This is a genomic window from Streptomyces pyxinicus, from assembly GCF_024753135.1.
Classification (GTDB): domain Bacteria; phylum Actinomycetota; class Actinomycetes; order Streptomycetales; family Streptomycetaceae; genus Streptomyces; species Streptomyces pyxinicus.
Genome location: NZ_JANUGP010000021.1, coordinates 1 through 115,343, shown reverse-complemented (window position 1 = coordinate 115,343; position 115,343 = coordinate 1). Strand labels below are relative to the sequence as shown.

The following is a 115,343-nucleotide window of genomic DNA, read 5'->3' as shown; positions in this document are numbered from 1 at the left end:
AGGTCTCGCCCACCGCCGCCGTCTACTGCGCCACCAAATTCGCGGTCCGCGCGATCTCCGAAGGCCTGCGGCAGGAGTCCGCCGGTGACATCCGGGTCACGCTGGTCTCGCCGGGCGTCACCGAGTCGGAACTCGCCGACGGCATCTCGGACCCCGCCGCCCGGGAGGCCATGCGGGCGTACCGCGCCGTGGCTCTGCCGGCGTCGGCGATCGCGGACGCCATCGCCTACGCCGTCTCCCAGCCGCCGCAGGTGAACGTCAACGAGATCGTCGTACGACCCGCCGCGAGCGCCCAGTGATTCCCCTTGCCGGCGCCGCTCGGCTCAGCGTTCCTCGTGGTGGTCCGTGCGGCCTTCGAAGTCGCGTCGTACCGCGGCGCCCTGGTCTTCGGTGAGCCCCGCGTCGTCCGGGAGGTCCAGTACGGCGCCGCAGTGACTGCACAGTTTGCCGTCTTCCGCAGGTGTGCCGCAGGCCTTGCAGAAGCGGTTGCCTTCTTCTTCGCGGGTGGGGGGTGTCATGGGTGTCATGGGATTCCGCCGATGTGGACAGTGGTGCGTGCGCGAAACGGGTTCAGCTCCGGCCTGTGGTGGTCGGAGCTGAACCCAGGGGTGACGTCGTCCTGCCCGCCGCTCAGGCGTGGCGGTGGGAGCGTCGGTTGCCCGTGACGAGGCGGTACAGCACAAGGAGGATGAGCGAGCCGACGATCGCGGCGATCCAGGTGGACAGCTCGAAGAACCCGTCGACGGAGTCAACGCCGAAGATCACCTTGCCCAGCCAGCCACCGAGCAGACCGCCCGCGATGCCGATGAGCATGGTGATGATGATGCCGCCGGGGTCCTTGCCCGGCATGAGCGCCTTGGCGATGGCACCGGCGAGCAGGCCGATGATGATCCATGCGATGATCCCCATGATGCGTCTCCGCTTCGTCGTATAAAGGCTGTGTTAACTCCCCGTCTGCACCGTCTGCGGCCGAACAAACGTCTTTTCTTTCTGCATTCCGCTTCGGTGTCTTCCGCTTCGGCGGGGCGGGGCAGCGGTTCTGTGGGGGCAGGTGGGCGAGGCCGGTGTCGTGCAGGATGCGGTGGACGGTCTCGTGCAGCGTGCCGGCGGCGCCGATGACGGCCTCGGTGCCGTCGGGCAGCAGATCGCGGGAGCGGTACCAGTCGCGTAGTTGACTCTCGGTGACCTCGGCGGCGATCGGCTTGGTGGCGTGCCGGACGAGGGTGTCGGCCAGCGGGACGTCCAGGTAGTAGCCGTGGGTCGGACCTCGGTGGTCGGCGCGTAGCCGGGTGAGCATGTCGCCGTAGTGGTCGGCGGGGAGGATGCCCTCGACGACGACGTGGTATCCGGCGTCCAGGGCGTAGCGGGCGGTCAGGTCGATCAGGCCCAGCCGGGTCTCTTCGGTTCCCACCCCTCACGGTGTTCACGGTAGCGGCGGTGGCCGTGTCGCAGGGGCGGCTCTCACAGGTGCCCGCCGGGGATGGGCGGGGGCGGGCCGAGTGGCAGTGCTGTACCGCCGCCCTGGTCCGGGACCGGGCGGCGGTGCAGCTAGGCGGGTGGGGTCAGAGAGCCGAGGTCGTCGACTGGCCGGAGGCGCTGCCCGCGAGCCACTGGTCCCAGCCGAGGTTGAAGGAGGCGTAGCCGTTGTCGGCCGGGGCCTTGGCGCGGGGTGAGCCGGTGATGGTGACCGGGTCGCCCTGCTTAACCTGGCCGTAGAACCACTTGGCGTCCGCCATGGACAGGTGGACGCAGCCGTGCGAGCCGCGCGCGCTGCCGCTGCCGGGGTTGGGGTCGCCGGTCGAGTAGTGCACGTAGGTGCCGGACTGGGTCAGGTGGACGTCCCAGGGCAGCGTCAGGTCGTAGTAGTTGGGGCTGCCCTTGTCACAGCTGATGCCGACGCTGCAGGAGGTCATGTGGACCTTCTCCTGCTTGTCGATGACGGCCATCGTGCCGTTCCACGTCGGGTACTGGGCGCTGCCCGCGTTGATCGACAGGGTGCGCAGCACCTTGCCGTCGCGGGTCACCTTCATGGTGTGGCCGGTGACGGAGACGTCCGCGCGCACGTCGTCGCCGACCTTGAAGGTGTGCGTGTAGTCGCGGACGCCGTAACGGCCGTTGCCGTTGTTGACGCCCTTCATGTCGACGTCGACCTTCACCTTCGTACCGGAGGGCCAGTACTCCTTGGGGCGCCAGTCGGCGCGCCTGTCGCCGAACCAGTGCCAGGCGCCGGCCACCGGCTGGGAGGCGCTCACCTTCATGTGCTTCTCCACCGTGGCGCGTGCCTTGGCCGCCACCGGGTTGGTGAAGACCACCGAGACGGGCATGGCCACGCCGACGGTGGTGCCGGTCTGCGGGGTGATCGTCTCCAGCAGCATCGGGGGCCCGGCGGGCTTCGTCGGTGACGGTGAGGAACTCGCGCTCGGCCCGCCCGACGCCTTCGCGTCGTCGCCGCCCGCCCGGTCGCTGCCGCCTCCGCCGCAGGCACTCGCGGCCACCAGTACCGCCCCCGTGACGAGTGCGATGCCTATGCTGCCCTTGCGCCGTCCCACGTTCTGCCCCGCTCTGTCGTTCCTCGGCCCCTACGGGCCCGCTTCCCTGTCAGATAGCCGGGATAGGGGTCCAAGTTGCACGCGTCGCGTAAAACGTGTCCCAAAACTCGCGGTGGGGCGTCCGGGAGTGAGTCGGGTGCCGTCCCGTCGGGGTGACCGGGGCCGGGTTCACTCGTTTGCAGGAGGGCCGGCTCTCGCTCCCCTTTCCTCGGTCGTGGAAGACATCCGTCTGAATGGTTTCGTCCTTGCTTCGCCGTCTGTCCCAGGTGCCCACCGCGCACGGCCTGCCGCACGCCAAGCGCCGGATCACCGAGCGGTACGGCGACCTCGTGCGGCCGGCGTATCTGGTGCTGCCCGTCTCGCTGAGCCGGCACCGGCGTGTGCTGCCGGCCCATGCGCTGGTGCAGCGGTCGCTGCCCGCCGTGGTGCCCCGGCCGCCCGCGCCCCGGGAGGCCGCGGGCCACCTCTCCCCCACCTCCCGGTCACTGCATGTGCCGGTGTTGCGCGAGGTGTTGGCGTTGTTCCGGCGGCCGGTGGGATGGCCCCGGCGGGTGCCGCCGCCGCGGCTGCTGCTGCTGCCCCGGCTGCCCGTGGTGTGGGGGCTGCGGCTGCTGCCCCGGGCCGGCGGCGCCGACGAACTCGTGCCGAGCCGGGCCCTGTCGGAGCTGTCGGCGACCGCGCGGGCCGCGTTCGTCCTGCTCAGGGTGGAGGGGCGCACCGGAGCGCAGGCTCGTGAGGCCCTTCAGGCGGCCGGATGCGGTGACGCCGAGGCCGTCGAGACCGAGGGGCGATGCGCGCGCCGGCTCGACGCGACGCTCGGTGTGCGCGCCACCGGTGCGCTGGCGTCCCAGGAGTTCGATCCGTGCACGCTGCGGGCCCGGCCCGGGGACCTGCTGCGCCGGCGGCGGCGCGTGCGCCTGTCGGGGGCGGCGGTGCTGGCGTTGCTCATCACCGTCGTGACGCTGGTGGTGTGCGGCGGGGTGCCGGCCGGGTCCGGTGGCGTGACGGGTGCGGGGACGGGCCGTGTTTCCGGGACCCCGTCGGCCGTCGGGTCGGTCGTGCGGGTGGCGCCGGGGGCCTGGACGGCCACCTCGCGCGTCGACTTCACCGCCTGGCCGCCGCGCGGGGAGCGGACCGGCGACCGGGCGCTGCTGCGGCGGGCGCTGGCGACGTGGGCCGGGAGCCGGAACGGGACGCGGATCGGCCTGAGCGTCGGCACGTCCGCCGGTCCGCCCGCGCGGGCGCCCCAACTGCTGTACGCGGGAGAGGCCGACGGTCGCACCGTGGTGCTGCTGTACGACGGTCGGCGTCTCGCCCGGTACAGCGAGTCCGCGCCTCTCGGAGAACGGTCCCTGACCCTGGCCCGGGTGGACGACGCGGACGTGACCACGGCCGCCGCCGTCGCCCTGGTCGTGCGGGACGGTGCGGTGCGCTACCTGCTCGCGCCCTGGGTGGCCGAGTCGGGCACCCGCGATGTCCTGCGTCCCGATGTCCCCGCCCGGCCGCTCGGCGTGGGCGCGGACGGGCTGACCGCGCCGGTCCCGGTCTTCGGCGCGGGCGGCGACTGCGGCCGGGGGCCGGTGCTTCACCTGCGCTCGTCCTCGCGCATCGCCGAGCATCACGCCTTCCTGCTGGCCGGGCTCGGCGACCTGACCCCCGTACACCTGACGTACACGCCGCTTCCGGCCCCCGGCGCCCCGCCGCGCGAGGCCACCGGTCCGGCCGCCCTGCTCGCCTGGGCCCGGCTGGGCTGCTCCCTGAACTCCCTGCGGGGTCGCGGGGTGAAGGCGGTCAACGCCTGGGACTTCGCCCGGCAGCGGCTGCCCGACGGCGCCGGAGACGCGGTGTGGACGTGCTCGCGCGCCGACACCTGGCGCGGCCCGGGGGACGTCACGGTGAGCCTGCGCACGGTGGGCGCGTCCGGCGCCGGGCAGCGTGGCCGGCGGGCGCGGGCCGTGGCACGGCCGCGGGCGACCGGCGCGTGCGGCAGGGGCGCGCAGCGCATCGTCGTACACACCAACTGGCGCTCCCCGAAAGGCTCCTGGTACGTGCTTGCGGCGGCGAGCCGTGCGGTGAACGGGCTCGCCGTCACCGGTGACGTCACCGCCTCCGGTGCCGGCCCCACCCTCGCGGTACGTGCCGGGGCCGGGGCCCGTGTTCTCGTGCGGACCCGGACGGATGAGGGGCCCCGGGTCATCGATCTGTCGTCCGGTGTCCTGAACCGGCCCGTACGGGGTACACGCGCGCTTGACCGGAAGGTGCCACGGCGTCCTTCCGGCGGACGGACAAGTACAGGGAGGTGATCGCCATGTCGTCCAGTACACAGCCGCACCAAGCGGGGACGGTCCGCCCGGCACAGGGCACCGAACCGGTGGGTGAGCTGGTGCAACGCGCTTCGCAGCAGCTGACGGAGCTGGTGCGCGGCGAACTGCGCCTGGCGCAGGCGGAGATGAAGGAGAAGGGCAGGCGCTACGGGAAGGGCGGAGGCCTGTTCGGCGGCGCCGGCCTGGTCGGGTTCCTGATGCTTCAGGCCCTCGTGGCCACCGTGATCGCCGCGCTGGCGGTGGTCCTGCCGGTGTGGGCCGCGGGCCTCGTCGTGACCGCCGTCCTCGGCGTGATCGCCGCGGTACTGGCGCTGACGGGGAAGAAGCAGGTCTCCCAGGCCGCGCCGCCCGCACCCGAGAAGACGATCGAGAACGTGAAGGCCGACGTGGCCGAGATCAAGGAGAGTGCCCACCGATGACCCAGCCGCCTCACGACGAGCCGACCGCCGAGTCCCCCGAGGAACTGCGCGAGCAGGTCGAGAACACCCGCCACGAACTCGGCGCGACGGTGGAAGCGCTCGCCGCCAAGGCCGACGTCAAGGCCCGCGCCCAGGAGAAGGCCACCGAGGTCCGGGAGCAGGCGGCCGTCAAGGCCGGCGAGCTGCGCGAACAGGCCGTGCTCAAGGCGGAGCAGGCGAAGGCCGCGGCCGCCCAGGCGGTCGCCCGCGTGCAGGAGAAGCTGCCCGACCCGGTGAAGGACCAGGCCGCCCAGGCGGCCGGGCAGGCCCGGGCGGCGGTGGCCCAGGCCGGCCAGGTGTGGGAGGAGAAGGTGCCCGAGCCGGTGCGGGCCCGCACCGTCCAGGGCGCCCGGACGGCACGGGACAACCGCGCACTGCTGCTGGCCGCCACCGGAACGGCGGTCGCGGCGTGGCTGGTGTACCGGCGCAAGCGCTAGGCCCTGTCGTCAAACTCACGCCTGCTCCGCGACGCCATGCACGCACTCTCGCCGCACCGGGCCCTGACCCAAGTACGTCCAGTACGAGGATCAGGGCCCGGCACACCGAGAGCACGCACCTGACGCCGCGAAGCCCGCCCTCCGGGCGAACGGCGGGAGTTTGACGACAGGACCTAGCCCCGGACCCGACCCGCAGGGCATCCGCCTCCGCCGCCCCGGCCGACATCCGGCCGGGGCGGCGGCGTTCGCGCTCCCCTAGGCGGGCGGAGTCGGGGCGTTGAGGCGCACGGCCATCAGGGCCACGTCGTCGCTGCCGTCGGGCGGCAGCCGTTCCAGCAGGCGGGTGCAGGTCTCCTCCGGGTCCGTGAGGCTCTCGCCGACCACGGCGGCGAGGGTGTCCAGGGAGTGCCGGAGGTCCTCGTGACGGCGTTCGATCAGCCCGTCGGTGACGAGGAGGACGAGCGTTCCGGGCGCGGCGGTGATCCTGCGGGCCGGCGGGTGCGGCAGGCCCAGGCCCAGCAGGGGGCCGTGTTCGTGGACGTAGGAGGTGGTGGCGTCCGGGGCGCGCAGCAGGGGCGGCAGGTGTCCGGCGTTGGCCACCAGGAGGGTGTCGGAGCCGGACTCGATGAGGACGACGCACAGGGTGACGGTGGCCCCGGGTTCCACGGAGGTCAGCAGGTGGTCGAGCCGGGTGAGGATCATGTGGGGCGAGTGGCCCTCGACGGCGTAGGCGCGCAGCGCGTGACGCACCTGGCCCATGACCATGGCGGCGTCCAGGGAGTGTCCGGCGACGTCGCCGACGGCCACCACCAGGCCGGCGGGGGTGCTGATCGCCTCGTAGAAGTCGCCGCCGATCTCGGTGCGTTCGCTGGCGGGCAGATAGCGCACGGCCAGGTCCGCGCGCGCTGTCGTGGGCAGGGTCTCGGGCAGGAAGCTGCGCTGGAGGGTCAGGGCCAGGGCGTGTTCCTCGCTGTAGCTGCGCAGGGCTTCCAGGGCCAGTCCGCTCGCCTGGGCCAGCTGGGTGAGGAGTTGTTCGTCGTCGGGGGTGGTGACGGCGTCGGCGCGGATGAGGACGGTCACCGGTGGGCGGTCGGCCTTCGCCGGGGCGGTGGCGGTGTGCCGCTGGGCCGGGTCCTTCAGGTCGGGGGGCAGGCAGGGCAGGTCGGCCGCGGTCGTCCTGCCGTACCGGGTGCCGGGGTGGGCGGGGTGGTCGTGCGGTCTGGCGCGGGTCGGCAGGGTGTGGACCTGGGGGCCGGGCGGGTGCGCGGGGCCGGGCTGGTCCTGCCAGGTGTGGGCGGTCAGGGTGGTGCCCTGGGGGCTGGTGAGGACGGCGGCGGCGCTACAGCGAAATATGGCTGCGGCCGCCTCGGCTGTCACCCGGACGAGTTCGTGGGCGTCGCCGGCGCTGTGCAGGGCCAGGGTGAAGCGGTTGAGCAGGTGCAGGCGTTCGGCGAGGAGTTCGGCGCGGCGGCGGGCGCGTGCGTAGCGCAGGCTCGCGGTGACGGTGGCGAGGAGTTCCTCGGGGGCGACGGGTTCGACGAGGTAGGCGTCGGCGCCGCGGAACAGGCCCTGGGCGCGGTCGTTGACGGTGATGGCGGAGGCGGAGATGTGGATGACGGGCAGGGCGGCGGTGGCCGGGTCGCTCTTGATGTGCTCGCACACCTCGAACCCGGTCATGTCGGGCAGCCGTACGTCGACGATGGCCAACTCGGCCGGGGGCCGGCACGCGGCCAGCAGCTCCAGGGCCTGGGTGCCGTCGACCGCCTCGGTGACCTGGTGGCCGGCCCGGCGCAGGAGGGTGGCCAGGACGTACCGGTTGGTGGGGGCGTCGTCCACCACCAGGATGTGTGCCGGGGTGTGGTCCGTGTCGGGCGGTCGGGTCGTCATCGGGGGTCCTCGGCCGGGAAGGTCAGGGAGGGGTGCGGCGGCAGGGCCGCCAGGGCGGCGGCCAGCTCGGGGGCGGTGAGACGGGACTTGTTCAGCACCGCGCGTACGCCGGCCAGGCGGGAGTGGTCCACGTCGGTGCCCTCCAGCGCGGTCAGGACGATCACGGGCACGCGGGCGGTGGCCGGGTCGGCGGCCAGCAGCCGGTACACCTCGTAGCCGTCCAGGACCGGCATGGTGAGGTCGAGGAGGACGGCGTCGGGCTGCTCCCGGGCGACGGTCGCGACGGCCAGGGTGCTGTCGGTGACGACGCTCACCCGGGTGGCGACCTTGTCGAGGTGGGCGCGGAAGACGTGGATCACGGCCGGATCGTCGTCGACGACCACGACCGACCGCGCCACGGCACCGCTTACCGCGTCCGATACGGCACTGCCTACGACGTCCGCCGCGGCACCGCTTGCGGTGTCCCCCACGGCACCGACTGCGGCGGGAGCCGGATCGGTGGACCCGTCACCGGCCGACGGGAGCACCGGCTCCTCCGGGCGCCTGCCCTGCGCGGGCTGGGGCCGGAACGATTCGCCCGGTGGCGGGCCGGGAAGCGGACCGGCGGCCGGACGGGCGGGGGACGCGGGGATCCGGACGAGGACGGTGGTGCCGTGGCCGATCCGGCTGTCGAGGGTGAGGCGGCCGCCCAGCAGTTCGGTCAGTTTGCGCGCGTAGGGCAGGCCCAGGCCGGTGCCGGCCTGGCCGCGCTGGTGCGCTCCACGGACCTGGTAGAACTCCTCGAAGACGCGGTCGAGGTCGTCGGCGGGGATGCCGACGCCGGTGTCCCGGACGTGGAAGACGACGTGCCGGCCGACGTCGGACTCCTCCTCGGTGACGTCCAGGGTCACCGCGCCCTCAGCCGTGAACTTCAGCGCGTTGGAGAGCACGTTGCGCAGCACGCGGGTCAGCATGACCTCGTCGGTGACCAGCGGGCCGGCCGGCAGACTGAGGGGTATGCGCAGGCCGACACCGGGCTGAGCGGTGCCCTGGAGGGTGCCAGCGAGCTGGTGCAGCAGCGCGGCGAGGTCGACGTCGGCGGGATGAGGTTCCAGGCGGCCGGACTCGGCCTTGGCGACGTCGAGGAGTTCGTCGACGAGGGCCAGCAGCGTGCTGCCCGAGGCCTGGACGAGAGCAGTCTGCCGGCGCTGCTCATCGCTGAGCGGGTCGGGGCCGGACTCCAGCAGGCGGGCGAGCGCGATGACGGAGTTCACCGGGGAACGCAACTCGTGGCTGACGTTCGCCCAGAAGCGCGTCTTGTACTCGTGGGCCAGTTCGAGCTGGCGGGTCTTGTCCTCCAGCTCCGCGTACAGGGCCACCACGCCGGTGTTCGTCGCCTGGAGTTCGCTGGTCAGCTCCGAGTACAGGGCCATGACGCCGGCGTTGGTCTCCTCCAGCTCGGCGTTCAGCCGCTGGAGTTCCTCCTGCTGGCCCTGGGACTCCTCCAGTGCGGCCAGCAGGTGACGGTTCTGGGTGCGCAGCGCCTCGATGAGGTCGGCGGCCGTGTCGGCTCCGGCGAGCCGGACCCGTATCCGCGCGGCCAGCTCACCGGCCGCGGTGGCGGGGGTGGTGGTGCGCTGGGCGAGGACGAGTTCCTGGCGGCCGCCTCCCGCGGGCAGGAGGCGGCTGTCGTCGAGGAGACGCGCGGCGGCGTTCAGCAGGGCCGGGGAGGGGCTGCGGTCCTCGCGCCAGGCGAAGCAGACGGCCAGCGCCGCGCGGCCGGCCGCCGCCTCCAGACGGAGCTGCGCGGTCAGCCCGGCCGCGCCCAGCAGGTGTTCCCCGGCCTCGCTGACGACCGTGGTCAGCCGGACCAGGGCACTGCCCGTCAGCCCCGCGGCCCGGCAGGCGGACTGGGTGCACCGGCGCAGGATGACCACGTCGCCGCCCTCCCGCACGGCGATCGTGATCAGCTCATGGCCCTCTCCCGGGGCTGTCATGGCCCGCGGTGTACGGCGACGGCGATCCCGGCGTCGTCTCGCCGGACCGCCATCTGGTTGAGGAGCTGTCCGGCGATCATGGCCGGGTCCTGTCCGAAGAGGCCGGGGAAGTCGGCCGGCTTCCAGCGATCGCTCAGACCGTCCGAGTGCAGGACGAGGACCGCGCCGGGCGGCCAGGGCGTCTCGAACATCCGCGGGCGCGGCATGTGGGCGCCGACGATGCCCGGCATCGACAGCAGGCCGACCCGGGTGTCGTCCGTGACGACGGCGGCCGTGATGTTCCCGGCGCCGGCCAGCTCCACCCGGCCGCGTGCCACGTCGACCAGGGCGATCGCCGCCGCCGCGCCCCGCGTGCCCCGCAAGTGCCGGTGCACGTCCTCCAGCACGGCCACGGGGCTGGTGTGCCGGCTCTCCCGGAACGCCTCCCGGGCCCGGTCGGCGACCCGCGCGGCCAGCGGTCCGTGCCCCAGACCGTCACACATCATCATCAGCGACCCGTTCCGGCCCTCGTCCCCGACCGCACGGATCGCCCAGGTGTCACCGCACACCTGCTCGCCGCTGATCGGACGCGTCAGACCACCGCTCACCACGCCGCCGAGCCCGGCAGCGGGGGCAGGAGGCGGCGCGAGCACGGCGGCAGCGGGCTCGGGTATGGGGGACAGGCTGGGGGTGTCGGTCCAGAAGCGGGCGAACACCACCGTGCCCCGACCGGGCAGGGAGTGGACGCCGAACGCGTCCGCGAGCCGGCCGATGGCCCCCAGTCCGATGCCGAGCGTGCCCGTCCCGGAGGTGCCGTCACGCATCGCTCCCGCCAGGTCCTGGATGCCCGGACCGTTGTCCAGGGACAGGCACTCCACCGCCACCCGGCCGCCGCCGCGCGCGACCCGGAGGGCCAGGGAACCGTCATGGGCGTGTTTGAGGAGGTTCGTCGCCATCTCCGTCACGCACAGCTCCATCCGCCCCACCGTCTCGGCGGGCAGGCAGATGCCGCGGGCCAGTTGGCCGGCCTCCCGGCGCGCGGCCGCCGCCAGCGCGACGTCCGCCCGCAGCCAGCAGACATCGCCGGCCTCGACGACCCAAGCGTTCACCGGCTCCACTTCACAATGCGCACCGTGGTCCCGCCGGGGCGGGACGCGATGTCGAACTCGTCCACCAGGCGCCGGGCACCGCTGAGGCCCAGTCCCATGCCGTTGCCCGACGTCCAGCCGTCCGTCATCGCCAGGTCCAGGTCCGCTATCCCCGGACCCTCGTCCGCGAACTCGACGAACACGCCCGAGCGCGTACCGTCCAGCACCGACGCGGCCCGCACCACCCCTCCCCCGCCGTAGATCAGCATGTTCCGGCCCAGTTCACTGGTCGCCGTGACCAGCTTGGTCTGGTGCACCAGCGACAGGCCCGTGCGCTGGGAGAGGGTGCGCACCATCTGCCGCGCGGAGACGACATCGCTGCTGCTGGCCACCGCCACGGACTCGGCCGAGGCGGACTCGGCGCCGTAGTCCTTCATACCCGGCCCGCGCTGATCCGCCGCAACAGTTTCAGCCCACGCTCCAGATTCAGCGCCGTACGCACACCCGTCAGCGACAGCCCGAGTTCGACCAGGGTCATCGCCACCGCCGGCCGCATGCCCACCACAATGGTCTCGGCGCCCAGCACCCGCGAGATCGACGCGTTCGTCGCCAGCATGCGCCCCACGAAGGAATCCACGATCTCCAGTGCGGAGATGTCGATGATGACACCCTTCGCACTGGTCTCCGCGATCCGGTGCGAAAGGTCCTCCTGGAGGTCCATCACCATCTGGTCCTCCAGATCCGTCTGGATGGAAACCAGCAGGACATCACCGATTTTCAGAACGGGAACGCGATCGGTCACAGCAGGCCTCGCACGTCGTCCTCGGCATTCGCCGCGATTTCCTTCAGGGCCTGACGCAAGGCGTCGGACAGTGACGCGTTCGTCGGAATGTCACCGAACTCGATGCCCAATGCCACGATCGTCTGGGCGATCTGCGGACGAATTCCCGAGATGATGCACTGCGCGCCCATCATCCGGGCGGCGACCACGGTCTTCAGCAGATGCTGAGCGACCTGGGTGTCCACCGTCGCCACACCCGTGATGTCGATGATGGCGTGCGTGGAATCGCTGTCCACCAGCGTCTGGAGCAGCTTCTCCATCACCACCTGCGTACGCGCGGAATCGAGCGTTCCCACCAGCGGAACGCCCACCACTCCGTCCCAGAGCTTCACGACCGGCGTCGACAGTTCCAGAAGCTGCTCCGCCTGCGAGGAGATGATCTCCTCACGCGTGCGCACGTACGCTTCCGTCGTCAGCAGTCCCAGGTCGTCAAGCAAACGCGCGAACTGCAAATAGACCCGCGCGCCCTCGGCGTCCGCGGCGAGAGCCGGCTCCAGTACCTCCTTCAGCGCGAATACGCTCCGTGCCGTCTCCGTGGGGGTGAAACCCTGTCGCGCGCGCGTGCGGGACAATTCGATCAGCAGGCTCCGCGCCTCGCCGAAAGACTCCCCACGGCCGTCCAGTCCGCCCGCCGAGAGTCCGGCCACGACCGCCTCGTACAACTCCCCCAGCTCACGGCTCAGCTCGACCGTGCTCAGCCGGCCCCGCAGCTCCTCACCGACCCGCCCCGTCCACTGCGCGACGAACTCCTCGCGCCCCGTCACCAACCGGTCCAGCAACACCCGCGCGCCCTCGTCCACCATCACACCCGACCCCTCGACCCGATCCTCGGCCAACAAACCAGGCACAGACACTACGCCACCCGGCAAACGCCCATGACCAGCCGGTCCCTTGGGTCGTCAAGGGTTCTCCAGGGCTAAGGCGAGGGGTGAAAGCGGTCGGTGAGGTCGTCCGGGAAGCCGATTGCCCGACCCGCGGCCGAGTGGCGCCGCGCGTCGGGCAACCGTGGTGTTCAGATGCGTACGGTCCAGGTGAAGGTGCCCCGGAGAACGGATCGCAGCGCGGGGTCGCGTACCCAGGGGGTCGGGTCGGTCACGGTGGCGGTGAGGCGGTGCCGTCCGCGGCCGGCGAGCAGGGCGGCCGGGAGGTGCGAGGTGTCCAGTCGTTCGCCCCGGTGGGCCAGGGGGTGGCCGTCGATCCGCCAGCTCACCTGGAGCGGCGGGCCGTCCGGGTGCTGCGGCCGCACCCGGAGGAGCCATCCGCCGGCCGCGGTCGGCCGGGCGGGGTCCTGGGCGGCGACACCCGCCTTGCGGTAGAACGCGGCGATCATGGCCTCTCGCCCGGGCGCGTTGTACTCCCGGCCCAGGGTGCGCATGATCGAGTTCTGGCTGGGGCGGTAGATGCCGAGGGCGGCGTACTTGGCGCCCTCGTAGGTGCCGATCGTGCCACCGTCCGGGGTGGGCCGCCCGAGCCAGCGGTACCACTTCGTCCGCTGTGCGGCCATGTCGGCCTGGGGGTGGACCGAGACGTTCGGCTCGGACGGTTCGTCGCCCTGGTAGCGGCCCGGGCTGTCGTACTCGTCGGCCAGGCCGCCCAGGGAGTGGCCGAGTTCGTGGACGACGATCTGTCCGGCCTGCGCGTTGCCGCCGGCCGCGGTGGCCGCCGTGCCGCCCGCGCCGCCGTAGGTGGTGCTGTTGGCGAGGGCGACGACCTGGTCCGCCTGCGGTGCCTGGGCGGCGTACCGCGCGGCCTTGGCCTCGTCCACGCACAGCAGCCGGGCCAGGCCGTCGCAGTAGTAGTTCATGTCCAGGGCGGTGTCCCGGCGGACGCCCGGGGTGGGGTCGTCGTCCACGCCCGACTCCCGCGAGACGACGTTCACCTGCCAGATGTTGAACATCGAGCGGTAGCTCTTGAACGGCTCGACGGCGAACAGTTCGGCGACCTTGGAGCGCACGTGGGCGCGGTAGGTGTCCAGCTCCGCCGAGGTGTAGCCGTCCCCGACGAAGACCAGGTCCAGCTTGCTGCTGCTCGGGCCGTTCACCTCGACGGGCTCCACGGTGGCCGCCGCCGCGGCTGCGCGGGTGCGGGCGTCCGGTGCCGCCTGGGGGCGTTGGGGCACCTGGACGGTACGTATGGACCCGTCGGGCGCGAACACCTCGCGCCGCTCGCCGGGCGCGCCGGCCGCGGTCTGCGCCGGCGCGGTGGCCAGGCCCAGTGCGGTGAGGGTGAACGCGGCGGCGAGCGCCGAGTACAGGGTTCTTCTCATGCGGTGAACTCCTTGGCGCGTGGGGAGAGTTAAGTGCCGAGATAAGCGGAGTTACACAGGCACTTAACAGGCGGCCCAACCTAGGACCAACGTCCGGATCGGCGCAAGGAGTTGGGTGAATCCCAAACAGCCTTGACATGCGCGGGACGATGCCAGTAGTCCAAGAGAGGTGAATCCATGGCCCTGTTGAGAAGAGCACGGGCGGCCGCGCTGCCGTTCGCCGTCTCCCTGCTGGCCACCACGCCCGCCATGGCCGTCGAAGCCGGCGGCGACTTCGCGGCGGCGGCGATCTGCGACACGTACTGCGACGGCCGCGACCCCGCCGCCGCCACCTCGGACCGCGTCCCGGCCGGCAGTTCGCTCTTCGGCCGTACGGTCCGGCTGCACCTGTCCGACAACGATGTCATGGGCTGGGCCACGATCGACAACGGGAATCCCGGCGACGAGGTGTGGCTCGACCGCAGCTTCGACGGCGGCAGGACCTGGTCGTCGGGCAGCAAGCTCGGCGACACCAAGACCCCCGAGGGGGCACGCGGATGGCGCACCGGGATGTACAACGTGGACGACTGGAACACCGCCGGCGTCGGGGCACTTCGCGCCTGCGGCAAGGCCGGTGACCGGCCGGAGATCACCTGTACCGCCTGGGCGCGGGTCGACCGCAACGCCTGGAGCCGGGGCACCGCCGCCGCCACCGCGCTGATGATGTCGTACGACCGGGGCACCGGTCTGTTCGGGGGCGACGGCTGGTGGACCGCGGCCAACGCGCTGACGGCCGTCATCGACAACGCGCGGGCCAGCGGGATGCCGAGCTACCAGTACGCCATCGCCGCCACCTACGACAAGAACCTCGGCGCGCAGGGTGGCGACTTCACGAACGACTACCTCGACGACACCGGCTGGTGGGGGCTGGCCTGGGTGGCCGCGTACGACGCCACCGGTGACCGCCGGTACCTGGACACCGCGCGCGCCGACGCCGACCACATGAACGCGTACTGGACGAGCGCGTGCGGGGGCGGGGTGCTGTGGAACCAGACCAAGACCTACAAGAACGCGATCACCAACGAACTCTTCCTCCAGCTCAACGCGGCGCTCCACAACCGGATCCAGGGCGACACCGGGTATCTGGACCGGGCCCGGCGGGAGTGGTCGTGGTTCCGGCAGAGCGGCATGGTCAACGTGGACCACATGATCAACGACGGTCTCACCGACGGCTGCGCCAACAACGGCCGGACGACCTGGACGTACAACCAGGGTGTCGTGCTCGGCGGCCTCACCGAGCTGTACCGGGCGACCGGTGACAGCGGTCTCCTGAGTACGGCCCGTGAGCTGGCCGACGCCTCCACCGCCCGGCTCCAGACCGACGGCGTGCTGCGCGAGCCCGGCGAGTCCGACGGCTGCACCGGCGACGGCCCCTCCTTCAAGGGGGCGTACGTACGGGGGCTCGGCCGGCTGGACGCCCAACTGGCCGGCCATCCCTACGCGTCGACGCTCGACCGCTGGGCGGACACGGCCTACGCCAAGGACCGCGACACCCTCGACCAGTACGGCCCCCACTGGAGCGGCGGCGCGGGCACCACCGACTACGGATGCCAGCAGAGCGCCCTCGACCTCCTCAACGCCGCGGGGCAGTAGGCAGGACCCCGCACCGGCCCCGTCGCCATGACCGTTCGGCGGTGTGGGCCGTGTCACCCCACCAAATTTCCGCCTGAGTTGCGTGGATCACAGCGGAAATGTCCCTTTAGCGGGCATGCTCGATGCCGGATGCCGGTGCCGGAAATGGACCGCATCGGCATGGACTTGGGTGTGATGTGCCGAAGTGACCCAGGGCACAGCACGTGTGACGTTCCCCCTCATTCCCCGTGGAAAGGTGCCCGTCATGGCCGCTTACCTCTGCCCTCCCGCCGTGATACACGGCGCGCACCCCGTGACGACCGGCCAGATCGTGGCAGAAGTACGCGACCGGCACCGGCACGCGGCGTGGGCGCCGCGGATCGACGGCATCGCGGCCAGTACGGGTATCGAGACCCGCGGGTGGATGCTGCCGCTGGAGGCCGCCGTCGCGGCCGGCGGCGGTCCGGGGGCACCCGGCACCGAGGAGACCCAACGCGCCTTGCTCCGGGAGGGGTTCGCCGAGCAGGACGTGGACCGCGTGATCGCCGCCCTGGAGGCGATACCCAGGCGGCAGACCGTCCAGGAGCGCACCGCGCCGGCCTTCGAGGCCGTGCAGGCCTACGGCGAGCACGCGGCGCGCGGCGCCCTCCAGATCGCCGCGCTGGACGTCGCGGACGTCGACTGCCTGATCACCAGCAACTCCACCACCCCGGCGCTGCCGGGCCTGGACGTCGCCCTGGCCAACCGGCTTCCGCTGCGCGGCGACGCGATGCTGCTGCCGGCGACGCAGTGGGCCTGCGTCGCCGGGACCCGCTCACTGGCGCTGGCGGCGGAGCTGGTGGCCGCGGATCCCGACCGGGTGGTCCTGGTCGTGATCTCGGAGGCGCTGAGCACGACCTACCAGCCCGCGGACGACACGCTCGAATCGCTCATCGTGCGGCTACTGTTCGCGGACACCGCGGTCGCCGCGGTGGTGACGGGCCGCCCGCGGCCCGAGTCGGTGCTGCGGCTGGACGCCGCCTGGCACCACACCCTGCCCGGCACCCGGGACCTGCACCGGCTGGAGACGCGGGCGGACGGCACCCACTTCGTGATGGACCGCCGTGGGCCGCGCGCCGTGCAGGAGACGGTCACGGCGATGTGGGAGTGGCTGCGCCTGCGGCACCGGGACGCCCCCGAGCCGTGGCATCCGGACCTGCTGCTCGCGCATCCCGGCGGGACCCGGGTGCTGGAGTACATGGAGCAGACGATGCCCGACTCCTGGCCGTCGGGGCTGCTGGAGCACAGCCGGGACAGTTACACCACCGGGAACCGTGGTGGCGCCGCCGTGTTCGACATCCTGCGGCGGGCGCACGACGCCGGGCAGAAGGCGGGCAGCCGTGCCGTCCTGTACGCCGCCGCCCCCGGCCTGACCGCCACCGCCCTGGAAGGAGAGTGGCTGTAAGGGGGTCCGCACCGCACCCGCGGGGGCGGCCCTGCCGCTCCCGCCGGTCGCGTCACCGGGCGACTTCCGCCCAGACCACCTTGCCGGTGTCGGTCCACCGCACCCCCCACCGGGTGGTGAGCCCGTGCACGACGTACAGCCCTCTGCCGCTGTCGTCGAGGAGGCCGCCCCGGCCCAGCCGGGGCCTGCCGTTGCCGGTGTCGCCCACCTCGCACAGCAGGCCGTGCCCGGCCCTGATCATCCGGACCGTGACGGGTCCGGTGGCGAAGCGGACCGCGTTCGTGACCAGCTCGCTGACCAGCAGCAGGACGGTGTCCCGGGTGCCGTCCCTGGTGTCCCAGTCCCGCAGCAGCGCGGAGATCAGCGCACGGGCCCGCGCGGGCGCGTCGTAGCGGGCCGGCAGCCGCCAGGTCGCGGTGTCGCCGTTGCGGTAGCCGATCATGCGGGCGAGCAGCAGCGTCACGTCGTCGCGCTGCCGTGCGGGCGCCAGCGCGGCGACCACCTGCCGGGCGGCCCCCGGCAGGGCGTCCCAGGGGTGCACCGTGGACAGGGCGTCCGCCAGCCTGTCGATGCCGTCGTCGATCGACACGGCGGGGTCCTCCACGAGACCGTCGGTGTAGAGGGCGAGCAGGGAGCCCGGGGGCGCGGCGAACGAGTGCACGTGGAACGGCTCCCGCAGCGCGAACTCGGCCCCGAGTCCGGGGTGCGGCTGCACCGGCAGAGGGCCGGCCTTCCCGTCCGGGGACACCAGGACCGGCGGGAGGTGGCCGGCGCTGGAGAGTTCCATGTGGTGGCTGACCGGGTCGTAGACGGCGATGCAGCAGGTGGACCCGAGGGCGCTGTAGCCGGCGGCGAGTCCGGACTCCGTGTCGTCCAGCAGGGTCACGGTCTCGTCCAGGTGCTCCAGCACCTCGTCGGGCGCCAGCCCCGCGGACAGCAGCGCGCGGGCCTCCATGCTGAGCTGGCCCATGGTCGCCGCCGCGCCCAGGCCGTGCCCGACGACGTCTCCGACCACCAGGGCGGTCCGCCCGTCGGGCAGCGGGAAGCTGTTGACCCAGTCGCCGCCGACGCCCGCGCTGTCGGGGGTGGCCGGCTGGTAGACGCTGGCGATCTCGATCGTGTCGCCCCCGGTCCGGGGCAGCAGCCTGCGCTGCAGCGCGAGCACCTGGGTGTGCTCGCGCTGGTGCTGGCGGGCCAGGTCGACGTGATGAGCGGTCCTGGCGACGAGTTCCTGCAGGTCGAGGAGTTCGCTGTCGTGGAAGGGGCGGTCGGCGCGCCGCCATACCTCGGCCACGCCCAGGACGACGGGCGGTGGGCCCTCCAGGACCAGCGGTATGCACGCCACGCCCGCCGACCGGTCGCCGGGCACCAGGGCGCGTACCACCCGCGGGCTGCCGAGGACCCGCTCGACCGTCTCCCGGTCGGGTAGGACGAGGGCCTGGGGGGCGTCGTCCCGCCGTACCGCCTGGGCGAGCAGGCGGCTGGCGTCGCCGGGCAGGTCGTCGCCCGGGGTCGCGTAGCCCTCGGGCCACGCCCGGTCCGGTACGAGGGCCGCCCGGCGCAGCCGGATGCGCCCCGGTGCCCGGTCGGTGACGCCCTCGCCCGTCCATACGGCGAAGTCCAGGTCGACGGCGGCCACGTCGCCCCAGGCCAGCAGGGACTCGGCGAGCGACTGCGCGGTCTCGCCGATGTCCAGGGAGGTGCCGATCGCGGTCTCGGCGGCGTACAGGTGCAGTCGCTTGGCCATGGCGATCAGGGAGACGGTCAGGCCTTCCTGGGGTGCCGCGGCGGACAGGATGCTCATGGAGACGACCAGTTCCGAGCCGTCGCGGCGGCGCAGGCGCTGCACCCGGGCGACGTGTGCCTCACCGGTCTCCAGGACCTGCCGCAGGCGCCGGGTGACCGTCGGTACGTCCCCCGGTGGCAGGAGGTCGACGAACGGGGTGCCGATCGCGGCGTCCAGACCCGCGAAGACGGGGGCGTCCAGGTTGCGGAGGGTGATCCTCAGCTCCCGGTCCAGGTTGACCGCGCCGAGGATCTGCTCCTGCCGGCCGGATTCCGGGTCGTCCGGGTCGCCCCGGCGGGTGCCGGGCTCGCCCTGCGTGCCGGCGGGAGGGGTGGCCGGTGCCGCAGCGCCGCGCGGGAGGTAGCGTCCCAGGGCGCTGCTGACCAGGTCGAACGGCGACGAGGACGAGGAAGAGGGTGTGGAGTCCATGCGGCTCTCTCAGCTCGCTCGCCTGTGCCCGGCGCGGTGCCGGGGCCGTACCCGAGCCCGTGCGAGTGGGGCCCCGAGATCCCTGACCACACACTTCATTGAATAACACCGGGGACCGCTTCGCCCACATCAGCGGCTCGGGCGCTGGTCGCGGGGTGCCTGGGGGGCCGGCCCGGCTACTCGGACTCCAGCCGCCCCAGCGGGTGGGCGTCACCGGCGAGGGCGGCCCGGGTCCTGGCCCAGTCGGTGTGGTCGGTGCCGGTGACATGGCGCAGATAGGCGAGGGTGACCTGCTGGACGAGGGCGACGCGCCGGGGGTTCTCGTCGGTGGTCTCCGCTGCCCCGTACCCGGAGATTCCGCCGAGGAAGTGTTCGCCGCCGTGGACGGTGAGCAGGCTTCTGCTCACGCGGTTGACGCTGAGGGTGTGGGGGTCGACGGTCCAGGCCGGCCCCCGGGTGGAGAGGGGGAGGTCGTCGTGGTCGCCGGCGACGACGAGGCCGGGGGCGGTGATGTGGGAGAAGTCCTGGTCGCGCAGCCAGGGCAGGTTCTCGTGCGCGAAGCGGGTCAGCTCGGCGCCGCCCCGGCCGGCCGTGGCGAGCTGGACGCTGGCCATGACGCGGGGGTCGGAGAGGTCCTGCGCGGTGCCGGTCCCCGGGTCCGTGACGCGCAGGCCCACGAGGATGCCGGCGGTCTGGCCCCCGAAGGAGTGGCCGGCCGCGACGACCCGGCTCCGGTCGACCCGGCCGGCCAGGCCGGGCACGGCCGCCTCCAGGGTGTCGAGTCCGTCGAGGAGGAGCTTCATGTCCTGGACGCGATGGCGCCAGACGTGGGGGGCTCGGGGGTCGTCCGCCGCCATGGCGAGGCGCCTGGAGTCGAGGTGCGTGGCCTGGATCACGACGAAGCCGTGGGAGGCCCAGTGGTCGGTCAGGGGCGCGTAGCCGTCCAGGTCGGAGCCGAAACCGTGCGCGAACAGCACGACCGGCAGTTCGGTTCCGGTGACCGGTGCGGAGACGCGTATGCGCAGATCCTGGCCGCGCCGCGGCGCGGGCAGCGCGATCGGCCGGACCGACACGGTGGGGGTGGACGCGGGGTGGGTGAAGCCTGTGATCTCGTGCGTGGTCATACGGGCGCTTCTTTCCGAGGTCTTCGCAGGTCAGGGCGCGGGAGGCGGGAGCTTCCGGCGGGTGCGGCGGCGCACGCCGGTTACGCTAGAACCTGACGTTGACGTCAGAGGCAAGCCGGTCGGGTGGCCGTGGCCGCGCTGGAGGAAGAGATGCGCATCGGAGAGCTGGCCGCCCGGACCGGCGTCAGCGTCCGGGCCCTGCGCTACTACGAGGAGCAGAGCCTGCTCGGCGCCGAGCGCGGCCCCGGCGGGCAGCGCCACTATCCCGAGGGCGCGGTCGGCCGGGTCCGGCTCATTCAGCAGTTGTACGCCGCCGGACTGTCCAGCAGGACGATCGTCGAGCTGTTGCCGTGCGTCGTCGACGGCCAGGCCACCCCGGCGCTGCTCAAGCGGCTGGCGGCGGAGCGTGAGCGTGTCGACCAGCGCATCGCCGAGCTGGCGCAGGCTAGGGACCGGCTCGACTCGGTGATCACCGCCGCCACCGGCAGCATGCTCACGGGCGCCTCCTGCCGGCGGGCGGCGGACACCTAGGACACCGGCCCCGCGGAGATTGGAGGCGCAGGGTTCCACTGCTGCTTCCGCCGGACCGGTGCATGACACATCTACCCTCCGTCGCGCCCGATGCGTCCCGGGGCGGTGGGGCGGGCGCGGTCGCCGGACATGACGTGGGGCCCGGCCGTTCCCGGCCGGGCCCCACGTCATCTCCCGTCAGCAGCGGTGCTTCGCACGCCGCCGAACGCCACTACCAGCGGTACCAGCGTCCCTTGCGGCCCGCGCCGTCCGCGGACCGGAGCACGAAGCCCAGCAGCCAGACGACCAGCACGATGACCGCGATCACCCAGAGCGCCTTCAGGGCGAAGCCCACACCGAAGAGGATCAGAGCCAGAAGAAGAACCAGAAGCAGGGGAACCATATGTATCAACCTCCTGGCCACCGAATGCCCTTACTTCAGGCCTACAAGCACACAAAATGTGAGTTAGTTTCACGAGATGAAGGGCACGCGCGCCAGGCAGGTATTTCTATGGCCTTAGGTTTACCGGGAGTCTCGGAGGTCATGCGCCCAGTCAGGAGCTCGTACCGGAAATCCAGGAGGTTGAGCAGGATGGCAGCCAGTGAGAAGGCTCGGGCCAAGGTCGAGCAGGCCGTCGGCAAGGTCGCCCAGGCGGCCGGACGCGCCGCGGGCAACGAGAAGCTGATCGCCAAGGGCCACGCGGCCGAGGCGGCCGGCCATGCCCGCGAGGCCAAGGAGTCGGTCAAGGACTCCGGCCGACGGCACTGAGCACCGCACGGAGGCATTGAGGGTGGGTCCCGCCGCGGGGCCCACCCTTTCGTGTCGGGGAGCGGTGCGGGCGAGGTTCGGTGCGAGAGTCGGATACCGCGTCCGGTCGGGCCGCCGGTCCCCCGCCCCGGCCGTCGGCGCGCCTGTCGCGATCCCGTCACCGGAGCAGGAGCAGACCGATGCGTCTCTACGCCCAGACACGTGCCCGACGGACGCGTCAGGTGCTCGCGGATCTGCTCGCCGTGGCCCTGCTGATCGCCGTGGTGGCGTTCGCCCTGACCGTCCGCGACGCACTGCTGTCGCTGGCCGAGCCGGGCCGTAGGGCGCAGAGCGCGGGGGACGACCTCGTCGGCGGTCTGGACGCCGCCGCCGACACGGCTTCCGGAGTGCCGCTCATCGGCGGCGCCCTGAAGAAGCCGCTCCAGGCGGCGGCCGCTGCCGGTGACGATCTCTCCGACGCCGGACAGTCGTTGCAGCACTTCGTGGGTCAGGTGGCCGACCTGACCGCGCTCGCGCTGGTCGTCTTCCCCGTCGTCCTCGTGCTGGCGCTCTGGCTCCCTCCGCGCCTGTACTGGATCCGGCACAGTGCCGCCACGCGGCGCCTCCGTGACGCCCCCGGAGGTGCCGACCTGTTGGCCCTGCGCGCCCTCTCCGGTTCGCCACGCGCTCTCGCCGCCGTTCCCGCGCCACCGGGCGGACTGGCCGACGCCTGGCGGCGCAGGGACCGGCGCGTGATCGCCGAACTGGCCGAGGTGGCGCTCGGCCGGGCGGGGCTGCGGCCCTGACAGTTCGGTTCACCGGCGGCCGGGGGGACCGTGCCTGAACGGGGCCGGGCTGCCAGTCTCAGGGCGTGACGATGGCGAAGTCCGGGTCGGGTGCGCCGAGATGGCCGAGGAGTTCGGTGAGCTTGGCGGTGTCGCCGGTGACCTCGACTCCGTCCCGGGCCGCCAGGTCGGACGGGCCGAGGGTGCCCAGGAGTACGCCGCGCAGGTCCGCCTCGGCCAGGGCGAAGGTGACGTCGGGCTCGGCTGCCGCGGGGCCGCTGCCCCTGACGTGCGTGAGGACACCGTCGCGCAGCCGCATCGTGACCCGCTCACCGCCGGTGATCTCCCAGCGCACGGTGATGTCCGCGTCCCAGGCGCGCGGCCCGTCCACCCGGATCGCCAGGGCATCGCCGTACCCGCGTAGACGTTCTCGCTGACGGCGTGGGCGACGAACCCGCGCGGGGCGAACACGGGGACGCCGGCGGCGACGTCCGCGTCGGTGAGGACGCCCCGCACGCCGCCGAAGTGGTCGGCGTGGCTGTGCGTGTACAGCACCGCGGTGACCGGCCGGTCACCGCGGTGCGCGCGGTACAGGGCGAGGGCGGCGGCCGCGGTCTCGGCGCACCGCAGCGGGTCGACGACGAGGACCCCGCGCCCGCCCTCCACCAGCGTCATGTTGGACAGGTCGAAGCCGCGCACCTGATAGATGCCCTCGGTCACTTCGAACAGGCCGTGCTCGGAGCACAGCCTGCTCTGCCGCCACAGGCTCGGGTTGGCCGTGGCGGGGCACTCCTGCGCAAGGAATCCGTAGGCGCCCAGGTCCCATACCGCGGCACCGTCGGCGGACCGGATGACGTCCTCCTCGGCGGTTCCCATGAAGCCGCGCCGGGCGTCCGCCAGGTCCGCGGTGTCCTCGAAGGGAAACCGGCGCACGAGGTCCGCGTCGGCCTGGGCGACCGCCGTCCGCGCGGGCTTGGCTCCGGTGATCCTCGGCATACGGGACTCCCTCGTCAACAGGGACGCACGGGACCGTCACGACGGCGGACGGCCACTGCCACCCTGACCCGCCGCCCCGGTTCACGAGCGGATGTACGCCACACGGGTGGCGGCTGTCGTCGCCGCGCGGCGGCCGTCGTTCATGGCCCAGGGCGTTCTCGGCGGGCCGACTCGGCGAGGCGTGCGGCGAAGTCGGCGACGAGTGCGCGCAGGGCGTCCGGCCGCTCGACGGCGAAGGGGCGGTCGAGGGAGGCGAGTACGGCGGGCAGCCAGTCGAGCCGGTCCACGCGCATCGCGACCCGGGACCAGGGCTCGTCCCGCGCGTCCGGGCCGTCTGCCGGGGGTGGTTCCTCCACGAGCGCGAGGCTCGGCGGAAGGCGGGTCCGGATGTGCCCGGCGGTCGCCCGGACCCAGACGGTCACCTCGTGCCGGTACGGAGCCGTCGCGAGGCCCCACAGGACCCGCTGCGCCGGATCGAACGCGGTGGGCGGGTCGAAGGAGCCGGGCAGGACCCTCGCACCGGCCATGCGGTCCAGCCGGAACGTACGGCCCTCGCCCGTCGCCCGGTCCTGGCCCGTGACGTACCAGCGGCCCGAGTGGGCGACGAGCCCGTACGGGTGCAGCACGCGCTCGCTGCGCCGGCCCTCGGCGTCGACGTACCGGATCTCGACCGGCCGGTGGTGGCGGACGGCGTCGGCGACCGGCAGGAGTACGGCGGTCTCCGGTGCCTCCGACGTGCCGAGCGGGGTCGTGAAGGCGAGGGAGTCGAGCACGGCGTCCAGCCTGCGGGTGAGCCGTGCGGGCAGGACCCTGCGGATCTTGGCCCGCGCGGTCTCGGTCGCCGTACCGGTGGCGGCGCTCGGGCCACCGCGCCGGCCGGCGGTCAGGCCGAGCAGCACGGCGAGTGCCTCGTCGTCGTCGAGCATCAGCGGGGGCATGCGGTAGCCGGGGGCGAGCCGGTAGCCGCCGTGCCGGCCGCGTACCGACTCCACCGGTATGTCGAGGTCCCGGAGGTGCTCGATGTACCGGCGCGCCGTCCGCTCGTCCACGCCGAGCCGGCCGGCGAGTTCGGAGACGGTGCGCAGGCCGCCCGACTGCAGGAGTTCCAGCAGGGCGAGCACGCGCGCGGTGGGTCGGGGCATGCCGGAAAGTCTGCCGCACATACCGGGCGGGTTCTGCCCGGTATCCGTCCTAGCGTGAGCCCCACAAGCACCGCGGCACCGCCGCACGAACATCGCTGACCTGGGAGAACCCGTGAACCTCGCCTCGATCCGTGTCATCACGGCCGACGTCGCCCGCCTCGTCGCCTTCTACGAGCGCGTCACCGGAGTGGAGGCGCGCTGGTCCACCGAGGACTTCGCCGAACTCGTCACCGCCTCGGCAACCGTCGCCGTCGCGAGCACCCGGACCGTGCCGCTCTTCGCGCCCGGCGCCGCCCGGCCGGCCGACAACCACACCGTCATCATCGAGTTCCTGGTCGAGGACGTCGACCACCTCTACCGCGATCTGGCGGCCTTCCTGGAAGACGTCGTCCAGGCGCCCACCACGATGCCCTGGGGCAACCGCTCGCTCCTGTTCCGCGACCCGGACGGCAACCTGGTCAACTTCTTCACGCCCGTCACCCCGGCCGCCACCGCCCGGCTCGCCCGCTGACCAAGGCGACGGGCCGGGGCATCGCCGTCGCGTCAGGCGCTCCCTTCGCCTGTACCCGCGCCGGCGGTCCAGGCGTCCGCCTGGCGGGTCAGCCGTCGCAACAGCGCGCGGACGGCTGCCAGGTCACGTTCCGTCACGCCCTCGCCCATGACGTGGTGCGCCGTGGCCGCGCGCGCGGTGATGGCAGTCAGCGTCCGCTGTCCGGAGTCGGTCAGGGCCAGCAGCGGCGACGTGCGGTGGTCGGGGTTGTCCCGGAATTCGGCGAGGCCGTCGCGGACGAGTTCGTTGGCGAGGCGCTGCACACCCTGCCGGGTCACCCCCAGTCGGCGCGCGGCACGCGGCACGGGCAGCGGCTCCTCGCTCACCGCGCTCATCAACTGCCAGCGGGCCTGCGTCTGCCCCTCCGCTCCCGCCACGGTCTCGCCCGCCCGGCGCAGCGCACCGGCGGCTTCGTAGACATCGGCCACGAGGAGTGCCAGTTCCTCCGACATGTCGTGGTACCCCCTCTCCCATCGGACAACATGTTGTCATTCTGGCATCATGGTGCCATATTCGGGACGCGTCCGCACCACGGACGCCCGCACGAACACGTGCACACCCCTGCCGGATCCATGGGAGAAATCATGACCACCGACGCCCTCACCCGATTCCAGGCCGCCTTGGAGCGCGGCCAGGCCGTCCGCCCCAGGGTCGGCGGCTTTCCGCATCTCGCCGAGAGCCTGCGGCAGGCCGGCGTGACCCACTGCCGCATGGCCGTCCCGGCCAACGCCTTCCTGTACCTGACCGAGCACGGCGATGTCGTGGTCCAGGGCGAGCCGCTGGTCACCGGCTTCGCGGCGGCGCCACCCCTCGACCGGGCGGCCCTCGTGGCGGCCCTGCGCGCGGACCAGGCCGGCGAGACGACGTTCCCCGAGTTCGTGCGCGGCGCCTGGGAGGCGGGTGTCGTCTGGTACGACGTCGACACCGCCGCCCGCACCTGCACGTACTACGGCACCGACGGGGCCTCCTACGTCGAGGACTACCCGGCGGTCACGCTGCCGTCCTGAACCGGGCGGGCGGGCGCCGGGCCCGCCGCCCGCGACCACGGCGTGTGGTGGCGCGGACGGCGGGCCCGGTGGGGCCGGCGCCGGCCTCCCGCGGTCTCCGCCGTCAGGCGTTGACGCAGGTGTTGCCGAACGCGGGGTTCAGCAGGCCGATGACGTTGACGGTGTTTCCGCACAGGTTGACCGGGATGTGGATCGGCACCTGGATCACATTGCCCGACAGCACACCGGGCGAGCCGACAGCGGCCCCCTGAGCGCCGCTGTCCGCGGACGCGGCACCCGCGCCGCCGAGCACCACCACGCCGGCGGCCGCCACCAGAGCGGCCGTCCTCGCCATCCGGGACCTCGTGTATGCCATGCCAGTGTCCTCTTCTCGTCTCGCACGCGACGGCGGTCGCCGTCGGCCGGGCGCATGTCGCGTCCAGGCACCCGTGATCCGGTGTGGCCACGGGCCCGGACTGCTCGCGGCGGCCCGCTTCACCTGATCGGCCTACCCGCGGCCTCCGTCCGGGCCGCCTCGGCCCAGTCGCGCCGCGAACTGGGCGAGCAGCAGATCGAGGGCGTCGGGGAAGGCCGAGTCCGCCATCGCGGCCAGGTGGTCGCGCACCGTGTGCAGGTTCGGGTAGCCGCCGGGAGGCAGGGCGCCGTAGACGTCGTGCCAGGCCCGGCTCTCCTGACGGCGCTGCGGTGCGGTGAGGCCCGCCACCTCCGCGTCCAGGGCGGCGTGGGCGAGGACGGTGTCGATGAAGGTGCGGTACAGGCGCACCGCCTCGGCGGGCGGGAAACCGGCCCGCAGCAGGATGCCGATCCCGGTGTCCACCGCACGGCACTCCGCGGGTCCGGCGGTGACCCGTGCGGCGCGGACCGTGGCCAGCCGGGGGTGGCTCAGCACCGAGCGGTGCACCCGCGTCGCGAAGTCCCGCAGGGCCGCGGTCCAGTCCTCGCCGGGCGTGTAGCCCTCGAAGGAGTCGCCGATCAGCCGGTCGGCGACCGCCAGCAGCAGGGCGTCGGTGTTGGCGAAGTAGCGGTAGACCGCCGAGGGATCGCAGCCTAGGGCCTCGCCGAGCCGGCGCACGGTGAGGGCGCTGCCGCCGGGTGCCTCGATCAGTTCGAGCGCCGCCGACACGATCAGTTCCTCGCTCAGCACGGTCCCGGTGCGGGTGGGGCGCCTGCGTCTGCGTCCGACGGGGATGCGCTGCGGTTCGGGCACGTACGTCTCCTGCCTGCGGGTGCGCCCCGCGAGTCCGCCCGCGGGTCGCGGCCTCGGGAGTTGGTCCCCGGACCCGCGCCCGCGCCGCTTACGACAACTTATTGACGTAATACTGACACGGCTGTTTCATCAGCGCACACCTCTCAAAGGAGCGCGCTCATGGCTGCAGTCATCCCGGAGACGGAACCGCCGACGACGGCGATGCGCCGCACGCTGGGCGTGCGGGACGGTGTGGCGATCGCGGCGTCCAGTACGGCCGCGACCACCAGCATCGGCATCGGCATGGGGGTGCTCGCGCTGTACGCAGGGCGGCAGACCCCGGCGCTGCTGATCATCGCCTTCCTGCCGATCCTGGGGATCGCGCTGTCCTACGCGCGGCTGAACCGCACGGAGCCGAACTGCGGCAACGGCTACACCTGGGTCGGGCGCTCGGTCGGGGCCTGGCCGGGCTTCCTGACCGGGTGGGTGGTGCTGGTGGCGAACGTCGTGTTCATGGCGTACACCAGCACCGTCACGGGTTCGGTGGTCCTCCAGTTCGCCAACAAGGCGCACGTGTACAGCGTGCTCGGTGTCGCTCTCGATCCCGGCTCCACCGGGGTGAGTACGGTGGTGGGGCTGGTGGCGCTGGTACTGGTGACCGTGACCGCCGTGACGGGGGTCCGCTCCGCGACCCGGCTGCAATGGGCGCTGCTGGTGTTCGAGTACGCCGTACTGCTCGTCTTCTGCACCTGGGCGATCGTCTCGGGGCACCAGTCGTTCTCATGGGAGTGGCTGAACCCCTTCGCGATCGGCTCGGTCAAGTCCCTGGCCCAGGGGCTGGTGCTGGCGGTGTTCGTCTTCTGGGGCTGGGACGCGGCGTTCACGGTGAACGAGGAGACGAAGAACGCCGACGACGCCTCCCGGGGCGGACTCATCGCCCTGGGGGCCATGCTGGGCCTGCTCGTGTTCGCGGCGATCGCGTTCCAGCGGGCGATGGGCAACGCCGAGCTGGTCGCGCGGGGGCCGCAGGCTCTGACGTATCTCGGCGCCAAGCTGGCCCCGGAACCGTGGGCGTCGCTGCCGCTCGCCGCGCTGATGTGCTCGGCGTTCGCCTCGCTCCAGTCCAGCGTCATCCCCACCGCGCGCGGCGCGCTCGCGATGGGCCGGGACCGGACCCTCGGCCGCAGGTGGACGAAGATCCACCCGCGCTACGGCTCGCCCGCGGTGGGCACGGTCATGATCATGGCCCTGTCGGCGGCCGTCGCGGTCCTGGCGGTCGGCATCCCGAAGATCAACCTGATGATCCTCACCGCCGTGAACTCCATCGGTCTGATCGTCGCCCTGTACTACGGCCTCACCGCGCTGGCCTGCGCCGTGCGGTTCCGCGGCGCGCTGCGCGACGGCCCCCTGGAGGCCCTGCGCCGCGTCCTCGTCCCCGGTCTCAGCGCGCTGGTGCTGTTCGGACTCGGCGGGTACCTGGCCTGGCAGTACGCCACCATGAGCGATCACTTCGAGGCGACCCCGGACAACGGCTGGTTCCTGCTGTTGATCCCGACGCTGTTCGTCGTCACCGGTCTGACGGCCGCGGCCGTCGCCAAGTGGCGCCACCGCTCCGCCTACTTCGCCACCGGCCGTGGCACGGATGCCGATGCCATCGCCCTGCCGATGGACGAATCCGCCCGAGGTCCGGTCCGGCCCCTTCCCTGAGACTCCCCCTGTCCGCCACCCCCACCCCTGGAGCCACGCCATGCCTGCCGACACCACCGCCGACCTCGTGTTCACCGGCGGTCCGGTCCACACCGTCGATCCCGCCCGCCCCCGTGCGACCTCGGTCGCCGTCCGCGGCGACCGGATCGTCGCGGTCGGCCACGACGAGGTGCGCGATCTGATCGGTCCCGCCACGGAGATCGTCGACCTGCGGGGCCGCCTGCTCGTCCCGGGTTTCCAGGACGCGCACGTGCACCCGGTCGGCGCGGGTGTGGAGATGGGCCAGTGCGACCTGTCCGATGCCACGGGCACGGAGGACCACGCCGCCCGGATCCGCGCCTACGCCGACGCCCACCCCGACCGCCCCTGGATCACCGGCGGCGGCTGGTCCATGGAGGCCTTCCCCGGCGGCACCCCCGACCGGCACCTGCTCGACACCGTCGTCCCGGACCGGCCCGTCTACCTGGTCAACCGGGACCACCACGGCGCCTGGACCAACACCCGTGGCCTCGAAGCCGCCGGTATCACCCGGGACACGCCCGATCCCGCCGACGGCCGGATCGAGCGGGACGCCGACGGCGAGCCCAGCGGCATGCTCCAGGAGGGGGCCATGCGGCTGGTCGCCGTCCACGTCCCCTCGGTCACCCCGGACGAGCAACTCGCGGGCCTGTTGCGCGCCCAGGCGGTGCTGCACTCCCATGGCATCACCGCCTGGCAGGACGCCCTGCTGGGAGAGCACGCGTCGATGGCCGACGCGGCGCCCGCCTACCGCCGCGCCGTCACCGAGGGCCTGCTCACCGCGCGGGTGCGCGGGGCCTTGTGGTGGGACCGCGCCCGCGGTCTCGACCAGCTCCCCGAACTGCTCCGCCGGCGGGAGGAGTTCACCGTCGGCACCCTGAACTGCCACACCGTCAAGATCATGCAGGACGGCATCGCGGAGAACCACACCGCCGCGATGCTCGCCCCCTACCTCACCGCGTGCGGCTGTGCGTCCGGGAACTCCGGGATCTCGTTCGTCGACCCCCGGGAACTCGCGGACATCGTCACCCGGTTGGACGGCGAGGGCTTCCAGGTCCACTTCCACGCGCTGGGGGACCGCGCGGTGCGCGAGGCGCTCGACGCCGTCGAGGCCGCCCGGAGTGCAGGCGGCCGGCGGGACAACAGGCACCACCTCGCCCACCTCCAGGTGGTCGACCCCGCCGACATCCCCCGCTTCCGCGCGCTGGGCGCCACCGCCAACATCCAGCCGCTGTGGGCCGCGCACGAGCCGCAGATGGACGAGCTGACCATCCCGTTCCTCGGCCGGCAGCGGGCTGCCCGGCAGTACCCCTTCGCCGGCCTCGCCGACAGCGGGGCGACGCTGGCGGCCGGCAGCGACTGGCCGGTGTCCAGCCCCGACCCGATCGCCGCCCTGCACATCGCGGTCAACCGCCGCCAGCCCGGGTCCGACCGGCCCGTCTTCCTGCCGGAGCAGCGCATCACCCTGAGCACGGCCCTCGCCGCCTACACGGCGGGCAGCGCCTATGTGAACCACCTGGACGACACCGGCACCATCAGCCCCGGCAAGCTGGCCGACCTCACCGTGCTGGACCGCGACATCTTCTCCCGCCCCGCCGAGGAGATCGCCGAGGCGCGGGTGCGGCAGACCTTCGTCGGGGGCCGTCGCGTCCATCACGCCCCGGACGCCTGACCTCGTCGTACCGGTACCGACAGGCGAGGGCCCGGCGCACGGATGCGCCGGGCCCTCGTCGGCTCCCGGTGGCCTGCCGGTCGGCCGGGCTCAGGTCGTCGTGGCGGACGCCCGGCGCGGCAGCTTCCAGCCGGGACGCGGGAAGTGGCAGGTGTAGCCGTTCGGGTAGCGCTCCAGGTAGTCCTGGTGCTCGGGCTCCGCCTCCCAGAAGTCACCCACGGGCTCGACCTCCGTGACCACCTTCCCCGGCCACAGCCCGCTCGCCTCGACGTCCGCGATGGTGTCGACGGCGACGCGGTGCTGCTCCTCGTCCGTGTAGTAGATGGCGGACCGGTAGCTGCGACCGAGGTCGTTGCCCTGGCGGTCCCGCGTGGTCGGGTCGTGGATCTGGAAGAAGAACTCCAGGACGTCCCGGTAGCTCGTGGCCGAGGGATCGAAGAGGATCTCGATGGCCTCGGCATGATCGCCGTGGTTGCGGTAGGTGGCGTTCGGCGTGTCACCCCCGCTGTAGCCGACCCGCGTGGCCACGACGCCCGGCTGCTTGCGGATCAGGTCCTGCATCCCCCAGAAGCACCCGCCGGCCAGTACGGCCCGCTCGGTTCCCACAGTCATCCGTCGCTCCCTCACACTCGACCCGCGGTACGGCGCGGTCTCTCGGCCACATCGGCGTGGCGGACGGCCGGGTACCGGCCGCTCACCACGTACTCCTGCAACCGCGAAACGGCTCGCGGTGTTCCCGGTCGTCCCGGGTCGCGCCGGGCTCCCTGGCCGGGGAGGGAGAGGACGGAGGGCGGCTACCCACCACTCACGAGTCCCGACTCCCGGCGCATGTCCGAGGTGGAGGACCTCCGTCGGCGTCGAGTCGGGCGAGTCCGTCCTCCCAGCGGCGTCGGCGTTGTCCCTCGGTCTGCTCCCACCAGGGTGTGCCGCGCTCCCCCAACGCCACTTTCGCCTGCCGCACCCGCGCGCGTGCCGACCGCTCGGCCTCGGGGTCGGCGGCCGACGTCGCGGCCCGTACCGCTCGGCGCGCGGCCATGAGGTGGTGGCGGAGACGTCCGGCGGTCTCCTCGGGGAGGGAGGGGTCCGTCGCTCGCCATCGCCGTCCGCCGATCAGGACGAAGTGTCCGTCCGGGGTCCGTTCAGGGGGAGGGCGCTTTGTCATGTGATCGATTCTGTGCGGCGGGCGGCGCGGATGCCTCTCGCCCGGGCCGCCCGCCCCCGCCGTCTTCCGGCGGTTTTCGGCGCGGTCGTACGGCTGAAGTCGCGGGACGGGGGTACCGGCTGGGCGTTGGGTGACGGTTGCTCGGAGGGGTGACGATGGGGTCGGGACGTCAGTTGCGGCAGCTCAGGGCCGTGTATGCCGGGGGTGTGGTCGCCTGGACCTTGTGCCTCCTGCTGAATCTGGTCGGCGACGACGACTCGGCGCGGCAGACCGTCGTGCTGCTGGGGTTGCTCGCCGTGTTCCTCGGCCTGTTGCTGTGGTCGACGTGGCGGCTCTGGGAGGCCGGGCCGCGCGGTGCCGTGGCGCGTGTGGAGGAGGGGGCCGCCGCTCCGGGTGAGTCCTTCTAGACGGCGTCCTCAGGGATCACCCTTTCGGGTGGGTGTCCCCGGGCGAGCGCAGGGCAGACGCTGTGGTGTCACCTGATGGTGCTCTGGTGGCGGTGCCGCGACCGGCCTTCGGAGGCGGTCGCGGCACCGTCGTGTTCCCCGGGGGGTCCGCCCGGGCGCCTTTTTGCCGGACCGGCAACAAGACTGGCGTGGGCCGCGGTCGCTGGACGACGGTGGGCGCATGACTGACAGAATCGCGGCGGAACCGCCCGCTTCCGACACGCCGTCACCCGCCGACCAGTACGTCGGTGATCCCGCCGTGCGGGCGGAGTGGGACGCCCGTTACGCGGACCGGGGGCAACTGTGGAGCGGCCGGCCCAACGGCGCGCTCGTGGCCGAGACCGCCGGGCTCACCCCCGGGCGCGTGCTCGACGTCGGCTGCGGTGAGGGCGCGGACGCCGTGTGGCTCGCGCGCGGCGGCTGGGACGTGACCGCGCTGGAGGTCTCGGGTGTGGCGCTGGAGCGGGCGGCCGGGCATGCGCGGGACGTCGGCGTCACCGTTCGCTGGGTGCACGCCGCGCTCACGGAGGCTCCCCTGCCGCCGGCCTCCTTCGACCTGGTCTCCGCGCAGTACCCGGCCCTGCTGCGGACGCCCGACGCCGCTGCCGAACGGGCGCTCCTCGCGGCCGTCGCGCCCGGCGGTGTGCTGCTGCTCGTGCACCACGCGGGCATGCACACCCGGCAGGCGGACGACAGCGGCTTCGACCCGGCCGACTACGTCTGGCCCGCCATGGTCGCCGCGCTGCTGACCGAGGACTGGCTGGTGGAGGTGGACGAGACACGGCCACGTGTGATGCCCGACGGAGGTGCCGGCGCGCACCACACCGACGACGTGGTGCTGCGCGCCCGCCGACTGCGCTGAGTCCTGCGGGGCGTGCGCCGTGCTGTGGGCCCCTCGGCAGGAGCGGGAATCGCGAGCCGCTGGGTAAGAGGGAAGGCCGGGGGGCCACCTCGGCGTTTCGGTGATCGCTTCGGCGACGGGTGATCGGGACTCTGGGCGGGTGATCCTCGTACCGGGTTGGGTGTGGCAGGGAGGCCCGCTGCGCAGGGCGCTGGGCACGGGGCTGCCCGCCGGTGTCTTCTTCGGGGCGTTCGTCCTGGTGGAGTCCGGCTCGTGGGCGGGCGCGGCGGTGGTGTTCGTGATCCTGGGCCCGTGCCACGGGATCCGGTCGGCGCGGCGCATGCGGAAGGCGTGGCCCGGGGCCGGGGAGCTGGATGCCGGCGGGCGCGCCGCGGCGGTCCGGGCGACCAGGCGTGGCGAGGACGTCGGGGATCGGCGGCCGGCGCCCGCGGTCGTCGAGTACGCCGATGGTCTGCGCCGGGTCGCCGAGGACGACCGGCTGCGCCGCCCGATCGTCCTGTCCGTCGCCGTGCTCGCGCTCGCCCTCGCCGGCTACGACACGCTGACCGCCCCGGCCGCCGAGGTCATCGCCTCCTGGCTGGTCGTCGCGCTGTTCCTCGCCGACCTCGTCTGGTGGCCGCGCCGCCGGGCCGCCTTGCTGACCCGGGCGGAGCGGGCGGCGCGCTCGGCGCGGCGGGCGTCGGACGGGGGCTCTCCGGGAACTGCCGGTCACTGACCGGCGGACCGTGCCGGGCCCCTGCGAGGCCGGCTGACACGACATCAACTGTCGTCCGGATCAAACACCTTGCCCCACCATCAAAACTTCTTCCCAGCCCAAAGCAACAAATCTTGACGGCAACCATCAGGATGCGTAGCTTCCGCAGCGGTCGCCAGGTGCTCCAACTCGACGGTCCAGAACCGCACTTCCCTCCTTCAGCAAGGAGCCCAGCATGCGCGGAAGTCCCAGATCACTGATTCCGATACTGGCCGTCATCGGCCTCGTCCTGGCCACGGTGCTCGGTCTGCCCCAGACCTCGCAGGCCGCCGGTTCACTGCCGTGTGACATCTACGGCGCCGCCGGCACCCCGTGTGTCGCCGCGCACAGCACGGTGCGGGCGGTCTTCTCGGCGTACGACGGTCCGCTGTACCGGGTCACCCGTGCCTCCGACGGGGCAGGTACCGACATCGGGCTGCTGGCCACGGGCGGTTACGCGGACGCGGGCCGGCAGGACGCGTTCTGCGCGGACACCACGTGCGTGATCACGAAGATCTACGACCAGACCGCGCGGCACAACGACCTGACCCCGGGCCCGGCGGGCACCGCCGGCATGGGCGCGGACCGGGGCGCGGACGCCTCCGAGATCGCCGTGACCGCGGGCGGGCACAAGGTGTACGGCGTGTGGATATCGCCGGGAGTCGGCTACCGGTACACGGGCGTTGCCTCCGGTGTCGCCGTGGGCGGTCAGCCCGAGGGCGCCTACATGGTGGCCAGCGGTACCCACGTCGGCTCCGCCTGCTGCTTCGACTACGGCAACGCCGAGCGCACCCCGGCCGACACCGGCAACGGCCACATGGACGCGGTCAGCATCGCGACCACCTGCTACTTCGCCCCGTGCACCGGTTCCGGGCCCTGGGTCGAGGCCGACCTGGAGAACGGCATGTTCCAGGGCGACAACGGCTCCAACACCGCCAACCGGGGCAACGCCAGTACATACGTCACGGCGGTGCTGAAGAACAACGGGCAGACGCGGTACGCCCTCAAGGGCGGCAACGCGCAGACCGGGGGGCTGACGACCTGGTGGGACGGGGGGCTGCCCACCCGGGGCGGTTATCAGCCCATGCATCAGGAGGGCGGCATCATCCTCGGCACGGGCGGTGACAACAGCAACTGGAACATGGGCACGTTCTTCGAGGGCGTGATGGTCTCCGGTTATCCGACGGACGCCGCCGAGAACGCGGTCCAGGCGAACATCGTCTCCGTCGGCTACTCCGGTGAGACCGACGTCCCCAACGGCCCGCAGGGCACCATCACCGGTCCCGGGAACAAGTGTGTCGACGCCGCCGCCGACGACACCGGCGCCAACGGCACCGCCGTACAACTGTGGGACTGCCAGTCGTACGCCGAGGACCAGCACTGGACGCACCGGGCGGACGGTTCCCTGGCCACGATCGGGCGGTGCCTGGACATCGAGGGCAACGGCACCGCGAACGGCGCCAAGGTCGAACTGTGGGACTGCAACGGCGTCGGCGGACAGAAATGGGTACAGCAGGCCGACGGCTCCCTCCTCAACCCCCAGTCCGGCCGCTGCCTCGACTCCCCCAGCGGAGCCACCGCCAACGGCACCCGCCTCCAGATCTGGGACTGCAACGGCTCCACCGCCCAGAAGTTCGCGGTGAACGCCGGCGCGCCCGTTCCCGGGCCGGGCGGCAAGTGCCTGGACGTGGCGGCCGACGACAGCGGCGCCAACGGGGCCGCCGTACAGCTCTGGGACTGCCAGTCCTGGGCGGTCGACCAGCACTGGGCGCGCCGCACGGACACCTCCCTGCGCACACTGGGACGGTGCCTGGACATCGAGGGCAACGGCACCGCGAACGGCGCCAAGGCCGAACTGTGGGACTGCAACGGCGTCGGCGGACAGAAATGGGTACAGCAGGCCGACGGCTCCCTCCTCAACCCCCAGTCCGGCCGCTGCCTCGACTCCCCCAGCGGCGCGACCGCCAACGGCACCCGCCTCCAGATCTGGGACTGCAACGGCTCCACCGCCCAGAGGTTCCGGCTCGGCTGAGTCCGTCCTCACCACCAACGCCTCCCGTTCACACGGCATTCGAGGCCCGGACGTGCACACCCCTTCCCCTCGTCCGGGCCTGCTCCTAGCCTCGGCGCGAGATCGGGGCGGTGGCGTGCGCGAGGCGCGTGCGTCACCGCCCGTCGTCCGAACTCCTCCTCGGAAGGGGACCGTTCATGCACCCGTCCATGCCTCGCGCCGTGCGCGGCAGACGTTCGGCGGTGGCTCTCGTGGCCACCGCTCTCACCGTCGCAGTGGCCTTGCCGGCCCTGCCCGCCGTCGCCGCCGACGGCCCGCCCGGGCACCCCTCGTCGCTGGTCGACCCGCTCATCGGCTCGTCCGGTGGCGGCAACACGTTCCCCGGCGCGACCCTCCCCTACGGCATGGCGGCCTGGTCGCCCACCAGCACCCGGGGCGACCAGACCGGCACGGGCGCCGCCAACGGCTACGACTACGGCACGACCCGCATCCGCGGCCTGAGCCTCACCCACGTCAACGGCGCCGGCTGCAACCCCGGCGCGGCGGGGGACGTACCGGTGATGCCGTTCGTCGGGGACGTCACGTCCTCGCCGTCCGCCGACACCAAGGACGCCGTCTACGCGTCCGACTTCAGCCACGCCGACGAGCGGGCCACGCCCGGCCGCTACACCCTGGGCCTCGCCTCCGGGGCCCGTGCCGACCTCGCCGTCAGCAGGCGGGCCGGGGTCGCGGACTTCACGTTCCCGGCGGACCGGCCCGCCAGCCTGCTCTTCCGGGTGTCCAACTCCCTCAACGGCAGCGCGGACGCGCACGTCGACATCGACGCGGCCCACCGCAGGGTCAGCGGCTGGGTGCTCACCGGCGCGTTCTGCGGCCGGCGCGCCAACGGCGGGGTCAACAACCGCAAGAGCTACTACCGGCTGCACTTCAGCGCCTCCTTCGACCGCGCCTTCTCCTCCGTCGGCACCTGGCACGACGGCACGGTGTCGCCGGGCTCCACGTCGGCCTCCGGCGGCGAGGGCTACGCGACGGGTGCCGACCGGGCCGGGCGTGGCTCGGGCGGCTGGGTCGGCTTCGACCCGCGCTCTGACAACGATGTCCACATGCGGATCGGCATCTCGTACGTCGATCTCGCCGGCGCCGAGGCCAACCTGCGCCGGGAGATAGCCCCGGGGGCCTCCGTCGACCGGGTCGCCGCCGCCGGTGCCCGGGCGTGGGACCGTGAGCTGGGCACCGTGCGGGTGACCGGGGGCAGTGCCCAGCGGCGTACCACCTTCTACACGGCGCTCTACCACTCCCTCCTGCAGCCCAACCTGATCAGTGACGTGGACGGCCGCTACCGGGGCATGGACCAGGCCGTGCACCGGCCGGCGCGCGGCCAGCGGGCCCAGTACAGCAACTTCTCGGGCTGGGACCAGTACCGGGCACAGATCCAGTTGCTGGCGCTGCTCCAGCCCACCGTCGCGGGGGACTTCGCGCAGTCGCTGTACAACTTCGCGCGGCAGAACGGCGGGGTGTGGGACCGGTGGGTGCACATCAGTGGCGCCACCCATGTGATGACCGGTGACCCGTCGGCGGCGACGCTGGCCACGTTCTACGCCATGGGGGTGCGCAACTTCGACTACGAGGGCGCCTTCGACTCGCTGGTGCGGCAGGCGACCGTGCCGCATCCGGACGGTCTGTCGGACGCCGGGTGCCCCGGGCAGTGCGTGGGGCAACGGCCGAATCTGGCCCAGTACGTGAGTTCGCACTACGCGGCGCAGGACGTGTGCCACTGCTGGGGCGGCGCCGCTGAGACGCTGGAGGACGCCGTCGCCGACTCCGCGCTCGCGCGGTGGGCCCGGCTCCTCGGACGCGGGTCCGAGGCGAAGGAGTGCGGTGCGCGGGCCGCCTACTGGCGCAACGTCTTCAACCCGGACGCCACCGCGGACGGCGGCTACGCACAGGCCCGGAAGCTGGACGGCTCGTGGGTGACGCCGTTCGGGCCGGGCAGCGATCTCGGCTTCGCGCAGGGCACCAGCGCCACCTACACCTGGATGGTGCCGCAGGACGTGCGGGGCCTGGCGCGGGCGATGGGCGGCCGGGAGACGGCGGCCCGGCGCCTGGACGCCTTCTTCCACGACGCCGACGGCTCCTGGTCCCTGCGCGGCGGCGATCCGCTGCGCTACGACCCGACCAACGAGCCCGGCATCCACGCCCCTTGGCTCTACAACGCCCTGGGGCAGCCCTGGAAGACCCAGGCGACCGTGCGCCAACTCCTGGACACGGTCTACGGGACGGGCCCCTCGGGGCTGCCGGGCAACGACGACCTCGGCACGATGTCGGCGTGGTACGTCTTCTCCGCCCTCGGCCTGTATCCGCAGACGCCGGGCAGCGCGAACCTCCTGCTGGGCGCGCCGGTCTTCCGCGAGGCGGTGCTCGACCGGCCCGGTGCCACGGACATCGTGATCTCGGCGCCGGGCGCCGACGACCGTCACCCGTACGTCGACGCGGTGCGCCTCGACGGGCGCCCGCTGAACCGGTCCTGGACGGACGCCGGGCCGACCCTGCGGGGCGGCCGGATCGCCGTACGGACGGCGGCGGAACCGAACACCTCCTGGGCGACGGACCCGGCCGGACTCCCCCGGTGAGGCCGTCCGCCCGCGCCGCCCGGCCCTCGGGGGCGGGCGGCGCGGGCGGGCCGTGACCCGGCGGACGTCACTTGCTGACGGCGAAGCGCATCAGGGCGTGCTCGTCGCCCTGCTTGATCTTGCCGGTCACGTTGATCACTTCGAGCTTCCAGGCGCCGCCCACCCGGACGGCCTTGGCGACGGCACAGCCGTTGTCCTGGGTGAGCAGGCTGGGCCAGATGTCGGCGACCTGCTGGGAGCTGCCGCCCGTGGCGTCGTAGACCTTGAAGCTGATGTTGCGCGCCTTCTGGAAGGAGCTGCCCTTCTTGAACGCGGCGGCGACGAACACGATCGACGTGATGTTGGCCGGAACACGCGCGAACTCGACCGTGACGGTCTCGTCGTCGCCGTCCCCGCGCCCGGTCTGGTTGTCGCCGCTGTGCACCAGCGAGCCGTTGCCCATGGGGTCGAGCGAGTCGAGGCCGGCGAGGCGCACCGGGTCCGAGCCCTGCATGGCTATGGCGATCAGGTCGAGGTCCGTGCCGGTCTTGCGGCGGAGCAGGCCGACCACGCCGCCGCTGGCGCCGGCCGTGGGGTCCCAGGACGCGCCGATGGACAGGTGCGTCACTCCGTCGAGGTCCGCCGGGCCGTCTTCCTTGGTGAGCGTGATCATGCGCTGACCGTCCTTTCGTACAAGTCTCTACAACACGCAGAGTCTGCCTGGCGCCGCCGTGGTTCCACCGACCGGGTCCTGCTGTCGGCTCAGCGACAGGGCCTGCTCATGTAGAGGGCCTGTTCGCCCTTGGCGGGCGTGCCGTCGTAGAGCGAGGTGTCGAGTCCGCAGAGGGCGAAGCCCATCCTGCGGTAGGCGCGGACGGCCGGTGCGTTGACGTTGCTGACCTCCAGCCAGACGTGTACGGCGCCCCGCTCGCGGGCGAACTCCACCGCGAGCCCCATGAGCGCACGGCCGACTCCCCGGCCCCGGTGCTCCGGGGCGACCCCGATGTCCTCGACGGTCAGCCGGCGGTTCCAGCCGGAGTAGGAGACGCTGACGAATCCGGCGAGGCCGCCGTCGCTCTCGTGGGCGCTCTCGTGGGCGACGAAGACACGCGCGTCCGCGTCGTCCGGCCGGTGTCCGTCGTCGTCCGGCTCGTCCTCGGGGAACACCTTGGTCAGCGGCGGGTCCACGGGGGTCTCGCGCAGGGCGCACCCGTCGTCGGTGACGGTCACTCGGAAGACGGTGGCGGTGGTGAAGGAGTTGTCGAGGGCCTCGATGGCCTCGTCGTCCCCCGGGACGGCGGTGCGGTACCGGAAGACCGGCGCGTCGGCAGTGCTCATGGCACGACGTTACGGCCGCTGTACACGCGGAGGGACCGATCCCGGCCCCGGGACCGGTAGGTTCGTGGCCGGTCGACCGGAGGAGGCGGTGTGCGGGAGCGCGATCTGGTGCTGGACGACGGGCGCCGGCTGCATGTCTACGACACCGGCGCGGGCGACGCCGACGGCCGTCCCGTCGTGCTGTGGCAGCACGGCACGCCGAACATCGGCGCCCCTCCCGCGCCGCTCTTCCCCGCCTCGGACCGCCTCGGCATCCGCTGGGTGTCGTACGACCGCCCGGGCTACGGCGGTTCCACCTCCCGCCCGGGCCGGGACGTGGCGTCGGCCGCGGGCGACGCGGCCGCCGTCGCCGACGCCCTCGGTGTCCGGCGGTTCGCGGTCATGGGCCACTCCGGCGGCGGCCCGCACGCCCTGGCCTGCGGTGCCCTGCTGCCCGATCGTGTCCTCGCCGTGGTGAGTGTCGCGGGCCTCGCGCCGTTCGACGCGGACGGGCTCGACTGGTTCGCGGGCATGTCGGAGTCCGGGACGGCGTCCCTGCGGGCCGCCGCCGCGGGGCGGGCGGCGAAGGAGGCCCACGAGGCCGCCGCCGTGTACGGCCCGGAGATGTTCACGGCGGCCGACCACGCCGCCCTCGCCGGACCGTGGTCCTGGTTCGCCGAGGTCGTCGGCCCGGCCGTGGAGTCGGGTCCGGGCGGCCTGATCGACGACGATCTCGCCTACGTCGCCCCGTGGGGCTTCGACCCGGCCCGCATCACGGCACCGGTCCTCCTGGCGCACGGCGGCCGTGACCGCGTGGTGCCCTGCGCGCACGGCCGGTGGCTCGCGCGCCGCTGCCCCGGCGCGGAACTGCGGCTCGGCCCCGAGGACGGGCACATCTCCGTGCTCCGCGAGGGCGCTGCGGCCCTCGACTGGCTGGCCGGGCGCTTCCCTTCCGTGTAGACGGGGCCGGGCACATCACATATCCATCACACGGCCGGCACCTCATGACATGGGTCCGGCACGAAGGGGCATCCGTAGGTCACGTCAAGAACGAGTAATGAGCGGCCAGTTCGGTCCGCGTCACCCACAACCGGGAGCAGGAAATGACGAGTTACGGTGGTTCCTCTGCCGCGTCCGCCGGATCGCGCACCAACGGCCTGGCGATCGCGAGTCTGTGCTGCGGCGTCATCGGTCTGTTCATCCTGAACATCGTTCTCGGCCCCCTGGCCATCATCTTCGGTGCCGTCGCGCGCCGCCAGGCCTCGGTGAAGAACGGCGCCGGGATGGCGAAGGCGGGCATCATCCTCGGTGTCGTCGACGTGGTCCTCTGGCTGGTGCTCCTGGCCGTCGCGACCAGCAACGGCGGCTTCAGCTGGTACGTGGGCGGCTGACCGCCCCCGTCGGAGGGCACGTGGATCGAGGGCGGCCGGGACTCCCGGCCGCCCTCGATCCGTGCCGTGCCCCGTGTCTCAGGCGCGCTTCCCGGCGCTGTCTCCCGCCGCCCGGCCGCCGAGCAGCGTCAGCGGGCCGGATCCGGGGACGCTGACGGCGACGGTGGCCATGTCGTCGTGCCGGCCGGTGCCCAGCCACTGGGCGGCGAGCAGCTGGACCCGTGCCACCACCGCTTCCGCCGGCAGGCCCGCGCACTCCGACAGCGCCTGGCGCAGCCGGTGTTCGCCGAAGAGCTCGTCGCCCAGCGGGCCGCCGCGGGCCTCGGTGATGCCGTCGGTGTAGAGCAGGCAGGTCTCCCCCGGCGACAGCACCGTCCGGACCGTGCGTGCCGGGACGGTGGGCAGCGCACCGACCAGCGTGCCCCGGGTGGGGAGTTCCTCCACCGTGCCGTCGGCGCGCACGACCAGCGGCGGCAGGTGTCCGGCACTGGTCAGCCGGATCTGGGCCCGGCTGCCCCGGCGCCGGACGGAGGCGAGGACCAGGGTGGCGAAGCGGGTGTGGCCGGAGCCGAGCAGGGCGCCGTTGAGCAGGTCGAGCACCCGCTGGTGGTCGCCGGCCAGGGGCAGCAGAGCGTGCAGGGTGTTGCGGATCTTCCCGGTGAGCACCGCCGCGTCCAGTCCCTTGCCGGCGACGTCGCCGAGGACCACGAGGGTGTCCTGGGAGGGGTCGGAGCCGGGGTGGACGTCGTAGAAGTCGCCGCCGACCCGCTCGTGGTCCTTGGCCGCGCGGTAGCCGCCGGCGTAGTCGACACCGTGGACGCCGCCGAGCGTCGGCGGCAGCAGCTCGCGCATCAGGGCCGTGGTGACGGTGGCCTGTTCGCCGTAGCGGCGCGCGGCGGAGAGGGCGGCGCCGGCGCGGGCCGCGAAGAGGCGGGCGAAGACCTCCTCGCCCTCGGTGAAGACCTGCCCGGTGCCGGCGCGCAGCAGGATGAGGGCACCGGCGGGCGCCCCGTGGCCGGGCAGCGGGGTGACGATCACGGAGCCGGCCGGTCCGCGGAAGCCGTCCGGTGTGACCCAGTCGGGGAGGCCGGCGGCGTCCGTCCACCGGGCCGGCATGTGCGGGAAGCCCTGGAGGGCCTCGGTCAGTCCCGGTACGCCGGACACGTCGACCTGCCGGGTGAGCCGGGTGACGGGGCCGCCCCGGCCCGCGTACGTCAGCGGGTGGCGCCGTCCCTGGGGCGGGGCGACGAGGACGGCGGCGTCGGCGAGATGCCGGGCGGCCAGGGCGGCGGCCACCTCCATGCAGCGGGGCGCGTTGAGGGTGGACAGCAGGGCGCCGGAGGCCTCGGAGAGGATCTCGGTCCAGGCCAGCGCGTCGGTCAGCGCGGCCTCGGCCAGCTGGCGGTCGGTGTCGTCGACCAGCCACCACACGACGTCCCCCGCGCCGGCCGTGGTGGGGTAGGCCGCGAAGTGCCGGCCCTGGATGCGGCCCCTGAGCGGTCCCGCGCGAGCGCCGCGTGACGCGTCGCCGATGTCCCGGTGGGCGCGGCAGAACCAGGAGGGGAGGTGGTCGCGCAGCCGGTCGCCGGCGGCGGCTCCGGGGAGCAGGGTCCGGGCGGCTCGGTTGACCTCGACGAGGCCGCCGTGCCGGTCGACGATCAGAACGGGACAGGGGGCCTCGGTCCAGGCCGCGCCGACCAGGTGGCCGGCGTCGGGCGGACGGGCTGAGGTACCGGGGGAAGCAGACACGAGCGGGGGTGCGCGCGTGCGCACCTCACCACCTTCCTACCGTGGGAATCGGCTGCCGTACGGCAACGGTCCCGTATCCGCGTCCGCGCTCGCAACCCGCTTGCGCGAGCGACACGGGACCGTCACATCAGACGTTCCCGGATCTGCCGGGCCAACCCGCGCCAATTCCGGCAATACCGCCGCCGACGGCGGCGACGCCAGTAGCCTTGTCACTCAGCCCGGCGAACTCTCGCTGAGACGTTCGACCGGCCGTCGCTCTGCCCGGGACCTGGAGGTACGGGGTGCTGCACGTCACCGAGCGGGCCGGGGACCGGGTCGTGGCGCGACTGCCGGAGGATGTCGACCTGCACACCACCCCGGGATTACGGGCGGTGGGTGACCGCATCATCGACGAGGGCTGCCGGCATCTCACCCTGGACGCCTCCCGCACCCTCCATCTCGACTCCACCGGAATCTGCGCGTTCGTCGTCTGGTATCAGCGACTGGACGCCCTGAGCGGCTCGTTGACCCTGTCGGGCGTCAGCGAACACCTGTACGGCCTGCTGGCCCGGCTGGGGCTGCACACCGCCATGACCATCACGGCCGGCGGGGCCGCCAGCGACTCCCCCGGGCCCCGGGACTGACGGCCCCTCAGTCGGCGGACCGCGGCTCCGGGGTGCCGCCGGTACCCCGTCCCGTCCAGTCGAGGCAGACGACCGCGGCGTCCGCGAGCAGGTCCTCGCCGCCGACGTGTTCGACCAGCCCGGCGACGACCGACCGGGCGGTCTCGTGGGGCGAGGCCTGCCTGGTCGCGCTCAGGATCCGGCTGAGGACGCTCTCCCCGAACAGCTCGCCGGCCGCCGACCGGGTGCCGTGGACGCCGGTGCTGATGGCGACCAGGCGGTCGCCCGGCTCGACATGGAAGGTCTGCTCCTCGTAGAGGGTCTCCTCGAACATGCCGAGCGGCAACTGCGCCTCCAGCTCGATGTGTTCGATGGTGCCGCCGCGCTGGCGGTAGAGCCGCGGGGAACCGGCGTCGACGGCGCGCACCCGGCCCGTGGCGAGGTCGAAGCGCAGCAGGAGGGTGGAGGCGTACATCTTGCCGCCGTACTGGGCGTACACCGCCTGGTCCGCGAGGCAGGCCTGGTCCGCGAGGCCGATGCCGGCGCGGCGGGCGTTGCGCAGCGCGCCGACGGCGAGGGTGGTGAGCAGGGAGGCGTCGATGCCCTGGCCCATGCCGTCGGTGACGGTGAGCGTGAGGTGGTCGGCGCTGGTGGACCAGTCGAAGTTGTCGCCGCCGACGGCGTAGGCGGGCTCCAGGTGCGCGCCGATGACGTACTCGTCGCGGGCGCAGCCGCGGCCCGGCAGGAGCTGCCACTGCATCTCGGCGGCGAGGGTGAGACGACGGGTGCGGCGGGCTTGCAGGTACAGGTCGGTGTCCCGGCCGGCGGTGGCGACCTCGTGGCCCAGCGCGGTGGCGAAGTCGAGGAGTGCGAGGACCGTGCCGGAGGTGGTGGCGGTGTCGGGCACCCGGACGGTGAGCACGCCGAGGCGGTCACCGCGGACGGTGAGGGGAAGGTGGACCAGTTCGGTGGCCGGGTCGGCGGTGACCTCGACCACCGGCTTCTGGGTGGTGAAGGCGGTACCGGCGGGGCCGTCGTGCGCGGAGACCGGATCGCCGGTGTGCGGCAGGTGGGTGACGGGCTGCAGGACCGTCAGACCGTAGTCGGCCAGGAAGAGCGTCACGTCCTCGGCACCGAAGCGCTGCGCCAGCAGGCGGGCCGCCGTGGCGACGAGGGCATGGGGCGGAGCGGTGCGCAACCGCCCCTCCACGGACGGCGCTGCTTCCCAGGCGTGCACGGCATCTCCATCCTCTCCCCTTGCGGCCTCCACGCTATCGCGCCCGGGACGGCCGCCGGGGCCCCGGGGTCACGATCGCGCCGGGGGTCGGGAGGAGACGGCGTCCTGCGCCGTCGGCCGGGTCTCCGGGACGGTGTCGACGCCGGTGATCTCGCAGAGCCGCCGGAGCCGGCGCGGCGGCGCACGCCCGACCGGTGGACCCGGATCAGCCTCTCGCGCACGCCGGCAGCGCCCGATCGGGCGGCACTGGAGCGCATACGTCACCTCGCCCGTGGCACCCGGGAAGTGATCACCTCCCCAGGCCGCGCATCCGGTCGGCCGGGAGCACGCCCCCAGAGTCGAGGAGGTACGACGTGTCGCAGGTGGAAGAGTCCATCGAGGTTCACGTCCCCGTCCACACCGCCTACAACCAGTGGACGCAGTTCGAGGACTTCCCGCAGTTCATGGACGGGGTCGAGCGCATCGAGCAGCGCACCGACACCCTGACCCACTGGAAGACGAAGATCGGCGGAGTGGAGCGGGAGTTCGACGCCGAGATCACCGAGCAGATCCCCGACGAGCGGGTCGCCTGGACCAGCATCGGAGGTGAGGCGAGGCAGGCGGGTGTCGTCACCTTCCACTACATCGACGACGACACCACCAAGATCATGCTTCAGCTCGACTACGACCCGCAGGGCCTCGCCGAGACCGTCGGGGACAAGCTCGGCTTCGTCAAGCGCCAGGCCACGGGTGACCTGAAGCGGTTCAAGGAGTTCATCGAGTCCCGCGGCGGCACGGAGACCGGCGCCTGGCGCGGCCAGGTCTGATCCGCGGGTGCCGCGCCGTCCCCGGCCGCGGCGCCGGGGACGGCGTGTTCCTGTGCGGGCCGGTCAGCCGGCCTCCGGCACCGGCTCGGCCGCGGTGATGACGAGGGCGGCCTGGTCGTCCTCGACCTCCCGGCCCGCCATGAAGCCGCGGACGTCCTCCGCCACGGTGCGCACGACGTCGGCCGCGGCCGGCCGGGGCGGGACCGAGGCGAGGGCCTTGGCCAGCCGGACCTCGCCGTACTGGTCGGTGCCGGCGGTACGGCACTCGGTGATGCCGTCGGTGTACAGGAACAGGCTCTCGCCGGGGCGGAGCGTGAAGCGGCACGCGGTGAGCCGGGGCGGGATGCCGATGCCGAGCAGCCCGCCGGACGCCTCGACCGCCTCGACGGCGCGCTCGGCGCCGAGCAGCAGCGGCAGCGTGTGACCGGCCCGGACGAGCTGGACGGCGAGACCGTCGGCGGCCGGGGTGAGATGGCCGTAGACGAGGGTCACGAAGCCGTGGTTCTGGTGGGCGTAGCGGTCGTTCAGGGCCTTGTCGACGGCCTTGGCGACGGCCACGGGGTCGTCCAGCAGGGGGGCGACGGCGCGGGCGGTGTGGCGGACCAGCGCGGTGGTGGTGGCGGCCGTGGCTCCGCGCCCGCAGACGTCGCCGAGCACGAAGGCCCAGCTGCCGTCGCCGCGGGGGAAGGCGTCGTAGAAGTCGCCGCCGATCTCCAGACCTTCGCCGGCCGGGTGGTAGAAGGCGGCGAGCTGGGCGCCGGGGATGTCGGGCAGGTCGGGCAGCAGCAGGCCGGTCTGGAGGTCGCGGGCGAGGGCGGCGCGCTGCGCGTACTGGCGTGCGTTGCGGGCGGCGGAGGCGGCGCGGCGGGCCAGTTCCTCCGCGAGGGCGACGCGATGGCCGTCGAAGAAGTGCCCGTCGGTGGAGAGCAGGGTCAGGGCGCCGAAGGCGCGTCCGCGGTCCATGAGGGGCACGCAGACGTAGCCGGTGACGCCGAGTTCACGCCAGGGGCCGGGCCCGGTCGGGGTACGGCGGGCCACCTCGGTCAGGCCGGAGGCGAGGACCCGGGTCACGGCGGCGTCCTCGGTGGCGTGGTCCGGGGTGTGCGCGGCGAGCAGGGCGCGCGCCTCCTCGGTCGGCGCGGCGGTCGCCACCCGGGCCGGGCGGCCGGCCTCCACGATGTCGACGGCGGCCAGTGGGGCCAGGGCCGGGCCGGCCAGGGCGGCCAGGCGTTGCAGTATCTGCCGTTCGTCCAGCCGGCCGGACAGGGCGGTGCTGGCGTTCAGCAGGAAGGCGAGGTCGTCGCGGGCCGCCTTCTCCCGGGCGTCGGCCGCCCGCCGGGCCTGTTCGACGTGGTGGCGTTCGATGGCGAGGGCGGCGGTGTCGGCGAAGACGTGGGCCAGCGCGAGATCGGTGTCACGGGGGGCTCGCGGGGTGCGGTGGTACATCGCGAAGGTGCCCAGCAGCCGCCCGTCGTGGGCGAGGATCGGGGTCGACCAGCAGGCGGCGAGGCCCGCGCGGGTGGCGAGCGGGCGGAAGTCGTCCCAGAGGGGGTCGGCGGTGATGTCGTTGACGATCACGTTCCGGCGCCGGTGGGCGGCGGTGCCGCAGGAGCCCACCCCCTCGCCGGTGGCGATGCCGTCGATGGCCTGGTTGTAGAAATCGGGCAGGCTCGGGGCCGCGCCGTGGCGCAGGTGGCGGCCGTCCTCGTCGGCCAGCAGGACGGAGACGATCACCTCGGGGGACAGTTCCTCGATGGTCCGGCACATCCCGTACAGCACCTCGGGCAGCGGTGCCTGGCGGGCGATCTGCTCCAGCAGCGCCCGCTGCTCGCCGGCCAGCCGCTGGGCGTGCTTGACCTGCGTGGTCTCCACGCCGATCATCCGCACGCCGATGACGTTGCCGCCGGTGTCGCGGCGGGCCTCGTAGGTGAAGTCGTAGTACGCCTCGCGGGCGGCCTCGCCGACGCCGATGACGACGCGGGCGTCACGGCCGATGTGCCGCTCCCCCGACCGGTACACCTGGTCGAGGAGGTCGATGAACCCCTGGGCGGCCAGCTCCGGCATGAGCCGCACCAGCGGCACGCCGGTGCGTTCCCGCCCGGCCCCGCCGATCGAGGCGAAGAAGGCCGGGTTCGCCGCCTCCAGGACGTGCGCGGGCCCCGCCATCGACGCGAACAGCGCGGTGGACGTGCCGAACAGCACCGACAGGTCCGCGTCCGCCTCGCGCACCGCCCGGGACCGGCCGGCTTCGCCCGTCGGCCGCCGTTCACGTTCCGCTGTCATCTCGCCCCCTTCGCCGGTCGTCTGCCCCGAATGGCAGGCGAGACATCATCTCGCACGCGAGCGGTCGCCGTCGCGCGGGGTCGCGGCACCCCCGGTCAGGGTGCCGGCGGGCCGCCGGCGGCGTGGACGGCGACGAGGTCGGCCAGGCCGGAGACGGTGAGCACCGGCTCCAGCAGCGCGGGGACGACGAGTTCGAGGCGGTCGGCGTGGGCGAAGAGCAGGCTCAGCCCGGCACTGTCCAGGTAGTGCACCCCGGTCAGGTCCAGGACCAGGCGGCCCGGGGTGCCGTCCAGGGCGTCGGCCAGGACGCCGGCGTTGCTCATGTCGATCTCGCCGCTGACCGTCAGGCAGGGGGTGCCGTCCGGGCGCCGTCCCGGGGCGAGCGTGAGGTCTGTGGTCATCAGGCGATCCTCATCTGCATGTCGACGGTGGTGCCGGACGGGCCGGGGGTGATGGTCACCTGCTGCATCAGCGCCCGCATCAGCGTGACGCCCCGGCCTCGGTGGGGGTTCAGCTCGGGCTGCGGGACCTTCCACCGGCCGCTGTCGGCAACCGTCAGGCGCAGGCTGTCGACGACGGCCTCGGCGCGCAGCCGCACGGTTTCGCCGGGGGCGTGCCGGTGCCCGTGCTCGATGGCGTTGGCGCACGCCTCCCCGGCCGCGACGAGGACGTTCTGCACGGTGTTCGGCGGCAGGTCGCACTGGTCGAGCCAGCCGCGCAGGGCGTTGCGGACCGGTGCGAGCTGGGACGACTCGGCCGGGAAGGAGACGTCCAGCGGCGCCGGGTGCCGGTAGAGCAGCAGGGCCACGTCGTCGTCGTAGCCGCCGGCGGGCGCGAGGCGGGCCATGACCTCGGTGGCGAGGTCGTCCACCGGGACGTCGCGCCCCTCCCGGACGGCCTCGCCGGCCAGGCCGATGCCGGTGCTGAGCGGGCGGCGGCGGCGTTCCACGAGCCCGTCGGTGTAGAGCAGCAGCGTGGCGCGGGCGGGCAGGGTGCAGGCGGCCTCCGGCCGCTGCCTGCCCGGGCGGATGGCGAGGGGCAGCGAACGCCCCTCCTCCAGCAGCCGCACGGTGCCGTCGGGAAGGGTGAGGATGCCCGGCGGGTGTCCGGCGCTCGAATAGGTCAGCTCGCCGGTGCCGGCGTCGAGGACGCCGCAGAAGACGGTCGTGCACTGCGCTCCGGGCACGCTCGCGGCGAACTGGTCGAGCGCCGTGAGCGTGGTGGACGGGCTGGGGTGCTGGAGCAGCAGGGCGCGGCAGGCGCTGCGCAGCTGTCCCATGACGCTGGCCGCCTCCAGGCCCCGTCCGACGCAGTCGCCGACGACGATGCCGATCCGTCCGTCGGGCAGGGCGACGGTGTCGTACCAGTCGCCGCCGACCTCCAGGGGCCGGGTGGCGGGCTCGTAGCGCACGGCGAAGCCCTCGGGGAGCCGGGCCGGGCCGAGGATGGCGCGTTGCAGGGCGATCGCGGTCTCGCGCTGCTCGTCGATCTGGTGCGCCCGCACCAGGCCCTGGGCGAGGTGTCCGGCCAGCAGGGACAGCAGGAGCCGGTCCTCGGAGGTGAACGGCCGCTGGTCGCCGAGGTCGACCCACAGGGCGAGCGGGCCGTCGGGGTGTTCCAGCAGCACGCCGGCCCCGGTGCCGTCGGCGACCGCGGTGAGCGGCGGCTGCCGGCGCAGTCCGCTCAGCGCGTCCCGCCGCTCGACGGGCAGGTCTTCCCAGCACGGGTCCGCGCCGGTGGCGGTGAGCACCGGCTCGTCCCCGCGTGTGAAGACCGCCGCCACGACGTCCCGCGCGCGCCACAGGTTCCGCAGTGCGGCGAGCGCGCCGGTCAGCGCCTCGGGCAGGCTCGCGGCCCGCGACAGGGCGGTGCCCAGCGCGGCCAGCGCCGTCTCGCGCTGGATCGCGTAGTGCTCGGCGGTGACGTCGCGGAAGGTGCCGACGGTGACGACGCGTCCGGTGTCGGGATCGTGGGCCTTGTTCCAGGCGACGGCCACCCACAGCCGGTGCCCGTCCCGGTGGGTGACGGGGACGGTGACGGAACCCCTCGGGTCCGCCAGCAGGTCACCGAAGGCGTCACCGACCTGCCGGTGGGCCGCGGCGTCGGCGCGGGCGTCCGGCCACCACGGGTGGACCGGGGCGTACGGCAGGTCCTCGGGGCCGTACCCCAGGATGTCGGCGAAGGCGGCGTTGACCTCCACGACGGCGCCGGACTCGTCGCAGACGAAGAACGCCTCCTGGAGGGAGTCGACCAGCGCCGTCCGCCACCGCAGGTGATGGGTGCGCAGCCGGGCCAGCTCGACGTTCCCGCGTACCCGGGCCAGGAGTTCGGCGGCGGCGAACGGTTTGACCAGGTAGTCGTCGGCGCCCGCCCGCAGCCCCTCGATCGACGCCTCCTGTCCGGCCCGGGCCGACAGCAGCAGGACGGGCACCGAGGCGGTACGGGCGTCCGCGCGCAGCCGCGCCACCAGGGCGAGCCCGTCCAGCCGGGGCATCATCACGTCGCTGACGACGAGGTCGGGGGTGTCGCGGCGGACGGCGTGCAGTGCCTCGACGCCGTCGGCGACCGCGGTGACCCGGTACCCGGCTCCGGTCAGCAGCCGGGTCAGGTACTCCCGCATGTCGGCGTTGTCGTCGGCCACCAGTACCCGGGCGCCGGTGGCGTTCTCCGCGCCGGGCGCCGGGGTGGCGTCGGCCACGGTGCCGGTGTCGTCGGAGGGCAGCCAGCGCAGCGCCTCCTGGACGTAGGGCTCGGCGGTGCGGGCGGTCCCGGTGCCGCTCGCCTCGGGCGCCAGGGACCCGGGCGGCAGGTGCGCGGTCCCGAACGGCACCCGGATGGTGAAGACGGTCCCCCGGCCCACGGCGCTCTCGGCGGTGATCGTGCCGCCGTGCAGACCGACGAGTTCGCGCACCAGGGCCAGTCCGATGCCGCTGCCCTCGTCGGAGCGGGCGCGGGCGTTCTCGATCCGGTGGAAGCGTTCGAACAGGCGGGGCATCTCCGCCTCCGGCACCCCGACGCCGCTGTCCGCGACGGTGACCACGGCCTCCGCACCCGCCCGCCGGGCCCGGACCCGGATACCGCCGTCGAAGGTGAACTTCAGCGCGTTGCTGAGCAGGTTGAGGATCACCTTCTCCCACATGCCCGGGTCGACGTACACCGGTGCGTCCAGCGGCGGGCAGTCCACGTCGAGGGTGAGGCCGGCCCTCTCGACGGCCGACCGGAAGACACTGGCGAGTTCGGCGGTCACCGCGGCCAGGTCGACGGGCTCGTAGCGGGCCCGCATGCGGCCGGCTTCGAGGCGGGAGAAGTCCAGCAGGGTGTTGACCAGTTTGCCCATCCGCAGGCCGTTGCGGTGGATGGTGTCGAGTTCCCCGCGCACCGGTTCGCCGGCTTCGCCGAGCCGGGCCCGCAGTTCCTCGACCGGTCCCATGATCAGGGTCAGCGGGGTCCGGAACTCGTGGCTGACGTTGGAGAAGAAGGCGGTCTTCGCGCGGTCCAGCTCGGCCAGTTCCTCCGCGCGCCGCTGCTGCGCCTCGAAGTCGCGGGCACTGGCGATGCCGGAGGCGATGTGTCCGGCGGCCAGCTCGATGAACCCCCGGTAGGCGTCGTCCAGGAGGCGGTAGCGGTTGAGGCCCGCGACGAGGAAGCCGTACGGCGTGCCGCCCTGTCGCAGGAGGGGGACCAGGAGTGCCTGGACGGGCGGCTCGGACCAGGCGCCCGTGGGCAGACCGGCGAAGGCGTCGCCGGCGAGCGGTACGAGGGCCGTCTCCCCGGCGGCCGGGGTGCCGGCGGGCCACGGTGCCGGGGGGCCGCCGACGGGGATCGTGGCCGGTGCCGCCGGGTGCCCCCGGGGGATCACGGTCGCGCCGGCCAGCCGGGCGGTGTCGCCGTCGAAGAGATAGGTCAGGGTGAAGGGCAGGTCCCTGCGGTTGCGGTCGAGCTGCCGGTCGGCGAAGGCCAGCACCTCCTGCTCGGTGCGGATCACGCTCGGGTCCGAGCCGAGGTCGCGGAGCGTGGCCATGCGCCGCTCCCCGATCACCCGTTCGGTCTCCTCGCTCACCACGCACAGCATGCCGACGACAGCTCCGGTGTCGTCCCGCAGCGGGCTGTAGGAGAAGGTGTGGTACGTCTCCTCGCTGTAGCCGGACCGCTCCAGGAGGAGCAGCAGTCCCTCGTCCCAGGTGGCCTCCGCGGTGGTGAGCACGGTCTCGATACGGGGGCCGGCGTCGTCCCAGACCTCCGACCACACCTCCTGCGCGGGCCTGCCCAGGGCCCAGGGGTACTTGCGGCCGAGGGTGTCGCGCCGGTAGGCGGCGTTGCAGAAGAAGGTCAGCTGCTCGCCCCACGCCATCCACATGGGGAACCGGGAGGAGAGCAGGATGCTGACGGCGGTGCGCAGACTCTGCGGCCAGTGCCGGGGCGGACCGAGGGGGGTGGCCGCCCAGTCCACCGCCGCGAGGTCGGCACCGATCTCGGGGTCGGCGGCGAACGGGTCGACGGCGGGTCGGTCGGCGGCGGGTCGCTCAGTGGCGGGTCGGTCTGTGCGTAGGGTCGCTGCGGACCGGGCGGCGGGCGGGTTCGCGGTGGACCCGTCCGCGTCACGCTCCGTCGGCCGTGGCTCGTGACCGGTCTCGCCCGAACGCTCCACTCGTCATCCGTCCCCTCGTGCGGGCCGGCCCGTGGCCGCGGCCGTGCCGAACGCGCACGCGACGTGCGCCGCGTGCCCCTGCCTGTCTGCCCCCGGAGCGCGGCCCGACACCGGCGGACGTTCCCTCAGGCGGCTCGCCCGCACTCCGGCCGTCATTCTGGCAGACCTCGGGTGACCCCCGATCCGGGTGCCCCGGCGCCCGGCCGGGGGGAGGCGTCAGGCGCTCTCCGTCCCCGTGTGCGAGGGGTGGCGCTCAGGGCGGCGGGAGTCGTCGCGGAGCCCTCGGGCCCGGGTGACGGCGTCGGGGAGGGTCTGGGTGACGTCCATGACGGAGTCGAGGCCGAGGATGTCCAGGCGCCAGCGCAGATGCGGATCGGGCACGGACAGCACCATCGCGCCGCCCGCCTCGTCGAGGCGCTGCCAAAAGGCCAGCAGGACCGTGATGCCGCTGGAGTCGATGTGGGCGACGGTCGAGGTGTCCAGGACGAGGAAGCGGCAGCCGCCGTCCAGCAGACCTTCGCCCGCGGCACGGACGTCGGGGCTGGTGAACAGGTCGACGTCCTCGGGGAGCGCGGCGACGATCAGGGCGTCCTCGCGGTCGATGAGCTGGAGCACCGGCCCTCCTCCTTCTCGCTCCACACCCACGTCACTCTAGCCATGGCGGCAGGGCTCCGGGGCACGGGCCCGGGCGGCACGGGCGCGGACCGGCCGGATCATCGCGTTCCCCGCGGCGGCCGACTTATGGCTGCTCCCGGTACGAGGGTGACCTGGTCCGCGCGTCCATGGCGACGAAAAGCGCACGTCATACGCGCTGAGCGGGTCATCGGCCGGCAGTCGGCGGCGGCGGCGCCCCATGAGAGCGCCGTGAGTGGGTAGGCGGGACTCCTCAGCAATCACATCATCTGACCCGAAGATCATGTGCCCCGTAGACACGGAACGACCCTCAGGAACAGTTCTATGGTCATCCCGCTCAGAGACCAGGCACCGGATGAACGAGAACCGGCGGTGCCCCTGCGCCACAGCACCGTCTGGGACGCGGAACACACGCCGGTCACCGAAGCCCGCCAGGCTGTACGGGCCCTGCTCGCCCGGGCCGGGCATCCGCCGTCACACCCGACGAGCCAGGACGCCCAGATCGTGGTGAGTGAACTCGTCGCCAACGCCTACCGCCACGCCCCCGGCCCCGGCGCACTCCTGCTGGAGGTCGTCCCGGACGCCGCGCTGCTGCGGATCAGCGTCAGCGACAGCTCCCCCGACCCGCCCGAGCCGCGGGCCCACGACGCCGGGCGGATCGGCGGACACGGCCTCCACCTGGTGTCCCGCCTGTGCGCGCAACTGAATACCGTGGTCTCGGCGACGGGCAAGAAGGTGGTGGCCCACCTCCGCCTCCACGGCACGCCGGCCGACCCGGTACGGCAGGGCGCGGGCGCGCCGATGGCCGGCCGCTGACGCTTCACGGCGGGCCCAGGCCCTGTGCCAGCCCGCGGCGAGCAAGCCTTCCCGCAGCCGGGCCAGGGTCGTCCTCGGGTGCCGCCGCTGTGCTCAGGAACACCAGGATGATTCCCCTCCCCAAGTCGACGCCGACCGCTCGGGCCCGCCGGGACCGGTTGACGGCCGCCCGGATACCCTCCCCTGACGGAGCTACACCTTCGACCACACGAACGGGCGAACCCAACGGTTTTGACGACAGGGCTAGACCCCCGGCAGCGCCTGTTCGAGGGTCGCGTACAGGGGCACGACGGTGGTCAGGCGGGTGAGTTCCAGGATGCGTCGGACTTGCGGCTGCAAGCCGGTCAGCCCGAAGCGGCGCCCGTCGGCGTGGCGGCGCCGATACAGGTCGACGAAGGCTCCCAGCGCGCTGGAGTCGCAGAAGTCGACCTCGCTCAGGTCCAGGACCAGCAGCGGGACGTCGCGCATCTCCGGGGTGGTGAGGTGGCCCAGCAGCTGGGGCGTGGTGTGGTAGTCGATCGGTCCGTCCACACTGACGACCGCGTGCCGCGGGCCTCGGCGGGAGAGCAGGGTGAGCGTGGGGCCGGTGGGGAGCAGGCCCCCGGAATCCTCCGGCGGCCGTGCGGGACCGGCTCCGGGTGCCTGAGGCGCGTGCGGCGTGGGATCGGACGCCTGGGGGCCGTGCGGGGTGGGATCGGACGCCTGGGGGCCGTGCGGGGAGGAAGAGGAATTGGCTGTCATGACGTCTTGACCTCCGCCCAGACCACTTTTCCTCCGTCGATCGCCCGGGTGCCCCACCGCGTCGCGATGGCGTCCACCAGGAAGATGCCCCGATGCCCGAACTCCCCGGGTGGGGAGACGAACAGGCGGGGCTCCTCGGTACTGCTGTCCGTGACCTCCAGGACGACCCGGTCGCCGCTGCGCCGGACCTCCACCCGCAGTGGCGTCCTGGCGTGGCGTACCGCGTTGGCCACCATCTCGTCCGTGATGAGCGTGAGGTCGTCGGCCAGGTGGGACAGTCCCCACTCGCGCAGCGTCCGGGAGACGAGGTCCCGGGCCGCGGGGACCGCGCCGGACACCGGCGGGTAGTCGCGGGCCACGGCCACCGCCCGGCGGGAGGGGTCCTCGGGCCGGTACAGGTACAGCAGCGCGATGTCGTCGTCCTGCCGGCCGGCGGCCAGCGCGTCGATCCAGGAGTCGCAGTCCGCCTCGATCTCGCCCACGGGGCCCGCCAGCAGTTCACGCAGGAGCCGCAGGCCCTCGTCGATGTGCCGGCCACGGCGTTCGACCAGGCCGTCGGTGTAGAGCAGCAGCCGTGCCCCGGGGAGCAGTTCGGCCTCCTGCTCCGGGTACCGGCGGCGGCCCACGCCCAGCGGCGGCCCGATCTCGTCGTCCAGGAACCGCACGCCGCCCTCCGGGGCGCGCAGTGCGGGCGGCAGGTGGCCGGCCATGGCCATGCGCAGACGGCTGCGCTCCCGGTTCAGCACCGCGTAGACGCAGGTGGTGATGTGGCCGGGCGCGATGTCGTCGACGAGGACGCTCAGCTGTTCCAACACCTCGGAGGGGGCGAGTCCGAGCCGTGCGTAGGCCCGGCAGGCGGTGCGGAGCTGGCCCATGACCGCCGCCGCCTTGACCCCCTTGCCCATGACGTCGCCGACGACCAGGGCGACCTCGCCGTCCGGCAGCGGTATGAGGTCCACCCAGTCGCCGCCGGCACCGCGGTTGTGGGCGGCGGGCAGGTAGCGGGAGGTGCTGGCGATGCCGTCCACGCCGGGCAGCCGGGGCAGCAGGTGCCGTTGCAGCTCCATCGCCGCCTCGCGCTCGTGGCGGTAGGTCTGGGCGTTCTGGAGGGCGACGGCGGTCTGCGAGGCGACGCCGGTGACCAGCCGCTCGTGCCGCTCCGTGAACCTCGCCGGATCGGAATGGCCGAAGAAGAACCCGCCGAGCACGGTGCCGCGGAAGACCACCGGGACGGCCAGGTAGCTGCGGACGGGGAGGTGCCCGCGCGGCATGCCCCGGTGCGGTGCGTTGTGCCCGTAGCGGGAGTCGGCGGTGATGTCGTCCGACCGCACGACGCCGAGGCCCCGGAAGGTGGGTTCGAAGACCTGGGTGTTGCGCGGCATGGGGAACCGCTCGAACGCCGACCGGTCCACGCCCGAGAGCACGTACAGCAGGTACGACTCGCCGGTCTCGCCCAGCACGTTGTAGAAGAAGGCGCCGAACGCCGCTCCCGACAGCCGGGTCGCGGCGTCGACCGCGTGCTGCACCAGGGTGTCGAGGTCCAGTTCGGCGGCGAGGGTGCTGCCGACCTCCTGGAGCAGTTCCACGACGGCGGCCTCTTCGCGCAGTTCCTTGCCGCGCTGCCGCAACTCCTCCCGTGAGCGGCGCAGCTCGGCGCCGGCCGAGCGCAACTCCGCCACCGTGGCGCGCAGATGGGCGGCGTGCCGCGCCACGACGGCGTCCGTGCACGCCACCAGCGCGCGGGCCGCGCGCGTCTCGGCGGCGGGCGACGCGCCGTCGGCCGACAGCAGGGCCAGGCGGACGCCGTGGGCCAGGGGTCCGAAGAACTCCGCGAGGTCCGCGGGCGGTTGGTGGCGGGTGACCAGGGCGACCGCGAAGGCCGCGCCCGGCAGCAGGGGTCCGCCCAGGACCAGCGTCCCGGTGCCGGAGTCCGTCGGCGCCGGTTCGTCCGCGTCCTCCCGGCCGCCGTCGGGGGGAAGGACCAGGACCTCGCAGTCCGGTGCGGCGGGATCGTCACCGGTTGCCGCCGCCCAGGCGCGCAGGCGTTCGAGGAGTCTTTGGTCAGCGGCCCGGTCTCCGTTCCGCTCTGCGGCTCGTGGACCGGCGGCCTCCGGGTGCACCTCCGTGAGCCGAAGCCCCTCGCGGGCCGCGTCCGGAGCGTGCGCCAGCAGCACGTGCACCTGGTGCCAGGCCGACGCGCCCCGACCGTCGCCCAGGTTGTCCTGGAAGAAGTCGGCGACGGCCCGCGCGGCGGCGTCCACGGACGGTGCGCCCGCGACGGCCGTGCGCAGACGGGCACCGCAGGCCGCCATCTCGGCGAGGCCGAAGGACGACACCGCGAACCGTGCGCCGCCGTCCGGCACCGCGTCGCGCCCGGGGTCCGGGGAGGGTGGAGCCATGGCCGACAGCGTAGACCACGGCCACGGCCCGCCCGCCCTGCTCCACCGGGCACGGACCGATGCCTCCGGGCCCTGGGGTCACGGGGGTTGCGGCGAAGACGCGGTGGTGTCGTGAGCGGAGTCGGCGGGAATCGTGCATACAGTGATCCGTCGCGGGCAAGCGGTTGCCGGAGGATCTGCTCCGTGCCGGCCGTGGTGGCACCCGTCGGGTGCGCCCACGGAGATCGCGGGTCCGGTGACGGCCCGCCCATCGAAAGGGGTTGCCGCTGTGCTGCTGCCTGCGGAGAAGGAACTGCGCGCGATTCTGGCCCGTTTCGCCGAGGCGCGCTTCCGTCACGACCTCCGGCCCACCGGCCGTTCGAGCCGGGAGCTGGAGGACATCTCCTACACGCTGTGTGTCATGACGGGCACCAGGACGGTGGAGCGGGCCCTCCCCGCCGCGGACGCCCTCCTGGAGAAGCTGCGGGCGGAGCGCACGGCGGGCAAGGCGACCCAGACGCTGGCCGCCTGAGCGGTTCCCCGGGTAGGCGAGGGCTTCAAGGCGGCCCCGGCCGGCGAATTCGCCGGCCGGGGCCGCCTTCGTGTCGGTGAGCGTTTCAAGAAGTTCTGCCAGCCGTGTTGACGGGCATGTCAGCAAGCCGCACATCACCTATCGGTACTACCGAACGGTAAGTCGCTGCCGTTCCACCGCGTTTCCCGCCTCTCGCGAGCAGCGCGTGCGCCGGGCGCCCCCACACCCGGTCGGTCTCGTGTCCCCAGCCCGAGAAGTGAGCCGTCATGCCCCCACATGCCCTGAGCCGTGCCGTCGCCGCGACGACGGCCGCCGCCGGTGTCCTCGCCCTCACCCTCACCGGCACCACCGCCCGAGCCGCCGAGCCCCTCAACTACGCCGCGCTCGGCGACAGTTACAGCGCCGGGTCGGGAGTCCTCCCGGTCGACCCGGCCAACCTGCTGTGCCTGCGCTCCACCGCCAACTACCCCCACGTCCTGGCCTCGCGCACCGGGGCCCTGCTGACGGACGTCACCTGCGGCGCGGCCGAGACCAAGGACTTCACGCAGAGCCAGTACCCGGGCACCGCTCCCCAACTGGCCGCCGTGCACGCGGACACCGACCTGGTGACGACGACCATCGGCGGCAACGACAACGGCACCTTCCTGAACGCCGTCCTCGCCTGCGGCACCGCCGGCGTCCTCGGTGCCGGCCAGGGCAGCCCCTGCAAGGACAAGTACGGCACCTCCTTCGACGACGCGATCGACACCAACACCTACCCCGCGCTGAAGTCCGCGCTGAGCGCCGTACGGGCCAAGGCGCCGAACGCCCGGGTCGCGGTCCTCGGCTACCCGTGGATCGTGCCAGCCGCGTTCGACCCCGCCTGCTTCGTCAAACTCCCCATCGCCTCCGGTGACATCGCGTACCTGCGCGGTCTCCAGGCCCACCTCAACTCGGTGGTGCGCCGGGCCGCGGCGGAGACCGGTGCCGTCTACGTCGACTTCACCGCCGCGTCCGAGGGGCACGACGCCTGCGCGCCGGCGGGCACCCGCTGGATCGAGCCGCTGCTGTTCGGCCGGAACATCGTGCCGGTCCACCCCAACGCCCTCGGCGAGCAGCGCATGGCCGAACGCACCGCGAGCGTGCTCGGACTCGGCTGACACGGGGTCGGGTTCCCGCGGGTGGCGCCGGGAAGCGCGGAGCCGTGGCGCGGTACGTCCACGGGCCCCTCGCCTCCGCTCGGTTCAGCGGCCCGCGGCGGCCGTCACCGCCGCCAGGTCCTCTCCGGTGAGTTCCGCGATGCGGTGCGGTGCGAGGCCCGCGGCCAGGGCGCGGGCGAGCAGTTCGTCGCGGCCGTCGGCGCAGTCCCGGTAGGCGAGCAGCGCGCTTTCGAGGGTGGCGACGGAGTCGGGGGCCGACCGGTGGCGGAGCCGGCTCAGCTCCTCGTCGCCCAGCGGGACCGGGAGCCGTTCAGCGTCCTCGGGGACGGAGGCGGTGGCCTCCGGGGGCACCACCCGCAGCAGCGGGGACCCGGCCGAGACGTCCTGGGCGGTCAGCCACGCGCGCACCGCCGGTGTCTCCATACAGGCCAGCTCGCCCACGGCGACCGGGGGCACGCCCAGCGGCGAGGCCGGGTCCTCCACAAGGAACAGGTAGGCGTCGTCGGTCATCGGTGAAACTCCTCGTCACAGCTGGTCCGCCGTCGCGCTCCCGCCTACCCCGTCCACCGGTCCGTACCCCGTCGTCCGGCCGGGTTCCTCCGAACGGGGACCCGGCCGGCCGTCAGCGGACGAGGCCCCCGTGCCGCGCCGCCGCGCGGGCCCGTCGCCATGCCTCGGGCAGTTGCCGTTCCCTCGTGTCGCCGGCCGCGGCCTCCCGGCCGTACAGCAGGCCCCAGGTGAAGCCGGGTTCGCCCGCCGCGTGGGCGGCGACGGCCAGCCGGCGCAGGGTCTGGCGGGCCACGACACCGTCGTGGTGGGCGCCGCTGACCTGCTGCACGGTCTTGACCCGCTTGCGGAGCCGCGCGGCGGGCCGGCCGAGGGCCGGGCGGGCCGTCTCCGCCGCGTAGCGCAGCCGCTTGGCGGCCTTGCGGGCCTCGTGGACCGCGGTGTCCCGTTCGGGTCCGGCGGGGGTGCCGAGGGCCCGTTCCATGCGGCGCGCGAGCCTTCCGTACTCCTTCCGCAGGGCCTTGGCCATGACCTTCCCGGGCTCGCCGTCCGCCTTGGCGCGCAGGGGCGGTTCGGCGACGAGGGCGTCCAGCCTGTCCAGCAGGCCGAGGTAGCGGGGCGAGGCGAGCGCGTCGAGGGTCCGGCGGCGCGCTTCCGGTCGCCGGGCCGCGTCCCAGGCTTGCAGCCGTGCCGTCACGGGGCCGAGGACCACCTCGCCGGGCAGCGCCTCGACGCCCCGGCCGAGGCGCTCGTGGAGGACCTCGTGGTCGCGTGCGACGCCGAGTTCTCCCGCGAGCCATTTCAGGTCGCGCCGGATCGGGTCGGTGGCCTCGCGGTCGAGGACCGGGCGGTAGCTGCGCAGGCAGCCGCGCAGCCGGCGGGCCGTGGTGCGCATCCGGTGCACGGCGTCCGGTGTGTCCCGGCGGACCGCCGGATCCAGGTCGACCAGGGTGCCGGTCAGCCGCCTCAGGTAGGCGAGGACATGGTCGCCGGCCGTCCGGGGGCGGGCCGGCGGCTGCCGGTCCGGGGCGCCGTCCAGGAGTGTCGTGGTCTCGGCCAGGGCGCGGGCCACCTTGGACGGGCTCTGCGCCCGCTCGGCGCCGTGCTCGCGCAGCACCTTCTCGACGCGGTCGAGCAGCGCCTGCGAGCCCGCGCCGTCGGCGAGTTCGACTTCCGTCTCCGTCCAGGTCGCGTGCCCGCCGCCCGGTACCAGGGCTTCGGCGTGCACCACGTCCGTGCTCAGCTCGGCCAGCGGCCGCCCCCGGCTGTCCAGGAGCCGCCACCGGGAGCGGGTGGAGCGGATGCGTACGACGGGCCCGAGCGGCGCCCCCCGGGTGCGCGCGACGACGAGTTCGCGCAGTTCGGCGGGGACGTCCTCGGACCCCAGGGGGGCGCGGACCTCTTCCCGGCTGTCGCCCGGCAGCGGCAGTTTCAGGTGCCAGCCCGCGTCCGGGCCGCCGGTCCTGCGCCGCAGGGACGCTCCGGTGCGGGTCAGCCGCAGGTCCGCGGTGTCGTGGTAGACGGCGTCCAGCTCGTCCACCTCGGGCGGTGCGACGGAGGCGACGGCCTTGACCGCGGTCAGGTCGGGCGGCCACGCGCCGTCGCCGGCCGAGGGCGCCGTGTACTTGCGTTCTGTCTCACGTGTCGACTGGGCCATACAGTGCCCGTGCACCCGACGGCACGCCTCAAACCCCGTGGCACACCCCGATCGAGCCACCTGGACGTACCGGCGGACGTACCCGCGCCACTGCGCCGAATGACGGCATCGCAGCGGCATACCGGCTCCCGACGGGTATCCGGAACGGGATGCCGCCGTCGGCGGCCGACCACGAACGGGGTTCGCCATGCTTGCTGTCCCCGGTGCCGGCGGGCGCCGTACCGCTTCCGAGGCCGCCCTGGCGGGGCGGGTCGCCGTGGTGACGGGGGCCGCGCGCGGTGTCGGGCTGGCCCTGGCCCGGCGGCTGTCCGGTGCGGGCATGCTCGTCGCGCTGCTCGGGCGCGAGGAGGAGACCCTGTGCCGGGCCGCCGGCTCGCTGCCGAACCGGAGCGTCTGTGCGGAGGCCGATGTCACCGACCGGGACGCGCTGCGGGCCGCCGCCCTGCGGGTGGAGGCGGAGCTGGGTCCGGCGAGCGTGGTCGTGGCCAACGCGGGCATCGCGGCCGGCGGTCCCTTCGCGCGCACACCGGCCGAGCTGTGGCAGCGGGTCATCGACGTGAACCTCACCGGAGCCGCCAACACGGCCCGCGCGTTCCTTCCGCAACTCGCCCGCACCCGCGGCTACTTCCTCCAGATCGCGTCCACCGCCGCCTTCGGCTCCGCGCCGATGATGAGTGCCTACTGCGCGTCCAAGGCGGGTGCCGAGTCCTTCGCGCAGGCGCTGCGCGGTGAGGTCGAGCCCGACGGGATCGGCGTCGGCATCGCCTATCTGCACTGGACCGGCACCGACATGGTCGCGGACCTCGACGCGCATCCGGTGCTGCGGGCGCTGCGCCGCCATCAGCCCGCCTTCGCCCGCCGGGTGCACAGCGCGCCCCAGGTCGCGGACTGGCTCGCGGCCGGTGTCGCGGGCCGCTCCCGGCACGTATACGCGCCGCCGTGGCTGCGCTGGTGCCAGCCCCTGCGGCCGTTCTTCCCCTCGGTCGTCGCCCGGATCACCCGGCGTGAGCTGGGCTCCGGTATGGAGCTTGCCGGTGACGTGGAGGTGCTGGGAGCCGGTGGCCGCGCCGACTGGGAGTCCTATCTGTCCGACGGCCGGCCGTAGGCCTCACGCCGGCGGCCCGGCCGCATGCCTCACGTCCACAGCTCGCGGCTCTCGCAGATGTGCGCGCCCATGTTCTCCGCCATCATCCGCAGGGCCGCCTCCGCCAGGTCCTCGTGGATGTGGGCGACGGCGTCCCTGGGGACGATCACGTCGTAGTGCCGGATGTGCGCGTCGAGTGCCGAGTACAGGACGCACTGCTCCGTCACCTGGCCGGTCAGCACGAGCCGGGAGATGCCGCGCTGGTGCAGCACGTAGTGCAGCGGTGTCTCGAAGAACACCGAGTGGCGCGCCTTGACCACGAAGAGCGAGTCCGCGTCGGGGCGCAGCGGGTCGACCAGATCGGCGTGCGGGCCGGAGAGGGCCTGGTCCAGCAGCTCTCCGTGATGTGAGCGCCACTCGCCGAAGTTGTCGTTGACGTAGATGACGGGCGCCTCCCGGCGCCGGGCGCGTCCGAGCAGGTCGGCCACGACCGGCACCGTCCGCTCCGCCGAGGGTCTCAGCAGGTCGGCGTCCTTGTGGTCGTACGTGTTGATCATGTCAATGACGATCAGGGCTGTCTCGCTCATCCGTCCCCAGTTCCACGCGGGGGCGCGCCTGGAACATCGGGTCCCTGCCGTTCGACGTCGGCACGACCAGCATCTTCGTCACCGACCCGTCGTCGCCGACGACGTCGCGCACGTACCGGAAGCCCAGCCGCTCGCACATCGCGAGGCTGGCGGTGTTCTCCGCGCCGACCATGCCCCAGACCTCGGTCAGGCCCAGATTGTCGGCGGCGTGCCGCAGCAGCCCGATGATCACCTCGCCGCCCAGACCCCGGCCCCAGTAGGCGGGGGCGAGGGCGGTGACCAGCTCGTGTCCGGTGACGTTGCCGGTCTTCTTCACCTCGGCGTGGCCGACGTAGACGCCGTCCTGCCACAGGCCCCACACGTCGAAGAGCCGCTGCGGGTACACGTCGGTCAGGATCGCCTGGAACAGGGTGCGGATGTCGGGTTCGGGCACGAGGTCCTGGCCCATCCAGCGGCACACCTCCTCATCGCGCAGCAGGGCGACGAAGTGTTCCTCGTCCTCGGCCCGGTACGGGAGGAACCGCAGGCGCTCGGTGTGCAGTTCGGGGGTCATGAGGTGCTCCTCGGTGTCGACGCGATGGTGGGGAGGTGCCGAGGGCGGTGGGGCGCCGGGCTGCCGTGGGGGTGGTTGCCGGTGAGCTGCCGTGGGGGTGGTGGCCGGTGAGCGGGGGCGTGTCGGGGGCGCCGGACGGGTCCGGCGCCCCCGATGGGTACGGCGGTCAGGCGCCGGTGTTCTCCATGCGCTCGCGCAGGCTGCGGGGGCGCATGTCGGTCCAGACCTCGTCGACGTAGGCGGTGCACTCGGCCTCGGTGCCCTCCTTGCCGACGGTCTCCCAGCCGGCGGGCACCTCGACGTCGACCGGCCAGAGGGAGTACTGCTCCTCGTCGTTGCGCAGCACCTGGTAGCGGGTGTTCTCGTCCATGTCTTCTTCCTTCGTGGTCGGGGGGTTGATCCGGTGGGCGGGTAGATGGAGCGGTTCGGGGCGCGCGGGGACCGGGGGCTGTGCCGGCCGGTCCCGGGCGTCGCCGTGCGGCGGGGGCGGGGTGCGGTCACCTGCCTCCCCGGGCGTGGCGGGCGATGTGGCGCAGGGCCTCGGTGAACTCCTCGGCCACCCGGCGCACGGTCTCGGTGTCGTGCAGGGCCGGCCGGTGGTGCCAGGTGAAGGCGAGCCGGCCGTGCTGGACGGCGCCGACGACCTCCAGCGGGTGCGAGCCGCCGTCCCGGGGGTCGTGGTCCTGGCCGAAGGAGCCGTGCTGGGCGCGGATCAGGCCGTCGCCGGTGGCCTCGGGGCGAGCGTCCCACTGGCCGAGGTAGTTGAACACCACCTGCCCGTGGGCGCTGCCGCCGAGGCGCTCGCGTACCTCGGGCGCGCCGAACGTGCGCAGGGCGCCGAAGCCGACGCCGTTGCCGGGTACGGCCCGCAGCTGGCGGCGCACCGACTTCACCAGGGCGCGCCAGTCGCGGTCCGGGCCGAGCCGGTCCGGGTCGCCGACCTGGAGGGCGACGGGGTGGACGCTGGTGAACCAGCCGACGGTCCGGGACAGGTCGACGCCGTCGAAGAGATCCTCGCGGCCGTGTCCTTCCAGGTCGAGGCGGACGCGGTCCTGGCCGGTCCAGCGGGCGAGGGCCAGGGCGAGGGCGGCGAGCAGGACGTCGTTGATGCGGGTGCGGTAGGCCGTGGGGGCGGCGCGCAGCAGGGCCTCCGTGTCCTGCTCGTCGAGTTCGACGCCGATCACCGCGGCCGGCGCGGTGTCGCCGGTGCCGGTGGTCCGCGCGGGGGCGGGTTCGGCCTGGACCGCCTCCTGCCAGTAGGGCAGCTCGTGGTCCAGACCGCCCTCGGCGACGTGCGCGGCGAGTCCGCGGGCCCAGTCGCGGAAGCTGGTGCTCCGCTCCCCCAGGTCGACGGTGGCGCCCTGGACGGCCTGCCGGTAGGCGGTCTCCAGGTCGTCGCTGAGGACGCGCCAGGAGACGGCGTCCACCACCAGGTGGTGGGCGACGAGCAGCAGGAACGCGGGGCGCCCGGGGCCGCCGGTGAACAGGGCCGCGCGCAGGTGCGGGCCCCGGGCCAGGTCGAAGCCGGCGTGCAGTTCGTCGGCGGCCTTCTCCATGGCCGCGTCCGCGTCCTCGGCGGTCAGGCCCGTCAGGTCGTACCGGACGAGGATGCCGTGGCCGCCGTCCGCGTCCGCGTCCTCGGCGGGCGGGGGGTTGAACTGGTGCCAGCCGTCGGCGTCCCGGGTGAAGCGCATGCGCAGGGCGTCGTGGTGGTCGAGCAGGGCGCCGAGGGCGGTGTCCAGGGCGTCGGGGTCGGGGGTGCCGTCGAGTTCGAGCAGCGCCGACTGGTTGAAGTGGTGGTGGGCGGCGCGCGGGCTGGTGAGGAACCAGTCCTGGATGGGGGTGAGCGGCACGTCACCGGTCACCGGGCCGTCGGCGTGCCGCTGGGGCGCGGTGCGGACGACGGCGGCGAGCGCGCCGAGGGTCTGGTGGGTGAAAAGGTCGCGGGTGGCCAGGTGGAGGCCGTCGCGGCGCAGCCGGGAGACGACCTGCATGCTGAGGATCGAGTCGCCGCCGAGGGCGAAGAAGTTGTCGTCGACGCCGATGTCCGCCACGCCGAGGACGTCCGACCAGATCCGGGCGACGCGGCGCTCGGTGTCGGTGCGCGGCGGGGTGTGCGGCCGGCCGGTGGCGCGGGCGGGGCCGGGAGCGGGCAGGGCGCGCCGGTCGAGCTTGCCGTTCGGGGTGAGCGGCAGCCGCTGGAGCGGCACGAACAGCGAGGGCACCATGTGGGGCGGCAGCACGCCGCCGAGGTGCTCGCGCAGTTCCTCGACGGGGAGTCCGTCGGCCGGCTCGGTCTCCGTCCCGGCAGGCACGACCCCGGCGGGCACGACGTAGGCGACGAGCCGGGCGGGCCCGGTGGCCCCGTCGGCGCCCGGTGCCGCGTCGGCGCGGACGACGACCACCGCGTCCCGCACCAGGGGGCTGCGCCGCAGCGCGCTCTCTATCTCCCCCGGCTCGATGCGGAAGCCGCGCAGCTTGACCTGGTCGTCCACGCGCCCGGTGTACAGGAGTTCGCCGTCGGCGCTCCAGCGCACCAGGTCGCCGGTGCGGTACATCCGCTCCCCCGGCGCCCCGAACGGGTCGGGACGGAACCGCTGCGCGGTGAGGCCGGGGCGGCCGAGGTAGCCGCGGGCCAGTCCGGGCCCCGCGACGTACAGCTCCCCGGTGACGCCGGGCGGCACGGGACGCAGGGCGGTGTCGAGGACGTACAGGCGGGTGGCGCCGGAGGGACGGCCGATGGGCGGTGCGCCCGGGCCCGGGGTGAGCGGGCCGGTCCAGCTGGCGACGACGGTGGCCTCGGTCGGACCGTAGGAGTTGATCATCCGGCGGCCGGGTGCCCAGGCCGCGACCAGCTCGGCGGGGCAGGCCTCGGCGCCGACGATGAGGGTGCGCAGGTCGGGCAGGGCGGCGGCCGTCTCCGGGGGGACGGTGGCGAGGGCGGCCGGCGGGATGAGGGTGTGGCTGATGCGCCGCTCGGCGAGCACCACGGCCAGCCGCTCCCCGACCAGCGGGCCCTCCTCGCCGGTGACCAGGGTGGCACCGCTGAGCAGGGAGGTGCACAGCTCCAGCACGGAGGCGTCGAAGCTGGGCGAGGCGAACTGGAGCACCCGGTCGCCGGGGCCCGCCGCGTACCGCTCGGCCGCCGCGGCGGCGAAGGAGGCGAGGCCGCGGTGGGTCACCACCACGCCCTTGGGGGTGCCGGTGGAACCCGAGGTGTAGATGACGTAGGCCGGGTGGCCGGGGGTGAGCGGGGCGGTGCGGTCGTCGTCGGTGGGGGCGGTGTCCGGTCCGTCGGCGGTCCAGACCTCTGCCGGGTCCGTGACGGTGCGGTGGGCGCCCGCGTCGCGGATCATGAACTCCCGGCGCTGCGGCGGGTAGTCGGGGTCCACGGGTAGGTAGGCGCCGCCGGCCTTGGCGACGGCGAGCTGCGCCACCACCATGGCGGCCGAGCGGGGCAGGGCGAGGGCGACCACCCGCTCCGGTCCGACGCCGTCCCGGACGAGCCGGTGCGCGAACCGGTTGGCGGCCCGGTCGAGGTCCGCGTACGTCAGCTCCCGGTCACCGTCGGCCAGGGCGACCGCGTCGGGGGTCCGGGCGGCCTGCCGGGCGAACAGGTCGGGCAGGGTCGCCTCCGGTACGGCGGGGAAGGTGCCGCGGCCCTGTTCGAGCAGGGTGTGTGCCTCGGCGTCGGAGGTCAGCGGCAGGGCGCCGAGCGGCCGGACGGGGTCGGCGGCGACCGCGGTGAGCATGGTGCCGAGCCGGGTGGCGAGGCAGTCGGCGGTGGCCGGGGTGAACAGGTCGGTGTTGTAGGTGAGCAGGGCGTGCAGGGTGCCGTCCGGCTCCTCGGCGAATTCGAGGGTGAGGTCGAACGCCGCCTGCCGGGAGTCGGTCTCCACGTCGGTGACGCGCAGGCCGGGCAGGTCGAGGTCGGCGGCCGGGGTGTTCTGGAGGACGACCATGACCTGGAAGAGGGGACTGCGGCTGGTGTCCCGGACCGGCTGCACCTCGTCCACGACCCGTTCGAAGGGCACGTCCTGGTGCGCGAAGGCGTCCAGCACGGTCCGCCGGACCCCGGTGAGGAAGTCGGTGAACGGCCGGCCGTCCTCGATCTCGGAGCGCAGCACGAGGGTGTTGACGAAGAACCCGACGAGCCGCTGGGTCTCGGCCCGGTCGCGTCCGGAGGTGACGGTGCCGACGGCGATGTCCCGCTGCCCGGAGAGCCGGGCCAGGTAGGCCTGTACGGCGGCCACCAGCGTGGTGAACAGGGTGGTGCCGTTCTCCCTGGCGAGCCGGGTCAGCCGCCCGGTGGTGTCGGCGGGTACGACCAGGCGGGTGGTGGCGCCGTTGCTGGTGCGGACGGCGGGGCGGGGCCGGTCGGTGGGCAGCTCCAGGGGCGCGGTGTCGGCCAGGTGCCGCTTCCAGTAGGCGAGTTGCCGGTCGGCGTCGGCGGCTCCCGCGGTGCGCTGCCAGTGCGCGTAGTCGGCGTACTGGACGGGCAGGGCGGGCAGTTCGCCGCTCTCGGCGCCGAGCCGGGCGCGGTAGAGGTGGGCGAGGTCGCCGAGCAGGACCGAGGTGGACCAGCCGTCGGTGACGATGTGGTGCAGGCCGAGGGCGAGCACGTGGTCGTCGTCGGCGAGCCGGATCAGGTGGGTGCGCAGCAGCGGTCCCTCGCGCAGGTCGAAGGGACGGTCCCGCTCCTCGGTGAGTAGGGCGTGCAGGGCCGGTTCGCGCTCCGGTGCGGGCAGCGGGGACAGGTCGCGCAGGGGCAGCGGTACCGGGTGCGGCGGGTGGACGAGCTGCACGCCGTGGCCGTCGGCGCTGTCGAAGGTGGTGCGCAGCGACTCGTGCCGGGCGACCAGGTCGGTGACGGCGGCGGTCAGGGCGGCGGTGTCCAGGGGGCCGCGCAGGCGCAGGGCGAGCGCGGTGACGTACTCGCTGCCGCCGGGCGCGAACTCCTCCAGGAACCAGAGGCGTTGCTGGGCGTACGACATCGGGACCGCGGTGTCGCGGGTGACCGGGACGATGGCCGGGCGTGCCTGCTGCCGCTGTTCGGTGAGGAGGGCGGCGAGTCCGGCCGGGGTGGAGCGGGTGAAGACGTCCCTCGGGGTGACGTCGGTACCGAAGGCCTCGGCGAGGCGGGCGGCGAGCCGGATGCTGAGGATGGAGTCGCCGCCGAGGGCGAAGAAGTCGTCCTCCACGCCGGGCGGTTCGGTGCCGAGCACCTGTCCGAAGACCTCGGCGGTGCGGCGCTCGGCCTCGGTGCGGGGCTCGGTCCGGTCGCCGCGCGGGGTGGCCGCGGGTGCCGGGAGGGCGGCGCGGTCGACCTTGCCGTTGGTGCTCAGCGGCAGGGCGTCGAGCGGGACGACGTCGGTGGGCACCAGGTAGTCGGGCAGGGTACGGCCCGCGAACTCCCGCAGTGCCGACGGGTTTTGGCCGGCCGGGCCGACGACGTAGGCGACCAGGCGTTTGGCGCCGGGCCGGTCCTCGCGGGCGAGCACCGCCACGTCCGCCACGCCGGGGTGGCCGGCGAGTACGGCCTCGACCTCGCCCGGTTCCACCCGGAAGCCGCGGATCTTGACCTGGTCGTCGGCGCGCCCGAGGAACTCCACGGTGCCGTCGGGGCGGCGGCGTGCCAGGTCGCCGGTGCGGTACATGCGGGCGCCGGGCGGGCCCGCGGGGTCGGCGAGGAAGCGGGCGGCGGTGTCGCCGGGGCGGCCGAGGTAGCCGCGCGCGACACCCTCGCCGGCGAGGTACAGCTCGCCCGGGCTGCCCGGCGGGACGGGCCGCAGCCGGGCGTCCAGCACGTGGACGCGCATGTCGTCCAGGGGGCGGCCGATGGGCACGGTGTCGGGGACGGCCGTGGGTTCGGTGAGGGCGTGGGACGTCGCGAAGGTGGTGGTCTCGGTGGGGCCGTAGCCGTCCACGACGCTCAGCCCCGGGCAGGCGGTCAGCACGCGGCGGACGGCGGCGGCGGGGACCACGTCACCGCCGGTCCACACCTGCCGCAGTCCGGCGAAGCAGTCCGGCGCGTCCTGGGCGAGCAGCCGGAACAGCCCGGCCGTCAGCCACAGCGCCGTCAGCCCCTCGTCCCGCGCGAGCCGCCGCACCAGGGCCGCGTCGACGGTGCCCTCGGGCGCGACGACCACGCAGCCGCCGTTCAGCAGGGGCGCCCACACCTCGAAGGTGGCCGCGTCGAACGCCACCGGCGAGTGCAGCAGCACCCGGTCGCAGCCGCCGCCGGTGAAGCGGCTGTCGGTGGCGAGGGCCGCCACGTCCCGGTGCCGTACCGCCACCGGCTTGGGCTGTCCGGTGGAGCCGGAGGTGAACATGACGTATGCCAGGCGGTCGGGGTCGGCGGGGGGCAACGGCCCGGCCGTCTCCCCCGCCCGCGCGGCGGCCACGTCGGCGGCGGTGAGGCGCACCGTGACGCCCGCCGCGTCGAGCAGGGTCCGGCGGCGTTCCTCGGGGGCCCGGGTGTCGATGGGCACATAGGCCCCGCCCGCCGCGAGGACCGCGAGCTGGGCGACGACGAGGTCGGCCGAGCGGTCCATCAGGAGTGCGACCCGGTCCTCGGGGGCGAGGCCACCGGCCACCAGCCGGGCGGCCACCCGGGCTGCGTGATCGCTCAGTTGACGGTACGTCAGCTCGCCCTCCCCGTCGCGTACGGCGACGGCGTCCGGGGTGCGGCGGGCCTGCTCGGCGAACAGGTCGACCGGGCTTCGCGGGTCCGTGGTGCGGGCCGGGACGTTCCAGGCCGCCAGCAGCCGCCGGTCGTCGGGGGTGAGCGCGTCCAGGGCGGCGAGGTCGCCGTCCAGGCCGGCGGCGAGGGCGGTGAGCACCCCGGTGAGGCGCCGCACGGCCAGCTCGACGGTGGCCGGGTCGAAGAGGGCGGGGTCGTAGGCCAGGTCGAAGCCGAGCCGTTCGGCGAGGTGGGCGCGCAGGCACCACGGGAAGGTGGGGGCGTCGTCGGCCCGTACCTCGGCCACCTGGACGCCGGTGCGGGCGGTGGCCGACTCGTCGACGGGGTAGTTCTCGAACACCACCATGCTGTCGAACAGGGCCTCGCCGGACGGCACTGCACTGCCGGACTGGATGCGGGGCAGGGCGAGGAAGTCGAACCGGCGGGCGTCGGTCCCCGCCTCCTGGAGGCCGCGCAGCCACGGCAGCACTCCGCCCGCGGACAGCCGGACCCGGGTGGGCACGGTGTTGATGAACATGCCGATCATGCCCTCCACGCCGGGCAGTTCGGCCGGGCGGCCGGAGACGGTGGTGCCGAACACCACGTCGTCGCGTCCGGCGCAGCGGGCCAGCAGCAGCGCCCAGGCGCCCTGCACCACGGTGTTGACGGTCAGCCCGGCCCGGGCCGCGGTCTCGCGCAGCCGCCCGGAGGTGTCCTCGTCCAGCTCGTGGCGGACCTGGGCGGTGGCGCGGGCCCGGTGTGCCTCGTCCGGGGTGCGGTCGTACGGCAGCGGGGTGCGGGCGGTGAACCCGGCGAGGGCGTCGGCCCAGTGCCGGTCGGCCGCCGTCTCGTCCTGCTCGTCCAGCCAGCGCAGGAAGTCCGCGAACGGCCGCCGCAGCGGGGGTGCCGGGTCCGGGCCGCCGGTGAGCGCGGCGTAGCGCTCGCACACCTCGGTCAGGAGCTGGCCGGTGCTCCAGCCGTCCAGGGCGATGTGGTGGGTGGACCACAGCAGCAGCACCTCGTCGCCGGGCAGCTCGGCCAGGGTGAGGCGGGTGAGCGGGGCGGTGGTCAGGTCCAGGCCCGCGGTCCGGTCCTCGGCGAGCAGGTGCTCGGTCCGCTCGGCGCGTTCGTCCGTGCCGAGGGCGTGCCAGTCGAGGTGGCGGACGGGCAGGTCGACGTGCCGGTGGACGATCTGCACCGGGTGCGGCAGGTCCCGCCAGTGGACGCTGGTGCGCAGGGCGGGGGTGCGGTCGGCGACCTGCTGCCAGGCCCTGGCGAACGCGTGCGGGTCGGCGACCCCGGACAGCCGTACCGCGATCCGGTCGAAGTAGGCGCCCTCGGTGTCCACCAGGCCGTGGAAGAGCATGCCGGACTGGAGCGGGGTGAGCGGCAGGACGTCCTCGACGTGCCGGCCGTCGCCGACGAGCCGGTCCAGGCGGTCCTGCGACAGGCGGGCCAGCGGGAAGTCGGACGGGGTGCGGCCGCCGGCGCCGGAGCGCGCGCAGTGCTCCACGATGTCCCGCAGGGCGGTGATCATGCGTTCGGCCAGGGCGCGGACGGTGTCCTCGTCGTGGACGGCCGCCGGGTAGGTCCAGCCCAGCTCCAGCCGTCCGCCCTGGACGACACCGGTGATGTCGAGGACGTACGGGCGCGGGGCGTCCGGGTCGGTGTCGCGGCCGGTCGGGGGCAGTACGGCGCGCAGCAGGCCGTCGTCGGCGCCGCCGCCCGCGTCCCACTGGCCGTGGTAGTTGAAGCCGACCTGGGGAGCGGGGGCCCCGGCGAGGGGGCTCTCCGGCAGGAGGTGGCGCAGGGCGCCGTGGCTGAGGCCGCGCAGCGGGACGGCGCGCAGCTGCTCCTTGACCGAGCGGAGCGTGTCGTGCCAGCCGGCGCCGGGGTCGACACGCAGGGCGAGCGGGAACTCGGCGGTGAACCAGCCGACCGTGCGGGACAGGTCGAGGTCGGCGAAGAGGTCCTCGCGGCCGTGCCCCTCCACGCCGACCAGGACCGTGTCCCGCTCGCACCACCCGGCGAGGGTGTGCCCGAGGGCGCTGAGCAGGACGTCGTTGACCTGGGTGCGGTAGACCTCGGGCACCCGGCGCAGCAGGGCGTCGGTGGTGTCCGCGTCCAGAGTGACGGTGACCGTGGCCGAGGTGCCGTAGGTGTTGGGTCCTGGCCGGCCGGCGGGCAGGTCGGCCGGCGCCTCGGCGGTGCGCCGCCAGTGGTCCAGGTCGGCGGTGAAGGCGCCGGCGCGGGTGTGTTCGGCGAGCCGGGCCGCCCAGTGGCCGTAGGCGGTGCCGGCGGGCGGCAGGTCGACGGGGTGGCCGGCCGCGGCTTCCCGGTAGGCGGTGGCGAGGTCGGCGGGCAGGATGCGCCACGAGACACCGTCGACCACCAAGTGGTGCACGGTGACGACGAGTTGGCCAGCGCGATCCGGACCACGGTCGAGGAGCAGGAAACGGACGACGCGGCCCGCGACGGGGTCGAGTCCGGCCTGCGCGCGGTCGGTGAGCCGGTGCGCCTCCGTCTCCGCCGCCGTGTCGTCGAGCCCGGTGAGGTCGTGCCGGCTGAACACGGCGTCCGGTACGGCGGACAGCACTTCCTGCCGCCAGCCGGAGCCGGTGTGCGTGAACCGGGTGCGCAGGGCCGGGTGCCGCTCCACGACGGCCCGGGCGGCCCGGCTCAGGGCCTCGCCGTCCGTGCCCGGGGCCAGTTCGAAGCGCTGAGTCATGGTGAAGCGCAGCGGGTCGCCGGGGCGGCGGTCGTCCAGGTACCAGTGCTGGATCGGGGTGAGCGGCGCGGGACCGGTGGGCGCCTCGGCGGTGCCGGCCGACGTGGGGGCCATCTCACCGGCGCGCAGGGCGAGTTCGGCGACGGTCTGGTGCCGGAAGACGTCCTTGGTGCTGAGGGCGAGTCCGGCCTGCCGGGCGCGGGAGACGATCTGGATGCTGAGGATGGAGTCGCCGCCGAGCGCGAAGAAGTTGTCCCGGGCGCCGACCCGTTCGACGCCGAGCACGTCGGCCCAGATGGCGGCCAGCCGCTCCTCGGTGCCGGGTCGGGGCGCGACGTAGGGGGTGCCGTTCTCGGGCTGGGCGGGCGGGTCGGGCAGGGCGCGGCGGTCGGTCTTGCCGCCGGCGGTGCGCGGGACGCGGTCGAGCGGGACGAACGCGGCGGGCACCATGTGGTCGGGCAGGGTGCGGCGCAGCCGCACCCGCAGGTCGTCGCCGGACAACTGCTGCCCGTCGGCGGCCACCACGTAGGCGACCAGCATCGGGCGGCCGGCGTGCTCGCGGACGGTGACGGCGGCGTCGGTGACGTCCGGCAGGGCGCGCAGGGCGGCCTCGATCTCGCCGGGTTCGACGCGGAAGCCGCGGATCTTGACCTGTTCGTCGGCGCGGCCGAGGAACTCCAGCAGTCCGGCCGTGTCCCAGCGGGCCCGGTCGCCGGTGCGGTACATCCGCTCCCCCGCCGGCCCGAACGGATCGGGCAGGAAGCGGGCGGCGGTCAGGCCGGGCCGGTTCAGGTAGCCGCGGGCCACCTGGGCGCCGGCGAGGTACAGCTCGCCGGGTGTGCCGGCCGGTACCGGGCGCAGGGCGGCGTCGAGGACGTAGGCGCGCAGTCCGCCGCCCGGGCGGCCGATGACGGGCCGGTCGGGGCGGTCGGTGACGGGGCCGTAGACGGAGTCGACGGTGCACTCGGTGGGGCCGTACATGTTGAGGACGGTGACGCCGAGCGCGTCCTGTGCCGCGGCCAGGTCCCGCCAGGTGGCGGTGGAGACGGCCTCGCCGCCGACGAGGAGCAGCCTCGGGTGGTGCCGGCCGGGGGCGAGGAGTCCGGCGGCGAGGAGTTCGCGCAGGAAGGTGGGGGTGACGTTCACCAGGTCGAGGCGGTCGGCGGCGACCTGGGCGCAGAACGCGTCGGGGTCGAGGCGGGTGTCGTCGTCGATCAGGTGGACCTGCTGGCCGAGGGCGAGCAGCAGCGGGCCCTCCCAGGAGGTGTCGAAGGCGAAGGACGCGCTCAGCGCGGCCCGCAGCCGGGTGCCCTCCGTGGTGTGCGGGGTGACGAGGCTCGCGCGGTGGTCGTGGCAGAGGTTGACTAGCTGGCGGTGTTCGACGGCGACGCCCTTGGGGCGGCCGGTGGAGCCGGAGGTGTAGACGACGTACGCCGTGTTCTCGGGCCGCAGCGGGGCGGTCCGGTCGGCGTCGGTAGGGTCGTGCGCGGGCAGGTCGCGGGCGTCCGCCTCGCGCAGGGTGTCCTCGGTGAGGACGGTCGCCGGGCGGGCGTCGTCCAGGAGGAGGCGGACCCGTTCGTCGGGCAGGCGCGGGTCGAGGAAGAGGAACGCGGCGCCCGACTTGGCGACCGCCAGCAGGGCCGTCAGCAGGGCGGAGGTGCGCGGCAGACGGACGGCGACGACGGTCTCGGGGCCGGCGCCCAGCGCGATGAGGTGGTGGGCGAGCCGGTTGGCGCGCGTGTTGAGGGTGGCGAAGTCGAGGGTGGCGTCGGGGGCGACCAGCGCGGTGAGGTGCGGGGCCCGGGCGGCCTGTGCCTCGAAGAGGGCGGGGAAGGTGGTGTCCGGGGCGGGCAGCGTCCGGCCCTCGCCGAACCGGAGCAGGCGCCGGCGCTCGGTGTCGGTCATCAGGGGCAGGGCGCCGACGGCGCGGTCCGGGTCGTCGGCTGCGGCCTCCAGCAGGACCCGCAGCCGTTCGGCGAGGAGTTCGGCGGTGGCGGGGTCGAACAGGCCGGTGTTGTACTCCAGATGGCCGGTGAGGGCGCCGTCGCGCTCCACGAAGTCGAAGGCCAGGTCGAAGGTGGCGTGCCGGACCGGCGGGGTCACCGGTGCCACGGCGAGGCCGGGCAGCGCGGGTGCCTCGGCGCCCAGGTTGTGCAGGGCGACCATGACCTGGAACAGCGGGGTGCGGCTGGTGTCGCGCTCGGGCTGGACGGCGTCCACCACCCGTTCGAAGGGCACGTCCTGGTGGGCGACGGCCTCCAGCACGGTGCCGCGCACCTCGGCGAGCAGGTCACAGAACGGCAGCTCCGGGCGGACCCGGGCGCGCAGCACCAGGGTGTTGACGAACATGCCCACCACGTCGTGCAGTTCGGGGCGTTCGCGGCCCGCGGTGACGGTGCCGACGGTGACGTCCTGCTGGCCGGCCCAGCGGGCGAGCAGCACCTGGCAGGCCGTCAGCAGCGTCATGAAGAGGGTGGCGTCGGCCTCCCGGCCCCGGGCGCGCAGCCGGTCGGTGAGCGCGGCGGGCAGGGTGAAGGTGACCAGGGCGCCGTCCCGGGTGCGTACGGCGGGACGCGGCCGGTCGGTGGGCGGCTCCAGCGGTGTCACGCCGTCCAGTGCGCGGCGCCAGTAGGCGAGGTCGGCGTCGGCCTGTCCGGTGCGGGCGCGCTGCCAGGCGGCGTAGTCGGTGTAGCGCACGGCCGGGGCGGGCAGTTCGGGGCGGCGCCGGTCGAGGGCGGCGGCGTACAGCTCGCCGAGGTCGCGACCGAGGACGCCCATGGACCAGCCGTCGGTGACGATGTGGTGCACGGCCAGCACGAGGACGTGCTCCTCGGGGTCCCGGCCGGTGCGGCGGGCCAGGCTCGCGCGCAGCAGCGGTCCGGTGCCGAGGTCGAACGGCCGGGCGGCCTCGCTCTCCACCAGGGCGTCGAGCGCGGCGGTGTCCGCGCAGTCCTCGGTGCGCAGCTCGACCGGGGCCGGCGGGTGGACGATCTGCCGTGCCTGGCCGTCGTGTTCGGCGAAGGTGGTGCGCAGCGACTCGTGCCGGGCGACCAGGCCGTCCAGGGCGGTGCGCAGGGCGGACCGGTCGAGCGGGCCGGTCAGGCGCAGCACGGAGAGGGTGGTGTACTCGGTGCTGCCCGGCTCGAAGCGGTCGAGGAACCAGAGCCGCTGCTGGGCGTGCGACAGCGGGGCCGGAGCACTCGGGTCGGCGGCCGGGATGGTGTCGGCGGGGGTGCCCGGCGCGTCGGGCGGGTCGCCGAGTACGGCCGCGAGGTCGGACAGCGTCGGGTGGGTGAACAGCAGGCGCGGTGAGACGTCGGTGCCGAAGGCGGCGCGCAGCCGGGAGACGACGCGGACGGCGAGGATGGAGTCGCCGCCGAGGGCGAAGAAGTCGTCGTCGGCGCCGATCTCGCCGGCGTCCAGGACGTCCGCCCAGGCGGCGGCGACGAGCCGTTCGGCGGGGGTGCGCGGTGCCTCGCGCTCACCGTCGGCCGCGAAGCCCTCGGGTCCGGGCGCGGGCAGGGCGCGCCGGTCGAGCTTGCCGTTGGGGGTGAGCGGCAGGGCCGCCATCGGCACGTAGGCGGCGGGCACCATGTGCGAGGGCAGCGACTGCTGGAGGTGGGCGCGCAGTTCGGCGGCGGACGGCGGGGTCCCACCGGCGCCGACGATGTGGGCGACCAGGCGGCGGGTGCCGCCGGTGTCCTCGTACACGCCGACGGCGGCGGCGCCGATGCCCGGGTGGCCGTGCAGGGCGGCCTCGATCTCGCCGGGCTCGATGCGGTAGCCGCGGATTTTCACCTGCTGGTCGGCGCGGCCCAGGTACTCCAGGGTGCCGTCGGCGCGTCGGCGGGCGTGGTCCCCGGTGCGGTACATACGGGTGCCGGGCAGACCGAAGGGATCGGCGAGGAAGCGGGTGGCGGTGAGGCCGGGCCGCTTGAGGTAGCCGCGGGCCAGGCCCTCGCCGGCGACGTACAGCTCGCCGATCGCGCCGGGCGGTGTGAGGTTCAGGGCGTCGTCGAGGACGTAGGTCCGCAGGTCGGGTATGCCGGTGCCGATGGGGCTCGCGGTGCCGGCGGCGGCCGTCGCCCGGTCGAGGGGGGCGTAGGTGACGTGCACGGTGGTCTCGGTGATGCCGTACATGTTCACCAGGCGCGGCGCGGTGTCCGGGTGCCGCTGGTACCAGTCGCCGAGCCGGGAGACGTCCAGCGCCTCGCCGCCGAAGACGACGGTACGCAGTGCCAACCGCGCGCTGAGTTCCGGGTGTTCGGCGTCGGCGCGGATCAACGGGTAGAAGGCGGAGGGGGTCTGGTTGAGGACGGTGACCCGCTCGTCGGCGAGCAGGCGCAGGAAGTCCTCCGGGGAGCGGGCGGTGTCGTCGGGGACGACGACGAGCCGGCCGCCGTGCAGCAGCGGGCCCCACAGTTCCCAGACGGAGAAGTCGAAGGCGTAGGAGTGGAACAGCGTCCAGACGTCGGTGTGGTCGAAGCCGAACCAGTCGCGGGTGCGGCTGAAGAGGCGGACCACGTTGGCGTGCGGGATGACGACGCCCTTGGGGCGGCCGGTGGAGCCGGAGGTGTAGATGGCGTAGGCGGGGCTGTCGGGCAGCGGGCGGTGCCCGGGGTCCGCCGGGCCGCTCGCGGGGCGCCGCTCCAGGTCGGCGCGCACCTCGGGGTCGTCCAGGCGCAGCACGGGTACGGCGGTGTCCTCGGCCGCCGCCGTCATGGTCACGAGGGCCGCCGGGGCGGCGTCGGCCAGGATGCCGGCGACGCGTTCGGCGGGCAGCGCGGGGTCGATCGGCAGGTAGGCGGCGCCGGTCTTGAGGACGGCGAGGACGGCGACGACCAGGTCGGTGGAGCGGGGCAGGGCGAGGGCGACGTACCGCTCGGGGCGGGCTCCGAGTTCGGCGAGGCGGTGGGCGAGCCGGCCGGCGCGCGCGTCCAGTTCGGCGTAGTCGAGCCGGTCGGCGCCGCAGGTGACGGCCTCGGCGTCCGGGGTGCGGGCGGCCTGGGCCGCGAAGAGGTCCACCAGGGTCTCGGTGGGCCGGCCCGCCTCGGTGCCGTTCCACTCGGTGAGGATGCGCCGCCGTTCCCCGGGCGTGGTCCAGGCGAGGGCGGTGAGGGGGCGCTCGGGGTCGTCGGCCAGCTCGGTGAGCAGCAGGGCGAGCCGCCCGGCCAGGTCCGCCGCGGTGGCCGCGTCGAACAGCTCGGGGTCGTAGGCGAGGTCGAAGCCGAACCGCTCGCCCTGGTAGGCGCGCAGCACGAGCGGGTAGTTGGTGGCGTCGCGGGAGGAGACGTCCGTGAGCCGCACCCCGGAGCCCGCCGAACCCGCCTCGTCGAAGGGGTAGTTCTCGAAGGCGACCATGCTGTCGAACAGGCTGCCGCCGGACGGCACGTCGCTCAGGCCGGTCAGTTCGGCGAGGGACACGGCGGCGAACCGGCGCGCGTCGGCCTGCGCTTCCTGAAGGTCGCGCAGCCAGGCGACGGCGCCGCGGCGGCCCTCCACGCGCACGCGGGTGGGCAGGGTGTTGATGAACATGCCGACCATGTCCTCGGCGCCCGGCAGGTCGTCGGGGCGCCCGGAGACGGTGGTGCCGAACAGCACATCGGGCTCGGCGGCGTAGCGGGACAGCAGCAGCGCCCAGGCGCCCTGGACGACGGTGCCGAGGGTGAGCCCGGCGGCGCGGGCGGTGCGGGCGAGGCGGGCGGAGACCTCGTCGGACAGGGCGGCGGTGTGCACGGCGCCGGAGCGGGTCTCGTGGCCCGCCGGACGAGGGCGGTCGGCGGGCAGCGGGGTCGGGGTGGCGAAGCCCGCCAGCACGCCCCGCCAGTGGGTGCGGGCGGCTTCGGTGTCCTGGTCGGCGAGCCAGCGCACGTAGTCCCCGAAGGGCCGGCGCACGGGTGGTGCCGGTTCGGTGCCGGTGGTGAGGGCCGCGTACTCGGCGAACACCTCGGTGAGGACCTGGGCGAGGCTCCAGCCGTCCAGGATCAGGTGGTGGGAGGTCCACAGCAGCTGCAGCCGGGCGTCGGGCAGCCGGACGAGGGTGAGCCGCATCAGGGGCGCGGTGCCCAGGTCCAGGCCGCGCGCGAGGTCGTCGGCGCGCAGCCGCTCCAGGCGGGCGGCCCGCTCCCCCGCGTCGAGGCCGCGCCAGTCCAGCGTCTCGACGGGCACCCGGACGTCCCGGTGCACGATCTGGAGCGGTACGGGCACGTCCTCCCAGACCACGGAGGTGCGCAGGGCCGGGGTGCGGTCGGTGACCCGCTGCCAGGCGGTGGCGAGCGCGTCGGGGTCGGTCACCCCGTCCAGGAGCAGCGCGGCCTGGTCCAGGTAGACATCGTCCCCGCCGCCGACCAGCCGGTGGAAGAGCATGCCCTCCTGGAGCGGGGTGAGCGGCAGCAGGTCCGCCACGGACCGGCCGTCGCCGACGAGCCGGTCCACCGTCGCCTGGTCGAGGCGGGCGAGCGGGAAGTCGGAGGGGGTACGGCCGCCCGCGCCGGGCCGGGCGCAGTGCTCGGTCACCTCGGTGAGCGCCCGCAGCATGCCGTCGGCCAGGGCGCGGACGGTGGACTCCCGGTGCACCTGTTCGCTGTAGTGCCAGGTGATCTCCAGCGCGCCGTCGCTCACCACGGCCGACACGTCCAGCAGGTGGTCCAGCGGCTCGGTGGGGTCGATGTCGCCGGCGGGCACGTCGGCGGCGGGCGCGAAGTCGCCGCCCGCGCCGGACGCCCACTGGCCGTGGTAGTTGAACGACACCTGCGGCAGCGGGAGTTCGCTCAGCGCGCGGGCGGCCGGCGCGGGTGAGCCGAGGCGGGCCAGCGCCTCGTGGCCCAGACCGCGCCGGGGTACGGCCCGCAGTCGCTCCTTGACGGACTTCAGGGTGGCGGCCCAGTCGGGGGCGCCGGCCGGGCCCGCCGGGGTGAGGGTGACCGGGTACTGGCTGGTGAACCAGCCGACGGTGCGCGACAGGTCGGCACCTTCGATCAGGTGCTCCTCGCGGCCGTGGCCCTCCAGCGCGACGGTGACGTGCGGGGCGCCCGCCCAGTCGGCCAGGACCCGGCCGAGCGCGCTCAGCAGCACGTCGTTGACCTGGGTGCGGTACACGCCCGGGACGCGGCGCAGCAGCGCCTCGGTGGTGGCCGCGTCGAGCCGGCCGCGCACGGTGCGGACGGAGCCGGCGAGCGGGGTGCCGGGCAGGTCGACGGGGAGCGGGGTGCGCGGCCGGTCGGTCTCGGCGGTCCAGTACGGCAGGTCGTCGTCGAGGTCGCCGGCGCGGACCCGCTCGGCAAGTCCACGCGCCCACTCGGTGAACGGCGTCTGTTCGGGCTCCAGTTGAGGGCTCTCGCCACTCACGGCCTGCCGGTAGGCCTGCTCCAGGTCGGCGAGCAGCACCCGCCAGGAGACGCTGTCGACGGCGAGGTGATGCACTGTCAGGAAGAGTCGCGGGCGGTTGCTGCCTTCGGTCGCCGCCGGGAGGAGGGCGGCGCGCAGCAGGGTGCCGGTGGTGGGGTCGAGTGCCGCGCGGGCGGTCTCGGCGGCCTCGGTCACGTCGGTGCCGTCGTGGCGGGTGAGGAAGCCGGTGGCGGGCCCGGTGCCGGGGTGCTGCCGCCAGGTGTCCCCCTCCCGGGCGAACCGGGCGCGCAGGGACGGGTGATGGTCCACGACCGCGTCCAGTGCGCGGGTCAGCGCCGGCTCGTCCAGGTCGTGCGGCAGGTCGAGCAGCATCGACATGGCGAAGCGGCGCAGCGGGCCGTGGGTGGCGAAGAACCACTCCTGCACCGGGGTCAGCGGTCCGGGGCCCGCCTCCCGCGGGCGGCGGGGCGCGGGCACCGGTGCGGCGCGGCGGGACGCGGCGGCGGCGAGGTCGGCGATCGTCTGGTGGCGGAAGACGTCCTGCGAGGACAGGTGCAGGCCGGCGGCGCGGGCCCGGGAGACCGCCTGGATGCTGAGGATCGAGTCGCCGCCGAGCTCGAAGAAGTTGTCCGTGACGCCGACTCTGCTCACCCCGAGCACCTCGGCCCAGATCCCGGCGAGGGTCTCCTCGTCCGGGGTGCGTGGAGCGACGAACTCCCTGGCTGTGTCGGTGCCTTCGAGGTCGGGGGCGGGCAGGGCGCGGCGGTCCAGCTTGCCGCTGACGGTGAGCGGCAGCGCGTCCAGCGCGGTGAAGGAGGACGGCACCATGTGGTCGGGCAGGACCCGGCGCAGCGCGGAGCGCAGGGCGGCCTGCTCGGGCCGGGGCGCGCCGGGCGCGGGGACGGTGTAGGCGGCCAGCCGCAGATGGCCGTGCGCGTCGGGAACCGCGACGACCGCGGCGGCGGCGATCTCCGGCAGGTCCTGCAGGGCGGCCTCGATCTCGCCGGGCTCGATGCGGTGGCCGCGCACCTTCACCTGGTCGTCGGCGCGGCCGAGGTAGTCGAGGCGGCCGTCGGCGGTCCAGCGGGCCAGGTCGCCGGTGCGGTACATGCGGGTGCCGGGCGGCCCGTACGGGTCGGGCAGGAAGCGGGCGGCGGTCAGGCCGGGGCGGCCGGCGTAGCCCCGGGCCACCTGCTCGCCCGCGAGGTACAGCTCGCCGCCGACGCCGGGCGGCACCGGCTGGAGGCGGTCGTCCAGGACGTAGGCGCGGGTGTGGGGCAGCGGGCGGCCCACGAGCGGCCGGCCGGTGCCGTCGATCCGGCAGGACAGCGCGTCGACCGTGCACTCGGTAGGGCCGTAGAAGTTGTACGCGGCGGTCTCCGGATGCGCGGCCAGCTCGCGCCACAGGGCGGGGCCGATCGCCTCGCCGCCGAGCATGAGGACCCGGGGGCGGTGGCGCGGGTCGGTCAACAGTCCGGCGGGCAGCAGTTGCCGCAGGTAGGACGGGGTGAGGTCGAGGAAGTCGACGCGGTGGGCGACGACGTACTCGACGAGGGCGGCCGGGTCCATCCGGGTCGTCTCGTCCACCAGGTGCAGCGGGTGACCGTCGGCCAGCAGCAGCACGCCTTCGAGCGAGGTGTCGAAGGAGAACGACGCGGTGAGCGCCACCCGGAGCGGTCCGCCGCCCGCCTCGGCGACGAACCCGGCGCGGTGGGCGGCCAGCAGGTGCGCGGCGGCCCGGTGCGGCACGGCGACACCCTTGGGGCGGCCGGTGGAGCCGGAGGTGTAGATGACGTAGGCGGTGTGCAGCGGGTCCAGCGGGGCGTGCCGGTCGGCGTCCGTCGGGTCGGTGTCCGGCAGGCCCTCGGGTACGGCGGCGAGCGCGGCCTCGTCCAGGACCAGGGCCGGGCGGGCGTCGTCCAGCAGGAAGCGGACGCGTTCCTCGGGCAGGGCCGGGTCCAGCGGCAGGTAGCCGGCGCCGGACTTCCAGACGGCGAGGATGGCCGCGATCATGTCGGCGGTGCGCGGCAGCCGCAGCGCGACCAGGCGCTCGGGACCGGCGCCGAGGCCGATGAGGTGGTGGGCGAGCCGGTTGGCGCGGGCGTTGAGCGTGCCGTAGTCCAGCCGTTCGCCGCCGGCGACCAGGGCGAGGGCGTCGGGGGTGCGGGCCGCGCGGTCCTCGAACAGGCGCGGGTGCGGGGTGTCGGCGACGGGGAGGGTGGTGGCGTTCCAGTCGCGGGTGACCTGCCGCACCTCCCGCTCGGACAGCAGGGGCAGGGTGCCGAGCGGCCGGTCCGGGGCGGCGGTGGCCGCTTCCAGCAGGCGCAGGAGCTGACCGGTCATGCGCTGGGCGGTGTCCGGGTCGATCAGGTCGGTGCGGTACTCCAGGAGTCCGGTCAGCGCCTCGCCGTCCGGCACGAACTCGATGCTGAGGTCGAAGGTGGCGGCCTGCCGGGGCACGGCGACCGGGGTGATGGCGAGGTCGCGGGGGGCGGCGCCGGCGGCGGGCGGGTCGGGGTGCAGCAGGACCATCACGTCGAAGAGCGGGTTGCGGCCCGCCTCGCGGGGGGCGCCCACCGCCTCCACGATCCGTTCGAAGGGGGTGTCGCCGTGCGCGAAGGCGTCGTTGACGGTCTCGGCGGTGCGGGTGAGCAGGTCCCGGAAGGAGTCACCGGACGCCACCGGGGTGCGCAGCACGACGGTGTTCACGAAGAAGCCGACGGCCCGCTCCAGGTCGGTGCGGGAGCGGCCCGGCGTCAGCGAGCCGACGGTGCTCTCGTCCTGCCCCGACCAGCGGGCCAGCAGCGCCTGGGCGGCGGCGACCAGGGCGGTGTAGAGCGTGGTGTGCTGCTGCCCGGCGAGTGCGCGGAGCGTGCGGGTCAGGCCGGCGGGGACGGTGAAGGTGTGGACGGCGCCCGCGCCGGCCTCCTCGCCGCGCCGGGGCCGGTCCAGCGGGAGTTCGGGCACGACGGCGCCCGCCAGCCGCTCCTTCCAGTGCGCCAGGTGGCGCTCCAGCCGGGTGCCGCTGAGCTGCTCGCGCTGCCAGACGGCGAAGTCCGGGTACTGGGTCGCGACCGGGGGCAGGGCCGGCTCGCCGCCCCGCGCCAGCGCCTCGTAGGCGGTGCACAGTTCGTCCAGGACGATGCCCATGGACCAGCCGTCGGTCACGATGTGATGGGCCGTCAGCAACAGGACGTGCGCGGTCGGCGACTCGCGCAGCAGCAGGGCCCGCAGCAGAGGTCCGGTGCTCAGGTCGAAGGGGGCGGAGTACGCGGCGAGCAGGGCGGCGTCCAGACCGCCGTCCGGTACGTCCCGGGCCGGCAGCGGTACCGGTGCGGCCGGGTGCACGGTCTGCGCGGGGCGGCCGTCGGTCTCCTCGAAGGTGGTGCGCAGCGCCTCGTGCCGGGCCGTGACGGCGGCGAGGGCGCGCTCCAGGGTGGTGTGGTCCAGGGCGCCGGTGAGGCGCACCGCGACCGCGCTGTTGTAGCGGGCGTCGCCGGGGTGCAGCCGGTCCAGGAACCACAGCCGCTGCTGGGCGAAGGACAGGGGCAGCGGGCGGTCGCGGCCGGCGCGCGGGATGCCGGCGGGCGCGCCGCCCGCCGGGCCGCCGGGGGTGCGTCCGGCCAGGCGCCGGCGCAGGGCTTCCCGCAGGTCGTCGGGAAGGGCTTCGGCGCGCTCTCGCCTGGAAGGCTTCGAAGACGTCATGATCGTCGGATCCTCACCGTTCGTCGTGGTCGGGGCCGCCGTACGCGGCGTCTTCGAGTTCGCTGAGCACCTGTTCCTCCACCAGTTCCGCCAGGGCGGCGACGGTGCGGGAGACCAGGACGTCGCGCGGGGTGAGGTCCACCCCGAAGAGGTCGTTGGCGCGGGACGCGATGAGCAGGGCGCGCATCGAGTCGCCGCCGAGCAGGAAGTAGTCGTCCTCGGCGCCCACGGTGGTGCCGAGGGCCTCCTCCCAGAGGGCCGCCACGGCCTCCTCGGTGGGGGTGCGGGGCGCCACGTGCTCGGCCGGGACGACGGTGGCGGCGGGGGCCGGGGCGGGCAGGGCGGCCCGGTCGGTCTTGCCGTTCTCGGTGAGCGGGAAGCGGTCCAGGGCGACGAACGCCGTGGGCACCATGTAGCCGGGCAGCGACCGGGCGGCGAGGGCGCGCAGTTCCGCGTCCGCCGGGGGTTCGGCGCCGGGGGCGGTGAGCAGGTGGGCGACCAGCCGGGGCAGGCCCGGCTCGTCCTCCCGGACGCTCACCACCGCGTCCAGGACCCCGGGGTGCCGAGTCAGGGCGGCCTCGACCTCGCCGGCCTCGATGCGGTGGCCGCGCAGCTTCAGCTGGTGGTCGGTGCGGCCCAGGTAGTGGAACTCGCCGTGGCCGTCGCGGCGCACCAGGTCGCCGGTGCGGTACATGCGGGTGCCGGGCGGCCCGAAGGGGTCGGCGGTGAAGCGGGCGGCGGTCAGTCCGGGGCGGCCGAGGTAGCCGCGCGCCAGCGCGGGCCCGCTGAGCCAGAGTTCGCCGGGGACGCCGTCGGGGACCGGGCGCAGCCGGGCGTCGAGGACGTAGGCGCCGGTGGCGGGCAGCGGGCGGCCGATGGGCGGGGCGGCGCCGTCCGGGCTCAGCGGCGCGGACCAGGTGGCGACGACGGTGGCCTCGGTGGGGCCGTAGGAGTTGACCATGCGGTGGTGCGGGGCCCAGCGGGCGACCAGGTCGGCGCCGCACGCGTCGGCGCCGACGATCAGCGTCTTCAGGTCCGGCAGGGTGCCGGGCGTTTCGGGCGGCAGGGTGGCGAGCGCGGCCGGCGGCAGCAGGGTGTGGGTGACGTGCTCGGCACGCAGTACCCGGGCCAGCGGTTCGCCGAGCAGCGGTCCGGGCTCGGGGACCACCAGGCGGGCGCCGTGCGGCAGGGAGGCGCACAGTTCGAGGACGGAGGCGTCGAAGCTGGGCGTGGCGAAGGCCAGCACCCGGTCCCCCTCGGTCACCTGGTAGTGGGCGGCCTCGGCGGCGGCGAAGGCGGCGATCCCGCGGTGGGTGACGACGACGCCCTTGGGGGTGCCGGTGGAGCCGGAGGTGTAGATGACGTACGCCGGGTCGTCCAGGTCGAGCGGGCGCCCGCGGTCGGCGTCGGCGGGCCGGTGGCCGGGGCTGTCGCCGGCCTGGTCGGCCAGCAGCGCGGCGACCTCCTTGGCGTCCAGGGTGAGGGCGGGGGCCGCGTCCCGGAGCATGAGCGTGATCCGCTCGTCCGGGTAGGCGGGGTCGACGGGCAGGAAGGCGGCGCCCGCCTTGGTGACCGCGAGCTGGGCCAGCACCATGTCGAGCGAGCGGGGCAGCAGCAGCGCCACGATGTCGCCGGGTCCGGCGCCGCGGGCGATGAGCCGGTGGGCGAGGCGGTTGGCGTGCGCCTCGGTCTCGGCGAAGGTCAGCAGCCGGTCGGGGTCGCCGAGCGCGGGTGCCTGGGGCCATCGGTCGACGGCGGCCTCGATCAGGGCGGGCAGGGTGGCCGGGGTCACCGGTTCCCGCTCCGGCCGGGCCGGGCCGCGCAGCAGCCGGGCGCGTTCCTCGGGGGGAAGGGTGTCGAGGTCGTCGAGGCGGGCGGTGCCGTCGGTGGCGGCCAGCGCGCGCAGGGTGTGCAGCAGTTGTCCGGCGAGGGAGCGTGCCGTCGCGGCGTCGAAGTGGCGCGGGTCGTAGCCGAGTTCGACGGCGAGCCGGTCGCCGGGCGAGACGACCACGGTGAGCGGGTAGTTGGTGGCCTCGCGGGCGTCCAGGTCGCGCAGGGTCAGGCCGTGGGCGCCTGCGGTGGCGTCCCCGACCGGGTAGTTCTCGAACACCACCAGGCTGTCGAACATCTCGGTGCCGGGCGGCAGTTGGGTGAGGCCGTGCAGGTCGCCCAGGGGCATGTGGTCGAACCGGCGGTCCTCCGCCCGCGCCTCCTGCAGGGTGCGCAGCCAGGCCGCGCAGCGGGCGGTGCCGTCGACGTGGGCGCGGGCGGGCAGGGTGGTGATGAACAGGCCGGTGATGGTGTCGGCGCCGGGCAGGTCGGACGGGCGGCCGGAGACGGTGGTGCCGAAGCACACGTCCGGCGCCCCGCTCCAGCGGGCCAGCAGCAGCGCCCAGGCGCCCTGCACCAGGGTGTTGAGGGTGAGCCGGTGCCGGCGGGCGAACTCCTGGAGCGCCGCCGTCTGCTCGGTGCCCAGGCGCTCGGACAGCCAGGTGTCGGAGCGGGCGGTGGTGTCCGGGGCGGGCCGGCGGTCGTAGGGCAGCGGTGTCGGCGCGGTCAGGTCGGCGAGGGCGGCGCGCCAGTGGTCGCGGGCGCCGGCGGTGTCACGGCCGGCGAGGTGGGCGGCGTAGTCGGCGAACGGCCGGCGTTCGGGCAGCAGGGGCCGCTCCCCCCGGGCGAGGGCCGCGTGCGCGGCGAGCACGTCGCCGAGGACGTGGAAGACGCTCCAGCCGTCCAGCAGGACGTGGTGGAAGGTCCACACCACGCGCACCGAGTCCGCTCCGAGCCGGGCCAGGGCGAGGCGCAGCAGCGGCGGACGGTCCAGGGCGATGCCCAGGGCCCGTTCCGCGCCCAGGAGTTGTTCCAGTTCGGCCGGGTGCCGGTCCGCAGGCAGGGTGCTCCAGTCGTGCCGGGTGACCGGCAGGGTGACGTCGCGGTGGACGGTCTGGAGCGGGACGGGCACGCCGTTCAGGACGACGGCGGTGCGCAGCACCGGGGTGCGGTCGACCACGTGCTGCCAGGCGGCGGCGAGCAGGTCCGGGTCGCCGGCCCCGTCCACCACGAAGGTGATCTGCTCGACGTACAGGCCGTGGGCGGCCTCGTCCATGCCGTGCACGACCATGCCGGTCTGGGTGGGCGTGAGCGGGTACACGTCCCGCACGTCCCGGCCGGTGCCGGCGATCCGGTCGACGGCGGCCTGGTCGAGCGGGGCCAGCGGGAAGTCGGACGGGGTGCGGCCGCCGGCGCCGGGCTCGGCGCAGTGCCGTACGAGTGCCCGCAGTTCGTCCGCCAGCTCGGCGGCGAGCCGCTCCACGGTCTCGCGGCGGTGCAGGCCGGTGGAGTACGACCAGGCGAACTCCAGCCTGCCGTCGGTCACTTGGCCGAGGACGTCGAGGAGGTGGGGGCGGTCGGCCGAGCGGTCCATGCCGCCGGTGAGGCCGCCGTGGGGCTCGTGCAGCAGGCCGCCGGAGTCCGTCCGCCGGTCCTGCCGGCCGAGGTAGTTGAAGCTGATCCCGGGCAGGTCCGGCAGGTTCCGGCCGGCCGTCGGGTGCAGGTGGCGCAGCGCGCCGTAGCCGACACCGCCCCGGGGTACGGCCCGCAGGTTCTCCTTGACGGCCTTGAGCACGGTGCCGGTGCCGGCGTCCCGTGCCACGTCCAGGGCGACCGGGTACAGGGTGGTGAACCAGCCGACGGTGCGGGAGAGGTCGACGTCCGCGAAGAGGTCCTCGCGGCCGTGTCCCTCCAGCGCGACCGCCACCCGGTCCTGCCCGGTCCAGCGGGCCAGCACCCGGCCGAGGGCGTACAGCAGGACGTCGTTGACGCGGGTGCGGTAGGCGTCCGGGACGTCCTGGAGGAGCCGCCGGGTGTCCTCGGCGTCCAGTCCCGCCGACACCGTCTCCTCCTCGGCGGCGGTGTTGGCGCCGCCGGGGTGGTCGACGGGCAGCGGGCCCGGGGCGTGCTGGGCGCGCCAGTGCGGGACTTCGTCGTCGAAGCCGCCCGCCGCGGTGTGCGCGGTGAGCCGCTGGGCCCAGGCCCGGAAGGAGGTGGTCTTGGCGCCGAGGCTCGGGCGTTCGCCGGCGCGCAGGGCGTGGTAGGCGGTGTCGAGGTCCTCCAGGATCAGCCGCCAGGACACCGCGTCCACGACGAGGTGGTGGGCGGCGAGCACCAGCACCGGCCGCCCGCCGCCCTCGCCCCGGCACAGCGCGGCCCGCAGCAGCGGACCGTGCGCCAGGTCGAAGCCGCCGGCCAGGCGCTCGGCGAGACCGGGGGCGGGCGGCCCGTCGTGGACCTCCAGGTGCGGCGCCTCCCCGGGCGCGGTGCCGTGCTGCCGCCAGGTCCCGTCGCCGGCCGTCCCGAACCGCAGCCGCAGCGCGTCGTGCCGTTCCAGTACGGCGACCAGGGCGGCCCGCAGCAGTGACTCGTCGGTGTCCTCGGCCAGGTGGTGGGCGACCGCCTGGCTGAAGTCGGCCGGGTCGCCGGAGAGGGTGTCGAGCAGCCAGTGCTGGACCGGGGTGAGCGGGGTGTCGCCGATGACCGGGCCCTGCTCGGCCATGACCGGGGAGTCGGGCAACTCCTCCGCCGCCGAGGCGAGTTCGGCGAGGGTCTGGTGGGTGAACAGGTGGCGCGGATTGAGGGCGAGGCCGGCCCGGCGGGCGGCGGAGACGATCTGGATGCCGAGGACGGAGTCGCCGCCGAGCGTGAAGTAGTTGTCGTCGGCGCCGACTTCGGGCAGGCCCAGCACCTCGCACCAGATGGCGGCGAGGGTGCGTTCGGTCGCGGTGGCGGGCGGCCGGCCGGTGCCGGTGCCGGCGGTCCACCGCGGGTCGGGCAGGGCCCGCCGGTCGAGTTTGCCGGTGGCGCCGAGCGGGAGGTGGTCCAGCGGCACCACGAGGGCGGGCACCAGGTGGTCGGGGAGGGTGCGGGCGAGGAAGGCGCGCAGGTCCGCCGGGTCCGGCAGGCCGGCCGCGGCGGGCACCGCGTAGCCGACCAGGCGGCGGTGGCCGTCGTGCTCGACCACGCGGGCCGCGGCGGCGGCCACGGCGGGGTGCCGGGCCAGTGCCGCCTCCACCTCGCCCAGCTCGATACGGAAGCCGCGCACCTTGACCTGGTCGTCGGCCCGCCCCAGGTAGACGATGTCGCCGTCGGCGGTCCAGCGGGCCCGGTCGCCGGTGCGGTACATGCGGCTGCCGGGCGGCCCGAACGGGTCGGGCAGGAAGCGGGACGCGGTCAGTCCGGGCCGGCGCATATAGCCCCGGGCCACTCCGGTGCCGGCGAGGAACAGTTCGCCGGGCGCGCCGACGGGCACCGGGCGCATCCGCTCGTCCAGGACGTAGCCGCGGGCGCCGCCGAGCGGCCGGCCGATCGGCGGGTCGCGGTCGGGATCGGCGGGGTCGCAGGTGAACGCGGTGGCGTAGACGGTGGCCTCGGTGGGGCCGTAGATGTTGCGCACCTCGCAGCCGGGCACGGCCGCGCGGACCTGCCGTACGGTCCGGGCGGGCAGCCCCTCCCCCGCGAGCACCACGGTGTCGGCGCTGACGTGCACGGTGTCCTCGGCCAGCAGCCGGCCGAGCGCGGAGGGCACCGCGCTGAGCAGTCCGGCCCGCCACGGACCCGGCCGTTCGGCGAGGGCCAGCAGGTCGCGGACGATCTCGACGCAGCCGCCGGACATCAGGGGCGAGAAGATCTCGAAGACCGACACGTCGAAGTTGAGCGAGGTGGACGCGACGACGTGCTCAAGGCCCCGGCCGGTGAACTCGGCCGCCGCCCAGTCGGTCAGGGCCAGTACCGAGCCGTGCGCGACGACGACGCCCTTGGGGCGGCCGGTCGAGCCGGAGGTGTGGATGACGTAGGCGGGGTGCTCGGGCAGCAGGGTGGCGTGCCGTTCGCCGTCGCCGACCGGGGCGGCGGAGGCGGCGGCGAGCCGCCGGGCGCGGTCGGGGTCGTCCAGGACGATCCGGGTGTACGTCCCCTCGGGCAGCCGGCCGGCCGTCGCGGTGGCCGTGACGACCGCGAGGGGCCGTACGTCCTCGAAGAGGAACGCGATGCGCTCGGCGGGGTAGCCGGGGTCCACCGGCAGGTAGGCGGCGCCGCTCTTGAGGACCGCGAGGAGGGCCACGACCAGGTCGGCGGTGCGGGGCAGGGCGAGGGCGACGTACCGCTCGGGGCCGGCGCCGGCGTCGATGAGCAGCCGGGCCAGCCGGTTGGCGCGCTCGTCCAGTTCGCAGTAGGTGAGCAGGTCCGCGCCGTGCCGGACGGCCGGTGCGCCGGGGGTCAGGGCGGCCTGGCGGGCGAAGGCCGCCGGCAGGGTGTCCCGGGGGGTCGTGACCTGGGCGCCGCCGAACCGGTCGAGCAGTTCGCGGCCCCGGGCGGGGTCGGTGAGCGGCAGGTCGGCCAGGGTGGTGCCGGGCGCGGTGGCCATCGCGGTCAGCAGGGTGCGCAGGCTCTCCCCGAGCCGCTCGACGGTGGGCGCGTCGAAGGCGGCCGGGTCGTAGTCGAGGCTGACGTCGAGGGTGTCCCCGGGGGCGACGACCACGCTGAGCGCGTAGTTGGTGGGCTCCAGGTCCCGTTCCGTCTCCATGGCCAGGCCGTGCCGGGCCAGCGCGCCCTCGTCGAAGGGGTAGTTCTCGAACACGACGATGGAGTCGAACAGGTGGGTTCCGCCGGGTACCTCGCTCCAGCTGCCCAGCTGGGCCAGCGAGACGAAGTCGTGGCGCCGGGCCTCGGACTGCGCGGCCTGGAGGTCGCGCAGCCAGTCCAGCAGCGGGCGCCGCCCGTCGATCCGGGCCCGGGTGGGCAGGGTGTTGATGAACAGGCCCACCATCGCGGTGACGCCCGGCAGTTCGGCCGGCCGGCCGGAGACGGTGGTGCCGAACACCACGTCGTCACCGCCGCCGTAGCGGGACAGCAGCAGCGCCCAGGCGCCCTGCAGGACCGTGTTGACGGTGAGTCCGGCCTGCTGGGCCGTGTCCCGCAGTCGCGCCGAGGTCCCGCCGTCCAGCGTCACCCGTACCGTGCCGGACGAGGAGCTGTGGTGGGCCTCGGTGGCGCGGCGGTCGCGGGGCAGTTCGGTCGGGGCGCGGAACCCGGCGAGGGTGGCGCGCCAGTACTGCTCGGCCTTCGCGGTGTCCTGCGCGGCCAGCCAGCCCAGGTAGTCGGCGAAGGGCCGGCGCGCGGGCACCTGGGCGGGGCGGCCGCCGGTGAGGGCCGCGTAGCGCTCGCACACCTCGTCGAAGACCTGGGCGGCGCTCCAGCCGTCCAGCAGGATGTGGTGGAACGTCCACACCAGCCGGACGCGTTCGGGCGTGAGCCGGATCAGGGTGAGCCGCATCAGCGGCGCGGTGCCGAGGTCGATGCCGGCCCCCCGGTCCTCCTCCACGAGCCGGTCGAGGTCGGCCGCGCACCGGTCGGCGGGTTTCCCGGTCCAGTCGTGGTGGACGACGGGCACGATGACCCGGTGCCGGATCACCTGCACGGGTTCGGCGCTGTCCTGCCAGGCCGGGTGGGAGCGCAGCACCGGGTTGGCGTCGACGGTCCGCTGCCAGGCCTCGGCCAGGGCGCGCGGGTCGGTGACGCCGGTCAGCACCAGCTGCACCTGGTTGACGTAGGTGCGGCCGTCCGGGTCCAGCAGGCTGTGGAAGAGCATGCCGGACTGCATCGGGCTCAGCGGCAGGAGGTCTTCGACGGCCCGTCCGTCGCCGGCCAGCTTGTCCACGGCCTGCTGGTCCAGGCGGGCGAGCGGGAAGTCGGAGGGGGTACGGCCGCCCGCGTCCGGTCGGGCGCAGTGGGCGAGGATCTCCTCCAGGGCGCGCAGCATGCCCTCGGCGAGGCCGGTGACGGTGCTCTCGTGGTGCCGGGCGGCGCTGTAGTGCCAGCCGATCTCCAGTTGGTCGTCCTCGACGCGGGCCACCACGTCGAGCAGGTGGGCGCGCTCGGCGTCGGGTGCGTCGGCGCCGCCGAGGCCGCCGGGCACCGCGCGGATCAGGGTGCCGTCGGCGGCGGACCAGTCGAACCGGCCGAGGTAGTTGAAGCTGATGCCGGGCATCGGCGCGGCCACCAGCCGGGGGTCGCGGGCGAGGTGGCGCAGCGCGCCGTGGCCGATCCCGCGTTCGGGTACGGCCCGCAGCTGCTCCTTGACCGCCTTCAGGGCGCCGCCCCAGTCGCCGGCCGGGACGCTGAGGGCGACCGGGAAGAGCGTGGTGAACCAGCCGACGGTGCGGGACAGGTCGACGTCCTCGAACAACTGGTCCTCGCGGCCGTGTCCTTCCAGGCCGACGGCGACGCTCTCGCGCCCGGTCCAGTCGGCCAGCACCCGGCCCAGCGCGGTGAGCAGGACGTCGTCGATGCGGGTGCGGTAGACGGCCGGTACCTGGCGGAGCAGTGCGTCGGTGCGGCGCCGGTCGAGCCGTACGGTGACCTCGCGGACGTCGGCCATGGTGTTGCCGCCGTCGGCGTCCTGGGGCAGCGGCTCGGCGCAGTGCCCGGCGGTGCGGCTCCAGTGGGCGAGCTGTCCGGTGAAGCCGCCGGCGTCGGTGTGGGCGCGCAGCCGGCGGGCCCACTCCCGGACGGAGGTGGTGCGGGCGGGCAGGCGTACCGGCTGTCCGGCCAGGGCCTGCCGGTAGGCACTCTCCAGGTCCTCCAGCAGGATGCGCCAGGAGACGCCGTCGACCACCAGGTGGTGCACGGCGAGCAGCAGGCGGGCGGCGCCGGAGCCGCCGGTGAACAGGCGGGCGGTGAGCAGCGGGCCGGTGCCGAGGCGGAACGACTCGTGTGCCTCGGCGGTGGCGCGGGCCTCGGCCTCGCGGGCCGCCTCGGGGCCGGGTCCGTCGAGGGGGCACACGGTCAGCAGGTCCGGGGCGGGCGCGTCGGCGTCGGTGACCTCCTGGTGCCAGGCGCCGTCCGCCGTGGTGGTGAACCGGGAGCGCAGGGCGTCGTGGTGGTGCCACAGGGCGGTCAGCGCGCGGCGCAGGGCGTCGGGGTCGGTGTCCGGCGCGGTCTCCACGAGGACCGACTGGTCGAAGACGTCCGGCCAGCGCGGCCCGGGGTCGAGGAACCAGTGCTGGATCGGGGTGAGGGGCACCTCGCCCTGAACCGGTTCGGTGCCGGAGACGGCCGCGGCGGTGCCGGTGGCCGCGGCGAGCCGGGCCACCGTGGGGTGCCGGAACAGGTCGCGGGGGGTGAGGGCGAGGCCGGCGGCACGGGCACGGGAGACGACCTGGATGCTGAGGATCGAGTCGCCGCCCAGCATGAAGAAGTTGTCGTCGACGCCGACCCGTTCGACGCGCAGCAGCTCCGCCCAGATCCCGGCGAGGACCCGCTCGGTGTCGGTGCCGGGGGCGCGGTAGGCGCTGTCGCCGCCCGCCGACCAGTCGGGCTCGGGCAGCCGCCGCCGGTCCACCTTGCCGTTGGCGGTCAGCGGCAGCCGGGGCACCGGGACGAACGCGGCGGGCAGCATGTAGTCGGGCAGGTCGGCGGCCAGGTGGGCGCGCAGCTCCGTCGCGGCGGGCACGGCGGCGCCCTCGGCCGGGACCAGGTGGGCGGCCAGCCGCTTGCGTCCGTCGGCCGTGTACGGCGACACGACCGCCTCGGCGACGGCGGGGTGCGCGGTGAGCCGGGCCTCGATCTCGGCGGGCTCCACACGGAAGCCGCGGATCTTGATCTGGTCGTCCGCGCGGCCCACGAAGTGCAGTTCGCCGTCCGCGCTCCAGCGCACGATGTCGCCGGTGCGGTACATGCGCGCCCCGGGCTCCCCGAACGGGTCGGCGAGGTAGCGGGCGGCGGTGGCTCCGGGCCGGCCCGCGTAGCCACGCGCCAGGCCGGCGCCGGCAATGTACAACTCACCCGGGACGCCGGGCGGCTGGGGCTGGAGGGCGCCGTCCAGGACATAGGCGCGGGTGTTGTCCAGCGGGCGGCCGATGGGCAGGACGGCGGGCAGCGGGTCGCCGGCGCGGAAGGGGCGCCGGGTGGCGAAGGTGGTGGTCTCGGTCGGGCCGTAGCCGTCGACCACGGTGAGGGCGGGGCAGGCGTCCAGGACCCGGCGGACGACGGCGCCGGGCACGGCCTCGCCGCCGGTCCACACCTCGCGGGCGCCGCGCAGGCAGGCGGGGTCCTCCTGGGCGAGCAGCCGGAACAGGCCGGCCGTCAGCCACAGGTGGGTGACACCGCGTTCCGTGAGCGCGTGCCGGACCGCGGCGGCGTCCAGGTCGGCCGGCGGGGCCAGCACGGCGGTGCCGCCGCGCAGCAGGGGCACCCACACCTCGTAGGTGGCGGCGTCGAAGGCGTGCGGGGAGTGCACGAGCACCCGGTCGTGCCCGGCGAAGGCCCGGTCCAGGGCGAGCGCGGCCACGTCACGCTGGCGGACCGCGACGCCCTTGGGGGTGCCGGTGGAGCCGGAGGTGAACATCAGGTACTGGACGTGGTCGGGATGCGGGGCGTCGGTGCCGGGGACGCCGGGTGCCGCCGTGCCGTCGTCAACGCGCCGGACGCCGTCGCCGGGCAGCAGGTCCCGGGCGGTCTCCTCCCACTCGGCGTCGGTGAGCAGCAGGGTGACGCCGGCCTCGGCGAGCATGCGGCGCAGCCGCTCCTGGGGTGCCCGGCCGTCCAGCGGGACGTATATTCCGCCGGTGCGGACCAGCGCGAGCTGGGTGACGATCAACTCCACGGACCGGTCCACCAGCACGCCGACGGGACGCTCGGCGCGCACTCCGAGGGCGGTGAGGCGCCCGGCGAACTCCGCTGCTCGGGCGTCGAGTTCGCGGTAGGTGAGGCGTTCGTCGCCGGCGTCAAGGGCGATCGCGTCGGGGGTGCGCCGTACCTGTGCGGCGAAGAGGTCGGCGACCGTGGCCTCGGGCAGCTCGGTGGCGGTGTCGTTCCAGGTGCGCAGGACCTGTGCGCGGCGCTCCGCCGTCAGCAACGGGAGCCGGGCGGGCGCCCGTTCCGGGTCGGCGGCCATCTCGGTGAGCAGGACGGTCAGGTACTCGGCGAGCCGCCGCACGGTGGCGGCGTCGAACAGCTCCAGGTCGTAGCCGAGGCGCAGCGCCAGTTCGGTGCCGGGGTAGGCGACCAGGCCGAGCGGGTAGTTGGTGGTCTCGATGCCGTCCAGGCCGCTGAGGGCGAGGCCGTGGGCGGCGGCGAGGTCGTCGTCCACCGGGTAGTTCTCGAAAACGACGATGCTGTCGAACAGGGCCGCGCGTTCCGGGAGTTCGGTGAACGCCTTGAGCCGGTTCAGCGGCAGATGGTCGTGGCGGCGGTCCTCGCTCTGGTCGCGCTGGAGCGTGCGCAGCCAGTCCCGGAGGGTGCCGTCGGCGGGGACCGTGACCCGGGTGGGCAGGGTGGTGATGAACAGGCCGGTCATGGACTCGGCGCCGGCCAGCTCCGCGGGGCGCCCGGACACGGTGGTACCGAAGACCACTTCGTCGCGCCGTGACTGACGGGCCATCAGGACCGCCCAGGCGCCCTGCACCAGGGTGTTGAGGGTCAGGCCCGAGGTGCGCGCCAGCTCCTCCAGGGCCCGGGTCGCGGCCTCGGGCACGGTCACCCGGACGGCCGCCGTGGACTCGGCGCGGTGGGTCTCGCGGGGTTCGCGGTCGTAGGGCAGCGGTGTGGTCTCGTCCAGGCCGGTGAGCCGCTGCCGCCAGTGCGTCTCGGCCTCGGCGCGGTCGCGCTCGCGCAGCCAGGCCACGTAGTCCCGCCAGGGCCGGCGGTCGGGTACGGCCGGTGCGCCGGGCCGGCCGGCGAGGACGCTGTGGCGGGCGAACACGTCCGACAGGACCTGGAAGAGGCTCCAGCCGTCCAGCAGCAGATGGTGGAAGGACCACACCACGCGGACGGCGGTGCCGGAGACCCGGGCGAGCAGCAGGCGCTGGAGCGGCCCGCCGGCCAGGTCGATGCCGGCCGCGCGGTCCTCGCGCAGCAGGTCGTCCAGCCACGCGCGGGTCTGGTCGGCGCTCGCGTCGCGCCAGTCCAGCACGGTCACCGGTACGGCGGTGGCGTGCCCGACGACCAGCAGCGGTTCGGGCACGTCCTGCCAGACCACCCGGCCGCGCAGCACGGCCGTGGCCTCGGTGACCTGCTGCCAGGCGGCGGCGAGGAGGTCGGGGCGGTCCACGCCGTCCAGGACGAACGTGAGCTGCTGGAAGTAGACCCCGCGGTCGTCCTGGGAGAGGCCGTGGAAGAGCATGCCGGCCTGGGTCGGCGTCAGCGGCAGGATGTCCTCGACGGTGCCGGGGGCGTCGCCGACGACGCGGTCGACGGCCGTCTGGTCGAGCGGGGCCAGCGGGAAGTCGGACGGGGTGCGGCCGGCGGCGTCGGGCCGGGCGGCGTACCGGGCGAGGTCGGCCAGCGCGTCGGCGTAGCCGTGGGCGAGGGCGCCGACGGTGGCCTCGTGGTGGACCTGGTCGGAGTAGAACCAGGTGAACTCCAGCGCGTCGCCGTCGAGCCGGCCGACGACCTCCAGGGCGTGCGGGCGTCCGGCCGCCGGGTCGGCGTCCAGTTCCAGCGGCCGGAAGGTGCCCCGGTACAGGCCGGTGCCGCCGTCCTCCAGGCTCATCCGGCCCAGGTAGTTGAAGCTGATCCGGGCCGCCGGGGCGGCCGGTTCCGCGTCGCCGGGCGCCAGGTGGCGCAGCGCGTCGTGGCCGATGCCGTGCCGGGGTACGGCCCGCAGCTGCTCCTTGACCTGCTTGAGCACCGTGTCCCAGGGGGCCTGTCCCGGCACGGCGAGGGCGACGGGGTGGCGGGTGGTGAACCAGCCGACGGTGCGGCTGACGTCGAGGTCGGCGAAGAGTTCCTCGCGGCCGTGGCCCTCGACGTCGACCACGACCCGTTCCTGGCCGCTCCAGGCGCACAGGGCACGGCCGAGCGCGCCCAGCAGGACGTCGTTGGCGCGGGTGCGGTAGGTGTCGGGCAGGGTGCGCAGCAGGACGGTGGTGTCCTCGGCGCTCAGCCGTACGGTGACGGCGCGGGCGGAGGCGTAGGTGTCGGGGCCCGGCAGGTCGACGGGCAGGGCGGTGCCGTCCGGCGCGGCGGCCTGAACCCAGTAGGCGCGTTCGTCGTCGAAGCCGCCGTCGGCGGTGTACGCGGCCAGCCGTCGCGCCCACTGGCGCACCGGCGAGGACTTGGCGGGCAGGGCCGCCGCGCCGTCCGCGTTGTCGCGGCGGGCGCGGTAGGCGCGGTCCAGGTCCTCCAGCAGCACCCGCCAGGACACGCCGTCCACGACCAGGTGGTGCACGGCGAGGTGCAGGACGGGGGCGCGGCCGGTGCCCCGGTCGTGGAGCACGGCCCGCAGCAGCGGCCCGCGGGCCAGGTCGAAGGGGCCGAAGTGCGGGGTGTCGGTGTCCGGGCCGGTGTGCCGGGCCAGGGTGATCCGGTCGCCCGCGTCGGCGATGTGCCAGGCGGGCGGGGTGCCGGCGCCGGTGTCGAAGCGGGAGCGCAGGGCGTCGTGGTGGGCGACGAGGTCGTTCAGCGCGTGTTCGAGGGCCGCCGGGTCGAGGTCGTCGGGCAGCAGCACCGACAGGGCCTGCGCGAAGTGCCCGGCACGCTCGGCGTCCGTCTCGAACAGCCAGTGCTGGATGGGAGTGAGCGGTGCGGGGCCGGTGGGCTCCACCGGGGTCTGTCCGGGCTCCCGCGGGCCGGCGGCGGCGTCGGCGCAGCGGGCCAGGGCGGCGACGGTCTGGTGCCGGTAGACGTCGCGGGAGGTGACGGTCAGGCCCTCCTGCCGGGCCCGTGCCACCACCTGGATGCTCAGGATCGAGTCGCCGCCGAGTTCGAAGAAGTTGTCGTCCACGCCGACACGTTCGACGCGCAGCACCTCGGCCCAGACGCCGGCCAGCAGCCGCTCGGTCGGGGTGCGCGGCGCGACATGGCGTACGGCGCGGGTGGCCGGCCCCGGCTGGGGCAGCCGGGCGCGGTCGAGCTTGCCGTTGGGGTTGAGCGGCAGCTCGTCCAGGAGCAGCACGGTGGCCGGGACCATGTAGTCGGGCAGGGTCCGGCCGAGCGTCCGGCGGGCGGACTCCGGCTCCACGCGCTGTCCGGGTACGGCGACGACGTAGCCGGTCAGCCGCCGGTTGCCGTCGGTCTCGGTGACCGTGACCGCCGCCTCGGCGACCCCGGGGCAGCGGCGCAACGCCTCCTCCACCTCGCCGAGTTCGATGCGGAAGCCGCGCACCTTGACCTGCTGGTCGGTGCGGCCGACGTACTCCAGCTCGCCTTCGGCGCTCCAGCGCACCAGGTCTCCGGTGCGGTACATGCGCGCACCCGGCGCGCCGAACGGGTCGGCGACGAACCGCTGGGCGGTGAGCCCGGGACGGCCGAGGTAGCCGCGCGCCAGTCCGCCGCCGCCCAGGTACAGCTCACCTGTGACGCCCGGTGGTTGGGGGCGCAGCCGGGAATCGAGGACGTAGGCGCGGGTACGGGCCACCGGCCGGCCGATGGGCGGTGCCTGGTCCGGCACCCGGTCCCCGGCGAACCAGGCGGTGGCGTACACGGTGGCCTCGGTGGGGCCGTAGATGTTGGCGATCTCGCAGGACGGCAGGGCCGCCCGCAGGTCGTGCACCGTCTGCGCGGACAGCGCCTCGCCGGCCAGGACGACCGTGTCGGCCGCCACCGGTGCCGTACCCCCGGCGAACAGCCGGGACACCACCGACGGCACCCCGCTGACCAGCCCGGCCCGCCGCTCCCCCGGGTCGGTGAGGGCGGTGGCGTCGGCGACCACCTCCACGCTGCCGCCGGCCAGCAGCGGGCACAGCAGCTCGAACACGGAGACGTCGAAGTTGAGGGAGGTGGAGGCGACCACCGGGGCCGTCCCGCGGTGGCCGAACCGTTCGGCCGCCCAGGCGGCCAGCGCGGCGACCGTGCGGTGGGTGACCACGACGCCCTTGGGGCGGCCGGTCGAGCCCGAGGTGTAGATGACGTACGCCGGGTGGTCGGGCAGCAGCGGGCGGAGCCGGTCGGCGTCGGTCACGTCCGCCGCCTCCGCTCCGGTGGTGACGCCGCCGTCGGGGCCCCCGATGATCAGCGGGTCGCAGTCCGCGGGCAGGGCGGCGGCGGTCTCCGGGGTGGCCACGACGAGGGCGGGCCGGGCGTCCGACAGCATGAAACGGATGCGCTCGGCCGGGTAGTTCGGGTCGACGGGCAGGTAGCCCGCGCCCGACTTCAGGACCGCCCAGAGGACGACCGGCAGCTCGGCGGTGCGCGGCAGGCAGAGCGCCACCAGCGTCTCCGGTGCCGCGCCCCGGGATATCAGCCGCCGGGCCAGGCGGTTCGCGCGGCGCTCCACCTCGGCGTAGTCCAGCCGGTCGGTGCCGTGGGTGACGGCGACGCGGCCGGGGGTGCGGGCGGCCTGGGCGCGGAACAGCTCGGGCAGGGTGACGTCGTCCGCGTCCCGGGCGGGGACCGGCGGGTTCCAGGAGTCCACGAGGGTGCGCTGCTCGTCCTCGGAGAGCATGGGCAGCTCGGCCAGGCTCTGTCCCGGGCCGTCGGCCATCGCCTCCAGCAGCCGGTGCACATGGCGGGACATCCGGGCCACGGTCCGCGTCTCGAACAGGTCGGTGTTGAACTCGGCGGTCAGCACACAGCCGCCGTCCGCGTCGGGGGTGAACTCCAGCACCAGGTCGAAGCGGGCGGCGGGCCGGGGCAGCGGATGGTCGTCGAACCGCAGGCCGCCCGCGCGGGGCGCCGGGGCGGTCGCGGTCTGCTGGACGACGAGGGCCTGCACCAGCGGGGTGCGGCTCGGGTCCCGGGGCGGGGCCAGCTCCTCCACCACCCGGTCGAAGGGCACCGCGTCGTGGGCGAAGGCGTCCAGCAGCGTGGTGCGCATGCCCTCCACGAACCGGTCGACGCTGGCCCGCTCGTCCACCTCGGTGCGCAGCACCACGGTGTTGGCGAAGAAACCGACCACGTCCTCCAGGTCGCGGCGGCCGCGCCCGTTGGTGATGGTGCCGAACGCGACGTCCCGCTGCCCCGAGTAGCGCGCGAACAGCAGCGCGCAGGCCCCGGCCAGCACGGTGAACACGGTGGTGCCCCGGCCGGTGGCCAGAGTGCGCAGCCGGGCCATCAGGGCGGGCGGCAGCTGGTGCCGGTGCCCGGCGCCCGCGGTGGTGCGCACGGCGGGCCGAGGCCGGTCGACGGGCAGCTCCAGCTGCTGGATGCCGTCCAGGTGCCGGCGCCAGTAACGCAGGTGCTCCGCGTCCGCCGCCGAGCCGCGCTGCCGCTGCTCCCAGACCGCGAAGTCCGGGTACTGCACGGCCGGTTCGGTGAGGGCGTCCGGCTCGCCGGTGGTCTCGGCGTGGTAGAGCGCGGCCAGTTCCCGGGTGAGGATGCCCACGGACCAGCCGTCGGTGACGATGTGGTGCTGGGCGAGCAGCAGCAGGTGGTCGACGTCGCCTAGCCGGACCAGCAGGGCGCGGGTGAGCGGGCCGGCCGCGAGGTCGTGCGGCCGGCCGAGTTCCTCGGTCAGCAGCCGTTCGGCGGCCTCGTCACGGCGGGCGGCGGGCACGCCGGCCAGGTCGGCGGTGCGCAGCGGCACCTCCGGGTCGGCGGCGATGTGCTGGGCGCCCTGGCCGTCCACGGTGCGGAAGGTGGTGCGCAGCGCGTCGTGCCGGGCGGCGAGCCGGTGCAGGGCCCGGCGCAGGGCCTCGGGGTCGAGGGTGCCGCGCAGCCGCAGGGTGAGGCCGGTGTGGTACTCGGCGCCGCCGTCGGTGAGGTCGTCCAGGAACCACAGCCGGCGCTGGGCGCTGGACAGCGGCAGGGTGCCGGTGCGCGGCGCGGCCGGGATCGGCTCGGCGGGCGCGGCGGTGGCGGGGTCGCCGAGCAGCGGGGCGAGGGCCTCGACGGTGCGCGCCGTGAAGACGTCCCGGACGGTGAGCCGGGCGCCGAGGTCGTCGCGGATCCGGGACAGGGCACGGGCGGCGAGGATGGAGTCGCCGCCGAGATCGAGGAAGTCGTCGGTGACACCGACCGCGTCGACACCGAGGACGTCGGCCCAGATCGCGGCGAGGGCCTCCTCACGCGGGGTGCGCGGCGCCACCCTGCCGACGCGCGGGGCCTGTTCGGGGGCGGGCAGGGCGGCCCGGTCGGTCTTGTTCTGCGCCGTGAGCGGCATCCGGTCCAGCACGACCACGGCGGACGGCACCAGGTGGGCGGGGAGGGCCGAGGCGAGGGCCGCGCGCAGGGAGGCGGGGTCCGGGGGCGCGCCGGGGTCGGCGGGGGTGGCGTAGCCGACGAGGCGGGGGCGGCCCGGTTCGTCCTCGCGGACCACGACGACAGCCTCGCCGACGCGCGGGTCCCGGCTCAGGGCGGCCTCGATCTCGCCCGGCTCCACGCGGAAGCCGCGGATCTTCACCTGCCGGTCGAGGCGTCCCAGGTAGTCGAGTTCGCCGTCCGGGCGCAGCCGCACCCGGTCACCGGTGCGGTACAGCCGGGCCCCGGGCGGGCCGAACGGGTCGGCGACGAAGCGGCCGGCGGTCAGACCCGGGCGGCGCAGGTAGCCGCGGGCCACGGCGTCGCCGCCGATGTACAGCTCGCCGTCCGCGCCGGGCGGGACGGGCCGCATCCCGGGGTCGAGGACGTGCACGCGGGTGTGCGGCAGGGCCGCGCCGATCGTCGGGGTGCCCTGGCCGGCGGCGAGCGGTCCGGTCCAGGTGGCGACGATGGTGGCCTCGGTGGGGCCGTAGGAGTTGATCATGCGGCGGCCCGGTGCCCAGCGGTCCACGAGGCTCGCCGGGCAGGCCTCGGCGCCCACGATCAGGGTGCGCAGCCGGCGTCCGGTGCCCTGGGCGGGGTCGGGCAGGGTCGCCAGCGCGGCCGGCGGGATGAGGGTGTGGGTGATGCGGTGCTCGTCCAGGACCGCGGCGAGTTCGTCGCCGAGCCAGGGGCCGTCCGGCGGGACCACGAGGGTGGCGCCGGTCAGGACGGACACGAACAGCTCCAGCACGGAGGCGTCGAAGCTGGGCGAGGAGAACTGGAGGACCCGGTCGCCGGGGCCCACGGCGTACCGCTCGGCGGCGGCCGCGGTGAAGCCGGCGATGCCCCGGTGGGTGACGGTGACGCCCTTCGGGGTACCGGTCGACCCGGAGGTGTAGATGACGTAGGCGGCCCGGTCGGGACCGGCCCCGCGTGCCTCGTCCTCCCCCGCGCCCGCGCCGTCCCCGTGCTCCAGCAGGGCGGCGACCGCCGCCGGGTCGTCGAGCGTCACGGCCGGCGCCGCGTCGGCGAGCATCAGCGCCCGCCGCTCGGCGGGGTAGGCCGGGTCCACCGGCAGGAAGGCGGCGCCCGCCCGGGCCACGGCCAGCTCCGCCGCGATCAGCTCCATGGAGCGCGGCAGCACCAGCGCGACCACCCGGTCCGGGCCGGCGCCCGAGCGCACCAGGTGTCCGGCCAACCGGTCGGCGCGGTCCGCGAGTTCGCGGTAGGACCAGGTGCGCCGGCCGTCGGTGAGGGCGGGGGCGTGCGGGGCGCGGGCCACCCGGTCCGCGAAGAGTTCCCCGAGCGCCGGGTACGCGGGCGCCGGGGCCGCGGTGTCCTCCGGCCGTGCCACGTCGCCGCCCTGGGGTCGCGGGGTCGCCGGTACGGGCGTGTCGTGCGGGTCCGTCATGGGTCCAGTCCTTTGAAAGCTGTGGTGCGCACGGGTGGCTGGAGGAGAGAGGGGCGGGCGTCCCACCGGGCGCGAGGGCGCGACAGGGGTGGGTCACGGCGCGGGGGTGCGGGCGGGCGACGGCGCGCCGGCGGCCGGGCTGCGGTGCGGCGGGGCTGCGCGGTGCGCGGAGCCCCTACGGCACCTGCGGCCGGGTCCGGAGGGCCGCCGCGCGGTCACGGCGCCCGGTACCGGACGGTCCGGTGCCGGCGGCGGGGCCGGTCCGGAAGACCGCGGACCGCCGCCCGCGGGCGGACGGTACGGCCCCGCGCGGCTCAGCCGTCGTCGGTGCGGCGCGCCGTACGCCCGGTCACCTGGACGCGTTCGACCCGGCCCGTGACGGGGTCCCGGTGGAAGCGGCCGCCGGGTTCCGGGCGGCCGGTGACCGGATCGAGCAGGTCGTACGACAGGTCGGCGTAGCAGACCAGCGGCAGGGACAGGTCGCCGTCGACGGACAGCGCCGGCGAGCCGTCGGGCCCGGCGGTGACGCGGTAGGCGGTGCCGCCGTTGCGGTAGGTGCCCAGGCAGTCGGGCAGGGCGACCGGGCGGCCCCGGTCCGCGGGGGTGACGGGTGCGGCGGGCACCCGTATGCCGGCTATGCGCTCCAGTTCTCCGGCGAGATCACGCCACAGGGCGGTGGCCCCGCCGGCGTTGCCCGTGAAGGCGACGACCACTCCGCTCTCGGGTTCGGCCCGCAGATGGCAGGAGGTGCCCTGCGCGTTGCCGTCGTGGCCGCACCAGACCCGCCCGCCCTGCCGGTACAGGGCGACGCCCAGGCCCCAGCCGTCGGCCAGGGTGCCGGGGCGGGCGGCGCTCTCGCCGCGCCGCATCTCCTTGGCGACGGCGGGCGGCAGCGCCTCGGAACGGCCGGTCAGCGCGGCGCCGAACGCGGCCAGGTCGGCGGCGCCGGCCAGCAGCGCACCGGCCGGTGCCTCCAGCGGGGCCAGGTTCTGCCGTACGGTACGGACCTGGCCGGTGGCGGTGTTGACGGCGTGTCCGACGGCTGTGGGACGGGTGACGGTGGTGTCGCCGATGAACGCGGGCACCGTGCCCAGGGGGTCCAGGAGCAGCGCGCGGACGGCTTCGTGCCAGGGCATGCCGGTGATCGCCTCGACCAGCCGGCCGGCGGCGACGTAGCCGGCGTTGGAGTAGGAGAAGTCGGTGCCGGGCGGGAAGAGCGCCTGGTCGGCGGTGCACAGCGAGGCGAGGTAGCGGGCACCCCTGGTCGCCGAGGCGGTGTCGGAGTCGGGTCCGGTGGGCAGCCCGCCGGTGTGGCTGAGCAGGTGCCGGACGGTCACCTCGGGCATACCGCGCAGCTCGGGCAGGTGCTCGGCGACGGGCTCGTCCGGGTCGAGGTCGCCGTCGTCGGCGAGCAGCAGCACCAGGGCGGCGGTGTAGGGCTTGGTGAGCGAGCCGAGGGGCACGGCGGTGTCCGGTGTGAGCGGGGCTCCGGTGCCGGCGTCGGCGGTGCCGGTGTGCAGGGAGACGGTCTCCGTGCCGGTGTCCAGGACGAGTTGGGCGCCGGGCACCCGGTGGTCTTCGGCGAGGGCGTCGAGCCGGTTCTGCAGCTCTCGGCGGAGCGGGGCCGGCGCGCAGGTGGTGGCCGGGCCGGTGGGGACGGTGTAGGGCATGAGAAAGGTGCTCCCGTGAGATGGGTTTCTCGTGTGCGGGTGTGTGTCGCCGGCCGTGGCGAGCGGTGCCGGGCCGGGGTGGTGCGCGAACGTGCCGGACGGCGCCGGCTAGGGCTGGCCGACCTCGACCGGCAGATGGCGTACGCCGACGATGACGGCCGGGTTCTGCAGCACGATGTCGTCGTACGACGGGATCGCCAGGAAGCGGAATCGTTCTTGCAACATGTGCAGGGCGATCCGAGCCTCCAGCCGGGCCAGCGGGGCGCCGAAACAGAAGTGGATGCCGTGCCCGAAGGTCAGATGGGGGTTGGGCCTGCGGGACGGCAGGAACGTGTCGGGCTTCTCGAACCGCGCGGGATCGCGGTTGGCGGCGCCCAGGTGGGCCATCAGCAGCGTGTCGGCGGGGAGTTCGTGGCCGCCGAGCACCACGGGCCGGGTGACGCGGCGTCCCAGCTCGGGGAAGGGGGGCAGCCAGCGCAGCACTTCCTCGACGGCCAGGGGGATCCGGTCCGGGTCCTCGCGCAGGGCGGCGTCCGTGCCGGGGTGCCGGTCGAAGGTGACGACGGCGTTGCCGAGCAGGGCGGTGGTGGTGATGTGTCCGGCGACCAGCAGCAGTGCCACGAAGCCGACCATCTCCTGGTCCGTGAGCCGGACCCCGTCCACCTCGGCGGCGATGAGTCTGCTGGTCAGGTCGTCGCCGGGGTCGGCCCGGCGGCCGCGTATGTGCTCCAGCATGTAGCCGTTCATCTCCCGGACCGTGGGCGCGATGGCCTCCAGCGCCCGCTCCAGGTCGGCCATGTCGGGCGCCTCGCCGAGCTGGTCGCCGCCGAACAGGACACTCGCCCAGTCCTGGAAGGTGCGGTGCTCCTCGGCCGGGATGCCGAGCAGTTCCGCGATGACGATGATGGGCAGCGGGTAGGCCAGGGTGTCGACGAGGTCGAAGCGGTCCTGGTCGGCGACGGAGTCCAGCAGCCGGGCGCACACGGCCTCGATGCGCGGCTCCAGACCCTGGACGACGCGGGGCGTGAAGGCCTGGCTGACCAGTTGGCGGAGCTTGCGGTGCTCCGGCGGGTCCATGCCGACGAAGTTGCCCTGGGTGAAGGTCGCGAAGTCCTCCTGGGTGGGGGCGAGGGAGGACATGTCGGAGGAGTAGGTCGCCGGGTCGGCGAGCACGGCGGAGACCGTCTCGTGGTCCACGACCTGCCAGACGCCCTGCCGGTCGTCGTGCCGCACCGGTCCGGCCGCGTGCAGGTCGCGCCAGCGTATCGGTAACGCGTCCAGCAGGAAGGTATCGCTCGTCATCTGGTCGATGGACACCATGACTCCTCGGCTAACGGCGCGCTGACACGGCAGGGCCGTGCCCGCGCGCGGCGGGGAACGGAGGGAGGGAGCGGGTCGGGACGCGGCTCCGGAGACGGGCGCCGACAGCCGGCGGCGGGATGCGCGCCGCCTCGGCACCGGCATCGGCCCGGTGGCGGATGACCCGCGTAGCGTGTGCCGCCGGACGGACGTCAGGCGCCGGGAGTCCCGGCCGGGGCCTGCCGTACGGGCGTCAACACACCCTGCGCGACACGCCGGTACGTCCCTGGTTCCCTCGGCACGCTCTCAGTGCGGCAGACCAACCCGACACGACAATCCCCCCTTGGCGATGTTCCCGCGTGACGGTCACGCGGGCGCCCTGCCGGCACGGGGCCGGACAGCAGAACCTGAACCCGGTCCGCGAGGCGAGAGTACGCACCTACCGCCCGGTAGTGCCCCCGGTTTGGCATGATGCGAATCCGTGAACGCCTTCGTTTCCACGGGAACCCGGCCACAGTCTTCACATTCGGTCACCGCAAAGCAACCCCCCGGAGTTTAACGGAGAGTGCCTTGACAGTGTGTTTGCGTCACCATCAGGCGGCATCGGCGTGATGTCTTGGCGCGCGCGAGACCACAGCCGGGTCACCGGTACGCGGGTGCCCCACCGCCGCGGGGGCAAACGGGCGCAATCCGCGAGGAGTTGGCGGAGGACACATCTCGGCCGGTTCCATGTGCTCCCCCATCCCTGTCACGTGAGGGCACATCGCGGCCCTGACCTGCCCACCGACCCGGTGGCGGGCGGCTGATGCCCGGGTGTCCCGAAAGGCCGAGAACAGACGCTGGCGGTGCCCGCACGAGCCGGTTCGCCGCGTGTTCCGTGTCCGGTCTTGCCACCCGGGGGCGGTGTCCGGGCCCGGCGATTACGGGCCGGACACCGCACATCTTCGGCCATACGCCAGAACTCGGCCACCGGGCTGATTTCATATGGGCCACACATACGGCCGGGTCGTGGACACGTGCCGGTCATGAGACGACGGTCGGGGCGGGAGGTGTCCAGCGGTGGGTGCGAGGCACATGGCCGTCGACGCCGAAGTCCTTCTTCAGCTGCTCGGGGATGGCGTACTGCATGACACGGCCCCGGGTGAGGGAGGACAGCTCCAGCACGGCGGTGAGATGTCCGAGCCGGTCGAGGGCCCACGCCCCGAGCGGCGAGCGGTCCTCGATGGTCTCCAGCACGCCGAGCAGGTGCGGCAGGGCCTTGACGAGGCTGTCCCAGGCCGTGCGGGGGACCTGGAGCCAGTCGGCACAGGTGTCGCCGACCAGGTGCCGGATCAGGGCGGAGACGACGGGGTCGAAGAGAGTGCCGGGGACGACCTCCTCGTACAGGTCGATGAGCTGCCGGGTGAGGTGAGCGCCTTCCGGTGACGGGCCCATGTGGCGGACCATGTACAGGTCGAGGAACTGCCGTGCCTCTTCGAGGGACTTGGGCACGGCGTCCTGGTCGACGCCGAGCATGGCGCCGACGACGCGCCAGGCGTAGAAGTAGGCCTCCGCGCCCTCGGCGGACATGTGGACGCCGAGCCGGTGCAGGCTGTCCAGGACCAGCAGGGAGAAGAACATCTGCCCGCCGATCATGTCCTCCTGGCAGATCGGCGTCCCGAGCGCCCCGGTGTCCCAGGCGTTCTCACGGGCCAGGTGGTGGCGGATCGAGGCGTGCAGCAGGCGCACCTTCTGCGCGGCCGGGATGAAGCGGCTGCCGGCGTCGAAGGCGTCGGGCTGCATGAGGTAGACGGTGAACTGGCCCGTCTCGGCCATGCGTTTGGACGGATAGCTCAGCCCGTGGGTGGCGGACAGGAGCTTCGCGACGTGCGGGACGACGTAGCAGGCCGGCATGGAGGCGAAGGACAGCGCGGTGGAGATGTGCACGTTGTTGTCGATGAAGAACAGCCGGGCCTTCTCCATCTCCGTCCAGTCCACCCAGGCCGGGGGTGTGGCGGTGGCCCGGAGGTACTCGCGGGCGACGTCGGGCAGTCCGTCCGGGAGCGGCGAGCCGGCCGTGGACACGTGCCGCATGAGGGTGTTGAACCGGCCCACCTCCCCGCGTTCGATCAGGGTGGCCACCACGGCGTCGGCGAGTTCGTCCCCGCTGTGCCGCAGGGCGTTCAGGGAGGCTTCGGTGTAGGGCGTCACGGCGGTCCTCTCGGCGGGGCGCGCAGCAGGGGCGCGCAGCACGGGCGGTGGGCGGTGGGCGTGGGGCGGTGTCAGTGGTGGCGGTCGGTCGCGGAGCGGGCGAGGCCGGACAGGGCCCGGCGCGCCGCGGGGGGCATGTCGAGCGCCTCCAGGTGGCCGAGGCAGTCGCGCACCCGGGCGGCGATCATGTCCTCGATCCGTTCGGGCGCCTTGAGCGCGGTCATCAGCGCGCGTACGTCGCGCAGATGCTCCTCGGTGAGGTCCCGGCGCCCCAGGACGCCGGAGAGGTAGGCGCGTTGGGCGGGGAGGGCGGCCCGCCAGGCGGTGGCGAGCAGGGCGGTGGGCCGCTGTCCGCTGATGTCGTCCAGGCCCGCCTTGCCGGTGCGGTCCGGCTCGCCGAACAGGCCCAGCAGGTCGTCGCGGAGCTGGAACGCCTCGCCCAGCGGCAGTCCGTAGGCGGACAGGCCGGCCCGCAGTCCGGGCGGTGCTCCGGCGAGCAGGGCGCCGATGAGCAGCGGCTGTTCGACGGTGTACTTGGCGGTCTTGTACCGGACGACCTTCAGCGACGCCTCCGGGTCCGGCCGTGCGCCGGTGGCCAGGATCTCCAGGCACTCGCCGGCGATCAGCTCCCGGGCCAGCGCGGCCCACACCGGGCGGGCCCGGGCGAGGTAGGCGGCGGGCAGGCCGCTGTCGGCGAAGAGCCGGCCCGCCAGCGCCATCAGGTGGTCGCCGACGAGCATGGCCAGGGCGCGGGCGGCGGTGTGCGCCCGGGGGCGGCCGGTCACGGCGGCCCGCAGGGCCACGTGGGCGGTGGGCAGGCCGTGCCGTAAGGGGCTGTCGTCGATCAGGTCGTCGTGGACGACGGCCGCGGCGTGCACCAGTTCCATGGAGGCGGCGGCGCGCAGCAGGGGGTCGCTGTCGGGTTGTCCTGCGGCGCGCCAGCCCCAGTAGCAGAAGGCCGCCCGTAATCGCTTGCCGTGCCCGGCCGCCGCGCGCAGTTGTCCGGCCACCGGTTCCAACGCGTCGTCGATCGCGAGGAGTTGTTCGGCCTCCTCGGCCAGGAAGCCGGCCAGCAGGATGTCGACGCGCGTCTTGAAGTCCGCCGCGGCCCAGTGGTCAGACATCGTCACCGGACGCCGTCCGCCGAGTGCGGGCGTGCTGGGCGAGGATCTCCAGGTGGGCGTCGGGCGCTGCGGCGTAGCGGTCGAGCGCGATGCGTCCGCGGGCCATCAGGTCGTGCCGCGTGTCGCGTGCGAGGTCCGGTCCGTCGGAGCGGCGCAGCAGGTGCCGCACGCTTCCGACGGCCGCGCCGAGCGTGCTCACCGCCAGATCCGTCAGCCCCGCCACGATCAGCACCGCCTGCTCGTCCAGGCCCCGGCCCGCGCGTGTGGTGTGTGTCATGCCCTTCCCCCTGCCTGTCGCCCGCCCTCGGCGCGCGCCAGGTCAGGGCGCCGCCGCTGACAGCATGTCCGCGGGAAGGGCCCGTTCCACCGCCGTCACCGCATCGAGTGACGGCCGGGAACGTGTGTCCGACACCCTCTCAGCCCCAGGTGCGGTGGCACAGGCCGGCGATCCGGGAGGAGGCGACGCCGTCGGCCCGGCGGCACAGGCGGCGCATCTGCTCGTCACCGGGCACCTGACGGACCGCCGGGACCCGGTGCCGTACCGTCCGGGGCGCGTGGGTGCGGGGGCGTTCCCGGTGCTGTGGCGCGGGGCCGGCGTGCGGTGCGCTCCGCCGGGCCGGGAGCGTGCGGTGCGGCCGGGGACCGGGGGTCGCCGGCCGGCGCTCGGCGGGGTGCCGCTGCCGCTCGGCTTCCGCCCGCACCAGGGCGGAGCGCTGCGAGGGGGGCGTGGCCGACGCCGGGGAGGCCGAGCCGTACGGCGCGAGCGGTGCCCGCGGGTGCGGTGTCACGGTGGCGCAGCCGGTGACGGCGAGCAGGATCAGGGCGAGGAGGGTGAGAAGGCGAGGTGGCACGGGCCCACTGTGGGGCACGGCCGCCCGCCGGGGCGCGGCACCACGCGGCCGGTCACCGCAAGGAGGGACGGACCGGCGGGATGCTGACGGCCCGGCGGACGGCGTCCGGACGTGCCGGGCGCGGCGCGGATCACTCCCCCGAGGCCGCGCGGTCGGAGGCCGGCCACACATACGGCAGGTCGTCGGGGACGTCCGGGAACCGGGGGGCGTACGCCTCCCGGTCCTTGCGTACCAGGGCCGACCGGTGGCTGCGGTGGAAGGCCTCGTCGCCCAGCCACGGGGGCAGTTCCCCGGCGGCCCGCAGCGCCTCCTGTTCGCGGACCGGGGCGCCGGGCCGGGAACCGGCGTAGCCGGCGGCCAGGGAGGCCGCGCAGCTGTCCTGGTGGCCCTGGTCGCGCCAGACCCGGCAGATCTCCAGGCCGTAGCGGACCAGGGCCTCTTCGTAGCCCCGCCACATCGTGACGGCGGGGTGCCGCCGCCAGCCGTAACCCGGGACGGTCAGCCCGCGCAGGACCTGGAGCGCCTCGACGCGCTGTTTGCCGAGGCGGCGGCGGTCCAGCAGGAGCGCGCTGCGGTGGAAGTCGGGGTCGGGCAGGAAGGTCTGCATGGGTGCCGTTCTCCGGGGCGTGGCGGTACGGGCTCACTTCTTGCGCAGGGCGGACGGTTTGTGGACGGCCGTCCGGCCCGACTTGGCGCTGCGCACCTCGTACTGCGGTTCCTCGGGCGAGGCGTCGACGGTGCGGCCGGCGGCCTCGGTCCGTCGGGTGATCTCGCGTTCGACCTCGCCCTCGGTGGTCGATCCGTGGCTCTTCCAGGTCACCTCGTCGCCCTTGCCGAGCTTTTCGCCGGACTTCTTCCGCTTGTTGTCGGCCATGGTCGTCCGTCCTTTCGGGCTTTTCGGGTGGGGGGTCCGGAGGGGCCGGGCCCCATGGGTCAGGGGGCGCGGCCGGTCGCGGCGCGGTCGGCGGCGCCACCGGCGCCGAGCAGGCCCGTGGAGACGACCGGCTCGTGCGCCTCCAGGCGCGGCAGCCGCCGGCGCGAGACGCGCAGCACCACCGGGGGCAGGGCCGCGCGTACCGGCTGGACCAGCCGCAGCCAGGGCGGTGCGTAGATCGCCGTACGGCGCCGTTCCAGTCCCCGGACGAGCCGGGCGGCCACCGCGGCGGGTTCCGCCACCCGGCGGGCCGGCGAAGGCATGGCGGTGCGCAGTTCGCGCAGCACCGCGTGTCGGTCGGCGTCGTGCACCATGTCGGTGTCGGTCCAGTTCAGGTAGCCGATGCCCACGGCGACGCCCCGGTGGGCGACTTCGGCGCGCAGGGAGTGCGCGAAGGCCTCCGCACCGGCCTTGGCGGCGCAGTAGGCGCTCATCAGCGGCGCGGCGCCGAGCGCGGCCAGCGAGGCGACCTGGAGGTAGTAGCCGGCGGTCGCCTCCAGGTCCGGCAGGAAGGCCAGCGCGGTGTGGGCGCTGCCGGTCAGGTCCACGTCGATCACCCGGCGCCAGTCGGCCGGGTCGGTGGTGGCGAAGGGGCCGCCGAGGGCGATGCCGGCGTTGGCGATCACCGCGGAGGGGCGGCCGAGCCGGTCCCTGACCTCCTCGGCGGCGGCGCGCAGGGCCGGCAGGTCGGTCACGTCGGCCTCGACGGCCAGGGCGGGGGTGGGCATCCGGGCGGCGGTCGCCTCCAGCAGGTCCTTCTCGTGGCCGAGGAGGGCGGGCCGGGCGCCGCGCCGGGCGACCTCGTACGCGAGTGCGGCACCCAGTCCCCGGGCGGCGCCGGTCACCACCACGGTCCGGCCGCGCAGCGGGCTGCCGGAGGTGCCGGAGGTGCCGAGGGGACTGCCGAACATGGGTGCGCGCCTTTCCCTGAGGGGGCCGGTCCGTGCCCGCCCGTGCGTTCATCCGGGCAGCTCGCCGCCGCTCGTCACCCCCTCTTCCGGCCGGGCCGGGCGACCGGATGCGGTACGGGGCGCGCCGGTGCGGTCCCGGCGGGCGAGGCGCCGCTGGAGGTGGGCCAGCGCGGGCAGCCGGTGGGAGCGCAGCGCGGCGCGGGCGGCGTTCGCCCCGGGTCCGCCGTGCACGCCGCCGCCGGGGTGGGCGCCCGCCGAGGCGAGGAAGAGCCCGGGTACGGGGGTCTCGGGGCGCCCGGTGCCGGGCACGGGACGGAAGACCAGCTGCTGGTGGATGTTGGTCGTGCCGCCGTTGATGGCGCCGCCCACGAGGTTGGCGTCCAGGGCCTGGAGGGTGGGCGGTGCCAGGATGCGGCGGCCCCGGATGTGGGAGCGGAAGCCGGGCGCGAACCGTTCGACCTGCCGCTCCATCCGGTCCGCCATGCGTGCGCGGTCCGCGGGGCCCCAGTCGCCGGTGATGCCCTCGTCTCCGGCGTCGCCGCGGACGTCGTGCGGGACGTGCGTGTAGGCCCAGGCGGACTCGGTGCCCAGCGGGGAGCGGGTGGGGTCGGCGGTGGTCATCTGGCCGAACAGGGCGAAGGGGCGGTCGGGCACCTGGCGCATGGCGATCTGCGCGGCGAACCGGGTCAGCTCGTCCATGCCGTCGGCCAGGTGGACGGTTCCGGCCCGGCAGGCGCCCGGGGCCTGCCAGGGCACCGGGCCGTCGAGCGCCCAGTCGACCTTGAAGGTGGCGAAGTCCCACTGGAAGCGTTCCAGATCCGCCAGTACCTGGGCGGGCAGGTGCTCGGGCGCGACCAGGTCCCGGTAGAGGGCGGGCACGGAGACGTCGGCCAGTACGGCCCGCCGCGCGGGCACCTCGCGGCCGGCCGCCGTCCGTACTCCGGCGGCCCGTCCGCCCCGGACGACGACGCCGGTCACGCGTTCGCCGCAGGACAGCTTTCCGCCGTGGGCGCGCAGCCGCCTCACGAGCGCGTCGGTGAGCGCGCCGGAGCCGCCCACCGGTACCGGGAAGCCGTAGGTCTGGCCGAGCATCGACATCAGCCAGCCGAAGCCGCCGCTGCCCGCCGCTTCGGGCGCGAGGTCGGCGTGCAGGGCGTTGCCGGCCAGCAGCAGCCGGCCGCCCTCGCCGTCGAACTCCTCCTCGCCCAGGCGGCGGACGGGCAGGATCAGGGAGCGGGCGGTGCGCAGCCCGCCCGCCGCCCGCAGGGTGCGGGCCAGCCGGGCGGTGGCCCGCACCGGCGGGAAGGGGGTGAGCAGGGCGTCCAGCAGGTCGGGGCGCAGCCGCTGCCAGAGTGCGAAGAGGCGGCGCCAGGCCGCTCCGTCGCCGGGCGCGAACGCCTCCAGGGAGTCGGCGGTGACGTCGATGCGCCGGTCCAGGACGGCGCACCGGCCGTCGCTGAGGGGGTGCGCGAGCACCTGGGGGGCGTGGCTCCAGCGCAGTCCGTGCTCTTCCAGGCGGAGGGCGGAGAGCACCGGGGAGGCGGCGGCCAGGGGGTAGAAGGAACTGAAGAGGTCGCTGACGAAGCCGGGGTCGACCTCCCGGTCGTGGCGGACGGCGCCGCCGGGTGCGGGCTGCTCCTCCAGGACGTGGACGCTCCACCCGGCGTCGGCCAGCGTGTTGGCGGCCACCAGGCCGTTGGGTCCCGCCCCGATGACCACGGCGTCAGGCATGGCCGACGCCCTCCTCACGGGCCTCGGCGTTCGCACCGGCCCCGGCTGTCTCACAGGCCTGGGCGAGCCGGGCGAGCATGGCCCGGTGGCGGAGCTGGATCAGCGCCTCGAATCCCACGTTGTGCAGGGCGCCGCCCGCCCCTTGCAGCGGGTGCTCGTCGACGATGACGAGGCAGTGCCGGCCCCAGGTGCGCAGTTCGATCGCGATGCGCGCGGTGCCGAGGAAGCCCGCCTGGGCCTCCAGCTCCAGTTCGGAGCCCTCCCGGCAGCGGCGTACGACGGTCTCGTTGCCGATCCGCAGCGGGCCGAGCCGGATCTCGTAGCCGAGGGTCGAGCCCTCCTGCGGCCAGCGGCCGGACCGCACCTCGGAGCGGGAGGTGCCCACCACCCAGTCGCCGTAGCGGCTGCCGTCGGCGAGGACGTCCCACACCACGGCGGGATCGGCCTTGATCAGTCGATGACGTACCGCCACAGTGCCTCCGCAGGTGCCAGGGCCAGGTCGCCGCCGAGTGCCCCTACCCCACGGCCGCCAACCATCCGGTGCCGGGGCGGGGTGCCGTCAGTCGAGCGCCATGTGCAGCCGGACCACCAGGCCGGTGGGCAGGGCGCGGGTCTCCACCAGGTCGCACAGCTGGTGCATCATCCACACGCCTCGGCCTCCCGAGGCCGAGAAGGGGTCGGGGCGTCGCCGGCCGACGAGCGGGTCGGTGAGCCGGCCTCGGTCGCGGGTCTCGGCGATCAGGGTGTCACCGGTCCGCCACAGCCGCAGGGTGCCGTGACCGCCGCCGTGGCGCACCGAGTTGCTGGTCGCCTCGCTGACCGCGAGCAGCCAGTCGGTACGGCGGTGGGCGGTCATGCCGGCCGTCTCGGCCCAGTTCCGGGCGGCGTCGCGGGCCCGGGCGAGGCCGTGCTCGCCGAACCGCAGGACGAGCGGGGACTCGGGCTCGGGCAGCGGGGTGTCGCAGTCCCGGCAGATCTCGTGCGGGTCCGTGTAGGCCGGGCTCGGGCGGTGGTCGCCGGGGCCGGCGAGGGCGGCGTGCGTCCGGTGCACCTGCGCGAGCACCGGTTCCGGCAGCGCGGTGTCGTACGGGCACAGGACGGTGGTGCCGGGGTGGGCGAACGCGAGGTTGATGAGCGCCTCGGTGCGGATGGCCTCGCGGATCTCCGCCGGGCGCCGGTCCGCCCAGACCGGCTCGCTCACGATGGACAGCCGCCGGCTGCCGCCGCGGTCGGCGAAGTCCAGGAGCATCGAGAGGATCCGGCCCGGGTTGCGGCCGGCCTGGCGCATGTCGATCCAGGTGACGCCCGGGTGGTCGGCGCCGAGGGCGTCCTTGAGCAGCCGCATGCGTTCTCCGGGCACGGCGACGAGCACGGGGCGGCCTCGTACGGCGTCCGACCGGATGAACCCGCCGACGCCGTCGAGGTAGTCCTCGTCCGTGGCGTAGAGGAGGGCGGGGTGGTGGCACCCCGCGTCCTCCTGCCCCGGCTCGTACGACGGCCGTGTGAACGTCGTCATCGTCCGGCCACCTCCAGGCCGGTCGCCAGCTCGGGGAAGACGTCGAGCATCCGTATCAGGGAGGCCGGCGCGCCGAGCAGCCGTACGGGCTCCGGGCCGGGCCGCCGCATCGCGGCGTGGGCGATCTCGGCGAGCGCGGCCACCTCCAGGTGGTCCAGCGCGGAGAGGTCCAGTGTGATGGCCGGTGACGTCGATCCGGCGACGGCGGCCGCCGCGGAGGCGGTGACCGCGCGGCTCTCGTACCCGGCCGAGCCGGACAGCCGGAAGCCGGGCCGGTCGGCCAGGGGGGCGACCGTCAGCGCCGGCCCGGCGTCGGCGCCCTCGTCCGGGCCCAGCCGGGTCAGGTGCGCTCCGAGGACGGCCTTCAGGCTCTCGGCCGGGAACAGGCGCCGGTCGTAGAAGCACCAGGCCGTCAGGGGGATGCGGTCGAAGACCTCGTGGTGCATGCGCAGCTCGTACTCCAGCAGCCGTTCGGCGCCGGCCGTCTCGCGCGCTCCCCAGGACATCTCGCCGATGGCCCGAAGTCCGCTGTGGCCCTGCGCGAGGGCCGCGGCGTGGGCCTCGAACCACAGGCCGACGACCGCGTCGGGGTCGAAGCGGGGACCGGCCAGATAGGTGCGGGAGGCGGTCGTCACGACCAGCCGGCCGTGCCGGGCGGCGGACGCGGCGTCGATCCCGTGTTCGCCGAGGGTGCGCATCACCTGGCCGGGGTCGGTGGTGTCGGCGAAGTACTGGACCTGTTCGGCGCGCTCCAGACCGGTGCGCACGAACGCGACGAGGTGCTCGGCCCATTCGGCGTCGGTGGAGAACACGACGGCCGTGTGCCGCTCGGCGGCCGGTCCCGCTCCCGCGGTGGGGAATCCGTCGTGGGCCGACACCACCGTGCCCCTTCCCTGTCGCCGAGTCGCGGTGCTCTCCGGCCGAACACCTGCCGGGGTGCACGATACCGCCGGTTCCTGTTCCCGCAGGCCCCGGGCCGGTGATCGGCTCGGACGCGTGGTGGGGTCAGCGGGTGGTGAGCAGGCCCTCCCGCAGCCGCTTCAGCGTCCGCGACAGCAGCCGGGACACA

At 74.5% G+C, this 115,343-nt stretch carries 76 protein-coding genes and 2 pseudogenes (1 of these 78 running past the window's edge); 26 read left to right on the top strand and 52 right to left on the bottom strand.

Translation table 11 applies throughout. From position 1 onward, the window contains the following. A protein-coding gene (locus tag NX794_RS24805) for an SDR family oxidoreductase (protein ID WP_258781136.1) crosses the window boundary here: on the top strand, positions 1–299 show its final stretch. Its footprint begins 409 nt before the window's first position; the window shows 299 of its 708 coding nt (coding positions 410–708); the start codon falls outside the window, past its left edge; the stop codon is at positions 297–299. A gap of 24 nt (positions 300–323) precedes the next feature. On the opposite strand, the gene NX794_RS24800 is transcribed toward NX794_RS24805, so the two are convergent. The 4 genes and pseudogenes from NX794_RS24800 to NX794_RS24785 form a co-directional block, all read right to left on the bottom strand. Further along, entirely contained in the window at positions 324–518 is a 195-nt protein-coding gene (locus NX794_RS24800) for a hypothetical protein (protein ID WP_258781102.1), read from the bottom strand. Positions 519–630: 112 nt separating this feature from the next. After that, positions 631–909, bottom strand: coding sequence for a GlsB/YeaQ/YmgE family stress response membrane protein (locus tag NX794_RS24795; RefSeq protein WP_258781101.1), 279 nt, complete (start codon positions 907–909; stop codon positions 631–633). Between the two features lie 124 nt (positions 910–1,033). Then, positions 1,034–1,390, bottom strand: a pseudogene (locus NX794_RS24790) (P-loop NTPase family protein); the annotation flags it as partial. Between the two features lie 172 nt (positions 1,391–1,562). Further along, positions 1,563–2,549 carry a L,D-transpeptidase gene (locus NX794_RS24785; RefSeq protein ID WP_258781099.1) on the bottom strand — a complete coding sequence of 329 codons (987 nt, stop codon included), beginning with the start codon at positions 2,547–2,549 and terminating at the stop codon, positions 1,563–1,565. Between the two features lie 245 nt (positions 2,550–2,794). Here NX794_RS24785 and NX794_RS24780 point away from each other — a divergent pair, with 245 nt between their 5' ends. The 3 genes from NX794_RS24780 to NX794_RS24770 are packed head-to-tail and all read left to right on the top strand — an operon-like array spanning position 2,795 to position 5,768. Then, complete coding sequence (locus tag NX794_RS24780) at positions 2,795–4,852, top strand: hypothetical protein (RefSeq protein ID WP_258781098.1); 2,058 nt, start codon at positions 2,795–2,797, stop codon at positions 4,850–4,852. A 5-nt stretch (positions 4,853–4,857) separates the two neighbouring features. After that, positions 4,858–5,292 carry a phage holin family protein gene (locus tag NX794_RS24775; RefSeq protein WP_258781096.1) on the top strand — a complete coding sequence of 145 codons (435 nt, stop codon included), beginning with the start codon at positions 4,858–4,860 and terminating at the stop codon, positions 5,290–5,292. After that, entirely contained in the window at positions 5,289–5,768 is a 480-nt protein-coding gene (locus NX794_RS24770) for a DUF3618 domain-containing protein (RefSeq protein WP_258781094.1), read from the top strand. Before NX794_RS24775 ends, NX794_RS24770 begins: the two co-directional genes overlap by 4 nt. 255 nt (positions 5,769–6,023) lie before the next feature. Here NX794_RS24770 and NX794_RS24765 read toward each other — a convergent pair whose 3' ends face one another. From NX794_RS24765 to NX794_RS24735, 7 genes are all read right to left on the bottom strand, one after another. Then, positions 6,024–7,655, bottom strand: a complete 1,632-nt coding sequence (locus NX794_RS24765) for a fused response regulator/phosphatase (protein ID WP_258781093.1) — start codon at positions 7,653–7,655, stop codon at positions 6,024–6,026. Then, complete coding sequence (locus NX794_RS24760; protein WP_258781091.1) at positions 7,652–9,631, bottom strand: hybrid sensor histidine kinase/response regulator; 1,980 nt, start codon at positions 9,629–9,631, stop codon at positions 7,652–7,654. Before NX794_RS24760 ends, NX794_RS24765 begins: the two co-directional genes overlap by 4 nt. Continuing rightward, positions 9,628–10,728: an ATP-binding protein gene (locus NX794_RS24755; protein WP_428985951.1), complete on the bottom strand. Its 1,101-nt coding sequence runs from the start codon at positions 10,726–10,728 to the stop codon at positions 9,628–9,630. Before NX794_RS24755 ends, NX794_RS24760 begins: the two co-directional genes overlap by 4 nt. Then, entirely contained in the window at positions 10,716–11,135 is a 420-nt protein-coding gene (locus NX794_RS24750; RefSeq protein WP_258781089.1) for an anti-sigma regulatory factor, read from the bottom strand. The genes NX794_RS24755 and NX794_RS24750 overlap by 13 nt, the downstream gene beginning before the upstream one ends. Then, complete coding sequence (locus tag NX794_RS24745) at positions 11,132–11,500, bottom strand: STAS domain-containing protein (protein WP_258781088.1); 369 nt, start codon at positions 11,498–11,500, stop codon at positions 11,132–11,134. Before NX794_RS24745 ends, NX794_RS24750 begins: the two co-directional genes overlap by 4 nt. Beyond that, entirely contained in the window at positions 11,497–12,345 is an 849-nt protein-coding gene (locus NX794_RS24740) for an STAS domain-containing protein (RefSeq protein ID WP_428985950.1), read from the bottom strand. Before NX794_RS24740 ends, NX794_RS24745 begins: the two co-directional genes overlap by 4 nt. A gap of 206 nt (positions 12,346–12,551) precedes the next feature. After that, positions 12,552–13,805, bottom strand: a complete 1,254-nt coding sequence (locus tag NX794_RS24735; RefSeq protein WP_258781086.1) for a M64 family metallopeptidase — start codon at positions 13,803–13,805, stop codon at positions 12,552–12,554. A gap of 177 nt (positions 13,806–13,982) precedes the next feature. On the opposite strand from NX794_RS24735, the gene NX794_RS24730 reads away from it, so the two are divergent. Next, complete coding sequence (locus NX794_RS24730) at positions 13,983–15,437, top strand: glycoside hydrolase family 76 protein (RefSeq protein ID WP_428985949.1); 1,455 nt, start codon at positions 13,983–13,985, stop codon at positions 15,435–15,437. Between the two features lie 244 nt (positions 15,438–15,681). Next, the gene (locus tag NX794_RS24725; protein ID WP_258781084.1) at positions 15,682–16,860 is read left to right on the top strand and encodes a beta-ketoacyl-[acyl-carrier-protein] synthase family protein; all 1,179 of its coding nucleotides are present in this window, start codon (positions 15,682–15,684) and stop codon (positions 16,858–16,860) included. A 52-nt stretch (positions 16,861–16,912) separates the two neighbouring features. On the opposite strand, the gene NX794_RS24720 is transcribed toward NX794_RS24725, so the two are convergent. Next, positions 16,913–19,075: an ATP-binding SpoIIE family protein phosphatase gene (locus tag NX794_RS24720; protein WP_258781083.1), complete on the bottom strand. Its 2,163-nt coding sequence runs from the start codon at positions 19,073–19,075 to the stop codon at positions 16,913–16,915. Between the two features lie 176 nt (positions 19,076–19,251). Then, positions 19,252–20,199, bottom strand: coding sequence for an alpha/beta hydrolase family protein (locus NX794_RS24715; RefSeq protein WP_258781081.1), 948 nt, complete (start codon positions 20,197–20,199; stop codon positions 19,252–19,254). A gap of 150 nt (positions 20,200–20,349) precedes the next feature. Between NX794_RS24715 and NX794_RS24710 the strand changes: the two genes are divergently transcribed. Next, on the top strand, positions 20,350–20,730 hold the full coding sequence (locus NX794_RS24710; protein ID WP_258781080.1) for a MerR family transcriptional regulator: 381 nt from the start codon (positions 20,350–20,352) through the stop codon (positions 20,728–20,730). A 211-nt stretch (positions 20,731–20,941) separates the two neighbouring features. Here NX794_RS24710 and NX794_RS24705 read toward each other — a convergent pair whose 3' ends face one another. Further along, the gene (locus NX794_RS24705) at positions 20,942–21,112 is read right to left on the bottom strand and encodes a hydrophobic protein (RefSeq protein WP_258781079.1); all 171 of its coding nucleotides are present in this window, start codon (positions 21,110–21,112) and stop codon (positions 20,942–20,944) included. 189 nt (positions 21,113–21,301) lie between these two features. Here NX794_RS24705 and NX794_RS24700 point away from each other — a divergent pair, with 189 nt between their 5' ends. Together NX794_RS24700 and NX794_RS24695 are read left to right on the top strand one after the other, a co-directional pair. Then, a complete protein-coding gene (locus NX794_RS24700) occupies positions 21,302–21,478 on the top strand; it encodes a CsbD family protein (RefSeq protein ID WP_258781077.1) in 177 nt (58 codons plus the stop codon). A gap of 179 nt (positions 21,479–21,657) precedes the next feature. Beyond that, positions 21,658–22,263: a hypothetical protein gene (locus NX794_RS24695; RefSeq protein WP_258781075.1), complete on the top strand. Its 606-nt coding sequence runs from the start codon at positions 21,658–21,660 to the stop codon at positions 22,261–22,263. Between the two features lie 58 nt (positions 22,264–22,321). Here the strand turns inward: NX794_RS24695 and NX794_RS24690 are convergent, their stop codons facing one another. From NX794_RS24690 to NX794_RS24680, 3 genes and pseudogenes are all read right to left on the bottom strand, one after another. After that, positions 22,322–22,597: an alkyl sulfatase C-terminal domain-containing protein gene (locus NX794_RS24690; protein ID WP_428985955.1), complete on the bottom strand. Its 276-nt coding sequence runs from the start codon at positions 22,595–22,597 to the stop codon at positions 22,322–22,324. Next, positions 22,570–23,238: pseudogene (locus NX794_RS24685) on the bottom strand (MBL fold metallo-hydrolase); the annotation flags it as partial. The pseudogene NX794_RS24685 and the gene NX794_RS24690, both read right to left, overlap by 28 nt. 140 nt (positions 23,239–23,378) lie before the next feature. Beyond that, positions 23,379–24,380: a helix-turn-helix transcriptional regulator gene (locus NX794_RS24680; RefSeq protein ID WP_258781073.1), complete on the bottom strand. Its 1,002-nt coding sequence runs from the start codon at positions 24,378–24,380 to the stop codon at positions 23,379–23,381. A gap of 112 nt (positions 24,381–24,492) precedes the next feature. Between NX794_RS24680 and NX794_RS24675 the strand changes: the two genes are divergently transcribed. Next, entirely contained in the window at positions 24,493–24,891 is a 399-nt protein-coding gene (locus tag NX794_RS24675) for a VOC family protein (protein WP_258781071.1), read from the top strand. A gap of 32 nt (positions 24,892–24,923) precedes the next feature. Here the strand turns inward: NX794_RS24675 and NX794_RS24670 are convergent, their stop codons facing one another. Continuing rightward, positions 24,924–25,382: a MarR family winged helix-turn-helix transcriptional regulator gene (locus NX794_RS24670; protein ID WP_258781069.1), complete on the bottom strand. Its 459-nt coding sequence runs from the start codon at positions 25,380–25,382 to the stop codon at positions 24,924–24,926. 132 nt (positions 25,383–25,514) lie between these two features. Here NX794_RS24670 and NX794_RS24665 point away from each other — a divergent pair, with 132 nt between their 5' ends. Continuing rightward, complete coding sequence (locus tag NX794_RS24665; protein WP_258781068.1) at positions 25,515–25,937, top strand: DUF1398 family protein; 423 nt, start codon at positions 25,515–25,517, stop codon at positions 25,935–25,937. 103 nt (positions 25,938–26,040) lie between these two features. Here the strand turns inward: NX794_RS24665 and NX794_RS24660 are convergent, their stop codons facing one another. Then, complete coding sequence (locus NX794_RS24660) at positions 26,041–26,271, bottom strand: chaplin (RefSeq protein WP_258781132.1); 231 nt, start codon at positions 26,269–26,271, stop codon at positions 26,041–26,043. Between the two features lie 153 nt (positions 26,272–26,424). Then, positions 26,425–27,144, bottom strand: a complete 720-nt coding sequence (locus tag NX794_RS24655) for a TetR/AcrR family transcriptional regulator (RefSeq protein WP_258781067.1) — start codon at positions 27,142–27,144, stop codon at positions 26,425–26,427. 159 nt (positions 27,145–27,303) lie between these two features. Here NX794_RS24655 and NX794_RS24650 point away from each other — a divergent pair, with 159 nt between their 5' ends. Both NX794_RS24650 and NX794_RS24645 read left to right on the top strand, forming a co-directional pair. Then, complete coding sequence (locus tag NX794_RS24650; RefSeq protein ID WP_258781066.1) at positions 27,304–28,830, top strand: APC family permease; 1,527 nt, start codon at positions 27,304–27,306, stop codon at positions 28,828–28,830. Positions 28,831–28,870: 40 nt separating this feature from the next. Continuing rightward, positions 28,871–30,520 carry an amidohydrolase gene (locus NX794_RS24645; RefSeq protein ID WP_258781065.1) on the top strand — a complete coding sequence of 550 codons (1,650 nt, stop codon included), beginning with the start codon at positions 28,871–28,873 and terminating at the stop codon, positions 30,518–30,520. Between the two features lie 90 nt (positions 30,521–30,610). On the opposite strand, the gene msrA is transcribed toward NX794_RS24645, so the two are convergent. Together msrA and NX794_RS24635 are read right to left on the bottom strand one after the other, a co-directional pair. Then, positions 30,611–31,132: a peptide-methionine (S)-S-oxide reductase MsrA gene (gene msrA, locus NX794_RS24640; protein ID WP_258781064.1), complete on the bottom strand. Its 522-nt coding sequence runs from the start codon at positions 31,130–31,132 to the stop codon at positions 30,611–30,613. Between the two features lie 193 nt (positions 31,133–31,325). Beyond that, entirely contained in the window at positions 31,326–31,682 is a 357-nt protein-coding gene (locus tag NX794_RS24635) for a hypothetical protein (protein WP_258781062.1), read from the bottom strand. A 155-nt stretch (positions 31,683–31,837) separates the two neighbouring features. Here NX794_RS24635 and NX794_RS24630 point away from each other — a divergent pair, with 155 nt between their 5' ends. The 5 genes from NX794_RS24630 (at position 31,838) to NX794_RS24610 (ending at position 38,364) form a co-directional block, all read left to right on the top strand. Continuing rightward, positions 31,838–32,089 carry a hypothetical protein gene (locus NX794_RS24630; RefSeq protein WP_258781060.1) on the top strand — a complete coding sequence of 84 codons (252 nt, stop codon included), beginning with the start codon at positions 31,838–31,840 and terminating at the stop codon, positions 32,087–32,089. Positions 32,090–32,309: 220 nt separating this feature from the next. Next, the gene (locus NX794_RS24625; protein ID WP_258781059.1) at positions 32,310–32,990 is read left to right on the top strand and encodes a class I SAM-dependent methyltransferase; all 681 of its coding nucleotides are present in this window, start codon (positions 32,310–32,312) and stop codon (positions 32,988–32,990) included. Positions 32,991–33,129: 139 nt separating this feature from the next. Continuing rightward, positions 33,130–33,705: a hypothetical protein gene (locus tag NX794_RS24620; RefSeq protein WP_258781057.1), complete on the top strand. Its 576-nt coding sequence runs from the start codon at positions 33,130–33,132 to the stop codon at positions 33,703–33,705. A gap of 214 nt (positions 33,706–33,919) precedes the next feature. Beyond that, complete coding sequence (locus NX794_RS24615) at positions 33,920–35,755, top strand: arabinofuranosidase catalytic domain-containing protein (RefSeq protein WP_258781056.1); 1,836 nt, start codon at positions 33,920–33,922, stop codon at positions 35,753–35,755. A gap of 188 nt (positions 35,756–35,943) precedes the next feature. Beyond that, complete coding sequence (locus NX794_RS24610) at positions 35,944–38,364, top strand: GH92 family glycosyl hydrolase (RefSeq protein WP_258781055.1); 2,421 nt, start codon at positions 35,944–35,946, stop codon at positions 38,362–38,364. A gap of 67 nt (positions 38,365–38,431) precedes the next feature. On the opposite strand, the gene NX794_RS24605 is transcribed toward NX794_RS24610, so the two are convergent. Both NX794_RS24605 and NX794_RS24600 read right to left on the bottom strand, forming a co-directional pair. Beyond that, entirely contained in the window at positions 38,432–39,016 is a 585-nt protein-coding gene (locus NX794_RS24605) for a TerD family protein (protein WP_258781054.1), read from the bottom strand. A gap of 89 nt (positions 39,017–39,105) precedes the next feature. Beyond that, positions 39,106–39,681 (bottom strand): GNAT family N-acetyltransferase, encoded by a 576-nt coding sequence (locus NX794_RS24600; protein WP_258781052.1) that lies wholly within the window; start codon positions 39,679–39,681, stop codon positions 39,106–39,108. A 90-nt stretch (positions 39,682–39,771) separates the two neighbouring features. Between NX794_RS24600 and NX794_RS24595 the strand changes: the two genes are divergently transcribed. Then, positions 39,772–40,620: an alpha/beta fold hydrolase gene (locus NX794_RS24595; protein WP_258781051.1), complete on the top strand. Its 849-nt coding sequence runs from the start codon at positions 39,772–39,774 to the stop codon at positions 40,618–40,620. Between the two features lie 143 nt (positions 40,621–40,763). After that, positions 40,764–41,051 (top strand): DUF4190 domain-containing protein, encoded by a 288-nt coding sequence (locus tag NX794_RS24590; protein WP_258781050.1) that lies wholly within the window; start codon positions 40,764–40,766, stop codon positions 41,049–41,051. 78 nt (positions 41,052–41,129) lie between these two features. On the opposite strand, the gene NX794_RS24585 is transcribed toward NX794_RS24590, so the two are convergent. Then, positions 41,130–42,800: a PP2C family protein-serine/threonine phosphatase gene (locus NX794_RS24585; RefSeq protein WP_428985954.1), complete on the bottom strand. Its 1,671-nt coding sequence runs from the start codon at positions 42,798–42,800 to the stop codon at positions 41,130–41,132. Positions 42,801–43,081: 281 nt separating this feature from the next. Between NX794_RS24585 and NX794_RS24580 the strand changes: the two genes are divergently transcribed. Continuing rightward, the gene (locus tag NX794_RS24580; protein ID WP_258781048.1) at positions 43,082–43,423 is read left to right on the top strand and encodes an STAS domain-containing protein; all 342 of its coding nucleotides are present in this window, start codon (positions 43,082–43,084) and stop codon (positions 43,421–43,423) included. Positions 43,424–43,430: 7 nt separating this feature from the next. On the opposite strand, the gene NX794_RS24575 is transcribed toward NX794_RS24580, so the two are convergent. Beyond that, positions 43,431–44,639, bottom strand: coding sequence for a PP2C family protein-serine/threonine phosphatase (locus tag NX794_RS24575; protein WP_258781047.1), 1,209 nt, complete (start codon positions 44,637–44,639; stop codon positions 43,431–43,433). 353 nt (positions 44,640–44,992) lie between these two features. Between NX794_RS24575 and NX794_RS24570 the strand changes: the two genes are divergently transcribed. Further along, a complete protein-coding gene (locus NX794_RS24570; RefSeq protein WP_258781045.1) occupies positions 44,993–45,445 on the top strand; it encodes an SRPBCC family protein in 453 nt (150 codons plus the stop codon). Positions 45,446–45,508: 63 nt separating this feature from the next. Here the strand turns inward: NX794_RS24570 and NX794_RS24565 are convergent, their stop codons facing one another. From NX794_RS24565 to NX794_RS24550, 4 genes are all read right to left on the bottom strand, one after another. Then, positions 45,509–47,728, bottom strand: a complete 2,220-nt coding sequence (locus tag NX794_RS24565) for a SpoIIE family protein phosphatase (protein WP_258781044.1) — start codon at positions 47,726–47,728, stop codon at positions 45,509–45,511. 95 nt (positions 47,729–47,823) lie between these two features. Further along, entirely contained in the window at positions 47,824–48,129 is a 306-nt protein-coding gene (locus tag NX794_RS24560; protein WP_258781043.1) for an STAS domain-containing protein, read from the bottom strand. Further along, positions 48,129–52,085: a SpoIIE family protein phosphatase gene (locus NX794_RS24555; protein WP_258781129.1), complete on the bottom strand. Its 3,957-nt coding sequence runs from the start codon at positions 52,083–52,085 to the stop codon at positions 48,129–48,131. Before NX794_RS24555 ends, NX794_RS24560 begins: the two co-directional genes overlap by 1 nt. Positions 52,086–52,592: 507 nt before the next feature. Beyond that, positions 52,593–52,991, bottom strand: a complete 399-nt coding sequence (locus NX794_RS24550) for an STAS domain-containing protein (RefSeq protein WP_258781042.1) — start codon at positions 52,989–52,991, stop codon at positions 52,593–52,595. A gap of 390 nt (positions 52,992–53,381) precedes the next feature. Between NX794_RS24550 and NX794_RS24545 the strand changes: the two genes are divergently transcribed. Then, positions 53,382–53,825: an ATP-binding protein gene (locus NX794_RS24545; RefSeq protein WP_258781041.1), complete on the top strand. Its 444-nt coding sequence runs from the start codon at positions 53,382–53,384 to the stop codon at positions 53,823–53,825. A 243-nt stretch (positions 53,826–54,068) separates the two neighbouring features. Here the strand turns inward: NX794_RS24545 and NX794_RS24540 are convergent, their stop codons facing one another. Beyond that, positions 54,069–54,566, bottom strand: a complete 498-nt coding sequence (locus NX794_RS24540) for an STAS domain-containing protein (protein WP_258781040.1) — start codon at positions 54,564–54,566, stop codon at positions 54,069–54,071. Further along, positions 54,563–56,965 (bottom strand): ATP-binding SpoIIE family protein phosphatase, encoded by a 2,403-nt coding sequence (locus tag NX794_RS24535; RefSeq protein ID WP_258781039.1) that lies wholly within the window; start codon positions 56,963–56,965, stop codon positions 54,563–54,565. The genes NX794_RS24540 and NX794_RS24535 overlap by 4 nt, the downstream gene beginning before the upstream one ends. A 268-nt stretch (positions 56,966–57,233) precedes the next feature. On the opposite strand from NX794_RS24535, the gene NX794_RS24530 reads away from it, so the two are divergent. Both NX794_RS24530 and NX794_RS24525 read left to right on the top strand, forming a co-directional pair. Then, complete coding sequence (locus NX794_RS24530; protein WP_258781038.1) at positions 57,234–57,476, top strand: DUF5133 domain-containing protein; 243 nt, start codon at positions 57,234–57,236, stop codon at positions 57,474–57,476. Between the two features lie 266 nt (positions 57,477–57,742). Continuing rightward, complete coding sequence (locus tag NX794_RS24525) at positions 57,743–58,615, top strand: SGNH/GDSL hydrolase family protein (RefSeq protein ID WP_258781036.1); 873 nt, start codon at positions 57,743–57,745, stop codon at positions 58,613–58,615. An 84-nt stretch (positions 58,616–58,699) separates the two neighbouring features. Here the strand turns inward: NX794_RS24525 and NX794_RS24520 are convergent, their stop codons facing one another. Both NX794_RS24520 and NX794_RS24515 read right to left on the bottom strand, forming a co-directional pair. Next, positions 58,700–59,125: a DUF6003 family protein gene (locus tag NX794_RS24520; protein ID WP_258781035.1), complete on the bottom strand. Its 426-nt coding sequence runs from the start codon at positions 59,123–59,125 to the stop codon at positions 58,700–58,702. 112 nt (positions 59,126–59,237) lie between these two features. After that, positions 59,238–60,779 carry a CYTH and CHAD domain-containing protein gene (locus tag NX794_RS24515; protein ID WP_258781034.1) on the bottom strand — a complete coding sequence of 514 codons (1,542 nt, stop codon included), beginning with the start codon at positions 60,777–60,779 and terminating at the stop codon, positions 59,238–59,240. A 187-nt stretch (positions 60,780–60,966) separates the two neighbouring features. Between NX794_RS24515 and NX794_RS24510 the strand changes: the two genes are divergently transcribed. Then, positions 60,967–61,884 carry an SDR family oxidoreductase gene (locus NX794_RS24510; protein WP_258781033.1) on the top strand — a complete coding sequence of 306 codons (918 nt, stop codon included), beginning with the start codon at positions 60,967–60,969 and terminating at the stop codon, positions 61,882–61,884. Between the two features lie 29 nt (positions 61,885–61,913). Here the strand turns inward: NX794_RS24510 and NX794_RS24505 are convergent, their stop codons facing one another. From NX794_RS24505 to NX794_RS24420, 18 genes are all read right to left on the bottom strand, one after another. Beyond that, positions 61,914–62,450 (bottom strand): cysteine hydrolase family protein, encoded by a 537-nt coding sequence (locus NX794_RS24505; RefSeq protein ID WP_258781031.1) that lies wholly within the window; start codon positions 62,448–62,450, stop codon positions 61,914–61,916. Continuing rightward, positions 62,422–63,003 (bottom strand): GNAT family N-acetyltransferase, encoded by a 582-nt coding sequence (locus tag NX794_RS24500; protein ID WP_258781030.1) that lies wholly within the window; start codon positions 63,001–63,003, stop codon positions 62,422–62,424. The genes NX794_RS24505 and NX794_RS24500 overlap by 29 nt, the downstream gene beginning before the upstream one ends. 166 nt (positions 63,004–63,169) lie before the next feature. Next, the gene (locus NX794_RS24495) at positions 63,170–63,373 is read right to left on the bottom strand and encodes an MbtH family protein (RefSeq protein WP_258781028.1); all 204 of its coding nucleotides are present in this window, start codon (positions 63,371–63,373) and stop codon (positions 63,170–63,172) included. Positions 63,374–63,500: 127 nt separating this feature from the next. After that, positions 63,501–83,465, bottom strand: coding sequence for a non-ribosomal peptide synthase/polyketide synthase (locus NX794_RS24490; RefSeq protein ID WP_258781027.1), 19,965 nt, complete (start codon positions 83,463–83,465; stop codon positions 63,501–63,503). 13 nt (positions 83,466–83,478) lie between these two features. Continuing rightward, the gene (locus NX794_RS24485) at positions 83,479–102,048 is read right to left on the bottom strand and encodes a non-ribosomal peptide synthetase (protein ID WP_258781025.1); all 18,570 of its coding nucleotides are present in this window, start codon (positions 102,046–102,048) and stop codon (positions 83,479–83,481) included. A gap of 314 nt (positions 102,049–102,362) precedes the next feature. After that, positions 102,363–103,718: a serine hydrolase domain-containing protein gene (locus NX794_RS24480; protein WP_258781023.1), complete on the bottom strand. Its 1,356-nt coding sequence runs from the start codon at positions 103,716–103,718 to the stop codon at positions 102,363–102,365. Positions 103,719–103,826: 108 nt separating this feature from the next. Continuing rightward, positions 103,827–105,038, bottom strand: a complete 1,212-nt coding sequence (locus NX794_RS24475; RefSeq protein ID WP_258781022.1) for a cytochrome P450 — start codon at positions 105,036–105,038, stop codon at positions 103,827–103,829. A gap of 1,002 nt (positions 105,039–106,040) precedes the next feature. Next, positions 106,041–107,207 carry an oxygenase MpaB family protein gene (locus NX794_RS24470; protein WP_258781021.1) on the bottom strand — a complete coding sequence of 389 codons (1,167 nt, stop codon included), beginning with the start codon at positions 107,205–107,207 and terminating at the stop codon, positions 106,041–106,043. A 71-nt stretch (positions 107,208–107,278) separates the two neighbouring features. Then, on the bottom strand, positions 107,279–108,331 hold the full coding sequence (locus tag NX794_RS24465; RefSeq protein ID WP_258781020.1) for a polyprenyl synthetase family protein: 1,053 nt from the start codon (positions 108,329–108,331) through the stop codon (positions 107,279–107,281). Beyond that, positions 108,324–108,608 carry a polyprenyl synthetase gene (locus tag NX794_RS24460; RefSeq protein WP_258781019.1) on the bottom strand — a complete coding sequence of 95 codons (285 nt, stop codon included), beginning with the start codon at positions 108,606–108,608 and terminating at the stop codon, positions 108,324–108,326. The genes NX794_RS24465 and NX794_RS24460 overlap by 8 nt, the downstream gene beginning before the upstream one ends. Positions 108,609–108,747: 139 nt before the next feature. Then, positions 108,748–109,182, bottom strand: a complete 435-nt coding sequence (locus NX794_RS24455; protein WP_258781017.1) for a hypothetical protein — start codon at positions 109,180–109,182, stop codon at positions 108,748–108,750. A 130-nt stretch (positions 109,183–109,312) separates the two neighbouring features. After that, positions 109,313–109,789, bottom strand: coding sequence for an MSMEG_6728 family protein (locus NX794_RS24450; protein ID WP_258781015.1), 477 nt, complete (start codon positions 109,787–109,789; stop codon positions 109,313–109,315). A gap of 33 nt (positions 109,790–109,822) precedes the next feature. Further along, positions 109,823–110,056 carry a hypervirulence associated TUDOR domain-containing protein gene (locus NX794_RS24445; protein ID WP_258781014.1) on the bottom strand — a complete coding sequence of 78 codons (234 nt, stop codon included), beginning with the start codon at positions 110,054–110,056 and terminating at the stop codon, positions 109,823–109,825. Positions 110,057–110,115: 59 nt separating this feature from the next. Next, on the bottom strand, positions 110,116–111,027 hold the full coding sequence (locus tag NX794_RS24440; RefSeq protein ID WP_258781013.1) for a short-chain dehydrogenase/reductase: 912 nt from the start codon (positions 111,025–111,027) through the stop codon (positions 110,116–110,118). 48 nt (positions 111,028–111,075) lie between these two features. Next, positions 111,076–112,758 carry a phytoene desaturase family protein gene (locus tag NX794_RS24435; RefSeq protein ID WP_258781012.1) on the bottom strand — a complete coding sequence of 561 codons (1,683 nt, stop codon included), beginning with the start codon at positions 112,756–112,758 and terminating at the stop codon, positions 111,076–111,078. Beyond that, positions 112,751–113,230: an SRPBCC family protein gene (locus NX794_RS24430; RefSeq protein ID WP_258781011.1), complete on the bottom strand. Its 480-nt coding sequence runs from the start codon at positions 113,228–113,230 to the stop codon at positions 112,751–112,753. The genes NX794_RS24435 and NX794_RS24430 overlap by 8 nt, the downstream gene beginning before the upstream one ends. 87 nt (positions 113,231–113,317) lie before the next feature. Beyond that, complete coding sequence (locus NX794_RS24425) at positions 113,318–114,274, bottom strand: sensor histidine kinase (RefSeq protein ID WP_258781010.1); 957 nt, start codon at positions 114,272–114,274, stop codon at positions 113,318–113,320. Continuing rightward, positions 114,271–115,152 carry an MEDS domain-containing protein gene (locus NX794_RS24420; protein WP_258781008.1) on the bottom strand — a complete coding sequence of 294 codons (882 nt, stop codon included), beginning with the start codon at positions 115,150–115,152 and terminating at the stop codon, positions 114,271–114,273. The genes NX794_RS24425 and NX794_RS24420 overlap by 4 nt, the downstream gene beginning before the upstream one ends. Positions 115,153–115,343: the final 191 nt, after the last annotated feature.

Bases quoted from the DNA above. Each gene is read 5' to 3' on its own strand.
- NX794_RS24800 (WP_258781102.1), bottom strand. From the start codon at position 518: ATGACACCCCCCACCCGCGAAGAAGAAGGCAACCGCTTCTGCAAGGCC.
- NX794_RS24795 (WP_258781101.1), bottom strand. From the start codon at position 909: ATGGGGATCATCGCATGGATCATCATCGGCCTGCTCGCCGGTGCCATC.
- NX794_RS24775 (WP_258781096.1), top strand. From the start codon at position 4,858: ATGTCGTCCAGTACACAGCCGCACCAAGCGGGGACGGTCCGCCCGGCA.
- NX794_RS24770 (WP_258781094.1), top strand. From the start codon at position 5,289: ATGACCCAGCCGCCTCACGACGAGCCGACCGCCGAGTCCCCCGAGGAA.
- NX794_RS24765 (WP_258781093.1), bottom strand. From the start codon at position 7,655: ATGACGACCCGACCGCCCGACACGGACCACACCCCGGCACACATCCTG.
- NX794_RS24760 (WP_258781091.1), bottom strand. From the start codon at position 9,631: ATGACAGCCCCGGGAGAGGGCCATGAGCTGATCACGATCGCCGTGCGG.
- NX794_RS24750 (WP_258781089.1), bottom strand. From the start codon at position 11,135: ATGAAGGACTACGGCGCCGAGTCCGCCTCGGCCGAGTCCGTGGCGGTG.
- NX794_RS24735 (WP_258781086.1), bottom strand. From the start codon at position 13,805: ATGAGAAGAACCCTGTACTCGGCGCTCGCCGCCGCGTTCACCCTCACC.
- NX794_RS24730 (WP_428985949.1), top strand. From the start codon at position 13,983: ATGGCCCTGTTGAGAAGAGCACGGGCGGCCGCGCTGCCGTTCGCCGTC.
- NX794_RS24725 (WP_258781084.1), top strand. From the start codon at position 15,682: ATGGCCGCTTACCTCTGCCCTCCCGCCGTGATACACGGCGCGCACCCC.
- NX794_RS24720 (WP_258781083.1), bottom strand. From the start codon at position 19,075: ATGGACTCCACACCCTCTTCCTCGTCCTCGTCGCCGTTCGACCTGGTC.
- NX794_RS24715 (WP_258781081.1), bottom strand. From the start codon at position 20,199: ATGACCACGCACGAGATCACAGGCTTCACCCACCCCGCGTCCACCCCC.
- NX794_RS24710 (WP_258781080.1), top strand. From the start codon at position 20,350: ATGCGCATCGGAGAGCTGGCCGCCCGGACCGGCGTCAGCGTCCGGGCC.
- NX794_RS24705 (WP_258781079.1), bottom strand. From the start codon at position 21,112: ATGGTTCCCCTGCTTCTGGTTCTTCTTCTGGCTCTGATCCTCTTCGGT.
- NX794_RS24700 (WP_258781077.1), top strand. From the start codon at position 21,302: ATGGCAGCCAGTGAGAAGGCTCGGGCCAAGGTCGAGCAGGCCGTCGGC.
- NX794_RS24695 (WP_258781075.1), top strand. From the start codon at position 21,658: ATGCGTCTCTACGCCCAGACACGTGCCCGACGGACGCGTCAGGTGCTC.
- NX794_RS24680 (WP_258781073.1), bottom strand. From the start codon at position 24,380: ATGCCCCGACCCACCGCGCGCGTGCTCGCCCTGCTGGAACTCCTGCAG.
- NX794_RS24670 (WP_258781069.1), bottom strand. From the start codon at position 25,382: ATGTCGGAGGAACTGGCACTCCTCGTGGCCGATGTCTACGAAGCCGCC.
- NX794_RS24665 (WP_258781068.1), top strand. From the start codon at position 25,515: ATGACCACCGACGCCCTCACCCGATTCCAGGCCGCCTTGGAGCGCGGC.
- NX794_RS24660 (WP_258781132.1), bottom strand. From the start codon at position 26,271: ATGGCGAGGACGGCCGCTCTGGTGGCGGCCGCCGGCGTGGTGGTGCTC.
- NX794_RS24650 (WP_258781066.1), top strand. From the start codon at position 27,304: ATGGCTGCAGTCATCCCGGAGACGGAACCGCCGACGACGGCGATGCGC.
- NX794_RS24645 (WP_258781065.1), top strand. From the start codon at position 28,871: ATGCCTGCCGACACCACCGCCGACCTCGTGTTCACCGGCGGTCCGGTC.
- msrA (WP_258781064.1), bottom strand. From the start codon at position 31,132: ATGACTGTGGGAACCGAGCGGGCCGTACTGGCCGGCGGGTGCTTCTGG.
- NX794_RS24635 (WP_258781062.1), bottom strand. From the start codon at position 31,682: ATGACAAAGCGCCCTCCCCCTGAACGGACCCCGGACGGACACTTCGTC.
- NX794_RS24630 (WP_258781060.1), top strand. From the start codon at position 31,838: ATGGGGTCGGGACGTCAGTTGCGGCAGCTCAGGGCCGTGTATGCCGGG.
- NX794_RS24625 (WP_258781059.1), top strand. From the start codon at position 32,310: ATGACTGACAGAATCGCGGCGGAACCGCCCGCTTCCGACACGCCGTCA.
- NX794_RS24615 (WP_258781056.1), top strand. From the start codon at position 33,920: ATGCGCGGAAGTCCCAGATCACTGATTCCGATACTGGCCGTCATCGGC.
- NX794_RS24610 (WP_258781055.1), top strand. From the start codon at position 35,944: ATGCCTCGCGCCGTGCGCGGCAGACGTTCGGCGGTGGCTCTCGTGGCC.
- NX794_RS24605 (WP_258781054.1), bottom strand. From the start codon at position 39,016: ATGATCACGCTCACCAAGGAAGACGGCCCGGCGGACCTCGACGGAGTG.
- NX794_RS24600 (WP_258781052.1), bottom strand. From the start codon at position 39,681: ATGAGCACTGCCGACGCGCCGGTCTTCCGGTACCGCACCGCCGTCCCG.
- NX794_RS24590 (WP_258781050.1), top strand. From the start codon at position 40,764: ATGACGAGTTACGGTGGTTCCTCTGCCGCGTCCGCCGGATCGCGCACC.
- NX794_RS24565 (WP_258781044.1), bottom strand. From the start codon at position 47,728: ATGACAGCGGAACGTGAACGGCGGCCGACGGGCGAAGCCGGCCGGTCC.
- NX794_RS24560 (WP_258781043.1), bottom strand. From the start codon at position 48,129: ATGACCACAGACCTCACGCTCGCCCCGGGACGGCGCCCGGACGGCACC.
- NX794_RS24555 (WP_258781129.1), bottom strand. From the start codon at position 52,085: ATGTGGATGGCGTGGGGCGAGCAGCTGACCTTCTTCTGCAACGCCGCC.
- NX794_RS24540 (WP_258781040.1), bottom strand. From the start codon at position 54,566: ATGACAGCCAATTCCTCTTCCTCCCCGCACGGCCCCCAGGCGTCCGAT.
- NX794_RS24535 (WP_258781039.1), bottom strand. From the start codon at position 56,965: ATGGCTCCACCCTCCCCGGACCCCGGGCGCGACGCGGTGCCGGACGGC.
- NX794_RS24525 (WP_258781036.1), top strand. From the start codon at position 57,743: ATGCCCCCACATGCCCTGAGCCGTGCCGTCGCCGCGACGACGGCCGCC.
- NX794_RS24520 (WP_258781035.1), bottom strand. From the start codon at position 59,125: ATGACCGACGACGCCTACCTGTTCCTTGTGGAGGACCCGGCCTCGCCG.
- NX794_RS24515 (WP_258781034.1), bottom strand. From the start codon at position 60,779: ATGGCCCAGTCGACACGTGAGACAGAACGCAAGTACACGGCGCCCTCG.
- NX794_RS24510 (WP_258781033.1), top strand. From the start codon at position 60,967: ATGCTTGCTGTCCCCGGTGCCGGCGGGCGCCGTACCGCTTCCGAGGCC.
- NX794_RS24505 (WP_258781031.1), bottom strand. From the start codon at position 62,450: ATGAGCGAGACAGCCCTGATCGTCATTGACATGATCAACACGTACGAC.
- NX794_RS24500 (WP_258781030.1), bottom strand. From the start codon at position 63,003: ATGACCCCCGAACTGCACACCGAGCGCCTGCGGTTCCTCCCGTACCGG.
- NX794_RS24495 (WP_258781028.1), bottom strand. From the start codon at position 63,373: ATGGACGAGAACACCCGCTACCAGGTGCTGCGCAACGACGAGGAGCAG.
- NX794_RS24490 (WP_258781027.1), bottom strand. From the start codon at position 83,465: ATGACGTCTTCGAAGCCTTCCAGGCGAGAGCGCGCCGAAGCCCTTCCC.
- NX794_RS24485 (WP_258781025.1), bottom strand. From the start codon at position 102,048: ATGACGGACCCGCACGACACGCCCGTACCGGCGACCCCGCGACCCCAG.
- NX794_RS24480 (WP_258781023.1), bottom strand. From the start codon at position 103,718: ATGCCCTACACCGTCCCCACCGGCCCGGCCACCACCTGCGCGCCGGCC.
- NX794_RS24475 (WP_258781022.1), bottom strand. From the start codon at position 105,038: ATGGTGTCCATCGACCAGATGACGAGCGATACCTTCCTGCTGGACGCG.
- NX794_RS24465 (WP_258781020.1), bottom strand. From the start codon at position 108,331: ATGTCTGACCACTGGGCCGCGGCGGACTTCAAGACGCGCGTCGACATC.
- NX794_RS24460 (WP_258781019.1), bottom strand. From the start codon at position 108,608: ATGACACACACCACACGCGCGGGCCGGGGCCTGGACGAGCAGGCGGTG.
- NX794_RS24450 (WP_258781015.1), bottom strand. From the start codon at position 109,789: ATGCAGACCTTCCTGCCCGACCCCGACTTCCACCGCAGCGCGCTCCTG.
- NX794_RS24445 (WP_258781014.1), bottom strand. From the start codon at position 110,056: ATGGCCGACAACAAGCGGAAGAAGTCCGGCGAAAAGCTCGGCAAGGGC.
- NX794_RS24440 (WP_258781013.1), bottom strand. From the start codon at position 111,027: ATGTTCGGCAGTCCCCTCGGCACCTCCGGCACCTCCGGCAGCCCGCTG.
- NX794_RS24435 (WP_258781012.1), bottom strand. From the start codon at position 112,758: ATGCCTGACGCCGTGGTCATCGGGGCGGGACCCAACGGCCTGGTGGCC.
- NX794_RS24425 (WP_258781010.1), bottom strand. From the start codon at position 114,274: ATGACGACGTTCACACGGCCGTCGTACGAGCCGGGGCAGGAGGACGCG.